The sequence below is a fragment of the Pseudomonas sp. MT3 genome (assembly GCF_054720805.1).
This window is the reverse complement of sequence record NZ_JBTVPY010000029.1, coordinates 1-81,614: the sequence shown is the minus strand read 5'-3', so window position 1 is coordinate 81,614 and position 81,614 is coordinate 1. Positions and strand designations below refer to the sequence as shown.

Sequence of the window (81,614 nt, the reverse complement as noted above, 5' to 3'; positions counted from 1 at the left end):
CCCTTAATGCTGGAGTTCGGAAGGTGACTTGGCTGGACGCTTACACTTCTTCGGCGGGGACTACAACATAAACAGCGATCGAGACTTCGTCGCGCTGAGTGTTGGGGTGAATTTCTAGTTCATCGAGGGCTTCTGAACTGGCGTGTCGGCGCACTCAAGGTGCTGATACGCCAAGTCAGGGGGTATGCGTAGCTTCTGCTTTGAATTAGCCGACCGGCGAGGCGACTGAAATGTTGGTTCCTGAACCCATGATCACCAAGGCGGCTTTGACCAAAGACTCTCGACTAATGCTGGCGGGCTTCAGTGCGTCATCTCGCAGAGCCAGGCTCAGCACGCCATTCATCATTGACCACGTAGCGTAGGCCGCACTTTCGGGCTCCAGATTGGGGTTGGCCCAACCACCCTCGATGCCATCCCGAATGATTGCGGTCAGATGAGCGACCTGCTCGTGAGCCATAGCCCCGATGCGAGCGATTGCTTCAGGCTCTTCTGGTGGATTGGCAAGGATCCGGAACTGGTAAGGGCGCTCGAAGGCGAAGCCCACATATGCTTCACAGATACGCGAAGCGCGCTCCATGGGCGTGCCCTTACCGTCGTATGCGCGATCGACATACCGACGATTTTCCTCCATTGCCCGTTCGGCAATAGCTACCAGCAGCGCAGGTTTTCCACCCACGCGGTTGTAAACCGTCTGCAGAGAGACATCCGCTCTCTTGGCGACTTCGTCAGCTGAAACCGCCGCCGCTCCACCTTCAATCAGGAGCTCTTCAGCGATTTCAATAAGGTTTCGACGCATATCTGCGGCGCGGCGTTGGGTGCGGGTAAGGGTAATCGTCGTCATTTGTTGACTGTAACACGCCCTGAGATTAGAGTTAAGTCCAACGTTGGAGTCACTTAAAAGATATCAAATAACAAAAGCGAATTTAGGTACATCCTATGCTACGTCTCGACGTCGAGTTTCCTTCTGAGGACTCCAAATGCAGCGCCTGGCTGTATCTCCCGGAATCCGAAAACCCACCTCCGATTATCGTCATGGCTCACGGCTTGGGAAGCGTCCGAAGGATGCGACTTGATGCCTATGCCGAGCGCTTTTCCGAGCTAGGGTACGCCTGCCTGGTATTCGACTATCGGCATTTCGGCGATAGCGAGGGTATGCCCCGCCAGCTCCTGGATGTGAAAAAACAGCTTCAGGACTGGAAGGCTGCTGTGGCCTTCGTTCGGACTCAGAAAGAGGTGAATGGTAGGCGGGTGATCCTGTGGGGTACGTCCTTTAGCGGCGGACACGTGCTTTCAACTGCTGCGGAAGATATGCAAGTCGCGGCGGTGGTTTCGCAATGCCCATTCACCGATGGTGTGGCCTCCAGCAAGGGCGTTGATCCGATAACGTCACTCAAAATCTCCGGCAAAGCGATCAAGGACTTGGTCGGCTCCTGGTTCGGCTTGGCCCCAGTGATGATCCCTACCGCCGGCCCGCCTGGCTCCGTCGCAATGATGACTGCACACGATTGTGAGAGTGGCTATCTCCAGCTGGTGCCCACCGACAGCGCGAAGGGTTTTCCCAACTACGTGGCGGCTCGCATTGCTCTGAAGATCATGGCCTACGCCCCGGGGCGAAAGACTCCAAAGATAACGTGCCCCGTCCTTTTCTGCCTCTGTGAGACCGACACAGTGGCCCCGTATGAGGCCAGCTACTACCACGCCCGAAAAGCTCCGCGCGGGGAGATCAAGATCTACACAGAAGGCCACTTCGATATCTACATGGGCTCTGCTTTCGAGCGGGTCATCCAAGACCAAATCGAATTCATCCAGCGTGTTGTACCGTTGAACTAAGGAAATTTTGAATGTCTGGCTACTCTCTCGACGGTCGTGTTGTCGCTATCACAGGATCTACCGGTGGGCTCGGATCTGCGGTTTGCAGAGCGCTCATTGCTAAGGGTGCTCACCTTGCACTGTTCGATATGAATTTGAACGCGGTGCAGGAACAGGCAAAGGAGCTGGGTGCTAATGCCCACGGTTGGGAAGTGAACGTCCGCTCCATGGAAAGCATTCAGACCGCGATGGACGAAGCCGCGAAGCTATTTGGTGGCATCGACATTGTGATCGCCGGTGCCGGTATCACCGCGTTTGAGCCTCTCGTTTGTGGTGATCCAAATACTTTTGATCGTGTCATCGACATCAACGTCAATGGGGTCTGGCGTACCTTCCGAGCAGGCGTGGAACACGTAGTCAAACGCAAGGGCTACCTGATGGCGATCTCATCGATGGCAGCCTTCAGCCAGTCACCACTTCAAGCGTCATACACCGGCAGCAAGGCCGCTGTATGGGCCATCTGTAACAGCATCCGCTTGGAGCTTCGGCATATGGACGTAGGCGTGGGTAGCGTGCACCCGACCTTCTTCCATACCCCGATGATGGACCAGGCCTTCAACAGTGGCGCTGGGAACAAAATCTGGAAGGGCAACAAGTCAGGCATCTTCAAGATGGTGGCGCTGGAAGATGTTGTCAGCGGCATCATCGGCGGCCTTGAAAATCGCTCTGACATGGTCTTTGTGCCCAAGAGCAATTCCTTGGTAGCCCATGCTCCACGTTTCTTCCGGAAAGTCGTCGAGAGCCTGGAGTACAAAGACCATGAGGTGGCCGCGATGATCATGGCAGCGAAGCAAGAAGCCGCAGCCAAGTGACATGAGTTTCTTTGCTGGGAGCCTCGATGGTGGGAGGCACCCAGCCTTTTTTACGATGCATCGCTGAGTAGAGCCTTACTTTTCTTCCTAACACCTTCGACTTTCCACTCACGCGACAGCGTTGCCGACAAGCGGCTCAATCCTCTCCCAGGCTCCGCCACCTCCTAGCATGAATCCTTTTTCCGCCATCGAGCATCTAAAAACGCTCTAGGACGATGGGTTCTTGTGTCTGGACTTCTCATATCCCCGAATCTCGCTGGCCAATAGCCTGTCAGCTGGCACACCGGTTACACCAACGCTACAAAATTTGCATTTACTCTAACAGTGGAGTCGGTTACAACATTGGAATAAAGAACAATTCCAATAAATATCGTTGGGTCACGACATGCATCGTCCTGGCAGCTTCTCTCAGCTCAATACGCGGACCAGCACAGAGCTGGTCGACGCCTCTTCTCAAGCACCCCCTCGGTTTCCACTGGGCAGCGCCTTCGTAGGCTGCGCCTGGGTTCCGCTCGTACCGAGCAAATAACAAAAAGCAGGAGATATCCGATGAGTGAGATTACCGCCGCAGCCATGAGCATTTTTGCCGCCATGGCAGAAGCCCCTCTGGTTCCTCGTGAGCATGCCCGTGAAGCGATTTTGCTTCTGGAGTCTGATCTGCCCTGGATCAACCTGCCGGACGGCTCGAAGATCCAGCTCTTGCATGTGGATCTGAACCAGAACCTGTGGATCACCAGAAATCGGATGAAGCCTGGTTTTGGCGTCAACACCCACTATCACACCGGCCCTGTTTTCGCCGTCACGCTGAGCGGGGAGTGGTTCTACAAAGAGTACGCCGACAAGGTGAACAAGGCGGGTGCCTACCTGTTCGAGCCTGCTCACTCGCTTCACACCTTGTGTGTTGCTGAAGACGCCAAAGAAGACGCCGATGTTTGGTTCGCTATTTTCGGTAGCAACATCGACATCGATGACCAGGGCAACGTCATCAACATCCTCGATGCCAAGAAGATGCTGACTGGGTATCGCGCCTTGTGTGCCGCTCAAGGCCAGACCTGTGAGCGACTGATTGTGGTCGGTGAGTAACAGCCCGGCAGCTCAATCGCCTCAACCAGGCGGGCAGCCGCTGTCTGCTCGCCGCCTACATACTTGAGAGGTCACTAATGACTACATGGATCAAAGGCGCTCCGAAGGTCGCATTCATTTCTGGCGCCGGCAGTGGCATCGGCCTGCAGATTGCGAAAGCACTTCTGAATGATGGAGCGAGCCTGGCGCTGTTCGATCTTCGGGTTGACGATGCCGTTCTGGAAACCCTGCGCCGTAGCTGCTGCACGCAAGGCCAACGCGTCGAAGTCTTCACCGTCGATATCTCGCAGGCTGCTTCCGTGGACTCTGCAATCGATGCCGCTGTCGCCAGCTTTGGTGCTCCGGACTTCGCGTTCAACTCCGCTGGCATCCTACGTACCGCGCTCTTCACAGAGCTGCCTGCAGAAACCTTTGAGCTGGTTATTCGCATCAACTTGATAGGCAGCCGGAACTTCGCCGCCGGGATCCTTCGTTACATGAAACCAGGTGGGCATTTGGCTCTGGTTGCATCACTGGCAGGCATCATCGGTGGCTACACCCAGGCTGCATACGGCGCTTCCAAATTTGGTGTCGTTGGTCTCGCCGAGGTACTGCGACTGGAACAGAAGCCCTGCGGCATCGATGTTTCTGTGATTTGCCCTGGTGAGATCTCCACGCCTCTGCTGGATCACGAACGCCAACACGGCAGTAAGGTAACCGAGGCACTCAATGCCACTGCCGGTGTGCTCACCGTTGAGCAGGCGGTAGCCGGGATTTTGCAAGGCCTCCGTAAGCGCGAGTTCATGATTACCCCAGGATTCAGAGCCCGATTCCTGCGTGGAATGGCCCGGAAAGCCAGCGGCTTAATGCGCTGGATGACTGACAAGACCTTGGCAGGCGCCCTGGCCGACGAGCAGAAACGACTGCGTAAGCTGGACCAGAAATCGGCTTGACCTCCCCAAGCACTCTCTAGCGGCTGCTGGCCACCATCTTTGTGGCCGCAGCGCTGATGACACCAAATACGTATTCAAAGGACTTTGGCTATGCAACGTCTTGATGTTCAGTTTTTGTCTGGCGGTAGCCGCTGCGATGCCTGGCTGTATCTGCCGGAATCGAAGCGTCCCGCTCCGATCATCATCATGGCTCACGGCCTTGGAAGCACACGCTCGATGGGGCTCGATAACTACGCGCAGCGCTTTTGCATGCTCGGTTACGCCTGCTTGGTATTTGACTACCGGCACTTCGGTGGAAGCGAGGGAGAACCCAGACAACTGCTGGACGTGAACAAGCAACTCCAGGACTGGAAGGCAGCTGTGGCGTTTGCGAGAACCCGCAGCGATGTGAATACAAACAAGGTCATTCTGTGGGGCACGTCATTTAGCGGTGGCCATGTCATCGCGACTGCAGCAGACGACCAGAAAATCTCTGCTGTGATTTCTCAATGCCCCTTCACCGACGGCATGGCATCCAGCATGGCCGTTCCGCCGTTGACGTCTATGAAGGTGACCGTACGTGCCCTCAGAGACAAGATTGGCTCTTGGCTCGGCACTGCACCGGTGACCATTGCGCTTGCTGGTAAGCCTGGCACTACCGCAATGATGTCTGCGCCCGACTGCGAGAGCGGATATCTCAACCTGGTACCGGAGTCAGAAGCCAAGCGATTCCCCAACTACGTTGCGGCTCGGATTGCTCTTCAGATCCTGACTTACTTTCCTGGTCGTAAAACCCCGAGCCTGAATTGCCCAGTGCTTTTCTGCGTTTGTGAGACCGACACGGTGGCGCCTGCAAAGGCAACCCTTCGCCATGCGCGCAGGGCGCCGCGAGGGGAGATCAAGCTCTACAACGAAGGACACTTCGACATCTACGTGGGTATCGCATTTGAACGGACGATCGGCGACCAAATTGAATTTCTCCAGCGCGCTGTCCCCTTGAACTAAGGCGTTAAGGCCCGCAAAAAAGCGAGGTCTTAAGGATATTTTTCGCGCGTAACGCCAGCCAATCAAAGAGTCACTTACCGATGCAGAGTCTTCGAAGCCGGGGGCTTAACTGCGCTGTCCCGGGCAGGAGAAGCGCATGGTAGTGACTCTGCCGCAGGGTGTTCTCAAGGAATGGCTGCCAGCTCCGCTGGAGGGATGCATGGAACTCTTGCGGTCGTACCCTACGGATCGGATTACCACCCAACCCTGAAAGCCGGCTGGACTCAATCGCGCTGCCGCGCGGGCAGGGCCTGGGGTGGTTGTGATCCTGCCCCACGAGGTACGGCTATTTTTCTGGCCAGAATCTCGCCTGAAAAAAGAATTTCTTTCCCAATTGGCAGGGACGATATCCAGATACTTCCTCTGGAGACGCCGTGCCGATGCCCCCTTTTGCCCATAGTCCGCGCAGAAACTCCCTGCTTGTGCTCCTCCGCACCGAGGCCTGGCACAGCTGGGCCATTCTTCGTTTCAAGCACCAGGGCGAGGGTCTGTGGAAGCTGACGCGCCGCCAGCAGGCGTGTTTGATCATTGTGGCCACGTTGGTTGACCGCGGCGCTTGTCGCCGGGCAGCAAGCAAGGAAGATATTTGTCGGGGACCAATGGCAGCAGATCTACCGCTGGCGTGGCGCCGAGAACGCATTGGATCAGCAGGTCGAGGCTGGTGCTGACGTCATGTACCTGACCAACAGCTTCCGCTTCGGCCCGATGATCGCCGGCGTGGCCAACGCGATCCTCCGGCAGCAGGGCGAAACACGGCCACTGGTTGGGTTGAGCCCCCGAGACAAAGTGATGACGTCACTGCCGTTCGGCTGTGGTCATTAGAGCCTTGCGCCTTGATGTGAACAGGCCTGTCTAACCACAGAGCCTATTCGAAAGGGGGGGCGCGGCATCCCCGAAGCTGCCTCTCACGAGCGTCAGCAAACGGCCAATAGCTGCCTCTCATAGGAGACAGCTCCCTCCCCATGCCCGTGTTAAAAACTATGGAGAACAACGATCATCTGGTGCCTGTCCTCCCGATCCCATAACCACCAGCGCTTCGGAGAACAAACCGAGCTGCAGGCACAGCACCACGAACTGCCGGCAGACACCACGAATGGCTTTGCCGTTGTCCTTGCGGAAGTTGGCGATGTTCTTGAAGTCCGGCATCAGGCATCCGGCCACTCACCACGAAAAACTACGAACTCGCAACCCATCACTTCTTCAGCGTAAACATCCTGACGTCATACACGAATGTGTCCTGCCTGGTGACAACCACCTGTTTGATCGCCGGATGCCTCGGGTTGAGCACAATGTTCCGCTCAAGCGGCATCACCGCCGAAGGCACGATCAGACCCAACTGGCCCCCTCGGCGCAACCATTGGGTACCAAAGGACATACTGGGCGTATCAGCTGGAAGAGCATTCCACCCTACAGGTAGCTCTGCCTGATTAGGCTCCCAATACAGATCCTCATCATCCGGCAGAGCCCATTCCGTAATCGTCATCGGAATCAAGGGCGGCCCGTTCTGATGAACAAAGGTCTCCAGGACGCAGATAGCCGGGGACAACCCCATGTAAATCGCATCCACCTGTTGCTCGTTCCAACGTCCGCCTTCGATTCCCGCTCCTATGCCAGATAGATCATTTGCCCGTGATGTCTTGCAGATACGCCAAGCCCGCATCAGGCCACACCGCCCCATTCGATGGCATGCAGAATTCGCCGAACCTGGCGGGCGCCGAGCTCGGTCAGGCAACGCTGAAACGGTGTTGAGCCCCCCAGGGCACTGTTAGGTGTCGTCATCCAGCACGTAGCCACGCCCTTGTCCTCGAACACCGACTCGGCCAGCACCGAGACCTCCGCTAACCTGTCCAGACGCTCTGACGCCACGACACCAAGCGTGCGCCCCCCCTTAACGGTACGGTCGATCGTTGAGGGCGAAACCTCAAACAGCCTGGCTAAGCCAATCTTGTTGACGTCGAAGGCACGCTGCACCGCAAACAGCCATTGCGTCTTGAAGCCCGCCGCCATGGCCTCTATGCGATCCGCTTCGGACTTCTCGCTCAGGCTATGCGCCAAACGGTAGAAAGCTTCATAGCCCTCTCGCTCGCGCTTCCCCGGCGCAGCCGTCAACTCAATCGAAGGGTTCATGTCCAGCACCTTAAATGACAAATTTTGGAACGTCATTTGATGATACTACGCCATCTTTCAAAACAGATCAGATCTCAAGAGTAAGCGCACGGGATGTGGGCGCGCCCTTCAGATATCTCCTCACGGTTATCGGGCTACGTTCACAGCGGCAGCAATTCTGCTGATTGCGTCGGCGGGGCGGCTTTGTTCGCCGCCAGATTCAAGCGCAACGGCTTAATAATACGATTGAGCGCTACGGCTGCTATGGGGCGGTAGCAGCCCCATCGCAGAGATAGCAATCGACCAGAGACGAACAATCAAACCAATAGGTAGCGTCCGCCCTCCGCGCTATAGCTTGCGCCCAAGAGAAAAAAGACTGGCGTTATCAACACAACGTTTGCCAGCGCCTTCCGCTATGAGGCCCCCAGAAAGCCACAGTGGACGGACTGGCGATTGAGATGCCATGGATGCTGCAGGGCCACGATGGCACTCTCCACTGGCTGCGCACAGGAATGAATCTCGACTTCTTGGCGAGTAATGTCCGCCCCTTGATGCTCAATCTTGGTGGAAAGAGACACGAAACTCTCGCACTGCACTCACTCACCACCGGCTCACAGCTGGACTGCACTCCCTCAGTCAAACCAGCCATGACCCGACTGGTGAAGGCGGTCTCCAATATGCGTAAAGGCGAACGACCACCGCGTCCAGGCGACGCGTGCAACCGCTGTGCATACAGAGCCATATGCACCAGCCACTAACCGCCTGCTAAGCCAAGCGATACCGGCCCTAGACCCTGCATGAGCGCAGAGGACAAAGGACCCCTGGCATCACAAGGCTCTCTTAAAGCAGTTAACGCTATTTATTGGCGTCAAATTCACAACGAACCTTTGATATCATTTCGCCTGCACGCACATCCTTGCCCTATGGGAGCATCACATGCAGGTATGCAAGTCTTTAGGATTCATTGCTTCAATGCTGCTATTGAGCAGCTGCGCCAACATTGCCGCGAAGCACGCCGCGTCGCCACCCGCTGAAGCCATCACCTCAATTGCAAAGGAATACAGCTCTCGCGCACGAGCAGATGAGATCAGCGGTTACACCATAATCTCAGTCCCGACAGACGCTGAACTCAAAACTTGGCAGATGGCCCAGTCCTATTGCATGAAAACAGGTGGGCGCCCCGATTATTGGCCCAGTAACAACCAGGCGTTCAATTGCGTTGATCGCCAGAATGGCGGGATTCACTTCGCGGCTAAGCGCGAAGGCGGGGCGGTCGGGGTGAAAGACATTCGAGTTTTAGAGCGCACGAAGGATAACAATAACGTCTTCAGCACTATGCTGACGGTCATGGGCTACCAAACCCGCGAGCAAATCCTAGAAGCTAGGCAGCGCGCTCAGCAGGAGGCACAACAGCGCTTGATCCAGATGCGCCTTCGCAATCGCGACCAAGTCGCTTACATCGGCGCCCGCGTTTGCCAGATCCGACCATCCGAGACGTTAGGCTATTCCAACATTGTGTTCGTGGCCACTGTGGAACAAGTTGCAGGTGATCGCCTGAAATTGTTTGTGGAGCGAGCGTACTTTCAATCGGCTCCGAATCTTGCTCCCGGTGGATTTAGACAAGAATATGCTTGGGTGAATGTTTGGGATATTGAGCCTTGCCGGATCTAGCTAGCCGTCGAAGTAGAGGCTGAAACCCTCACTACTGCCAATTTATCTAGATAAGACTACAACTCGAAGCACACTCGTAGCAGCGCACACTGAATAGGAAGTATTTTTGATTTTCATACCACTACCTGGAGAGTATATCGCCTCTGCCATTCGCAGAGGAAACGAGATACTCGGAATAAATGGCATCAAAAGATCAGACTACAAAATAAAAAGCAACTCTCGAAAACCGATATATGGATATGCCAACAAGATCGGAACTAATTTCTCATCTAACTTTAAAGAAAAAAATATATCAATGAAGGTTCTCTATGAGAATACTTTGTATCCACTAGCTGCCGTCCTAGGGCAAAAAAGTACAAACTGTGAATATACTCCAACGACAAATTGGAAAATCTGCCTCCATTGCGTGGTGGAGGACATAAGAACTAATGGCACAGCATTTCTGCACTTGAAACATCAGTTTCGAAGCGTAAATTTTTGCAGCAATCACTCAGTGAAGCTCTATGAGAAATGCCCAGCCTGCGGATTATCAATCACTTCACACAAAATATACAAATTCAGGGAGTGCTCAGAGTTCTATCACTTGGAAGAGTGTCACCAAAATTCTGGCCCCCATCTATACGCAAAATTCATTAATGAACTATTGAGCTATAGAGGAAAACCATATTACCGACATGCGGTTTCCTATGATATTCGTCGCCGTATAACCGATGCCCCATCACTCCTACCAGGAGACTCCTTGAAACTTAAACTCGAAAAGCTGATCGCCAAACGCACTGGAATCACCATTTCCCTTAGTTCATCCTGGGAGCTGAATTTCAATCAGACGGCTGTGTGCTGCTTCGCCGCCTTTGGAACAGCAAAAGAATATTTAAAAGCAACTCTCAAGTTTCAGCAACACCCGCACCACTAAGAAAATAGTCAACTTTTCAACGCATGCCAATCATCCTTCCATAATTCATTCATTATAGCCTCCACTTCATACTCAGTAACCTTAATCACACGAATTCCACAAGCACGCAAAATGACGCTCAAAGCACAGCCAATCAGATCGCTTCGTTTTCCTAGCACCCAATGCAAATTTCTTAGTTGAAAATCATGGTCACTCTCTACAAACTCGTGAATTAGTTCATTGCTTCTCGGGAGCCTCCCTGGATTGCGCGCAATTCCGAAGCTATCCGTCACCCGACGCAGCAGCTCCGTCTTTGTGACCTTTATCGGTTTCTCCAGAACCCTATCCAATGCAGTTTTCGCGGCGATTAACTCTTGTGATAAAATCTCGTCCCGCGCATACCAATCAACTCGCTGAAAAGCTTTTTTCTGACGGGGTCTCGCTGCGACGTAATCGTGGAGCCAAACACGGTCATTCGCGTATAGCCAATGATATCCTTCCCTATCATGGCAACGAGTGAATGAATCGTCACTAAACGATTTTCGTATACGTTCCAACTTATCCGGGGAGATATTCTTAGGCATAGATGAAAGCGGCACCTGGCCCATCTTAGTAATTTCAGCCCCCCTTGCCTCGAATCTTCTCAACTCTTCTGATGTTGCCTCTAGAACCCAACACAATAGATAGAACCTAAAAGGTTGAATTATACGTCTCCTATGGCGCAGGATATCAAACACCCAACCAAGACCTTTAGCAGCAAATCCATACTCATATTTTGAACCACATCTATCAATTCGATTGACTATGAACTCACTTAATGCGCCAAGTTTTAGACGGCCATTGAGGAGAAAACCCATATCACTCAATCTGCCTCTTAAAAATCCCCCTCGCAGAAGCTCCGATACCGCTTCCGGATTCTCTAATCCCCAGGACTGCATTTCGGCAACGACTTCCATCGCATCACACCCTTCCGGCGACAACAACTGAGTCCCGCCAGCCTCCCCAGGTAAGAGCAAGGATGACCACTCTGAGTGCTGCGGTGAACTAGCTACGGTCAAGGCCGTACCGTGCACCGGACATACGCATACTCCTATCGCTTGATGGATACGATGCCAGTAGGCGATACCATGAGTTTCGGAATCATGCGCGATACAGGACTCGCAATATCGAAAGGACGCAAATTTCAAAAAGCCCGAAGCGGTTATGCCTAATCGCATTTGGAGCCCTGTTCCATCAGAGCCTTTCATTTGCTGAGCAGCAAACTCGTACGCCGAATCTGGCAGAAAAGGTTGGTAAAGGGGCAACAGCGTTAGTGAGTTCAGCAGCCTAGGAACTGTAATCACGCCCTCTGTCCGCGCCGACAGCTCTCCCAAACAGCAGGGCAATATCGACGCGCACGTGCGAGAATAGCTGCCGAATAGTTCCTGGCTGGTCTTACGATAGGAAACGTTAGCGACCATTCGATGATAACGCACCACCAGACTGTAAAGAGACTCATCCGGAAGTGGCTCAGGAAATAGAAGCAACCGCTCCATCTGGTGGGCCTCGCATTACGTGTGATCACCACGCTGCATCGTCATCCGTCCATCCACGCTTCACTAGCTGTTCTTGAATATCACCGTCAGGATCAAGATGAACGCTAGCCAAGCTATCGGACGACACCACAGACACTGTGTTACTCACTGACCTTTTTCTGCTTTTCTGAACTATCGGAGGTGCGACTTTCATGACAAGGGCCAAGTCCGCTCTTTTAATACGACGAGCTAAATCATAGCTCATCATAAGGGCCACCTGATCTTTTGTTGGCATCATATCCTCATAGTCTGCGATCTGTAGAGGATCACCACTTCGCAAAGCTTCGATAGGTTTATGCAGCATCCTCATCTGATTGTCATAAACATGCTGAAGAACCTCCGCTGTAATTCCATCTAGGTCTTCGGCGATAACATGACGCTGACCAAGCATCAGTAACTTAACCAGAAAGTCCGTATTCCCTTGAGATAGGTTGTAGATCTTATTCCGGAGATTGGCTGTGAGGTCTGAATTAGTTCCAGTCCAGTCATACTCCCAAAGGCGGCTAACCAGATAGTCCCAGAACGGATCATCAATCTCAAACCTATCGAAGGTGATTTCTCCCATACCAGCAGCTCGGCGCGCATTGCGTAGCACCCCGGAGAACAATGGGAGCATCGCATTTGTCCCAACATAGACCAAGGGGACACCGGCTTCATTTGATAGCGTCACGAAGAAATTCAGCAACGTCTCTCTATCATGTCCTCCGCGTGACGACGTCAGGTGCTGCATTTCGTCGATGATCAATACGCCAACAAAAAATGCCTTACACAACTGGCTAATTTGCTGAAGCATGACACTAACGCTATTTCTCTTCTGGGCCATACTGGCATACTTTTCTATACCTAGCGCGTTGTCCAGTGACGCAAAGAACGCAGCACAAAACCCCCTTAAAGATCCGTCGTGAGGGCAATCAATTTTCAGCCAGACTATTTGAGTCTGAATAAAAGAGCGCCGCTTGTACTTGCCGTGACTTACAACCTGAGGATATAGCTTGGTTATCGAGTTTAGCGCAGTAGTCTTTCCCATCCCACTTAGGCCAATCAGAGTCATAATATTTGCAGATGACTTAAATCCTGAACTCACCGCAGAAACCGACTTAGGCTGCCTATGGCGAATACTCTCAGTCGTGAATGGATCTCGGGCAATATACCCATACCTAATTAGCTGACTAAATCCATCTTCTAACTGAAGGTGAACATCTAAAGGAATTACCACGTCCTTAAGCCTGTTGATCCCATGGCCTCGAACTTTCGGAGCCAGTGCCAACTCTTCAGCAGACGGTTTATCTGGATAGTTACCTATGAATTTTACCACATCGGCTTCAGTGCAAATCGGCGGCAAGCATTCAATCAATGGATTTCCATCATACTGAGGAAGACCAGTTGGCGAGTAGCAGGCTTTGGCAAAACCGGAATAAGTCATTTATCGAACTCCTGCGCAGAGTTCTTCACAAGCTTCAGAAATGCAGCACTTCTTTTAGAACTAGAGCGTTCAACCGGCACGGGAGTTTCACTCGGGCGCATCTCTACTACAGCATCACGCAGCTGATCGAGTTCAGCTGTTTGATAATCTCGCTCCGCCTGAGCCTCCGTACTTCGTTTAACTTTCTTATCTCTTTTGAACTCTGCCTTCGAGTGCACCTTCCCTGCCAGAGATTTCTTCTCTTTAGCGATGACGACAGTGTCCTCTTGCAATGCTTTAAGCTTGGCCAAACGATTCAGTGCTTGATACTTCTCATCTGGCGAGGCGTGACGCGTAGCACTTAAGAAATCAACAACTTCCTCCATACGATATCCAGAGTACTTCTGGGCTTGTTGTGGCACTATGGTTAGCGACTGAAATTCCGCGCCATCTTTAACCCAGCAATTATCAATGGAGTTGGGGTCGTACCAAACCCTGACATATTTGCTTCTAAAGTTATGGGACTGCGCCATCCAGTTCTCACGCGTCGCCAACTCACAAGTATAGAGTACACCTTGGAACCTTATCCCCCCTCTGACTACTCGGCACTCCAGAGATGGTAGAAGTGCGATTTTCAGTTCAGCCGGACTAACCACCTTTGCATTCACCAAATTATGATTCATAGCCCAATTCCAGATATTAATTGGAGTTGGCGCAATATCCTCAGCAATCATCTCTTGAGTCTGAAGATGGGGGAGTCGCAAATTGGAGTTATGGACTAGAACACCAGCAATTACCATCTTAGTGAACTCATCTATATCAAGGATGGCATCCAACTCGTAATCTCGATCTCCTCGCTCCAAGCGACGAGCATCCACCCCACCCGGTATAAATTTAATATCTAGCTTCTCATTTATTAATCTGAATCGGCTCTCGACGATCCCTTTCCAATCAGGGCGATAGGGCGGAGGAATATTTAGGACAGTTCCCAAAGTATTACACATTGTCTCCCCAGCCTCACTTAGCAACTCGGCTCGATCAGCAGTCAGCTCAAGTGGGAGATGAAAGCATGGCCACTCAGACTCGTCGATGTCGATACCATATCGACTGCAGAACTCTTTCTTTGGCGTGTAGGCATTATATAAAGCGTGCCTTGCACCATTCCAACTTGGCCCCTCAAGCCCCACGTGGATTCCGACGATCATTCGGCTATAGCTATCTACTACAACATACAGAACCGGACGCCCAATTAGCCAATTTCTATTTATTCGATGGACCAAATATACATCTGCAATCGTTGAGTCAACTTCATATCTATGACATGGTCCAACAAGCCCTTGGGACGCCTCGCCAACCAGCGGTCGAAAGTCTTTATTCCACCGAATCGAACCACGGCGACTCTTCAAAATGTAGAGCTTATCGAAGAACTTCTTCCCGTTGTACTGAAGCTGCCCAAGTGTCGGATGTTCTCCTCTGATCACATTTCCCTTTGAGCCATCAGCGAAGGTTTCAGTATAGAACTTAGACAGCATCCAGTTGTAGCACTCGACTATCGAGCCACACTTGCCACTTGCGAATAAACTGAACGCCATTCTTATGGCTGCAAGGTGACGCTCATCTAAGATAACCGCACGATCCTCGACAACAGCGCCGCGATACTTTGGTGGCCGGCCTGGGATTACTCCCGACTCTCGACTCTTTGGCTTTCCGGGGCCACCACACCGAGTTGTATCCCATAGGAATGCATTTTTGACCTGGCCCAAACTCCAGTATCTGTATAGCAGACGGTATATTATCTTTCTATCGACACCTTTTGCTTCGGCGTGGGCCTTCACATTTGCGCCAAAGCTGTCTACAAGAATATCAACGGCCGATTTACCTTCAACGATATCCCTGATCAAATTCCAATTTTTATCACGACTATCTTTCTCCTTCTGGCTGATATCATCCTCATGACGAACCATGAATTTCAGCGGAAACTCCAAGTCGATTTGAGCGATCCCTGCTTCAATTTCCGAAAGCAGAAATGACTTATCTAGCAGTAGCGGCTTGCGAGGAGTCTTCACTAATTCAATTACTATCACCCATTCACCTCTGAACCCGAGAACCCTCACAGGCCCATCCAGCAAGGCAGAGTCAGCGACAGGAGATACAATAGTATTTATGCCAACACTACGCATGGCGAGGTATCTCAGTGAATGGTGACTCGATCGACTCTTCGACAATTACTTTTAATGGCTTCGAGAGTTCAATAACGTCTTCATTCATGTTAATCACCAATCGCCCCACCCACACCAAATAAAAGAACAGTCTCTTCGCAGCCACGTACTCCATATACATAGCCTTAGCGATTTTTTTAATTAAAGTTTTCAACGGTATTACATCCGTTGTCGCTGAGGCCACAAGCGCCATCATGCATGAAATATTCTTATCGGTCGCCAAGCCAGCAGATATATGTGCATAACCTCTAAGAACTAAAAGGTTATGAATCTTCACCTGAGAGAGACGTTCATATATAACCAATTTCCACTCAACATCCCTCCTAGCCCAATATTGCCGTTCTATCTCTAGCTTCTCAGTTAATCTGTTTTTCTCACTTTGCGAGGCTTCCTCAATTTCTTTCGCATACTTCATAGACCGAGCGGCCAGCCGCTCCGTGCCAGTTTTATCGATTTCGGTTATCAGAAAGTCGGTGGTTAGGACTAAAGGAACGCTAGTGCCTGGGTAAACGGGCGGTCTAACTCCTAAGCTCGATGCAATTGCATGTGTTTCTGCAGCAGGGAGCAACGGGAATTGTTCTCGAATATCAACAATGGAGCGCTGTTGCTCAAGAATTACATGATAGTGATATTCGGCATTCGACAGTAAATGATGGCCTCTATGAACTTTCACACCAGGCACGATGTGAGAAGTCCCCAAGGAAGGGAACGCCCGAATTTTGATCCACGGCACGTATTCTTCCCTGACTCCCTGGCCATCGCCGGCAGCAATCCTTTTATCGAGTTTTTCCTGCGTTACTAGCCTCGTACGCACCGGTTTCTTGGATTGCAGTTGATCGTGGCTCATTTGGATTTTCAGGCTTACTCAAGCAAGTGGCCACGCTGGTGAGGCGTGGCCAAGGAAGGGAGGTATGACACCGGGGAGATAGGCTGTCGCAATACTCAGATTCCCATGAGGATCTTGAACCATTGCGGCACAAGTGGAGGCTTGCCCGACGTAGGGGCCTCCTGTGACAGCCTTTATTTCGTTGTGACAACTTTTATTTTCTTGTGACAACCTTTATTTGCTGCAGACAGCGGGTGGAGCTGCGGTGACCGGGTTATTCCACGGTCACGGACTTGGCCAGGTTACGCGGCTGGTCGACGTCGGTGCCCTTGAGCACGGCGACGTAGTAGGACAGCAACTGCAGCGGCACGGTGTAGAGGATCGGCGCCAGGCAGTCGTGGATCGCCGGCATGCCCACCACGTGGGTGCCCTCGCCATTGGAGATACCGCTGCCGCCCTCGGCGAAGACCACCAGCTCGCCGCCACGGGCGCGGACTTCCTGCAGGTTGGACTTGAGCTTTTCCAGCAGTTCGTTGTTCGGCGCCACGGTGACCACCGGCATGTCGGCGTCCACCAGGGCCAGCGGGCCGTGCTTGAGCTCGCCGGCCGGGTAGGCTTCGGCATGGATGTAGGAGATCTCCTTGAGCTTCAGCGCGCCTTCCATCGCCACCGGGTACTGCGCGCCACGACCGAGGAACAGGGTGTGGTGCTTCTCGGCGAACAGCTCGCTGACCTTCTCCACCACCTTGTCCATCGCCAGCGCCTCTTCCAGGCGAGTCGGCAGGCGACGCAGCTCGTTCACCAGTTCGGCTTCGACGCCGTCGTTCAGGCGCTTCTGTACCTGGCCGATGCCGAGGGTCAGCAGCAACAGGGCGACCAACTGGGTGGTGAAGGCCTTGGTGGACGCCACGCCGATTTCCGGGCCGGCGTTGGTCAGCAGGGTCATGTCCGACTCGCGCACCAGCGAACTGGTGGCGACGTTGCAGATCGAGAGGCTGGCGAGGAAGCCCAGCTCCTTGGCATAGCGCAGCGCGGCCAGGGTGTCGGCGGTTTCGCCGGACTGGGAGATGGTGACGAACAGGGAGTCCGGGTGCACCGCCACCTTGCGGTAGCGGAACTCGCTGGCGACTTCGACCTGACAGGGGATACCGGTCAGGCTTTCCAGCCAGTAACGGGCGACCATGCCGGCGTGGTAGCTGGTGCCGCAAGCAACGATCTGCACGGTGCGCACCTTGGCCAGCAGCTCGCGGGCCTGCGGGCCGAAGTTATCCACCAGCACCTGCCCGGTGCCCAGGCGGCCTTCCAGGGTGCGCTGCACCACGGACGGCTGCTCATGGATCTCCTTGAGCATGAAGTGGCGATACTCGCCCTTGTCGGCGGCCTCGGCGCCTTCGTGGTAGCGCACGGCCTCGCGCTGCACCGGGTTGCCCTTCACATCCCACAGCTGGACGCTGTCGCGGCGGATCTCGGCGATATCGCCTTCTTCCAGGTAGATGAAGCGGTCGGTCACCTGGCGCAGCGCCAACTGGTCGGAGGCGAGGAAGTTCTCGCCGTGGCCCAGGCCGACCACCAGCGGACTGCCGCTGCGCGCGGCGAGGATGCGGTCCGGTTGCTTGGCGCTGATCACCGCCAGGCCATAGGCGCCATGCAGCTCCTTGACCGTCGCCTTGAGCGCAACCGTGAGGTCGCCCATCTCGGTCAGCCGCAGGTGCAGCAGATGGACGATGACCTCGGTGTCGGTCTGCGAGGTGAACACGTAGCCGCGCGCCTTGAGCATTTCGCGCAGCGCCTCGTGGTTCTCGATGATGCCGTTGTGCACCACCGCCAGTTCGCCGTGGGAGAAGTGCGGGTGGGCATTGCCCTCGGTGGGCGCGCCGTGGGTGGCCCAGCGGGTATGGGCGATGCCCAGGCGGCCAGCCAGCGGCTGCTCCTCGATGGCTTGCTCCAGGCTGGACACCTTGCCGGCGCGGCGGCGGCGATCCAGTGCGCCACTGGCGTCCACCACCGCCACCCCGGCGCTGTCATAGCCCCGGTATTCGAGGCGCTTGAGGCCCTCGACGAGGATCGGGGTCACGTTACGTTCGGCGATGGCGCCTACGATTCCACACATGAATGGGCTCTCCTTTCAGTCTTCGCAGCGTGCGCGGATCACTTTCACGCCACGCGCCTGGATCAGTTCGAACGCTTCATCGCTCAAGCGCTCGTCGGTTATCAGGGTCTGGACGCTGCTCCACGGCAGCTCCAGGTTGGGAATGCGTCGGCCCAGCTTGTCGGCTTCGGCCATGACGATCACCTCGCGGGCGACCTCGGCCATTACCCGGCTCAGCCCCAGCAGTTCGTTGAACGTGGTGGTGCCGCGCTCCAGGTCGAGGCCGGTGGCGCCGATGAACAACTGATCGAAATCGTAGGAGCGCAGCACCTGTTCGGCCACCTGGCCCTGGAAGGACTCGGAGTGCGGATCCCAGGTTCCGCCGGTCATCAGCAGTACCGGTTCACGCTCCAGTTCGCGCAGGGCGTTGGCCACGCTCAGCGAGTTGGTCATCACCACCAGGCCCGGCTTGCGGCCCAGTTCGGGGATCAGCGCGGCGGTGGTGCTGCCGCTGTCGATGATGATCCGCGCGTGTTCGCGGATGCAGGTCGCCGCCGCGCGAGCGATGGCCTGCTTGTAGCGCGACAGCGGCTGGCTCGGCTCGGCGATCAGCTCGTGGGGCATCGGCACCGCACCGCCGTAGCGGCGCAGCAGCAGGCCGTTGCCTTCCAGCGCTGCCAGGTCCTTGCGGATGGTCACTTCGGAGGTGGCGAAACGCCGGGCGAGATCGTCCACGCTCACCTCGCCCTGTTCGGCGAGCAGCGCCAGGATGTCGTGGCGGCGTTGCGGCGTGTTGCGTTTCGACATGGGCGGTTAAGTTTCGATTCGAAAGATAATAGCGCGAATCAAAACCCAAGATCTTTCGTTCGTCAAGAATTTCTGCTCGAGCGGCGACGTTCTTTTCTGTAGGAGCGAGCTTGCTCGCGAACCATTCAACGCACAGGTCGGCGGGGAGCGCTGTTCGCGAGCAAGCTCGCTCCTACAAACAAACGCCCGGCAGCGGCTGGCTCAGTCCACTTCCAGCCGATTGCGGCCGCCACGCTTGGCGCGATACAGCGCCTGGTCGGCCCGTTCGAAGACCGCGTCGCTGCGCTCATCGGCGCGGAAGGCGGTCAGGCCCGCGGAACAGGTAATCACCAGGCGTTCGCCCTTGAAATGGAACGGGCAGGCTTCCACCGAGCCGCGCAGCGCTTCGAGCAACCGCTCGCCGCCGTCCAGGGGCGTCGAGGGCAGCAGCACGACGAACTCCTCGCCGCCATAGCGAGCGATGAAGTCGGTATTGCGCAGGCGTTTGGAGAGCTCCGCGGCGATGATCTTCAGCACCTTGTCGCCGGCCAGATGGCCAAAGTCGTCGTTGATGCGCTTGAAGTGGTCCACGTCCAGGACCGCCAGCAGCAGGTCGCCGCCGTAGCGCTGCCAGCGCGAGACTTCCAGTTCCAGGCGCTCGGTCAAGGCGGCGCGGTTGGGCAGGCCGGTGAGCGCGTCGGTCATGGCCTTCTGGCGCTGGTCCTCGATGCTGGCTTTGAAGGTCCGCGCCTCTTCTTCCATGCTCGCCACCCGCGTCATCAGCGACTGGATGCGCTCGCCCACCTCGCGCTCGCGGGCTTCGCGCTCCTCGCGGAACCGGTCCATCGTGCCGACCAGCCCTTGCAGGCGGCTTTCCACATGACGCTTGAGGCCTTCCAGGTCGGTGGCTTCCAGCACGCTTTCCTTCAGGCCGCTGACCTGCTCGCGCAGCGCGTCGTCCAGGTCGCGGGCGCTGGAACTTGCGCCGGCATGGTTGTCGTGGACCGCCTGCAGCCCGTCGAGGAAGGCGCCCAGGCGCTCGTTGAGCTGGTACAGGTAGCCTTCGAACTCGCGCTGGCCGCTGTCGTTGAGCGACAGCACCAGTACCGCCAGGTCATCCAGCACCGGGACCAGCTCGTACCAGTTCAGACTGCCATGAATGCGCGTGCGCAGGGCATCGGCCTGGGGCTGGTGGGTAGACGGCAGGCGCATCTCGTCCAGCAGGTGCAGCAGGCTGGCTTCGATATGTGGCGCGACGGCGCTGTAGCCCGGCTCCGGGCGCGGCGGCAAGGCGTAGCGGTCGGCGGCGTCGGCCGGTTCGCCGAACAGGCCGGGGGGCAATGGCAGGCTGTCGAGCAGGGCCGGCTCGGGCGCCCCGGCGGGAGAAACGACCGGCGACTCGGTCGTCAGCGGTTCGACTGCCGCAGCCACCGGCTCGATGACGGGCTCGACTGCTACAGGTGCGGGTGCGGGTGCGGGTGCGGGTGCGGGTGCGGGTGCGGGTGCCAGGGATTCGGCCTGGACGGCCACGGCCTCGTCCAGCGCCACCGTGTCGGCCAACGGCGCACCGGCCACGGCGGTCGTCACAGTCAACGCCGGCTCCAGCGCATCGGCAGCCGCTTCACGCCCGCCGAACAGGCGCTGCAGGAAACCGGGGCGCTGCTCATTGCCCGTGTCGAAATGCTCCAGCGCACGCCGCTGCAGGCCGCTCAGTTCGCCGAGCAGGGCCGGCAGTTCGCGGGAGGTGCTGGCCCGTGCGGCGATGTCCTTGGCGAACTGCTTGAGCGGCTTGCGCACGTCTCCCGGCAGATCGAGCGCCAGCAGTTGCTGGGCGAGCTGGGACAATGCCGCGACGTTCTGCTCGACGCGCTGCTGACGACGCTGCTCGGAATCGAGCACCGCCCTTTCCAGCTGCGGGATCAGGCGCGACAGACCGGCATCCATCTCGTCGCGGCGTAGCACCTCGCGCAGCTCCTTCATGCAGGCGTCCACCGCCTTGTCGCTGCCTTCGGCGGCCAGGCTGCTGCGCACCAGGCCACGGCGCAGCAGGTCGACGCGGGCGCTCCAGCGCCGCTCGAGTTTTTCCTGCTGTTCGAGATTGTCGAGGTACTTCTGTTTCCAGCGCGGTTCGCCTTCCCGACTCATTCGACAGCCTCGCCGCGCAAGACGAGCGACGAGGCCGTGCGCAAGGCATCCGGCAGGCGGATTTCCACGGCCACGGGCAGGTGGTCGGAAATCGGTTGCGGCAGGACACTGACGCGCTCCAGCGCCAGCTCGGAACTGAGCAGGATGTGGTCCAGGCAACGCTGCGGGCGCCAACTGGGGAAGGTCGCCTCGACCTGCGGCGCGACCAGCCCCAGGTCACGCAGGGGCGAGCTTTCCAGCAAATCGGTGGCATGGGTGTTCATGTCGCCCATCAGCACCTGGTGGCGGTAGCCCTGCAGCAGCTCGCGGATGTAGGCGAGCTGGCGGGTGCGGGTGCGCGCGCCCAGGGCCAGGTGCATCATCACCACGGCAAGGGCGTCGTCGCCGTCGCCGAAGCGCATGAGGATCGCGCCGCGTCCGGGCGGGCCGGGCAGCGGATGGTCTTCCAGGGCGGTGGGTTGCAAACGGCTGAGCAGGCCGTTGCTGTGCTGGGCGATGCGCCCGAGATTGCGGTTGAGCTGCTGGTACCAGTAGGGGAAGTCCCCGAGATGGGCCAGGTGCTCGACCTGATTGATATTGCCGGAGCGGATGCTGCCGCCGTCGGCCTCCTGCAACGCGACCACGTCATAGTCGGCAAGCAGTTCGCCAATGCGCTGCAGGTTGCTGGCACGGCCCGCGGCCGGCAACAGGTGCTGCCAGCCGCGCGTCAGGTAATGACGGTAACGCTCGGTACTGATGCCAACCTGAATGTTGAAGCTGAGCAGGCGGAGACGGCCATCCTCGGGCAGCCCCGACACGCACTGGTGATCGGGATTGACGCGTGCGGTGCAGGCACTCGCAACGCGCTCGCGACTCCGCCGGCGCAGCATCGGCAGGCCCCTTACTGAGCGGCCTTGGCGGAGGCGCGCTCCTTGGCGATCAGTTGGTCGGCCAGCTCCAGGGCGGCGTCCGGGCTGCCGGCCGAACCGATGTCGAAGCGGTACTTGCCGTTGACGACCATCGTCGGTACGCCGCTGATCTGGTAGGCCATCGCCAGCTTCTTGGCCTTCTCGATCTGGCCCTTGATGGCGAAGGAGTTGTAGGTGCTGAGGAACTTGTCCTTGTCCACGCCCTGCTCGGCGACGAAATCAGCCATTTCTTCCGGAGTGGTCAGGCCCTTGGGGCTGTTGTGCAGTTTTTCGAAGATCGCGTGATGGACCTTCTGCTCCACGCCCATCGATTCCAGGGTCAGGAACAGTTGGCCGTGAATGTTCCACAGGCCGCCGAACATGGCGGGGACACGCACGAAATGCACGTCTTCGGGCAGCTTCTCGACCCAGGGATTGATGGTCGGCTCGAAGGCATAGCAGTGCGGGCAGCCGTACCAGAACAACTCCACCACCTCGATCTTGCCCGGCTGGGAGACCGGCACGGCCTGGCTCAGCTCGGTGTAGTTCTTGCCGGCTTCGAACTCGGCGGCATTCGCGTTGACAGCGAACAGGCCGGCGAAGGCCAGCGCGGCGGTGAAAATCAGGTTACGCATGGTTCACTCCTTGGCTGAGCGGGATCCGTCCTGCTGCGCGGGACGGGACAAAGCGGTTTGACCTGGAGGCTCCAGGCGCGGTTCCAGCATTGTAGTGGCGGCGGATGCGAAAAAGGGCGGCCGAAGCCACCCTTTTTTTATTCCAGCGATTTCCGCCAGGCGTGCCGCTTAGTGCAGGCCTTCGATATAGCTGGAGATCGCCGCGATGTCCTTGTTGGACAGCTTGGCGGCGATGCTGCGCATGATCATGGCGTCGCCGTCGTTGGTGCGCTCGCCTTCGCGGAAGGCGGTCAGCTGCTTGGCGGTGTAGGCCGCGTGCTGGCCACCCAGGTGCGGGAAGCCGGCTTCGGCGTTGCCCTGGCCAGCCGGGTTGTGGCAACCGGTGCAGGCCGGCATGCCTTCGGTGAGCTTGCCGCCGCGGAACAGGGCTTCGCCCTGGGCGACCAGCTTGGGATCGGCCATGCCGACGCTCGGGTTCTGGCTGGCGAAGTAGGCAGAGATGTCAGCCAGATCCTCATCGCTCAGGTTGGTCAGCAGGCCGGTCATTTCCAGAACGGTGCGTTTGCCATCCTTGATGTCGTGCATCTGCTTGAGCAGGTAACGTTCACCCTGGCCGGCCAGTTTCGGGAAGTTCGGCGCCATGCTGTTGCCATCGGCGCCGTGGCAGGCACCACATACAGCAGCTTTCGCCTGACCGGCCTTGGCATCGCCAGCGGCGTGCGCAACGCCGGTAAGGCCCAGGGTCAACAGCAGACTCACGATCAATTTGTTCATCAGCTAATCCAATAACGGCTAAGGGGGAAAGAGTAAGGCTCCGGGATTACCTGGACATCCATTGGATAATGGCCTGGTAATCCTCGGCGCTGCAGTCGGTGCACAGGCCGTGAGGCGGCATCGCGTTGAAACCGTTGGTCACGTGTTGCACCAGCGTGTCCATGCCCTTGTCCAGGCGCGGTTTCCACGCGGCGGCGTCGCCCTTCTTCGGCGCCATCGGCAACTGACCATTGTGGCAGGCGCCACACGCTCGGTTGAACACGGCTTCCGGATCCTGGGCCGCCTGGGCGCTGGAAGCCAGCGCGGCAACGATGGCTGCGAACAGCAGTTTCTTCATGATTGTCCTCATCGTCAGGGAACGTCCGCGTTCTGGTGTACGGACTTTGGGGTTCCCGTGGCGCCCGACCCTGGGGGATAAAGCGCACACAAAATCCGCGGCATTATATACTTCCAATACCGAAACGGAAACGAGCCCGCTCCCCGCGACACCTAGTCGCACCCCTCTGCGAAAGAACCCATGCCCCCCATGAACCCTGCGAAAAACCCGATTCTCGGCCTGTGCCAACAGGCCACGTTCCTCATCAGCGCCGCCAAGGTGAACCAGTGCCCGGAGGACGCCGGCCTGGAAGTCGCCTTCGCCGGCCGCTCCAACGCGGGCAAATCCAGCGCGCTGAACGCACTGACCCATGCGAACCTGGCGCGCACCTCCAAGACGCCGGGCCGCACCCAGTTGCTGAACTTCTTCCGCCTGGATGACGAACGCCGCCTGGTCGACCTGCCCGGCTACGGCTACGCCAAGGTGCCGATCCCGCTGAAACTGCACTGGCAGCAGCATCTGGAAGCCTACCTGAGCAGCCGCAACAGCCTCGCCGGCGTGGTGCTGCTGATGGACATCCGCCATCCGCTGACCGATTTCGACCGCCTGATGCTGGACTGGGCCCAGGCCAGCCAGTTGCCGATCCACGTGCTGCTGACCAAGGCCGACAAGCTCGCCTTCGGCGCGGCGAAGAACGCGCTGCTGAAAGTGCGCAAGGAAATCCAGCAGGGCTGGGGCGATGTCGCCACCCTGCAGCTGTTCTCCGCCCCCAAGCGCCAGGGCGTGGAAGAGGCGCAGATGGTCCTGGCCGGCTGGCTGGGACTGCTGGATGACGAGGAAGAAGAGGCTGGCGAGGAAGCCGAAGGCTGAATCGCAGGCAAAAAAAACCCCGAGCTTCGTATGGGGAGGGGGAAGTTCGGGGTTTAAGTCCGGACCGCTAGGGCGGGGTCCAGTAATCTGCCAACACTAAACACTGCAAAGGAGCATCGAAGGGCTTCACCAGCCATTCACGTGTTCTGACAGAGGCCTTTGCGGGAAAGTTCATCAGTTCACAAAAAAATTTTTCGCGGTGTCCCGGACAAACATTGGCGGATTCTCCGAAGGGCCCGCCACACGGGCCCTTCGACCATTCGTCAGTGTGCTTCGTCCCAGTTCGCCCCCACGCCGGCCTCGACCACCAGCGGCACATCCAGCTCCGCCGCGCCGCTCATCAGCGGCCGAAGGGTGTCGCTGACCCGGTCCACCAGGTCCTCGCGAACCTCCAGCACCAGTTCGTCGTGTACCTGGAGAATCACCCGGGCATCGATCCCGCTGTCCTGCAGCCACTTATCCACAGTCACCATCGCGCGTTTCATGATGTCCGCGGCGGTGCCCTGCATCGGTGCGTTGATCGCGGTGCGCTCGGCGGCCTTGCGCATGGCGCCGTTCTTCGAGGCGATTTCCGGCAGGTACAGGCGGCGGCCGAACAGCGTCTCGACGAAGCCCTGCTCGGCGGCCTGGGCGCGAGTGCGCTCCATGTAGGCCAGCACGCCCGGGTAGCGGGCGAAATAGCGGTCGATGTAGGCCTGGGCCTCCTTGCGCTCGACGCCGATCTGCTTGGCCAGGCCGAAGGCGCTCATGCCGTAGATCAGGCCGAAGTTGATCGCCTTGGCGCTGCGGCGCTGGTCGGAAGTCACCTCATCCAGCGGCACGCCGAACACCTCGGCGGCAGTGGCGCGGTGCACGTCGCGGTCGTGGCGGAAGGCGTCCAGCAGGCCTTCGTCCTTGGCCAGGTGGGCCATGATGCGCAGTTCGATCTGCGAGTAGTCCGCCGCCAGCAGCTTGTAGCCCTTGGGCGCGACGAAGGCCTGGCGGATGCGCCGGCCCTCGGCGGTGCGGATCGGGATGTTCTGCAGGTTCGGGTCGCTGGAGGACAGTCGGCCGGTCGCCGCCACCGCCTGGTGGTAGCTGGTGTGGATACGCCCGGTGCGCGGGTTGATCTGCTCCGGCAGCTTGTCGGTGTAGGTACTCTTGAGCTTGCTCAGGGAGCGGTACTGCATGATCACCTTGGGCAGCTCGTAATCCTGCTCGGCCAGCTCGGCAAGGACGGCCTCGGCGGTGGACGGCTGGCCGGTGGCGGTCTTGGACAGCACCGGCAGGCCGAGCTTCTCATAAAGGATGGCGCCCAGCTGCTTGGGCGAGCCGAGGTTGAACTCCTCGCCCGCCAGCTCATAGGCCTGGCGCTGCAACTCGACCATCTTCTCGCCCAGTTCGACGCTCTGCTTGCCCAGCAGGTGGGCGTCGACCAGCGCGCCGTTGCGCTCGATGCGCGCCAGCACCGGCACCAGCGGCATCTCGATTTCGGTGAGCACCTTGGCCAGGGACGGAATGGCCTCCAGCTTCTGCCACAGGGTCTGGTGCAGGCGCAGGGTCACGTCGGCGTCTTCGGCGGCGTAGGGGCCGGCCTGCTCCAGGGCGATCTGGTCGAAGGTCAGCTGCTTGGCGCCCTTGCCGGCGATGTCCTCGAAACGGATGGTGCTATGGCCCAGGTACTTAAGCGCCAGGCTGTCCATGTCGTGACGGGTCGCGGTGGAGTCCAGCACATAGGATTCGAGCATGGTGTCGTAGGCGATGCCCTGCACGGCGATGGGCGTCGAGGCGTTGGCCAGGACGTTCATGTCGTACTTGGCGTGCTGGCCGACCTTGCGCTTCTTCGGGTCTTCCAGCAGCGGCTTGAGGGCCTTGAGCACGGCGTCGCGGTCCAGCTGCGCCGGTACGCCCATATAACTGTGGGCCAGCGGCACGTAGGCGGCTTCGCCTTCCTTCACCGCGAAGGACACACCCACCACCTGCGCCTGCTGCGGGTCGAGGCTGGTGGTCTCGGTGTCGAAGGCGATCAGCTCGGCGGCTTCCAGCTTCTTCAGCCAGGCATCGAACTGAGGTTGCTCCAGAACGATGTCATAGCTCTTCTCCGCCGCCGGGGCCTCTTCCAGCGCCAGCTGCGGGCTGCCGGCCTTGGCCGCCTGGCGTTGCAGATCGTCCAGCCCGGTCTTGAATTCCAGGGTGCGGTACAGCTCGGTCAGGGCCTCGCGGTCCGGTTCGCCGGGGTGCAGGGCATCGATCTCGATGTTCAATTCGACATCGCACTTGATGGTGGCGAGCTTGTAGGACAGGTAGGCCATGTCCTTGTGCTCTTCGAGCTTGGCCGGCAGCCCCTTGGCGCCACGGATCGGCAGTTCGGGCACCTTGTTCAGGCTGGCGTACAGCACATCCAGGCCTCCACCCACACCGGTGAGCAGGCCGAGGGCGGTCTTTTCGCCGACACCGGGCACGCCGGGGATGTTGTCGACCTTGTCGCCCATCAGCGCCAGGTAGTCGATGATCAGCTCAGGACCGACGCCGAATTTCTCTTTCACGCCATCCACGTCGAGCGAGCTACCGGTCATGGTGTTGACCAGCGTAATGTGCCCGTCGACCAGCTGTGCCATGTCCTTGTCGCCGGTGGAGATCACCACCGCCCGGCCTCCGGCCGCGCTCTGCCGGGCCAGGGTGCCGATCACGTCGTCCGCTTCCACGCCTTCCACGCAGAGCAGGGGCAGGCCGAGGGCGCGCACGGTGGCATGCAGCGGCTCCACCTGCACCCGCAGGTCGTCCGGCATCGAGGGGCGATTGGCCTTGTACTCGGCGAACATCTCATCGCGGAAGGTTCCGCCCTTGGCATCGAAGACCACCGCGAAGGGGCTGTCCGGGTACTGCTTGCGCAGGCTCTTGAGCATGTTCAGCACGCCCTTCACCGCGCCGGTCGGCATGCCGGTGGAGGTCGTCAGCGGCGGCAGGGCATGGAAGGCGCGATACAGGTAGGACGAGCCGTCCACGAGGACGAGGGGTGCTTGGCTCATGAGGGGAATCAACCTTTTCAGAAGGGCTCGGGCTAAAATGTCCGTAGCCAATTCGACAAAGGGACAAGGTTATCATGCGTACGTTGAACCGCCTGTTGCTCGCCGCTCTGCTGGGTCTTGGCGCGACCACCGTGTTGGCGGCGGACGATGCCCCGACGCCGGAACCGGATGTGACCATCCGCCAGGAGGGCGACAGGACCATCCAGGAATACCGCGTGAACGGATTCCTCTACGCCATCAAGGTCGTACCCAAGCACGGCAAGCCGTATTTCCTGGTGCGCCAGGATGGCAGCGACGGCAACTTCATCCGCTCGGACCAGCCCGACAAGCTGATTCCGCAGTGGCAGATCTTCAGCTGGTAAACCCTCCCCTCCACGACGCTCCAGAGGATTGAGCATGTCGGTATTCACGCCTCTGGAACGTCCGGTCCTGGAAGACTTCCTCGCCCCCTACGGCCTCGGCCGGCTGCGGGACTTCCGTGGCATCGCGGAAGGCTCGGAGAACAGCAACTTCTTCGTCAGCCTGGAACAGGGCGAGTTCGTCCTGACCCTGATCGAGCGCGGTCCGGTGCGGGAGATGCCGTTCTTCATCGAGCTGCTCGACGTGCTGCACGAAGCCGACCTGCCGGTGCCCTATGCCCTGCGCACGAAGGACGGCGAAGCGCTGCGCCAGCTCGAAGGCAAGCCGGCGCTGCTGCAGCCGCGCCTGCCGGGCCGCCACGAGCGCGCCCCGAACAACCATCACTGCCAGGAAGTCGGCGATCTGCTGGCGCGCCTGCACCTGGCGACGCGCGGGCGGATCATCGAGCGTCCCAGCGACCGTGGCCTGAGCTGGATGCTGCATGAAGGCGAGACGATGCAGTCACACCTGTCCGGCCACGCCGCGACCCTGCTGGGCGATGCCCTTGAGGAGATCGCCCGCCTGCTCGCCGAACAGCCGGCGCTGCCGCGCGCCAACCTGCACGCCGACCTGTTCCGCGACAACGTGCTGTTCGACGGCCCGCACCTGGCTGGGCTGATCGACTTCTACAACGCCTGCTCGGGCTGGATGCTCTACGACCTGGCGATCACCGTGAACGACTGGTGCTCGACGGACGACGGCGCCCTCGACGGCCCGCGCGCCCGCGCGCTGCTGGCGGCCTATGCGGCCAAGCGGCCGTTCACAGCGCTCGAAGCCGAGCTGTGGCCGGAGATGCTGCGGGTGGCCTGCGTGCGCTTCTGGCTGTCGCGGCTGATCGCGGCCGAAGCGTTCGTCGGGCAGGATGTGCTGATCCACGATCCGAGCGAGTTCGAGCGGCGGCTGGAGAAGCGGCAGAAGGTGGAGATTCATTTGCCGTTTGCGCTGTAAGGCCTGCGTGCGGGGATGGGCTGCGGCTGATCGCGGATGAATCCGCTCCTGCGAGAGCGCCCCTGCGTCCGCGGGTAGCTGATGAGCCCCCTTGTAGGAGCGCGCCTTGCCCGCTCCCATGAAGAGAGGTTTCTGTAGGAGCGAGCTTGCTCGCGAACAGCCCCGCAGCGGAGTTCGTTCGCGAGCAAGCTCGCTCCTACAAAAAAGCAGTGCGGTGTGAAGATCGAACCCGGCCCGGCGGTCGGTCACCGGTCGTTAGCGGCGGGACGCATGCGCGAGTAAAGATCCAGTTCGGAGCCGGCATCCCTGCCGCCACTCCTCTGCCCAGGTTCAACCCCGGCCTGGCCATCCTTGGCCAGTCGTTCGCCCTTCAAAACGCATGCGTTTTGAGCGGGCTCACCCACATTTCGAATGCCCGCAGTTCAGGCAGGTGGCGCAGCCATCCATCTGCACCACCGCCATCGTGTTGCACTTGCCGCACAGCTGCGCGCCGGCGGGGAAGCCCTCGCCGGGTTCGGCCTTGTTGGTGCCTTGGGCGGCTTCGTAGGCGGCGCGCTTCTCGGCGAGGTACAGGCGCTGTTCCTCGTCCAGCTGCGGGCCTTCCATCAGGCCGATGGCGACCAGGTGGCGCTCCACCACAGCGCCGATCTCGGCGACGATCGACGGCATGTAGATGCCGCCGCGCTTGAGGTAGCCGCCGCGCGGGTCGAACACCGCCTTCATTTCTTCCACCAGGAAGGTGCAGTCACCGCCCTTGCGGAACACCGCGGACATGATCCGGGTAAGCGCGACGATCCACTGGAAGTGGTCCATGTTCTTCGAGTTGATGAAGATCTCGAAGGGCCGGCGCTGCTCGTAGGGGGTGTCCGGGTTGAGCACCACGTCATTGATGGTCACGTACAGCGCATGCTCGAACAGCGGCGACTTGATCTTGTAGGTAGCGCCCACCAGTATCTCCGGCCGCTGCAGGGTCTCGTCCATCTTCACCACGGCGGCCGCCTGGGCGGCTTCGGCGCGGGCCTTCTCCTCGGCCACGTCCACCACCTGGAAACCTTTGATCTTCTGGTTGATCTTGACGCTCATGTGTCTCTCCAGGGGTATCAGTACTTGCCGTAATAGCCTTCTTTCAGGGCGTCGAAGAGGTTGGCGGCGGTGTGGATCTCGCCGTCGTATTCCACTTCCTCGTTGCCCTTGAGTTCCACCACGCTGCCGTCTTCCAGTTCGAAGCGGTACACCGTCTTCTCCAGGTCCGATTCCTTCACCAGCACGCCCTGGAAGGCCGCCGGGTTGAAGCGGAAGGTAGTGCAGCCCTTCAGGCCCTGGCGCCACGCATAGAGGTAGATGTCCTTGAAGTCCTCGAATGGGTAGTCGGTGGGGACGTTGGCGGTCTTGGAGATCGACGAGTCGATCCACTTCTGCGCGGCCGCCTGGATGTCCACGTGCTGCTGCGGGGTGATGTCGTCGGCGGTGATGAAGTAGTCCGGCAGGCGATGTTTCTCTTCCTCGGCATCCGGCACCGCGTGGTTGTCCACCTGGGCGCGGTAGGCCAGCAGCTCGTAGCTGAAGACCGAGATCTTCTCCTTGGTCTTGCGCCCGGCGCGGATCAGGTTGCGCGAGTAGTGGTGGGCGAAGCTCGGCTCGATGCCGTTGGAGGCGTTGTTGGCCAGGCTCAGGCTGATGGTGCCGGTGGGGGCGATGGAGCTGTGGTGGGTGAAGCGTGCACCCTGTTCGGCCAGTTCCTCGACCAGTTGCGGCGCATGCTCGGCCACCCGCTGCATGTAGCGCGAGTACTTGGCGTGGAGCACGCGGCCCGCCACCTTGTCGCCGACCTTGTAGCCATCGTCGGCCATTTCCGGCCGCTTGCGCAGCATCTCGGCGGTCACTTCGTAGTCCTGCGCCAGCGCCGGCGCCGGGCCTTTCTCGCGGGACAGTTCCAGCGCCACTTCCCAGCCCACCAGCGCCATCTCGCGCGCCACTTCCTCGGTGAACACGCAGGCTTCCGGGCTGCCGTAGCGCAGCTTGAGCAGGGTCAGCGCCGAACCCAGGCCGAGGAAGCCCATGCCGTGGCGGCGCTTGCCGAGGATTTCCGCACGCTGCTGCTCCAGCGGCAGGCCGTTGATCTCCACCACGTTGTCGAGCATGCGGGTGAACACGCGGACCACCTCGCGGAAACGCTCCCAGTCGAAGCGCGCGTTCTCGCCAAAGGGGTCGCTGACGAAGCAGGTCAGGTTCACCGAGCCCAGCAGGCAAGAGCCGTAGGGCGGCAGTGGCTGCTCGCCGCAGGGGTTGGTGGCGCGGATCGCCTCGCACCACCAGTTGTTGTTCAGCTCGTTCACCCGGTCGATCAGGATGAAGCCGGGTTCTGCGTAGTCGTAGGTGGACACCATGATCATGTCCCACAGGTGCCGTGCCTTGACCCGACCGTAGACCCGGCAGGCCACGCGGCCGTCCTCGCCCACCAGGTACTCGTCGTGCACCGGCCAGTCGCGCCAGACCACCTGATCGGCGTCCTCCAGGTCGACCTCGTCGCGCTCCTTCTGGTGGATCGGGAAGATCAGCGGCCACTCGTCATCGGCTTCCACCGCCGCCATGAAGCCGTCGGTGATCAGCAGGCTGAGGTTGAACTGGCGCAGGCGACCGTCCTCGCGCTTGGCGCGGATGAACTCGCGAACGTCCGGGTGGCTGACGTCGAACGTGCCCATCTGCGCACCGCGCCGCCCCCCGGCGGAACTGACGGTGAAGCACATCTTGTCGTAGATATCCATGAACGACAGCGGCCCGCTGGTGTGCGCGCCGGCGCCGGAGACATAGGCGCCGCGCGGGCGCAGGGTGCTGAACTCATAGCCGATGCCGCAGCCGGCCTTGAGGGTCAGCCCGGCCTCGTGGACCTTCTGCAGGATGTCGTCCATCGAGTCGTGGATGATCCCGGAGACGGTGCAGTTGATGGTCGAAGTCGCCGGCTTGTGCCCCTGGGCGCCGGCGTTGGAAATGATCCGGCCGGCCGGGATGGCGCCGTTGCGCAGGGCCCAGAGGAAACGTTCGTACCAGTGCTCGCGCAGCGCCTTGTCCGCCTCGACGCCAGCCAGGGCGCGGGCGACCCGCTGCCAGGTCTCGTCGACGCTGCCATCGATGGGTTTGCCGCTCTTGTGCTTGAGGCGGTACTTGCTGTCCCAGATATCCTGCGAGGCGGGTTGCAGGGCGAGGACTCCTTGGTCGGCGCCACGGGGGCGCGCATCGGTCTTGGCCATCCGGGGAATAACCTCCTGTTGGTTGGGTGGCAGGCGCAATGGAGCGCGAGTAGACCCAATATATAGCCACCTGAGACTGACCAGCATCAATATGTAGTGCCAGCTACCCACAAAGACACACAATAGACGGTTGGACGGTGGGAGCCGCGACAGGTCCGGAATTCCAGACGATCGGCAGGGTTGGGCGGTGTGGGGAGGCGTTTCTGGAGGGAGGTGGTGCGACGATCGGGCGCGGCAGATGCAACAGAGTGCAAAGGCAAAACGCAGGAGCGTCTGCCCTTGGAGGGGCGAGCCTGCTCGCGAACCCGTTTGACAGCGGAGTTACAGGAAGCCTCGGTTCGCGAGCAGGCTCGCTCCTACGAAAAGTGCCACAGGGCGTACAACCGTTCGCGGTTGCACACCTCGGCCCATCCCAGCACCCTGGTCTGTCCGGAAAGCCTTGAAGATGCAGCGTTGTGGCTGAGCTCGCAGCGCTCCGAGGCCAAGGCCAAACGGCGGATAACGCCACGCCTTACTCGCCCCATGAAGAGCAGAAGCAGCGCGGACAGAGTCCCTCCTGCGGATGGAGACAGTCAGAGCTTCTCCAGGCACCCCGCGAACTCGTCCGCCAGGTTGCCCAGCAGGTTCTCGTAGCCCCGGGCATCCACCTTCACGCCCACGCCCAGGTCATCCAGCTCGGCCAGGCGCACCGGCAGGCCCTGGCTCAGGGTGTCGGCCAGGCGCGGGCGGATCGGCGGTTCGCTGAAGATGCAGGACGGGCCGGCCTTCTGCAGTTGCGCGCGCATGGCCGCCACGTGGCGAGCACCCGGCTGCACATCGGCGGACACCGCGAAGACGCCTGCATGGCGCAGGCCATAGGCCTCTTCGAAGTAGTCGAAGGCCTCGTGGAAGACGAAGAACGGCTTGCCCTTGAGCGGGTCGATGCGCTGCTGCAGACGGGTGTTGAGCTGGTCCATGCGCTCGTCGAAGGCCTTCAGGTTGGCCTGATAGCGGCTGGCGTTGGCCGGGTCGGCGATGGCCAGGTCCTCGGCCATGCGCGCGGCGATCACCTGGGCGTTGGCCGGCAGCAACCAGAGGTGGGCGTCGATCATGCCGGGGCGGTGGTCATGGTCGTGCCCCAGGTCATCGTGGTCATCGTCATGGTCCGGGTGGTTGGACTCGCTGAAGTCGGCGAACTTGCGCAGGTGCATGCCGGCCTGGTCCTGCAGAGCCACGCTCGGGCCCTGGCGGCTGTCCAGCACCTTGGGCAGGAAGTTCTCCAGGTCCGGGCCGACCCAGTAGAACAACTGCGCATCGCGCACGCGGCGGATGTCGGACGGGCGCAGCGAGTAGCTGTGCGGCGAGGCGCCCGGCGGCAGCAGCACGTCCGGTGCGCCCTCGCCGTCCTGGATGGCGGCGGCGATCAGTTGCAGCGGCTTGATGCTGGTCAGCACGCTGACCTCGGCACGTACGGGGAGGCTGAGCAGCAGCGCGCAGGCGGCGGTCAGCAGGGCGACGGGACGGAAGGACACGGCGGCACTCACACAGGGGAGACATGAAAGAGTAATATAATAACGTCTCTGAACCCGAGCGTCGCCGCGCATGTACAAGATCGCCCCCAAGACTCCCCTCGCCTGCCGTCCGCACGACCACGCCAACTGCGTGGCCAGCGCCCTGGCCGACGCCGATGCGCTGTGCGCGCGCCAGGGCGTGCGCCTGACCGAGCTGCGCCGGCGCGTGCTGGAGCTGGTCTGGGCGAGCCACAAGCCGCTGGGCGCCTACGACATCCTCGCCGTGCTGAGCGAGGAGGACGGCCGCAAAGCGGCGCCGCCGACGGTCTACCGCGCCCTGGACTTCCTCCTGGAAAACGGTCTGGTGCACCGCATCGCCTCGCTCAACGCCTTCATCGGTTGCGCCCATCCCGAACACGCCCATGAAGGCCAGTTCCTGATCTGCCGCGCCTGCCACACGGCCATCGAGCTGGAGCAGCCGGCCATCAGCGAGGCCATCGTCGCCGGCGCCAAGGGTGTCGGTTTCGCCGTGGAAAGCCAGACCGTCGAGATCGTCGGCCTCTGCGGCGCCTGCGCCCCCGGCCAGCGGGAGGCGTGATGAGCGACGCCCTGATCCGCCTGCAAGGCGTCGGCGTCAGTTACGCAGGCCTTGCGGTGCTGCAGAACGTCGACCTGACCATCGCCCCCGGCGAGATCGTCACCCTGATCGGCCCCAACGGTGCCGGCAAGACGACCCTGGTGCGCAGCGTGCTCGGCCTGCTCAAGCCCGACACCGGCAGCGTCTGGCGCCAGCCGAAGCTGTCCATCGGCTACATGCCGCAGAAGCTCCACGTCGACCCGACCCTGCCGCTGACCGTGCTGCGCTTCCTGCGACTGGTCCCCGGCGTGCAGCGCTCCCACGCGCTCGACGCGCTGAAGGAAGTCGGCGCCGCCCACGTCATCGACAAGCCGCTGCAGAGTGTCTCCGGCGGCGAGCTGCAGCGCGTGCTGCTGGCCCGCGCCCTGCTGCGCAAGCCGGAACTGCTGGTGCTCGACGAACCCGTGCAGGGCGTCGACGTCGCAGGGCAAGCCGAGCTGTACCGCCTGATCGGCCGCCTGCGCGACCGCCTCGGCTGCGGCGTGCTGATGGTCTCCCACGACCTGCACCTGGTGATGAGCGCCACCGACAAGGTGGTCTGCCTGAACCGTCACGTCTGCTGCTCCGGGCATCCGGAACAGGTCAGCGGCGACCCGGCCTTCGTCGAGCTGTTCGGCCAGGACGCCCGCAGCCTGGCGGTGTATCACCACCACCACGACCATTCCCACGACCTGCACGGCGAGGTGGTGAAACCCGCCTTCCCCGCCGGCACGCGCTTCACACCGGTCCACCAGCACGGCCCCGACTGCAATCATGGCTGATTTCCTGCTCAACGCCCTCCTCGCCGGGCTGGCCCTGGCGCTGGTCGCCGGCCCCCTGGGTTCGTTCGTCGTCTGGCGGCGCATGGCCTATTTCGGCGACACCCTGTCCCACGCCGCCCTGCTGGGCGTGGCCCTCGGCTTCCTGCTGGACGTCAGCCCGACGTTGGCAGTGACCGTCGGCTGCGTGCTGCTCGCCGTGCTGCTGGTCACCCTGCAGCAGCGCCAGCCGCTGGCCGCCGACACCCTGCTGGGCATCCTCGCCCACAGTACGCTGTCGCTGGGCCTGGTGACCCTGAGCTTCATGAAGGAAGTACGCGTCGACCTGATGGCCTACCTGTTCGGCGACCTGCTCGCCGTCAGCCAGACCGACCTCTTGTGGATCATCGCCGGCAGCGCCCTGGTGCTGGGGCTGATCTGCTGGCTGTGGCGGCCGCTGCTGGCGATCACCGTGCACGAGGAACTGGCGCGGGTCGAAGGCCTGCCGGTGACCGCCATCCGCCTGGCGCTGATGCTGCTGATCGCCATCGTCATCGCCGTGGCCATGAAGATCGTCGGTGTGCTGCTGATCACATCCTTGCTGATCATCCCCGCCGCCGCCGCCCAGCGGCATGCGCGCAGCCCTGAGCAAATGGCCTTCGGCGCGAGTCTGATCGGACTGGTGGCGGTGTGCGCCGGGCTCTCGCTGTCCTGGTTCAAGGACACCCCCGCCGGCCCCTCCATCGTGGTCAGCGCGGCGGCCCTGTTCCTGCTGAGTTTTGTCCTGCCGCGCCGGACGGTGTAGAATTTGGCGATTTTTTGATCAAAAGAGACCCTGACGCATGAAGTCGTTCGTCATCCGCCTGTTCTCGCTGATGGCCCTGGCACTGGCCCTGAGCGCCTGCCAGAGCACCGCGAGCAACCCGGCCGCCAGCAGTGGCTTCGAAACCGAACTGGCCGCCGGCCGTCTGGAATCCGCGCAGCTCAAGCTCGGCTCCGAACAGGAAGACGCCACCCAGCTCGCCGAGCGCCGCCAGCGCCTGGCCGACGCTTACCTCGAGCGCAGCCGCAAGGCGTTGCAGGACGGCGACGTCAACGGCGCCACCACCGCCCTGACCCGCGCCCGCTCGCTGATGCCGCGCGCGCCTGGCGTTGCCGCCGATGTCAGCGGCCTGCAGAAGCCCGCGGCCGTTGCACCGGCCCAGCCCAACTGCACGCCGTAAGCCCCACGGGCGCCCGTCCGTGGCGCCCGTTATTCTCTTTCGTTCCGTGCTTAGCTGAACAAAGATTAATCAGCCATATAAAAGCAGGTTAAAATGCGCGGTTTTGGCTGACCGCCTACGCTCGTTGCCAGCGCTCGTTCATAAAACAGCCCGGCAGCGGGCAGCGTCTCCTCGTACCCACAAGGTTCGCTACGTGATCGAATTCCACCACGTCCACAAGACCTATCGCGTCGCCGGACGCGATATACCGGCCCTGCAGCCGACCCGCCTGACCATCGAAGGCGGCCAGGTCTTCGGCCTGATCGGCCATTCCGGCGCCGGCAAGAGCACCCTGCTGCGCCTGATCAACCGCCTGGAAGAACCCAGCGGCGGGCGCATCGTCATCGACGGCGAAGACATCACCGCCCTGGACGCCGACGGCCTGCGCCGTTTCCGCCAGCGCGTCGGGATGATCTTCCAGCACTTCAACCTGCTGGCCTCCAAGACCGTCGCCGACAACATCGCCATGCCGATGAAGCTCGCCGGCACCTTCAGCGCCGCCGAGATCACCGCGCGGGTGGACGAACTGCTCGCGCGCGTCGGCCTCGAGGACCACGCCCGCAAGTACCCCGCCCAGCTTTCCGGCGGCCAGAAGCAGCGCGTCGGCATCGCCCGCGCGCTGGCCTGCCGGCCGACCATCCTGCTCTGCGACGAGGCCACCAGCGCGCTCGACCCGCAGACCACCGGCCAGGTCCTGCAACTGCTGGCCCAGATCAACCGCGAGCTGAAGCTGACCATCGTCCTGATCACCCACGAGATGGACGTGATCCGCCGTGTCTGCGACCAGGTGGCGGTGATGGACGCCGGCGCCATCGTCGAGCAGGGCCACGTCGCCGACGTGTTCCTCCATCCGCAGCACGAAACCACCCGCCGCTTCGTCTTCGAGGCCGAGCGCGTCGACGAGGACGAGCAGCACGACGACTTCGCCCACGTGCCGGGGCGCATCCTGCGCCTGACCTTCCGCGGCGAGGCGACCTACGCGCCGCTGCTGGGCACCGTCGCGCGCCAGACCGGCGTCGACTACAGCATCCTCGCGGGGCGTATCGACCGCATCAAGGACCAGCCCTACGGCCAGCTCACCCTGTCGCTGGTGGGCGGTGATATCGACGCTGCCGTGGCGCAGCTGAACGCCGCCGAAGTCCACGTCGAGGTGCTGCGCACATGAATGCTTTCTTTGAAAACCTGGGCTTTGTGAATATCGACTGGTCCGAGATCCTCCAAGCCAGCATCGACACCTTCTGGATGCTCGGCGGTTCGCTGTTGTTCACCATCGTCCTGGGCCTGCCGCTGGGCGTGCTGCTGTTCCTCACCGGGCCCAGGCAGATGTTCGAGAACCGCGCGGTGTACGCCCTGCTGTCCTTCGTGGTGAACGTGCTGCGCTCGCTGCCCTTCATCATCCTGCTGATCGTGATGATCCCGTTCACCGTGCTGGTCACCGGCACCTCGCTGGGCGTCGCCGGGGCCATCCCGCCGCTGGTGGTGGGCGCCACGCCGTTCTTCGCGCGCCTGGTGGAAACCGCGCTGCGCGAGGTGGACAAGGGCATCATCGAAGCGACCCAGGCGATGGGCGCCAGCACCCGCCAGATCATCTGGAACGCGCTGCTGCCCGAGGCCCGTCCGGGCATCATCGCCGCCGTCACCGTCACCGCCATCACCCTGGTGTCCTACACCGCGATGGCCGGCGTGGTCGGCGCCGGCGGCCTCGGCGACCTGGCCATCCGCTTCGGCTACCAGCGTTTCCAGACCGACGTCATGGTGGTCACCGTGGTGATGCTGCTGGTGCTCGTACAGATCCTGCAGACCGTCGGCGACAAGCTGGTGGTCCACTATTCCCGCAAGTAACCGCACGGCCCGCCGGACGCGGGCTTTTCTCAGGAGCCAACAATGAAAAAACTGCTCGCCGCTTTCGCCGCCGTCGCAGCCATCTCCGCCCCGCTGGCCCAGGCCACCGACAGCCTGACCGTCGCCGCCACCCCGGTGCCGCACGCCGAGATCCTCAACTTCGTCAAACCCATGCTGGCCAAAGAAGGCGTGGAACTGAAGGTCAAGGAGTTCACCGACTACGTGCAGCCCAACACCCAGGTGGCCGAGAAGCGCCTGGACGCCAACTTCTTCCAGCACCAGCCGTACCTGGATGAGTTCAACAAGTCCAAGGGCACCCACCTGGTGGCCGTGACCGGCGTGCACATCGAGCCGCTGGGCGTCTACTCCAGCAAGATCAAGAAGCTCGACGAGCTGCCGGCCGGCGCCACCGTGGTCATCCCCAACGACGCCACCAACGGCGGCCGCGCCCTGCTGCTGCTGGACAAGGCCGGTGTGATCAAGCTCAAGGACAACACGTCCATCACCGCCACCCCGAAAGACATCGTCGAGAACCCGAAGAGCATCAAGGTGCGTGAACTGGAAGCGGCCACCCTGCCGCGCGTGCTGACCCAGGTCGACCTGGCCCTGATCAACACCAACTACGCCCTGGAAGCCAAGCTGAACCCCACCAAGGACGCGCTGGCCATCGAAGGCGCCGACTCGCCCTACGTGAACATCCTGGTTGCCCGCCCGGACAACAAGGACAGCGCCGCCATGCAGAAACTGGCCGCCGCCCTGCACAGCCCCGAGGTGAAGCAGTTCATCCTCGAGAAGTACAAGGGCGCCGTGGTTCCGGCGTTCTGATCGCCGCGAAGCTGACACTCAAGAAAGCCCGGTCGAATGACCGGGCTTTTTCGTTTATGGCATTCCGCTTTCCGACGTTGGGGCTTTTGGGCTTTTGGCATTTTTGTAGGAGCGAGCTTGCTCGCGAACCCGCCCACCGTCAGCGCTACCGGCAAACGCTGTTCGCGAGCAAGCTCGCTCCTACAGACCCTGCTCGGCCGCATGGCGCGGATGGCTCTATTCCACCGCTTTGGACGATTTTTCGCCAACCTTCCTTGCATATTTTCCATGCTGCAAAGGAATCGATTTTTTACCGATTCGCGCAAAGCCACGGCTGGCGGGGCCTGCAGCGATCCGACAAAAAAATATAGCACTAAAAGTTATTTAAACAATAGAAACAATCACTTCAAGACCTAAGACGCTCCGCCAATCATGCAGGTCCGTTCCAAGCGCAACGCAGAGCCGCGCAGACCTGCAAGAAGATCGTTCATGGCCCAACCCCAGCATGCCCTCGCGCCGGATGCCTTCCTGCGCCACGTGCCCGGCGGCGACCTGGTCGATCTCGGCCGTCCACTGCTCCACGCGCTGGAACTGGGCCGCCACGTACCGGTGAAAGCCCGCGCACTGAGCCGCCGCGAAGCCGTCCTGCTCGGTCTGTTCGCGCTTACGCTGCACGGCGCGGTGATCTACTGGCTGAGCCGGCAGCCCACCCCGCAACTGCCGGAGGTGCCGCCACAGGTCCCGCCGATGACCATCGAGTTCACCGCACCGACGCCGCCGGTGGTCGAGCCGCCACCGCCCGAGCCGATTCCCGAGCCGGTGGTGCAGGAGCCGCCGCCCCCCGTGGTGGACGAGAACGCGGTGAAACCGCCGCCGCCCAAGCCGGTCCCCAAACCCAAGCCGAAACCGGTGGCCAAGCCCAAACCCGTGCCCAAGCCGGTCGAGCAGCCCGCACCGCCCAAGGCAGAGACCCCGCCGCCCCCGGCACCGCCCGCCCCGGCGGCACCGGCTCCGGCCCCGCTGACGCCGCCCTCGGCCAGCGCCGGTTACCTGAAGAACCCGGCGCCGGAATACCCGCCCCTGGCCCAGCGCCGTGGCTGGGAAGGCACCGTGCTGCTGCGCGTGCGCGTGCTCGCCAGCGGTAGCCCGAGCGAGATCCAGGTGCAGAAGAGCAGCGGCCGCGACGCCCTGGACGATGCCGCGGTACGCGCGGTGAAACGCTGGAGCTTCGTCCCCGCCAAGCGCGGCGACGTGGCCCAGGACGGCTGGGTCAGCGTACCCATCGACTTCAAATTGCATTGATTCCATTTGCCCAGATCAGCCGCACGAGAAACGCGGAAGGAGAACACCCATGAGTCTGCCCCTGAACCCACTGGAATCCGTCGAAGGCGCAGTCATCTGGCTGCTGGTCGGCTTCTCCGTCGTCACCTGGGCCCTGGCCCTGGTGAAAGGCGTCCAGTTCACCCGCCAGAAGGCCCAGGACAAGCGCTTCCAGAAGCAGTTCTGGAGCGCCACCAGCCTCGAGTCGGCCGGTGACCAGGCCGCCGGCAAGCCCGGCGCCGGCGCCCGCGTGGCCCAGGCTGGTTTCGCCGCCATCCAGGTGCAGGACCACGGCCAGCCGGACCTGGCCCAGTCGATCAACCATCAGGACCGTCTCGAACGCGCCCTGCGCCAGCAGATCCAGCGCGAGCGCCGCTCCCTGGAATCCGGCCTGGCGGTGCTCGCCTCGATCGGCTCCACCTCGCCCTTCATCGGCCTGTTCGGCACCGTGTGGGGCATCATGGAAGCGCTCAAGGGCATCAGCGCGGCCGGCTCCGCCAGCCTCGAAACCGTCGCCGGCCCCATTGGCAGTGCGTTGATCGCCACCGGCGTGGGTATCGCCGTCGCCGTGCCGGCGGTACTGGTCTACAACTACTTCCTCCGTCGCCTGAAGCTCACCGCGGCCGACCTCGACGACTTCGCCCACGACTTCTACAGCCTCGCGCAGAAGAGCGCCTTCCGCGTCGTCAGCCTGCCCACCGCCGCGCGCAAACCGGCTGCCGGCGCCAGCGTGAAGGAGGCGAGCTGACATGGCCTTCTCGACCCAGGACAGCGACGAGGTTCTCTCCGAGATCAACGTGACCCCGCTGGTGGACGTGATGCTGGTGCTGCTGGTGGTGTTCATCGTCACCGCGCCGCTGCTGACCAACGCCATCCCGATCAACCTGCCGAAGACCGAGGCGGTGGCCCCGCCGGAGCAGAAGGACCCGCTGGTGGTGAGCATCGACGGTACCGGCAAGTGGTTCATCAACAAGGACGAGATCCAGCCGGAGCTGCTGCAGAGCAATCTGGCGGCGGCCAAGGCGAAAGATGCCGAACTGCGCGTGCAGTTGCAGGCGGACGAAGGGGTGAACTACGGCCAGGTGGCCAAGGCCATGGCCTCCATCGAGAAGGCCGGGATCACCAGGCTGGCGGTAATTACTGCGCGTTGAGGAAGCTGTAAAACCCTTGAAATAGAGCGGGTGTACAACGGGTCTTCCACAACAAGGCAAGCTTCAAGGTCGCTCACCCATTACTCAGGCAGGGGTGAGCGGCCTTTTTTATTCCCGACATCCGTCGGGGTTCGCGAGCAAGCTCGCTCCTACGAAGAGCGGGCTCGGCCTGAAACTGTAGGAGCGAGCTTGCTCGCGAACCGCTCCGTCCCGATCCCTGCGGACGGAGTCGGCCCAAGGCCGATACGGTGGGGTAGACATAGAATCCCCTGCGGTTGCCCCACCCGCCACCGCCGCCGTTCGTCGTCATCCCCGCTCCGGCGATATCCCTTTGCCCGTCAGGGCCTTCCGCGCCTCCCGCGCTTACACTAAGTTGATGACAGTCAGGAGACCTGAGGGGTACCGCATGACATCGTCTCCCGCTTCGGAAGGCCCGTTCTATCCGCCGACACTGGGGGTGCCGGAACGCTTCACACCCGCACAGCTACGCGCCTCGCTCGACATCACCATGAGCGAACACGGCGCCGGCCCGGTGTGGCTGTTCGCCTACGGCTCGCTGATCTGGCGCCCGGAGTTCCCGGTGGCCGAGGCACGCCGCGCACGGGTGCATGGCTACCATCGCGGCCTCTACCTGTGGTCCCTCACCCACCGCGGCACACCGGAGGCACCGGGGCTGGTGCTGGGCCTGGATCGCGGCGGTTCCTGTGCCGGCTTCGCCTTCCGCCTGCCTGACGACAACCTCGACGCCAACCTCTACGCGCTCTGGGAACGGGAGATGCCCTACGCCTCCTACCGCCCGGAATGGCTGAACTGCCGCCTCGACGACGGCAGTCGCGTGCGCGCCCTGGGCTTCGTCCTCGAACGCCACCTGCCCAGCTACGCCGGTTCCCTGCCCGACAACATCGTCCAGCACGTGCTCGACAGTGCCCAGGGCCACTTCGGCACCACCCGCGACTACGTCGAGCAGACCGCCCGCGCCCTGCGCGACTACGCCATGCCCGACCTCAACCTGGAAGGCATCCTGGCGCGCTGCTACCCGCTGCGCCGGGTGCAGGACTGACGGTCTTATCTCCATTCGTTAGATGAAAATATTGCATAAGCAAAGAATTTCTTATTCCTTAACGAATATTAAAACACTCCCTAGAATACCTTCTCATGACGATTCGAGAGGGCCGCTCCATGCGCAACGAACGCATCCGCTACCTGATCGTGCCGGGCTGGCACGGCTCCGAGGACGCCCATTGGCAGAGCCACTGGCAGCGCGCCCTGCCCAATGCCGCGCGGGTGCGGCAGGATGACTGGATCAGCCCGCAACGCGCCGACTGGATCGCCGAACTGGACCGCGAGATTCGCCGCGAGCCCGGCCGCGTGGTGCTGATCGCCCACAGCCTGGGCTGCGTGACCGTCGCCGCCTGGGCCACCCGCGCCGACCGCCGCGCATTGGCGCAGGTCGCCGGCGCCCTGCTGGTGGCGCCGGCGGACGTGGAGCGGGAAACCTGCCACGAGGCGCTGCGCAACTTCGCCCCCATCGCCGCACAATCGCTGCCCTTCCCCAGCGTGCTGGTGGGGTCGGACAACGATACCGCGTGCAGCCCGCAGCGCGCGCTGATCCTCGGCCGCGCCTGGGGCGCCGAGACGGTGATCCTGCCGGCGGCCGGGCACATCAACGTGAAATCCGGGCACGGCGCCTGGGAAGCCGGCTATCGTCATCTGTATCGCCTGCAGTATCTGATCGACCAGCAGTCGCGCCAGCGCGCCTGAAGCACGCTTCCGGGTGCGGTGTGACCATCGCGCCTATCCCATCGCGACGCGGATTCGACTAGGGTGAGGCAAAGCCCCCCGTCGGAGACCGCCATGCCACCGTTGCACGACCTGTCCGCCGTCGAACTGCTGGCCCTGTACCGCTCGCACCAGCTCTCACCCGTCGAGTATTTCGAGCACCTGATCGCCCATATCGAGCGCTGGGAGCCGCACCTTTGCGCGCTCTACACCTTCGACCCGCAGCGCGCGCTGGAACAGGCGCGGCGCTCCGAGGCGCGCTGGATTCGCTGTGCCCCCTGCGGCGAGCTGGATGGCGTGCCGGTGACCATCAAGGAACTGATCGCCACCACCGGCGACCCGATTCCCCAGGGCAGCGCCGCCACCCTGCTGCAACCGGCGACCTGCGACGCGCCGCCCGCCGCGCGCATGTTCGAGGCCGGCGCGATCCTGCTGGGCAAGACCACGGTGCCGGACTTCGGCATGCTCTCCTCCGGGCTTTCCAGCTTCCACCCACTGACGCGCAACCCCTGGGACCTGCGCATGAACCCGGGCGGCTCCAGCGCCGGCGCCGCCTCGGCCGCAGCGGCAGGCTACGGGCCGCTGCACATCGGCACCGACATCGGCGGCTCGGTGCGCCTGCCCGCCGGCTGGTGCGGACTGGTCGGCTTCAAGCCGAGCCTCGGGCGGATTCCCATCGACCCGTACTACAGCGGGCGTTGCGCCGGGCCGATGACGCGCACCCTGGACGATGCGGCGCTGATGATGCAGCACCTGTCCCGCCCCGACTGGCGCGACGCCACCGCCCTGCCCCCGACGGAGCTGGACTGGCACATCCAGCCTGCCGACGTGCGCGGCCTGCGCCTTGGCCTGCAGCTCGACCCCGGCTGCGGCCTGCAACCCGAGCCCGAGGTGTGCGCCGCCGTGGAAGCCGTCGCACGGCGCTTCGCCGCCGCCGGCGCGGAGATCGTCGAAGTCCGGCCGATTCTCGACCGCGAGTTGCTGGAGGGGCTGGATCACTTCTGGCGCGCCCGTCTCTGGGCCGAACTGGAAAACCTGCCGGCCGAGCGCCAGGCCAGGGTGCTGCCTTATATCTTCCAATGGGCGGAGGGCGGCGCGGCGGTCTCCGGCGCCGACGCGGTGCGCGGCTTCAACCGCACCTTCGAGATACGCAGGCGCGCCGCCGCGCAGTTCCAGGACATCGACTTCCTGCTCTCGCCGACCAATCAGGTGGCCGCCTTCCCCGCCGAGTTCGCCTCGCCCACCAACGACCCGGCGCGGCCCTTCGAGCACATCGGCTTCACCGTGCCGTGGAACATGTCCGAGCAGCCGGCACTCTCGATCCACTGCGATTCCACCACCGAGGGCATGCCCATAGGCCTGCAGATCGTCGGCCCGCGCTTCGCCGACCTCGAGGTGCTGCGCCTGGCCAAGACCTGGGAGCGCTGGCGCGGTCCCGTCGCGCATTGGCCTCAGCCTCCGCGTACCGGCTAAGCTCTGAGCACACGCCGAGCACAAGGACTCGATCGCGCGCCCATGCAGTATTCCGCCTACATCGCCCACCTCCTGGTACTGGTCCAGCTCCTGGGCATCATCGCCGCGGTGCACGCCGTACTCACCGTGCGCACGGCCCAGGGCGCCATCGCCTGGGCGACTTCGCTGGTATTCATGCCGCTGCTGACCCTGGTGCCCTACCTGGTGTTCGGCCGCAGCCGCTTCGACGCCTACATCGGCGCGCGCCGGCAGGCCAACGAGGAAATGCACGTGGCCGCCGCCGAACTGGACTGGCGGCCCTGGGTCGAGGGAGCCCTGGCGGCGCGCCAGTACGATGGCTACAAGGCGCTCAAGGCGATGGTCGGGCTGGCGCGCATGCCGACCCTGGCGAACAACCACGTGCGCCTGCTGGTGAACGGCAAGGCGTCGTTCGAGGCCATGTTCGAGGCCATCTCCGCGGCGAAGAAAGTCGTGCTGGTGCAGTTCTTCATCATCCGCGACGACGCCCTCGGCCAACGCCTGGCCGACCTGCTGCTGGAGCGCGCGGCCAACGGCGTGGACGTGTTCCTGCTCTACGACGGCATCGGCAGCCACGCCCTGCCCGGCCGCTACGCCGAACGCCTGCGCCAGCGCGGCGTGCAGGTGCATGCCTTCAGCACCGGCAGCGGGATGCTCAACCGCTTCCAGGTGAACTTCCGCAACCACCGCAAGATCGTGGTGGTCGACGGTGTGCGCGGGTTCGTCGGCGGGCACAACGTCGGCGTCGAATATCTGGGCGAAAAGCCGCCGCTGTCGCCCTGGCGCGACACCCATATCGAACTGCGCGGCCCGGCGGTGGCGTGCCTGCAGGAGTGCTTCGCCGAAGACTGGTACTGGGCCAGCCACACGCTGCCGACGCTGATCCTGCCCAAGGCCTACGAAGAGTCGGGGATGCTCTGCCAGGTGGTACCCAGCGGTCCGGCGGACCCGCAGGAAACCTGCTCGCTGTTCTTCGTCGAGGCGATCAATGTGGCAGTGGAGCGCATCTGGATCACCACGCCGTACTTCGTGCCGGACGAGGCGGTGGCCGCCGCGCTACGCCTGGCGGTGCTGCGCGGGGTGGACGTGCGCATCCTGCTGCCGTCGCGGCCCGACCACAGGACGGTGTACGCCGCCTCCAGTCTCTACGCGCTGGAAGCCGTGCGCGCGGGCATCCGTATCTTCCGCTACCAGCCCGGATTCCTGCACCAGAAGGTGGTGCTGATCGACCGCGACGGCGCGGCGGTGGGCAGCGCCAACCTGGACAACCGCTCGTTCCGGCTGAACTTCGAAATCATGGTGGTGACCGTCGACGAAGGCTTCGCCCGGGACGTGGAGCGCATGCTGGAGGCGGACTTCGAACAGTCGGTGGAGATGAACCTGGACGACCGCAAGCGCCTGCACCGGTTGCAGCAGTTGGGCATGCGGGTGGCGCGGCTGGTGTCGCCGATTCTCTGAAGGTTCGCAGCAGGGATGTTCGCGAGCAAGCTCGCTTACGAAGAGCGAATGCGCCATCACCCTGTAGGAGCGAGCTTGCTCGCGAACGCTTCTGACGCACAAAAGAAAACGCCCGGTTCACTCGCGTGAGCCGGGCGTTTCTTTCTCTAGCGCGAGGTCATCAGGCTGGCGCGGAGGAGCGGATCAGGTGGTCGAAGGCGGAGAGCGACGCTTTGGCGCCTTCGCCGACCGCGATCACGATCTGCTTGTACGGTACGGTGGTCACGTCACCGGCGGCGAAGATGCCCGGCAGCGAGGTCTCGCCGCGAGCGTCGACGATGATCTCGCCACGCGGGGTCAGCTCGATGGTGCCCTTGAGCCATTCGCTGTTGGGCAGCAGGCCGATCTGCACGAAGATGCCTTCCAGGTCGATGGACTTGAACTCTTCCGAGTTGCGGTCCTTGTAGACCAGGCCGGTGACCTTCTGGCCATCGCCTTTCACTTCGCTGGTCAGCGCGCTGGTGATCACTTCCACGTTCGGCAGGCTGAACAGCTTGCGTTGCAGCACGGCATCGGCGCGCAGCTTGCTGTCGAACTCCAGCAGGGTCACGTGGGACACGATGCCGGCCAGGTCGATGGCCGCCTCGACACCGGAGTTGCCGCCGCCGATCACCGCCACGCGCTTGCCCTTGAACAGCGGGCCGTCGCAGTGCGGGCAGAAGCACACGCCCTTGGCCTTGTATTCCTTCTCGCCCGGCACGCCCATTTCGCGCCAGCGGGCGCCGGTAGCCAGGATCACCGACTTGGCCTTCAGGCTGCCGCCGCCCTCGAACTGCACTTCGTGCAGGCCGCCAGCGGTCTTCGCCGGGATCAGCGCGCTGGCACGCTGCAGGTTCATGATGTCGACGTCGTAGTGCTTGACGTGCTCTTCCAGCTGGCGAGCCAGTTTCGGACCTTCGGTCTCGGTCACCGAGATGAAGTTCTCGATGGCCATGGTGTCCAGCACCTGGCCGCCGAAACGCTCGGCGGCAACGCCGGTGCGGATGCCCTTGCGGGCGGCGTAGATCGCCGCCGCGGCGCCCGCCGGGCCACCGCCGACGACCAGCACGTCGAACTCTTCCTTGGCCGACAGCTTCTCGGCTTCGCGGGCAGCGGCGCCGGTGTCGATCTTGGCGAGGATTTCTTCCACGCCCATGCGGCCCTGGCCGAACACTTCACCGTTGAGGTAGATGCTCGGCACAGCCATCACCTGGCGGCGCTCGACTTCTTCCTGGAACAGCGCGCCGTCGATGGCGACGTGGCGGATGTTCGGGTTGAGCACGGCCATCAGGTTCAGCGCCTGGACCACGTCCGGGCAGTTCTGGCAGGACAGCGAGAAATAGGTTTCGAACTCGAACGAACCCTGGATGCCCTTGATCTGCTCGATCACGTCGGCTTCGAGCTTGGACGGGTGGCCGCCGACCTGCAGCAGCGCCAGCACCAGGGAGGTGAATTCGTGGCCCATGGGGATGCCGGCGAAAGCCAGGCCGATGTTCGCCCCCGGGCGGTTCAGCGAGAAGGACGGCTTGCGCTCGTCGCTGCCATCTTCACGCAGGGTGATCTTGTCGGTCAGGCCGACGATTTCGTGCAGCAGCTCGCTCATCTCGCGGGATTTGTCGCCGTCATCGAGGGACGCGACGATTTCGAAAGGCTGCTGGACCTTTTCCAGATAAGCCTTCAACTGGGTTTTAAGCGTGGCGTCCAACATGATTCAGATCCTCGGAATCAGAGCAAAGGGGTTCCCCGGCGAGCTTTTCAGCCCACCCTACGCACGCTTTTGGCTTTAGGTAGGGAGGATGCCGGTAGGCATCCTCGGGGTGTTGCCAAACGGCTCGGGAAGCTTCGTGGGCGGGCGCCCGGTGGTTGCGTGGCGGGAGCCGCCGCGCAACCGCTTCCCGGTCGTTCTTAGATCTTGCCGACCAGGTCCAGGGAAGGAGCCAGGGTCTTCTCGCCTTCTTTCCACTTGGCCGGGCAGACTTCGCCCGGGTGAGCGGCGGTGTACTGGGCAGCCTTCAGCTTGCGCAGGGTTTCGCCGACGTCACGAGCGATCTCGTTGGAGTGGATTTCGACGGTCTTGATCACGCCTTCCGGGTTGATCACGAAGGTACCGCGCAGGGCCAGGCCTTCTTCCGGGATGTGTACGCCGAAGGCGTTGGTCAGCTGGTGGGTCGGGTCGCCGATCAGCGGGAACTGAGCCTTGCCCACGGCCGGGGAGGTTTCGTGCCACACCTTGTGGGAGAAGTGGGTGTCGGTGGTAACGATGTAGACCTCGGTACCGGCGTCACGGAATGCGGAGTAGTTGTTGGCGGCGTCTTCGATCTCGGTCGGGCAGTTGAAGGTGAAGGCTGCCGGCATGAAGATCAGAACCGACCAGTGGCCCTTGAGGGACTCTTCGGTGACTTCGATGAACTTGCCATTGTGGAAAGCGTTGACCTTGAACGGTTGAACGGCGGTGTTGATCAGGTTCATTAGGCAATTCCTCGTAGAGAGTTGTCGTTTAATCGAGTGGTCGATCAGTTGAAATTCGACAGGGGCAAGATTATCGCCTGATGACAGGAAAGGCCCATTGATTTAGGGCATCATCTAGATTGAGTGTATCTATCAATAGATATATATAAGGAAGAAGTTTCCTATCAATCCTGGCCTCCGCATCCTGCGCGGGAGCAGGGGCGCAGGGCACTCCGGGCCCAGCCTCGGCGCCGACCGCACAACGCGCGTTGTACGCCCTGCGTCCTGGTCATTCCTGGCTATCTGGTCAAAAAGCCCCGCGAGCCTATGCTTGCCTTGAGGGCGCCGGCGCCCAACGACGAGGACTCCCCATGATCCAGTTCCTGCTGGGCGACGAGCTGATCCGGGCCGACGGCGCGGCGCCGGAAACCAGCCTGCTCGACTACCTGCGCAACCACCTGGCCCGTACCGGCACCAAGGAGGGCTGCGCCTCCGGCGATTGCGGCGCCTGCACGGTGGTGCTGGTCGAGGCTGACGGCGAGTCGCTGCGCTACCGCGCGGTGAACGCCTGCATCACCCTGCTCGGCGCGGTGCACGGGCGCCAGGTGCTGACCGTCGAACACCTCTCTGAGGGCGGCGCGCTGCACCCGGTGCAGCAGGCGATGGTGGACTGCCACGGCTCGCAATGCGGGTTCTGCACGCCGGGGATCGTCATGTCGCTGTTCGCCTGGCGCCACTCGCCGCCGCCCCACGACCGCGAGACGGCGCTGACCGCGCTGTCCGGCAACCTGTGCCGCTGCACCGGCTACCGGCCGATCCTCGATGCCGCCACGCAGATCGCCGCGCAACCCTGCGCCGACCGTTTCGCGCGGAACGCCAGCCTGACGCTCGCCCGTCTGCGCGAACTGCCTGCCGCCGGCACGCTGCAGGACGGCGCGCAACAGGCCTGGCTGCCAACCTCGCTGGATGAACTGGACGACCTGCTGCAACGCCATCCACAGGCACGGCTGATCGCCGGCGGCACCGACCTGGCATTGGAGGCCACGCAGAACCTGAAGCCCTTCCCGGCGCTGATTCACCTCGACCGTGTGGCCGAACTCCAGCGCCTGGAAACCCATCCCGCGCACCTGCTGATCGGTGCCGCGCGCCCCTATGCCGACTGCCTCGAAGCACTGGAGGAATTCCCCGGCGTCGGCGCCCTGCTGGAGCGCCTGGGCTCCCTGCAGATCCGCCAGCGCGGCACCCTCGGCGGCAATATCGCCAACGCCTCGCCCATCGGCGACATGCCGCCGGTGCTGCTGGCGCTGGATGCGCGGCTACGGCTGCGCAAGGCGGGGGCCGTGCGCGAGGTGCCCATCGACGGCTTCTTCATCGGTTACCGCAGCACCCTCCTGCAACCCGGCGAGTACATCGAGTCGGTGCTGATCCCGCGCCTGCGCGCCCACCAGCGGTTCCGCGTCGACAAGATTTCCAAGCGCCGCGACGACGACATTTCCGCCCTGTGCATGGCCCTGCGCCTGGACCTCGACGCCGCCGGCATCGTCACCGATGCGCGCCTGGCCTGCGGCGGCATGGCGGCCACGCCGTTACGCGGTGCACGGGCCGAAGCGGCGCTGCGCGGCAGACCCTTCGACGCCGCCGCCGTGGCCGCCGCGCAAGCCGCGATCCCCCGGGATTTCCAGCCCATCGACGACCTGCGCGCCAGCGCCGCCTATCGCCTGAAGGTGGCGCAGAACCTCCTGCAGCGCGCACTACTGGAATGGACTCAGAGCCCTGCGGAGGTGCGCCATGCGTAGTCTGCCGCCGCTGGCCGGCAACGGCGTGACGGTCGCCGTACACAGCGCGGGCCAGCCCCGCGAACACGACAGCGCGACGCTGCACGTCAGCGGCGCGGCGCGCTATGTGGACGACCTCAAGGAGCCGCGCGAACTGCTGCACGCCGCCGTCGGCCTGACCGAGATCGCTTGCGGCCGGGTGCTCGCCCTCGACCTCGATGCCGTGCGCGCCGCGCCGGGCGTGGTCGCCGTGCTGACGCTGGCTGACGTGCCCGGCCACACCGATATCGGCCCGGTATTCCCCGGCGACCCACTGCTGGCCGGCGAGCGCGTGAAGTACCACGGCCAGGCGCTGTTCGCCGTCGCCGCCGGGAGCCTGGTCCAGGCCCGCCGCGCGGCGCGCCTGGCGAAGGTGGAATATGCCAGGGAGGCCCCGCTGCTCGATCCGCTGCGGGCCAAGGCCGAGGAGTGCTTCGTGCGCCCGCCGCACCACATGCGCCGGGGCGATGCCAAGGCCGCGCTGGCCGCCGCGCCGCATGTGCTGGAGGCCCGCCAGTTCGTTGGCGGCCAGGAGCATTTCTACCTCGAAGGCCAGGCCTCCCTGGCGCTGCCGACCGACGATGGCGGCATGCTGGTGCACACCTCCAGCCAGCACCCCAGCGAGGTGCAGAAACTGGTGGCCGAAGTGCTGGCGATTCCGCTGGCCAAGGTCACGGTGGAAGTGCGGCGCATGGGCGGCGGCTTCGGCGGCAAGGAAACCCAGGCCGCGCCCTTCGCCTGCCTCGCCGCATTGCTCGCGCACAAGACCGGCCGCGCGGTGAAGCTGCGCCTGCCGCGCGCCGAGGACATGCGCCTGACCGGCAAGCGCCACCCCTTCCACAACCGCTACCGGATCGGCTTCGACGACACCGGCCGGCTGCTCGCCGCGCAACTGGAAGTGGTGGGCGACTGCGGCCATTCTCCGGACCTCTCCGACGCCATCGTCGACCGCGCGATGTTCCACGCCGACAACGCCTACTTCATCCCCGACGTCGCCATCTCCGGCTACCGCAGCTTCACCAACAGCGTCTCGCACACCGCCTTCCGTGGCTTCGGCGGACCGCAGGGGATGATGATCATCGAGCGCGCGATGGACGACATCGCCCGCGCGGTGGGCAAGGACCCGCTGGACGTGCGCAAGCTGAACCTCTACGGCGGCGCCGGGTGTGAGCTGACGCCCTACCACCAGAAGGTCGAGCACAACCTGCTGGGCGAGCTGATCGCGCGGCTGGAACAGAGCAGCGATTACGCCGCGCGGCGCTCGCAGATCCGCACCTTCAACGCCGCCAGTCCGGTGCTGAAGAAGGGCCTGGCGCTGACGCCGGTGAAGTTCGGCATTTCCTTCACCGCGCAGCACCTCAACCAGGCCGGCGCACTGGTCCACCTGTACACCGACGGCAGCATCCAGCTGAACCACGGCGGCACCGAGATGGGTCAGGGCCTGAACACCAAGGTCGCGCAGATCGTCGCCGAGGAATTCCAGGTGCCGCTGGAGCACGTGGTGATCACCGCGACACGCACCGACAAGGTACCCAACACCTCGCCCACCGCCGCCTCCAGCGGCACCGACCTGAACGGCATGGCTGCCCGCGACGCCGCGCGCACGCTGAAGAAGCGGCTGGTCGAGTTCCTCGCCGAGCGCGATGGGGTGAAACCGCAGGAGATTCGCTTCGAGCACGGCGGCGTAACCGTCGGGGCGCGGCACCTGGGCTTCACCGAAGTCATCCAGGATGCCTATTTCGCGCGCATCCAGCTCTCCGCCACCGGCTTCTACCGCACACCGAAAATCTTCTACGACCGCGAGAAGGGCCAGGGTCACCCGTTCTTCTACTTCGCCTATGGTGCGGCGGTGTCCGAGGTGGAGGTGGACACGCTCACCGGCGAATACCGCGTGCAGCGGGTGGACATCCTCCACGACGTCGGCCGCAGCGTGAACCCGGCCATCGACATCGGCCAGATCGAGGGCGGCTTCGTCCAGGGCATGGGCTGGCTGACCACCGAGGAGCTGCGCTGGGACGATCAGGGTCGGCTGCTCACGGTGGGCCCCGCGACCTACAAGATTCCGGCGGTGAGCGACCTGCCCGAGGACTTCCGCGTGGCGCTGTTCGACCGTCCCAACGAGGAAGACAGCGTGTACCTGTCCAAGGCCGTGGGCGAACCGCCGCTCATGCTGGCGATCTCGGTGTGGTCGGCGCTGCGCGATGCCATCGCCAGCCTGGCGGATTACCGGGTGAGCCCGGACCTGGATACGCCGGCGACGCCGGAGCGGGTGCTGTGGGCTTGCGAGGCTTTGCGCCGTTCGGAGCAAGAGCGCCCTCACCCTAACCCTCTCCCAGAGGGAGAGGGGACCGTTCGGCGTGAAGCGGCCCCACAGAGTCAGCCGGAAACTGCGGCAGAGGACGACGCGCCGACCGTGACCACTGCAGCGGAAAGCCCCCTCTCCCTAGGGGAGAGGGCTGGGGTGAGGGGAAACCCGCCCACACCCAACTCGACCCAGGAACCCTAGCCATGACCCGAACCTGGATGGACGCCATCGCCCGCCTGCGCGACAGCGCCGAGCCCTACGTGCTGGTCACCGTGGTCGGCGTGCAGGGCTCCACCCCGCGCGAGTCCGGCAGCAAGATGCTGGTCACCACCGAGACCACGGTGGACACCATCGGCGGCGGCCACCTGGAGTTCGCCGCCATCGAGCACGCCCGCACGCTGCTGCTGGCCGGCAAGGACGCCCAGGCGCTGGAGCACTTCCCCCTCGGCCCCCGCCTGGGCCAGTGCTGCGGCGGACGCGCCAGCCTGCTGTTCGAGTGCTTCGCCGCGCGCGGGCCACAGGTGCTGCTGTTCGGCGCCGGCCACGTGGGCCGCGCCCTGGCGCCGCTGCTGGCCGGCTTGCCGCTACGCCTGGAGTGGGTCGACAGCCGCGCGGCCCAGTTTCCGCAAACGGTGCCCGAGGGCGTACGCATGCGCCTGCTCGACGAGCCGGAAGACGCGGTGAGCGAAGCGCCGCCAGGCAGCTACTTCCTGGTCATGACCCACAACCACCCGCTCGACTACGCCCTCGCCGAAGCCGTGCTCAAGCGCGGCGACGCCGGTTTCCTCGGCATGATCGGCTCGCGCACCAAGGCCCAGCGCTTCCGGATGCGCCTGGAGCAGCACGGTTATCCAGCGGAAGCCATCGCGCAACTGCACTGCCCCATCGGCCTGGCCGAAGTGCCCGGCAAACGTCCGCTGGAAGTCGCCATCTCCATCGCCGCCCAGGTCATCGCCCGCTATCACCAGGACGCACCGCCGCGCCGGACGCGCGAAGGCGTCGCCTGGACCGCGCTGTGCAGCGAGTCGACAAAAAGCTGACCAGCTGGACAACAGTTTTCCGCGGCCCGGCCGATAACCTCCTGACCCCGTCTCTTCGCCCGCCTCCCATAGCGGGCGATTCGCCGTGCGTTCGGAGGAGAACAAGAAAATGCGCCTGCGAAGTATCCAGACCCAACTCATCCTCAGCATGGGCGCCGCCCTGCTGATCAGCCTGCTCATCGTCCTCGGCCTGTATGCCGTGCTGGTCAACCGCCTGAGCGAGCGCTACCTGCTCGAACAGGCGCTGCCGGCAAGCATCCAGGCAATCGCCAACGACTTCGAACGGCGCCTCACCGGCCCCATCACAGCTGCCTCCGGCATTGCCGAGAACACCCTGGTGCAGGACTGGCTGGCCGGCGGCGAAAGCCCCGAGCAACTGGCCGAGTTCACCCGCTACCTGGGCGGCATCCGCGCCTCGCAGAAGGCCTTCTCCGCGCTGATCGCCGCCAACGCCAGCGGCGCCTACTACAGCGACAAGGGCAAGGAGCGCATCCTGAGCCGCAGCGAGCCGAAGGACAGCTGGTACTTCCAGTTCATCGACAGCGGCAAGCCGCGCATCTGGAACATCGACACCGACGGCGGCACCGGCGAGCTGGCGCTGTTCATCGACCAGCGCGTGGAGCGCGACGGCAAGCTGCTCGGCATCGCCGGGCTGGGCCTGGAGATGCGCGAGCTGTCGGCACTGATCCGCGACTTCCGCTTCGGCCAGTCCGGCCGGGTGTACCTGGTGAAGAACGACGGCCAGGTGCAGATCCATCCCGATCCGACGCTGCCCAAGGGCCGCACCCTCGACGACCTGGTCGGCCCGCAGGTCGCGGCCGCGCTGCTGGGTCGGCACGACTTCCAGAGCGCCCGCTTCGAGCGCGACGGCGAGGCCTTCCTCGCCGCCAGCCTGCCGCTGCACGACCTGGGCTGGACCCTGGTCAGCGAAGTGCCGGAAGCGGAAATCTACGCCGACGCCCGCGAGGCGCTGACGCTCTCGGGCCTCGCCGGTGCCGTGGTGGCGCTGCTCTGCCTGGCGCTGGTGGTGCTGATGGCACGCAGCCTGGTCAAGCCGATCCGCCAGGTCACCGGCGCCCTGCTGGAAATCGGCGGCGGTGGCGGCGATCTCACCCGCCGCCTGGACGACAGCCGTACCGACGAACTGGGCGACCTGGCGCGCGGCTTCAACCGCTTCCTCGAAGGCCAGCGCGCGCTGATCGGCGCCGTGCTCGCCACCAGCCAGCAATTGCTGCACACCGTCGGCGAAGTGGCGCAGGTGGTGGACAACACCGCCGAGCGCGCCGGCCGCCAGCAGGAGATGACCGACATGGTTGCCACGGCGGTGAACGAGATGGGCAGCACCGTGCAGGAAATCGCGCGCAACGCCGAACAGGCGGCCAGCGCCTCGCAGCAGGCGCGGGACGAAGCCGGCGAGGCGCGGCGGGTGGTCGACGGCTCGCTGCAGCTCGGCCAGCGCATGTCCGGCGAGATCGGCGAGGCCGCCGGCGCGGTGGGCCAACTGGCCGACCAGGTGGCGAGCATCGACCAGGTGCTGGCGGTGATCCGCGGCGTGTCCGAGCAGACCAACCTGCTCGCCCTCAACGCGGCCATCGAAGCGGCGCGCGCGGGCGAGCTGGGCCGTGGCTTCGCCGTGGTGGCGGACGAGGTGCGCACCCTGGCCAGCCGTACCCAGGGTTCCACCGATGAAATCCTCGCCATCATCCAGCGCCTCAAGGACGGCGCCGACACCGCCGTGCGCTCGATGCAGTCCGGCCAGCAGGTCACCGGCCAGAGCCTGGCCGCCAGCGAACAGGCCGGCGCCTCGCTGGGCGCCATCGCCGACCAGGTGGAGCGCATCAGCGACATCAACCACCAGGTCGCCACGGCCACCGAGGAGCAATCGGCGGTGACCGAGGAGATCAACCGCAACGTGCAGGGCATCGCCGACCTCGCCCACGCCACCACCCGCGAGGTGCAGCACGGCAGCGAGCAATGCCGCGAGCTGCGCGCCCTGGCCGACGACCTGGCGCGGCAGATGGCGCAATTCCGCCTGTAGGCCCCCGGCGCCGGCCTCCGCGCCGGCGCTTTTTCCCCAAAGTTATCAACAGCCTGGCGGTACATCGCGACGCACGCTTTGCCGCCGGCGACGCGCTGCGGCGTTCGATCACCACCCCGCCGTGGTGACTATCGCGGCCTTACAGCTCACAGACTACTCACAGATTGTTCAGAGCTTTTACACCGAGTTCTCCACCGCCCCGCAATACTCGCCTGCAAGACCCGAGCCCAGGCGCTGCGGGGACTGCATAAATCCACTGAATAATCCGACGGCCTCCGAACAGGAAAAACCGGCGAAAGTTGCCAACAGCTTTTCCACAGCTTGTTCAAATAATGCGCAGCTCTCGATGGCGCTTTTGCTCAAAAATTGAGCAGGCCAGCCGGAGCCACGATTCATCGGCACAAGCGGAGGCGAGCCACAGGTTATCCACAGGCGGCTCCACGGCGACTGGGGAGAAGCCTCAGGCGTCCAGCGACCCGGCCTGGATACGACCCCGGCTGAGATCACCGAGCAGCCGTTGCAGGGCGGCGACCTGGGCGGTCGGCAGGTTCAGCATCAGGCGTACGCCGGCGGCGCCGTAGGCCTCGTCTTCGATGACCGCGCCGAGCGCCAGCAGCCGTGCCTTGAACAGCGCGTGCTCGGCAAAACTGCACTCGAAGGTCAGCCGGCTGCTGGGCACCAGCTCCACGCGCGGCGCGTCCTGCAGGCATTTCGCCGCGCAGCCGCCGTAGGCGCGGGCCAGACCGCCGGTGCCGAGCTTGATGCCGCCGAACCAGCGGCTGACCATGACCACCACGCGGTCCATGTCCTGCCCCTCGATGGCCACCAGCATCGGTCGTCCAGCGGTGCCGCCGGGCTCGCCGTCGTCGCTGAAGCGGTACTGGTTGCCCAGCTTCCAGGCCCAGCAGTTGTGCCCGGCGCTGGCGTCGCGGTGCGCGGCGAGGAAGGCCTGGGCCTCGGCCTCGCTGGCGATCGGCGCGGCGACGCAGTGGAAGCGGCTCTTGCGGATCTCTTCCTGGTAGAGGGCGGGCGCGGCGAGGGTGAAACTCATGCCGTCGCCGGCGGCGTCAGCCCGCAGCCCTTGAGGATGATGCGGATGAGGTTGTCGCCGGCGTCGCCGAAATCCTGCTTGGACATGCGCTTGCGGCCGGTGACGAAGGCGATCTGGGTGGCGAAGTCGGCGTAGTGCTGGGTGCTGCTCCAGATCAGGAAGATCAGGTTCACCGGGTCGACCGGATCCATCTTGCCGGCGGCGATCCAGGCCTGGAACACGGCGGCGCGGCCGGCGAACCAGGCGCGGTAGTCCTGGCTGAAATGCTCGGAGAGGCATTCGCCGCCGCTGATGATTTCCATGGCGAAGACCCGCGAGGCCTGCGGGTAACGGCGGGAGAACTCCATCTTGGCGCGGATGTAGGTCGCCAGTGCGATGGCCGGGTCGTCGTCCACGGTGAGATGGTTGAAGGTGCTGTCCCACAGGTCGAGGATGTTGCTCAGCACCGCCACGTACAGCCCCAGCTTGTTGCTGAAGTAGTAGTGCAGGTTGGCCTTGGGCAGGCCGACGCGCTGGGCGATGGTGTTCATGCTGGTGCCCTTGAAGCCGTGACGGGCAAATTCCTCCTCGGCGGCGGCGAGGATGGCTTCTTCGTTCTTCTGGCGAATGCGGCCGGCGGGCTTCTCACCGTTCTGGGCGGTATGGGCGGGCACTTGGAGGGTCATGTGGCAGGTCCACGTCTACGGGGGGCGCAGCATGGATAACCCAGGCGGGGCGGGCGATTCAAGCGCTCGTCGGAGAAAATAAGTGGCAATGCGCCATGCGGGACCACGGACCCCGCCGCGTGGCGGGGCCCGGCGAGCCGTCAGAAGTGGTACTTGACCAGTGCGCTCATGGTGTTCTGGTCGGTGGTGAAGTACTGGGAATCCTTGATGCCGTACTTGTCGGACCAGTAGTCGTACTCGATACCCACGTACAGGTGCTTGGCCTCGTAGCCCATGGCCTTGCCCAGGTCGTACTTGATCTGCGGGTTGAAGTGCAGGTTGGCGTGGTAGTCGCTCTGGCCCCGCTCGCTGGAGCTGGCGTCCTTGTTGTTGACGACCCAGTCCATGAAGCCGTCGAACAGGATGTCGGAGTTGCCCACCGGGATGGTGATGGCCCACGCCGGGGTGATCTGCCAGGCACCGGACGGTACGCGGTTGCCGTCGGGCTTGCGGTAGTAGAAGTTCAGTTGGAAGTAGTCGAAGCCGGGCAGGGCCAGGTCGAAGCCCGGGCCAAGCAGGTAGGACTCGACATCGCCTTCGCCGAACTCGTAGGTGCTGGCCAGCAGCACGTCCTTGATCGGGCCGAGGGACAGGTCGGTGCCGGTGAGCTTGCCGAAGGACAGGCGCGGGCTGAACTCGCCGTAGTAGGTATTCTTGCCGTTGACGGCGCTTTCCTTGCCGTTGTAGTTGATCTGGTCGACGAAGAACCAGATGTCGCCCCAGGTCCAGCCGCTCGCGCTCTCGAGGGTGAAGGTCTGCTGGATCGGCGGGTCTACCTTGAAGTTCTTGCCCCACAGGTAGGTCAGGCTTTCGTTGTGCCAGATCAGCGGGCCGTCGTTGACGGCCGGAGCCGGAGTCAGGTCTTCACCGCCAGCCGTGGCTTGGCCGGCCGCCAGCAGCCCGCTGGCGAACAGCAGGGATGCGAGAGTGCGAGTCATGCGTTGCTCCTAATCAGTGCAGTCGAATTACATTTTTAGTTGTCAGCGGAACCTGTCCCGTAAGTCAGGTCCGGCCTGGGAAAGCAAGATTGGCGCCAAACCTGACCGGGCGTTCCATTTTTATGTCGGATCGTCGATCGATCCGTGCTTTCTGCGTGGATCCCGCGTGGACGGCGGGCACTTCTCGACCGGCTCTGGGCCAGCCATTTCCTGACCCGGAAGACAACTTTGTCCGATTTCGAGTCGACATCACCGCGTTCAGCGCAGGCATGAGCGATCGCCGGAAGAGAAATCGTATACATGACAATTTTGTGTTGAAACGAATCAAAACAAAATATGTATACAACTCTTCTGTGGGAAATCTACACAGTTGCCACCGGGAAAGGCCACGCGTTTTTCCGGGCGCGAATGATGCCAGAGGCGGCCCGGCGCCACACCTGAAGATTGCGCCAGGCCGCCGGGCGGTGCCTTACCAGACGGCGATGTGCGCGTCGGTGCGCGGCTCGGTGCCAGCGCAGAGTACGCCGCTCACCGGATCGCGCAGGACGATCTGGCCACGGCCATAGGTGGTCAGGTCATGGGCCACTTCGACGTGGTGGCCACGGCGCGTCAGCACCGCCGCCAGGCTGCGCGGCGCGTGGTATTCGATGCCCACGCGCTTGTCCCCCAGCCACTGCCAGCGCGGCGCGTCGAGCGCGGCCTGCGGGTTGAGGCCGAAATCGACCAGGTTCATCACCATCTGCACGTGCCCCTGCGGCTGCATGTAGGCGCCCATCACGCCGAACGGGCCGAGCGGCACGCCGTTCTTGCTGAGGAAGCCGGGGATGATGGTGTGGAAGGTCTTCTTGCCCGGTTTCAGGCCATTCACGTGCTGCGCATCGAGGCTGAACTCGGCGCCACGGTTCTGCAGCGCGATGCCGGTACCGGGCACCACCACGCCGGAGCCGAAGCCGTGGTAGTTGCTCTGGATGAAGGAGACCATGTTGCCCTCCTCGTCGGCGGTGGCGAGGTACACGGTGCCGCCGGACTTCGGCTTGCCCGGATGCGGCTCCAGCGCCCGCGCGCCGATCAGCGCGCGGCGGCGGGCGGCATAGTCGTCGCTGAGCAGTTCGGCCACGCTGACGCGCATGCAGTCCGGCTGGCCGATGTAGGTGCGGCCGTCGGCATAGGCGAGCTTCATCGCCTCCAGTTGGCGGTGCCAGGTTTCCGGGCTGTCGCGGTCGCCGAAGTCGAAGCCCTTGAGGATGTTCAGCGCCATCAGCGCCACCAGGCCCTGGCCGGCGGGCGGGATTTCCCAGACGTCGTAGCCACGGTAGTTCAGCGAGATCGGCTCGACCCAGTGTGGCTGGTAGAGCGCCAGGTCATCGGCGCGCAGATAGCCGCCACTGCGCTCGGCATGGGCGGCGAGGGTGCGCGCGAGATCGCCCCGGTAGAAGCTTTCGCACTGGCTGTCGGCGAGGGCTTGCAGGGTATCGGCCTGGGCCGGATTGGCGAAGATTTCGCCGGCGAAGGGGGCGCGGCCGTCGAGGAGGAATTCGTCGAACCAGGTCTGCAACTCGGGATGTTGCGACCGCGCCGCGCGGAACTTGTCCAGGCCGCCCTGCCACAGGCCGGCGATCACCGGCGACACCGGGAAGCCATCGCGCGCGAGCTCGATGGCCGGCGCCAGCAGCTCGGCGAACGGCAGGCGGCCGAAGCGCCGCGACAGCTCCGCCCAGGCCGCCGGGCAACCCGGCACGGTCACCGGGGTCCAACCGTACAGCGGCATCTTCGTATGCCCGGCGCCGCGCACCGCCTCGATGCTCAGCTTCTGCGGCGCATGGCCGCTGGCATCCAGGCCGTAGAGCCGGTCCTTCACCCAGACCAGGGCGAAGGCGTCACCGCCGATGCCGCAGCCGGTGGGCTCGACCACGGTCAAGGCCGCTGCCGTGGCGATGGCCGCATCGATGGCGTTGCCGCCGCGCCTGAGCATGTCCAGCCCGACCTGCGCCGCCAGCGGCTGCGAGGTGGCGACCATCCCACGGCGGCCAAAGACCAGCGAGCGCTGCGAGGGATAGGGATATTCCTGGGCGGAAAAACTGAGCATCGGCGTCCTCCGGATACGGCTTGAGGCGGCAGGGTAGCCCTGCCAGACTCTGTCAGCTATCGACATACGCTCAAGATATACCGATGAAAGGACAAGCTCCCGAACTGCAACGCCTGATCCCGGTGCTCGAACGCCTGCCACGGCCGGTCTATGCCCGCGCCGAGCGGCTGCGTGCGGGCTCCTGGACCAGCAAGCACCATCACGCCTGGGTGCAACTGTCCTACGCCATTACCGGCGTGCTCGGCGTGCACACCGCCGAGGGCAGCTTCTTCGCGCCGCCGCAGCGGGCGATCTGGATTCCCGCCTACCTCGACCATGAAGTGGTGACCTCGACCCAGGCCGAAATGCGCAGCCTGTACATCCGCGACGACGCCTGCGATTGGGCCCCGGACCGCTGCCGGGTGCTGGAGGTGACGCCGCTGGCCCGCGAGCTGATCAAGAGTTTCTGCGAGCTGCCGGTGGACTATCCCCAGGGCGACAGCGCCGAGTCGCGGCTGGTGGAGGTGCTGCTGGACCAGTTGCGCACCCTGCCGGAAGTCGCCTTCTCCCTGCCGATGCCGCAGGAAGGCCGACTGCTGCAACTGTGCCAGACGCTGATCGAGCACCCCACCGACAGCCAGACCCTGGGCGACTGGGCGCAGCGCATCGGCACGTCGGAGAAGACCCTGTCGCGGCTGTTCCAGCGCGAAACCGGGATGACCTTCCGCCTCTGGCGCCAGCGCCAGCGTCTGCTCGCCTCCCTCGGCTCTCTGGAGGCCGGGGACAGCGTCACCACCGCGGCGCTGGATTGCGGGTATGACTCGACCTCGGCCTATATCGCCTCGTTCAAGGGGTTGTTCGGGTTTACACCCGGGGATCTGTTCCGGCAGCGCTGAACGCTTTTGTAGGAGCGAGCTTGCTCGCGAATCGCACAGCACGGGAACCACCGGCAGAATGCGTTCGCGAGCAAGAACCAGGCGTCCCCCTCGCTCCTACAGGCCCCTGCGTCGGCGGATTTCCGCTCACCACCCTCGCCCATCGGCATTCCTTCGCCTGCCCAAATACCCTCTCGAAACGCCGGAGCCCTTCTACCACGCGGCTTTCGCGCCTTGGCACGCTGCCTGCTATCGCCCTCGACACTGCGCCGCCCTCGCGGCGCGCCGGCGTGACGTAACCCGTAGTCCGCACGCCTGACGACAACAACGACAAGAGGAATACCCATGGATAGCGCAAGCGCCGTCTCCGCTTCTGCCGCACCCCGTACGACTTCCCAGCGCATCAAGTCGATCTTCAGCGGCTCGGTAGGCAACCTGGTCGAGTGGTACGACTGGTACGTCTACGCCGCCTTCTCGCTGTATTTCGCCAAGGCGTTCTTCCCCCAGGGCGACATGACCGCCCAGTTGCTGAACACCGCCGCGATCTTCGCCGTGGGCTTCCTGATGCGCCCGATCGGCGGCTGGCTGATGGGCATCTACGCCGACCGCAAGGGCCGCAAGGCGGCGCTGCTGGCCTCGGTCCTGCTGATGTGCTTCGGCTCGCTGATCATCGCCCTGACCCCCAGCTATGAAACCATCGGCGTCGGCGCGCCCATCCTGCTGGTGCTCGCGCGCCTGCTGCAGGGCCTGTCGGTCGGCGGCGAATACGGCACGTCCGCTACCTACCTGAGCGAGATGGCCAACAAGGAGCAGCGCGGCTTCTTCTCCAGCTTCCAGTACGTGACGCTGATCTCCGGCCAGCTCATCGCCCTGGCGGTGCTGATCGTGCTGCAACAGACCCTGAGCGTCGAGCAGCTGGAAAGCTGGGGCTGGCGCGTGCCCTTCTTCATCGGTGCGCTGTGCGCGGTAACCGCCATGTACCTGCGTCGCGGCATGGAAGAGACCGAGTCCTTCACCACCAAGAAGGAAGAGCCCAAGGAAAGCCTGATGCGCTCGCTGATGCGCCATCCCAAGGAAGTGCTCACCGTGGTCGGCCTGACCATGGGCGGCACCCTGGCCTTCTACACCTACACCACCTACATGCAGAAGTACCTGGTGAATACGGTGGGGATGAGCAAGAGCGACTCGACCATGATCTCGGCGGCCACCCTGTTCCTGTTCATGCTGCTGCAGCCCATCGTCGGCGCACTATCGGACAAGATCGGCCGTCGTCCGATCCTGATCGCCTTCGGCGTGCTGGGCACGATCTTCACCTACCCGATCCTCAGCACCCTGCACAGCATCGACACCTGGTGGGGCGCGTTCTTCCTGATCATGGCCGCGCTGGTCATCGTCAGCGGCTACACCTCGATCAACGCCGTGGTGAAAGCCGAACTGTTCCCCACCGAGATCCGCGCCCTGGGCGTGGGGCTGCCGTACGCGCTGACCGTGTCCATCTTCGGCGGCACCGCCGAGTACGTGGCGCTGTGGTTCAAGAGCATCGGCATGGAGAGCGGCTTCTACTGGTACGTCACCGCGTGCATTGCCTGCTCGCTGCTGGTCTACGTGACCATGAAGGACACCCAGAAGCACTCGAAGATCGTCACCGACTGATTGGGCTCCTTGCCCAGGCCCCGGCGCACACTCTCCGGGGCGTTTTATCCACAAGGCCCGGCGCAATGCCGGGCCTTGTCGTTTCTGCTTTTCGTTTTTCGCTTTTCGTAGGAGGAGCGAGCTTGCTCGCGAACAGAGCTCCCCGGCCACGCTGGCGCTGGGCGGTTCGCGAGCAAGCTCGCTCCTACAGGAAGCAAATGCCCTCCCGCACTGTGGGTTATTCTTTCCCGATTCCGTCAAACCGCTGGAGGCTGCCATGACCACCCCGAAATCCGCCCTGATCATCGGCGCCTCGCGTGGCCTCGGCCTGGGCCTGGTGCGTGAACTGCTGGACCGTGGCTGGGACGTCACCGCCACCGTGCGCGACGTCGTCCACCCCGGTGAGCTGGCCAACCTGCCGGTGCGCGTCGAAGCGCTGCTGCTGGACGACGTGCACTCCCAGGACCGCCTCGCCGAGGCCCTGGCCGGCGCGCACTTCGACCTGGTCTTCATCAACGCCGGCATCTACGGCCCGCCGCACCAGTCGGCCATCGATGCCAACCTGGCCGACATCGGCCAGCTGTTCATGGTCAACGCCGTGGCGCCGCTGCGCCTGGCCGAGCGCCTGTTGCCGCGCATCGATGGCGAGCGCGGCGTATTGGCCTTCATGACCTCGGAGCTGGGCAGCGTCGCCGGTAACGAGTCCGGCGGCATGGCGCTGTACCGCGCGAGCAAGGCGGCGCTCAATTCGCTGACCCGCAGCTTCGTCGCCGAACTGGGCGAAACCGGCCTCACCGTGCTCAACCTGCATCCCGGCTGGGTACGCACCGACATGGGCGGCGAAGCCGCGCCGCTGGATGTTCCGACCAGCGTGAAAGGCCTCGTCGACCAGGTCGAAGGCCATGCCGGCCGTGGCGGCCAGTTCTACCTGGACTACCAGGGAACGACGATCGACTGGTGACGAACCGCCCCGATACGGCTACCATGAGCCCTCACTTGACTCCGACGTCAGGTTCTGCGAGCTAGAGCCAGGCAAGGCGGCGGTTGGCGGGAAAGCGCAGTTGACTCCAGTCAATGAGCATTTCCCGACGATCGCCAACGCCGCATGGCCGACGCGCAGCGAACCGCTCGGTAGCACCAAGCGCACCTGGATCAGCAGACAGGGTTAACACTGAGCTGGCTCTCTCAATACAGGAGCCGGCTCGCCTCACGCGGCGGCTCCGCCCAACGAGGAATCACTCATGCCTTCTACCCGTCTCTGGCTGCGCAACCCGCTCGCCGTCTTCACTGCCAACGATCAGGACGCCCGTGGCGGCATCGTCGTGCAGGACGGTCGCATCGTCGAACTGGTCGCCGCCGGCCAGCAGCCCAAGGCTCCCTGCGAGCAGACCTTCGACGCCAGCCAGCACGTGCTGACTCCCGGCCTGATCAACACTCACCACCACTTCTACCAGACCCTCACCCGCGCCTGGGCGCCGGTGGTGAACCAGCCGCTGTTCCCCTGGCTGAAGACCCTCTACCCGGTGTGGGCGCGCCTGACCCCCGACCAGTTGGCGGTGGCGACCAAGGTCGCCCTGACCGAGCTGCTGCTGTCGGGCTGCACCACCGCCGCCGACCACCACTACCTGTTCCCCGATGGCCTGGAGCAGGCCATCGACGTGCAGGCCGGCGTGGTCACCGAACTGGGCATGCGCGCCATGCTCACCCGTGGCTCCATGAGCCTGGGCGAGGCCGACGGCGGCCTGCCGCCGCAGCAGACCGTGCAGAGCGCCGAAGCCATCCTCGACGACAGCCAGCGGCTGATCCGCGAGTACCACCAGCGCGGCGACGGCGCCCAGGTGCAGATCGCCCTGGCGCCCTGCTCGCCGTTCTCGGTCACCCCGGAAATCATGCGCGCCAGCGCCGAGCTGGCCGAGCGCGAAGACGTACGCCTGCACACCCACCTCGCCGAAACCCTCGACGAGGAAGACTTCTGCCTGCAGCGCTTCGGCCAGCGCACCGTGGACTACCTGGACAGCGTCGGCTGGCTCGGCTCGCGCACCTGGCTGGCCCACGGCATCCACTTCAACGACGAGGAAATCCGTCGCCTGGGCGAAGCCGGCACCGGCGTCTGCCACTGCCCCAGCTCGAACATGCGCCTGGCCTCGGGCATCTGCCCGACCGTGGCCCTGGAAGAAGCCGGCGCGCCGGTGGGCATCGGCGTGGACGGCTCGGCCTCCAACGACGCCTCCAACATGATCCTCGAAGCCCGCCAGGCCCTGTACATCCAGCGCCTGCGCTATGGCGCCGAACAGATCACCCCGGAACGCGCGCTGGGCTGGGCCACCAAGGGTTCGGCCAGGCTCATCGGCCGCAGCGACATCGGTGAACTGGCGGTGGGCAAGCAGGCGGACCTGGCGCTGTTCAAGCTCGACGAACTGCGCTTCTCCGGCAGCCACGATCCGCTGTCGGCACTGCTGCTGTGCGGCGCCGACAAGGCCGACCGGATCATGATCGGCGGCACCTGGCGGGTCATCGACGGCGAGGTCGAAGGCCTCGACCTCAAGCGCCTGATCGCCGACCACACCCAGGCCGCGCGCAAGCTGCTCGGCACGCTCTAAGGCGAAAATGGTGAGGCGCGGCGGAACGGCTGGCGGATGGGGCGCCGGCCCCTCCCCCGCGCCTCATTGCCCTTTTAGAAAGGTCGGCTGCCACTCAGGCTGATTCGCTTGAGGCGCCGCCGCTCGCTGGCCGGGAACGCGTTGCGCGCGTGCAGCGTGGCCTGGTTGTCCCACCAGACGATATCGCCCACTTCCCATTTGTGCGTGTAGCTCAGCTCCGGCCGCTGCAGGTGCTCGCGCAGCCGCTCGATCAGGGCCGCGCCCTGCTGCGGATCATGGCCTGGGATCTCCACTTCGGTGTGCACCGAGAGGAACAGCACGCGCTTGCCGCTTTCCGGATGGGTGCGCACCAGCGGGTGCTCGGTGCCCTGGATCGGCTCGATGTCCGGCGTGCGGTAGCGCACGAAGCCGCCGTTGTAGCCGCCGTTCTTCAGGCGGATGAACGGGTTGTAGTTGATCAGCCGCAGGCCATCGATCTCGGCGCGGGTCGCCTCGTCCAGCGTCGCGTAGGCGCGGGCCAGGTTGGTGAAATGGGTCTCGCCGCCGGTCTTCGGCACCTCCAGCGCGTAGAGGAAGGAGCCGGAGGACGGCACCGGCGTCCACTGGTGATCGACGTGGGCCGGCAGGGCGAAGTTGCCCAGCTCGCCGTCGCCGGTATTGGCCACCTTGACGATGTCCGGCGCCTTGCCGTCGGCGCCGGAGGACAGCACCGGTACGTCCGCCGGCGGCTGGAACACCGCGCCGAACAGAGTGGCGAAGCGCAGGTACCGCTCGTCGTCGAGCTGCTGGTGCTTGAAGATCAGGAGGTGGTGGTCGCGGTGGGCCTGCCTGATCGCCAGGATCTGCTCCGGGGTCAGCGGCTCGCGGGCGTCCAGGCCGCGCACTTCGGCGCCCAGCGGGGCGTCGAGGGGGACGATGGCGAAGGGTTCGGGGGTGGGTTGCCTGAGGGCGGTGGATTGGCTCATGGGTACGTTCCTGTAAGTGCGTGCCGTGCGGCCCTCACCCCCGCCCTCTCCCAAGGGGAGAGGGTTGGGGTGAGGGGCTCTGGGTGAAGCGTCAGACCTTCTTGATCGTCCGGCTGCGCTGCCCGTCGACGCCCACCGGCACGTCGCCGGCCAGGGTCACGCGGCGCACGATGCGCGGCTGGCTGGCCGGGCTGATCGAGCACTACCAGCAATACGTCAACGAAACCGGGGTGCAGGACGCACCACCGCCCTTCCTGTTGCGCTGAGCCATCGGCATGCGCGAACGGCTGGCCCGTAATGCCAATCCCGGCGCGTCCTGCCACTCCCCAAGCGTCTGCAGCCCCTATCGTACGGGGCCTTCAGACTACCGTCCGTCGCCAAAGGCGAAGCCCGGACAACGGCGTCTCCGGCAAAAACCTCTCTAGATCAAGCCCCCCGCAGAATGCCGGCAAAATAGCGTCAATTTGACATCACCCAACAGCGCTCTAGCTTTAAGAAGCCAGGCCGAAGCACTGCTTAGGACCTACCCCAGCAGCCGCGCGGTTCCCCGATCTGGCGCTCGGCAACGGAGTGCACCATGCGCGATACCCGACTCGATTCGCCTGCGGTTCAGGCCACCGGCCAGGGCTGGCCGAAACGCCTGGTTATCCAGTCGCTGCCCTGGGCGGTGGTGGCCGGGCTTTGCTGGGCAGGCGTGCCGTTCTGGATGCTGCTGCCGGTGGGCTGGCTCTCCAGCCTGGTGCTGAGCACCCTGCTGGTCGGCCCCGCCCAGGCGCAAACGACGGCGCAGCAGGTCAGCCTGGACAGCGAACAGCTGCCACAATGGCGCCCGTTGCAGGAGGCCGTGGAAACCCACCTGGCCAACCTCAACGGCCACACCCACCAGGTCGACGGCATCCTGCACCACGCCATCGCCCAGCTCACCGACAGCTTCCACGGCCTGGCCGAGCGCATCGACACCCAGCGCGGCCTGTCCCACTCGCTGATCGAGCGCTACGACGGGCGCGGCCACCTGGACGACGACATCGACTTCCAGCGCTTCATCCACGCCACCCAGGAAACCCTCGGGCTGTTCGTCGAGGCCACCCTGGAAACCAGCCGCACCTCGCAGCAACTGGTGGAACGCATGGACCGCGTCACCCACAAGATCGGCGAGATCCTGCAGTCCACCCAGGACATGGACGCCATCGCCAAGCAGACCAACCTGCTGGCCCTGAACGCCGCCATCGAGGCCGCCCGTGCCGGCGAAAGCGGCCGCGGTTTCGCCGTGGTGGCCGACGAGGTACGCGCGCTGTCCACCCGTTCCACGCACTTCTCGCAAGCCATCCGCGAACACGTCGACGTGGTCTACCACGAGATCAAGGACGCCGAGGGCGCCATCGCCCAACTGGCCGACAAGGACATGTCCTTCGCCCTCGACTCGCGCCAGAAGATCCAGAGCATGCTCGACGACCTCGACGCGATGAACCAGCACACCCTCAAGGTGGTGCAGGAGCTGGACCGGATTTCCCTGGAGGTGGGCGACGGCGTCAACGCGGCGGTCACCGCCCTGCAATTCCAGGACATGAGCAGCCAGTTGCTGGGACAGATCGGCAAGCACGGCGCGCGTCTCGCTGCGCTGGCCGTCGGCCTCGGCGCGCTGGATGGCCGCGAGCCCCGGGAATGGGGCGAGCGCCTGCGTGCGGAAGTCGCCGAACTCGACCGCCCGCTGAACAACCCGGTGGCGCAGACCAGCCTCAGCGCCGGAGAAGTCGAGCTGTTCTGAGTGCACCCACCCGACGGATGCAAAGGAGGCAGTGACATGTTGCAGTCGATCATCGAGTACCTGGCCAACATCGCCCTGGTGGGCTGACGCCGGCCCATCTCCCCGAATGCCAGCCCCTGGGAACAAGGAGTAGTCACGCAATGGGAAAGCAGATTCTGATCGTCGACGACTCGGCCTCGATCCGGCAGATGCTGAGCTTCACGCTCAAGTCCGCCGGCTATGACGTGGACGAGGCCGTGGACGGCAGGGACGGCCTGGGCAAGGCCCAGCGCAAGACCTACAACCTGGTCTTCACCGACCAGAACATGCCGAACATGGACGGCCTGTCGCTGATCCGCAGCCTGCGCGACATGGCCGGCTACCGCAGCGTGCCGATCCTCATGCTGACCACCGAGTCCAGCGATGCCATGAAGCAGCAGGGCAAGAGCGCCGGCGCCACCGGCTGGCTGGTCAAGCCGTTCGACCCGCCCAAGCTCCTTGAAGTGACCCGCAAGGTCCTGCCGTAGGGGAACCCCAGATGGCTAACGGTATGGAGCAATTCCTCCAGGTGTTCTTCGAGGAAACCGACGAACACCTGGCCACCCTCGAACTGCTGCTGATCGGGCTCGACCTCGATCAGCCGGACGCCGAGGCGCTCAACGGCATTTTCCGCGCGGCCCACTCGATCAAGGGCTCCAGCGGCATGTTCGGCTTCGACGACCTGACCGCCGTCACCCACGAACTGGAAACCCTGCTCGACCGCATCCGCTGCGGGCAGACCGCCCTGCGCGCGGAGATGATCGGGGTGTTCCTCGAAGCCCGCGACGTATTGCAGCGCCTGCTCGACGCCCACCGCGACCAGTGCCCGGACCCGAGCGCGCCGGTGCAGGCTACGGTGCAGCGCCTGCGCGCCTGGCTGGCGGAGCCGGCAGAGAGTACGGCGCTTGGCTCCTTCGACGAGGCGCCGGGTACGCCCCGGGCGGCCAGCGACGACGATGCGTTCGGTTTCTTCGATGACGCCCCCGGCACGCCCTCCAGCGAACCCGCGGCCGCCCACGAAGACTTCGGTTTCTTCGACGACGCGCCCGGTACGCCGGGCGCTTCCAGCGAGGCCGCACCGGCGTCCGCGCCGGCGCCGGCCAAGCCCGTGGCGGCGGCGCGCGCGGACAGCCGCAGCGAGGGCGAGTCCAGCTCGATCCGGGTCAGCGTCGAGAAGATCGACAGCCTGATCAACCTGGTCGGCGAACTGGTGATCACCCAGGCCATGCTCAGCCAGCTCAGCGAGGACCTCGACCCCACGCACTACGAGCGTCTGCAGCAGGCCCTGGCGCAACTGGAGCACAACACTCGCGACTTGCAGGAATCGGTGATGTCGATCCGCATGTTGCCGATCAGCTTCATCTTCAGCCGCTTCCCGCGACTGGTGCACGACACCTCGGCGCGCCTGGGCAAGCAGGTCGAGCTGATCCTCCAGGGCGAGCACACCGAGCTGGACAAGAGCGTCATCGAGAAGCTCAGCGACCCGCTCACCCACATCGTGCGCAACAGCATCGACCACGGCATCGAGACGCCCGCCGAACGCCTGGCCGCCGGCAAGCCGGCGCAGGGCTCGGTGAAGCTCGCCGCCAGCCACCAGGGCGGCAGCGTGGTGGTGGAAATCTCCGACGACGGCCGAGGCCTGTCCCGCGAGCGCATCCTCGCCAAGGCCCGCGAGAAGGGCATGGCGGTGCACGACGGGATGGCCGACGCGGAAGTCTGGCAACTGATCTTCATGCCCGGCTTCTCCACCGCCGAGACCGTCACCGAGCTCTCCGGGCGCGGCGTCGGCATGGACGTGGTGCGGCGCAACATCCAGGCCATGGGCGGGCGCATCGAGATCGACTCGGCCGCCGGCCTGGGCACCCGCCTGGGCATCCGCCTGCCGCTGACCCTGGCCATCCTCGACGGCCTGATCGTCGCGGTGGAGAAGGTCAACTACGTGATCCCGCTGACCTACATCGTCGAGTCGCTGCAGGCCCGCGCCGACGACGTGCGCGGCATGGCCGGCGACGAGGCGGCGGTGATCCGCGTGCGCGGCGAGTACCTCCCGCTGTTCTCCCTGCACGCGCTGCTGCACATCGACGCAACGCCCTTGCCGCCGGAGCAGGCGATCGTGGTGATCCTCGAATCCGAGGGCAAGAGCTTCGCCCTGCAGGTGGACGAACTGGTGGGCCAGCAGCAGGTGGTGATCAAGAGCCTGGAACAGAACTTCCGCCGGATCGACGGGATCGCCGGCGCCACCATCATGGGCGACGGCAGCGTCGCCCTGATCCTCGATGTCGACGCCCTGCCGCGCCTGGCGGCACAAGGAGAAACCACCCATGAGCGCCACTGAAGCCAGCCTCGCGGCCAGCCCCGCGCAGGAGTACCTGACCTTCACCCTGGGCCGCGAGGAATACGCCATCGACATCCTGCGCGTGCAGGAAATCCGTGGCTATGACCAGGTCACCGCGATCGCCAACGCGCCCGCCTTCATCAAGGGCGTGATCAACCTGCGCGGCGCCATCGTGCCCATCGTCGACCTGCGCATCAAGTTCAACCTGGCCGACATCAGCTACGACCAGTTCACCGTGGTGATCATCCTCAACGTCGGCCGGCGCATCGTCGGCGCGGTAGTGGATTCGGTCTCCGACGTGATCGCCTTGGCCGGCGAGGAGATCAAGCCGCCGCCGGAGTTCGCCGCCAGCTTCGATACCCGATACCTGCTCGGCCTGGCCACCGCGGGCGAGCGGATGCTGATCCTGGTGGACATCGAAAAACTCATGACCAGCCGCGAGATGGCGCTGGTCGATGAAGCCGCCGCCTGACTGCCACACGACAAAAAAAGATTGAGCCGAGGATAACGACAATGGGTCTGTTCAACGCACACGCCGTGGCGCAGCAACGCGCCGACCGCATCACCGCCCTTCTCCACAGCCTGGTCGACGGCAACCTCGATGTCGCCATCGGCGAGGCCCCCGCGCCCGGTTACGAGCGCCTCTACGACGGCCTGCGCAGCGTGCAGCGCACCCTGCGCGAGCAGCGCGCGGAGCTGGCGCAGAACGAGGCCCTGGAGGCCGGCCTTGCCGAGATGAGCCACCAGCACGAGCTGGGCTGGATCGACGAAGTGATCCCGGCGGACAGGCTCAGCGGCCGCCCGGCACGCATCGCCAAGGGCATCAACGAGCTGGTCGCCTCGCACATCGCGGTGAAGATGAAGGTGGTGGCCACCGTCACCGCCTACGGCAAGGGCGACCTCTCGCCGGAGATGGACCGTCTGCCGGGCAAGAAGGCGATGATCACCGAGGCCATCGACGGCGTGCGCGCCAGCCTCAGGGCCAGCGCCGACGCCGCCGAGTACAACGCCGGGATCAAGAGCGCGCTGGATAACGTCTCGGCCAACGTGATGATCGCCAACAACGACCTCGACATCATCTACATGAACCGCACCGTCAGCGAGATGCTCGGCCGCGCCGAGGCGGACATCCGCAAGCAGTTGCCGAACTTCAACGCCAGCCGCCTGATGGGCGCCAACATCGACATGTTCCACAAGAACCCGGCACACCAGCGCACCCTGCTCGCCCACCTCAGCGGACGCTACCAGGCCGAGCTGAACCTCGGCGGCCGGCGCTTCGCCCTGGACGTGGTGCCGGTGTTCAGCGATGCCGGCGAGCGCCTGGGCTCGGCGGTGCAATGGACCGACCGCACCGAGGAGTTCCGCGCCGAACAGGAGGTCTCGCAACTGGTGGAGGCCGCCGCCGCCGGCGACTTCAGCAAGCGCATCGAGGCGTCCAACAAGGACGGCTTCTTCCTCAAGCTGGCCACCGGCCTGAACAACCTGGTGGAGACCGCCGACAAGGGCCTGCGCGACGTCACCCGGATGCTCGGCGCGCTGGCCCAGGGCGACCTGACCCAGCGCATCGACGCCGACTACCAGGGCACCTTCGGCGAGCTCAAGGACTACTCCAACGAAACCGCGCAGAGCCTGTCGCGCATGCTCGGGCAGATCCGCGAGGCCGCCGACACCATCCACACCGCCGCCAGCGAGATCGCCAGCGGCAACGCCGAGCTGTCCACCCGCACCGAGCAGCAGGCTTCGAGCCTGGAGGAAACCGCTTCGAGCATGGAGGAGCTGACCAGCACGGTGAAGCTCAACGCCGAGAACGCCCGCCAGGCCAACTCGCTGGCGGTGAACGCCTCGGAAGTCGCCACCGAAGGCGGCAGCGTGGTGCAGAAGGTGGTCGGCACCATGTCGGCCATCAACGACTCGGCGCGCAAGATCGCCGACATCATCGGGGTGATCGACGGCATCGCCTTCCAGACCAACATCCTCGCCCTCAACGCCGCGGTGGAAGCGGCGCGCGCTGGAGAACAGGGCCGCGGCTTCGCCGTGGTCGCAGGGGAAGTGCGCACCCTGGCGCAGCGCTCGGCCGCCGCCGCCAAGGAGATCAAGACGCTGATCAACGACTCGGTGGACAAGGTGGAGAACGGCAACACCCTGGTCGCCCAGGCCGGCCAGACCATGAGCGACATCGTGGTGGCGATCAAGCGCGTCACCGACATCATGGCCGAGATCGCCGCCGCTTCCGCCGAGCAGAGCAGCGGCATCGAGGAGGTGAACGGCGCGGTGTCGCAGATGGACGAGATGACCCAGCAGAACGCCGCGCTGGTGGAAGAGGCCGCGGCCTCGGCCGAGGCCCTGCAGGAGCAGGCCGGGCTGCTCAACCAGTCGGTTTCGGTGTTCAAGCTCGACACCTCGGCCACCGTGGTGCCCCTGACCGCCGCTCGCCCGGCGCGGGCCGAGGCGCCAGCGCACGCCTCCCGCGCCGCGCGCGGGGTGGCCAAGGCGGTGCGGGCCAAGGGCAAGGAAGAGGATTGGGAAGAGTTCTGATCGGGCGGGGCGCAGGGATGGCGGCGGCCGGAGCAATGGGAGGGCCGGTCGCCGCAAGCGGACCAGGGAAGGTTGGAGATGAGCCCGGTATGCAGGGGCTCTTCACCGGGGACAGGGGGCCGTAAGAGCCCCCTCACCCTGACCCTCTCCCGAGAGAGAAGGCTGGGGGTGAGGGCAAGGCCACCGCGCCAGACTCCCCCGAGCATCCAGAAATTCGAATGACGCGCCCAGAACACACGGATCGACCCCATGCCCAACATTGACCTGCCGGCCCCCGACCATGAGTTCCACTACACCCGCCGAGACTTCCAGCAGGTGCGCGAACGGCTGTACCGGCACGCCGGCATCAGCCTCTCGGAGAACAAGCAACAACTGGTCTACAGCCGCCTTTCCCGGCGCCTGCGCAGCCTGCGGCTGAACAGCTTCGCCGAGTACTTCGCCTACCTGGAGGACCACGAGGAAGAGTGGCAGCAATTCGTCAACGCGCTGACCACCAACCTCACCGCGTTCTTCCGCGAACGCCACCACTTCGAGCACTTGGCGCGCTTCGCCGAGGAACAGCTGCGCGACCACCGTCCACTGCGCATCTGGTCGACCGCCTCGAGCACCGGCGAAGAGCCCTACTCCATCGCCATGACGCTGGTGGACGCCCTGGGCAGCTTCACCCCGCCAGTGCAGATCATGGCCTCGGACATCGATACCGGCGTGCTCCACAGCGCGCGCCAGGGCATCTACCCGATGGAGCGCCTGGAAGCGCTGGACAGCAGCCAGAAGAAACGCTTCTTCCTGCGCGGCACCGGCGACAACACCGGCAAGGCGCGGGTGGTCGGCGAACTGCGGCAACTGGTGGAGTTCCGCCAGATCAACCTGCTCGACGCCCACTGGGGCATCAGTGGCGGGCTCGACGCGATCTTCTGCCGCAACGTGATGATCTACTTCGACAAGCCGACCCAGACCCGCCTGCTCGAACGCATGGTGGGCCTGCTGCGCCCCGGCGGGCTGCTGTTCGCCGGGCATTCGGAAAACTTCGTCCACGCCAACCACCTGGTGCGCTCGGTGGGCCGCACCACCTACCAGGCGGCGGGGTCGGCCTGAGATGAGCGCAGCCTACGCGCCCCTCAACCGCTACCACGACCCACGCTTCGGCATGGACGCGGTCAAGCTGCTGCCCGGCGAATGCTTCGTCACCGCCGAGGAACTGATGATCGTCACCGTGCTCGGCTCCTGCGTCTCGGTCTGCCTGCGCGACCGCAGCAGCGGGCTGGGCGGGATGAACCACTTCATGCTGCCCGGCGACGCCGGCACCCGCCGCCTGCTGTCCAGCTCCGGGCGTTACGGCGTGCACGCAATGGACCTGCTGATCAGCGCCCTGGTGCGCCGTGGCGCCCAGCGGCGGAACTTCGAGGCCAAGGTGTTCGGCGGCGGCTCGGTGCTGCAGAACCTCAGCGCCGACGTCGGCCAGCGCAACGTCGAGTTCGTCCTCGACTACCTGGGCGCCGAGGGCATTCCGGTGCTCGCCCAGGACCTGCTCGACGTGCACCCGCGCAAGGTCTACTTCTTCCCCGGCAGCGGCCGGGTGCTGGTGCGCAAGCTGCGCGTGTTGGCCAACGACACGCTGCTGCAGCGCGAGCGGCAATACCGTCAGCAACTGTCGCGGCAGACGCGCGGCGGGACCATCGATCTGTTCTGAAGGGAGGGCGGCATGACGATCAGGGTTCTGGTGGTCGACGATTCGGCGCTGGTCCGCAGCCTGCTCAAGGACATCATCCAGGGCGACCCGGAGCTGCACCTGGTGGGCTGCGCGCCGGATGCCTTCGCCGCCCGCGACCTGATCAAGCAGCACTCGCCGGACGTGATCACCCTCGACGTGGAAATGCCGCGCATGGACGGCCTGACCTTCCTCGACAAGCTGATGAAGGGCCGGCCGACCCCGGTGCTGATGATCTCCTCGCTCACCGAAACGGGCTCCGAGGCCACCCTGCGCGCACTGGAGCTGGGCGCCATCGACTTCATCGCCAAGCCGCGCCTGTGCATCGCCGAAGGCATGCAGGCCTACGCCGAGGAAATCCGCGCCAAGCTCAAGACCGCCGCCCGCGCGCGGATGCGCAGGCCCAGCGTGGCCACCGGCGCGAGTGCCACCGCCGGCGGGCCGCTGCTGAGCACCGAGAAGATCATCGCCATCGGCGCCTCCACCGGCGGCACCGAGGCGATCAAGGAAGTGCTGCTGGGACTGCCGCCGGACTGCCCCGGCACCGTGGTCACCCTGCACATGCCGCCGGGCTTCACCAGATCCTACGCCGAACGGCTGGACCGCCAGACCCGCCTCTGCGTACGCGAGGCCCGCGACGGCGACCGCATCCTCCCCGGCCACGTACTCATCGCTCCCGGCGACTTCCACATGGAAGTGCGTCGCAGCGGCGCCAACTACGTGGCGCACCTGCAGCACGAGGCAGCGGTCAACGGCCACCGGCCGGCGGTGGACGTGATGTTCGACTCCCTCGCCCGCTGCGCCGGGCGCAACCTGCTGGCGGCGCTGCTCACCGGCATGGGCAAGGACGGCGCGCGGGGCCTGCAGGCCATCCGTCAGGCCGGCGGCCACACCATCGCCCAGGACGAGGCCAGTTGCGTGGTCTACGGCATGCCCCGCGAGGCGGTGGAGCTGGGCGCGGCGAAGGAAGTCCTGCCGCTGGAACGCATCGCCGCCGCCCTGCTGCAACAGGCCCGGCAGAGCGGTGGAGGAAATCGCGTCTAGTGGTGCACGAAACCCAAACGCCATCTAAGCGATATTTCAGACAATGGCTAGACTCCTGAGAGTCGATTGTGTGACGTCAGAATTATGGCGTTCCGCCATCAATTTGGTTTGATTGTGCCCGTATACAAACTGCACAATTGAGCTTTCGCCAAAAGACCGGCAGACGGCGGGCGACGAGGAGAATTGAGAGAGCCATGGCGGCAAGATGGGGGTTGCGCGGTAAATCGGTGGTGGCATTGCTCATCGCCTGTCTTCTGGCACTGGTACCGGCGGTATTGCTGGGCTGGAAGGCGATGGAAGACATCCGCACACATTTCGGCCTCGCCTTCGCGAGGAACTTCACCCTGCTCAACCAGCAGAAGATCATCGCTCCGGTGATCCGCGAGCTGGCGCTTTCGCGTCGGCTGGCCGAGTCCGTGGTGACGCAGGACTGGATGCTCGACGAGAACGATCCGGCGCGCCGCTCGCTGTTCTTCCGCGAAGCCGACGGCTACCGCGCCGACCAGCGCAACTACTCCTATTTCGTCGTGGTGGACGCCTCGCGCCATTACTACTTCAACGACTCCAGCTCGCCGCTCTCGAACTCCCCGCGCTACACCCTGAGCGAGAACGACCCGCAGGACCGCTGGTACTTCGACACCCTGGCGCGCGGCGAGTCGTACAACATCAACGTCAACTACGACGCCAAGCTCAAGGTCACCAAGGTCTGGTTCAACATGGTGGTCCGCGCCGGCAACGAAAAGGTCGGCCTGGCCGGCGGCGGCCTGGATCTCACCGAGTTCCTCGACCAGTTCATCTCGCGCCGCGAGGCCGGGGTGACGCCGATGATCGTCGACCCCGACGGCGCCATCCAGGCGCACCCGGACACGCGCATGATCGCCTTCTCCTCCGGCGCCGGCGCCAAGGCCAAGCACCGCGTGTTCGACCTGCTCGGCAGCGACCAGGACCGCGCCGCCCTGCGCCAGACCCTGCGCCAGGCCGAGGCCAACCCCGGCGAAGTGGAAACGATGTGGGCGACGCTCGACGGCAAGGAACAACTGCTGGCGATGGCCTACATCCCGCAGTTGCGCTGGCACGTGCTCAGCGCCATCGACCTGCACGCCGCGCAGGTGCTCGACAGCCGCTGGATGTGGCCGCTGGCGGGCACCCTCGCCGGGCTGCTGGCGATCCTCCTGCTCGGCTTCGCCTACACCGTCGACCTGCTGGTGCTGCGCCCGCTGCGCGGCCTCAAGCAATCGGCCAAGGCGATTGCCGCCGGCCAGTACGACAGCCCGTTGCCGCGCACCCGCCCGGACGAGATCGGCGAGCTGTCGTCCGCCTTCGCCAGCATGGCCGACCAGGTCCGCCGGCATACCGAGGAACTGGAAGACAAGGTGCAGCAGCGCACCCAGGCGCTGGAAGCGGCCAACCGCGAAATGGCCGCCGCGCAGAAGAAGATCGGCGACTCCATCGACTACGCCAGCCTGATCCAGCGCGCCATCCTCCCCGACCGCCAGTTGCAGAAGTCCCTGGGCGAGCACCACTTCGTCCTGTGGAAACCGCGCGACGTGGTCGGCGGTGACTTCTACATCTACCGCGAAGGCCCCCACGACAGCCTGATCGGCGTAGTCGACTGCGCCGGTCACGGCGTCCCCGGCGCGCTGATGACCATGCTCGCCCTGGCCGCCATCGACCACGCCATCGACAGCGTGCAGAGCCACGACCCGGCGGCCATCCTGCGCGAAACCGACCACGTCATGCGCGGCATGCTCAGCCAGGAGGAGTTCACCCACTCCCTGGCCACCAACATGGACGCCGGCCTGGTGCGCGTCGACCACCAGCGCAAGCGGCTGCATTTCTCCGGAGCGAAGATTTCCCTGTTCGCCAGCGACGGCACCGACGTGCGCGAGCACAAGGGCGCGCGCCGCGCCATCGGCGACAAGCGCCAGGGTGACTATCAGGATGTGGAAGTCCCGATGCAGGCCGGCTGGACCTACTACCTGTGCACCGACGGCTTCCTCGACCAGGCCGGCGGCGAACACGGCTTCGGCTTCGGCAACAGCCGCTTCGCCGACATGCTGCGCAGCCACGCGTGCCGACCACTGGCCGAGCAGGCGGACGTATTCGCCGCTACCCTCGCCCGGTATCAGGGCGAGCGTCCGCAGCGCGACGACATCACCATCCTCTCCTTCCGATTCGACTAGGGGTATTCCATGGAATCGCTAGATCTGTTGGCCATGCGCGAGAGCTACACCCGGCAACGCATACTGCTCTGCTTCAACGGGCCCATCTCGCGCAGCCTGATCGAAGAAATCGGCCATGCCCTGCGCAACTACCTGCAGGCCGAGCAGGCGCATCCCAGCGAAGCGATGGACGTGTTCGCGGTCTACATCGAAATGACCCAGAACATCCGCCATTACGCCTCCCTGCGCGGCTACGGCGAACAGGATGCCTCGGCCACCGTCGCCATCGCCCGCGACGAGGAAGGCCACTACGTGGTTTCCGCCGGCAACCTGGTGGAACTGGAAGACGGCCGCAGCCTGGTGCGCAGCATCGAGAGCATCGCCGACCTGGACAAGGTCCAGCTCAAGGCCGCCTACAAGGAACAGCTGCGCCGCCCGCGCGATGCCGAAGCCACCACCGGCGCCGGCCTGGGCCTCTTGGACATCGCCCGCAAATCCAACGCGCCGCTCAAGACTTCCCTCACCGAACAACCCGACGGCCGCGCCTTCTTCAGCCTGCGCGCCGTGATCTGAACACGCGAATCCAGGGACACCCAGCCATGACCAACCTCAACATCGCAGGAACCCAGTCCACTCCATCGATCCACGGCGACTGGCAGGCCGGCACCCTCACGATGCAAGGCGACTCCTACCCGGAAAACTCCTATGAACTGTTCGGCCAGGTGATCGAATGGGTCGAGCGCTTCCTCGCCGGGGAACAACGCCCGCTCACGCTCGACCTGCGCCTGCTATACCTCAACACCAGCTCCATCAAGGCCATGATGGATATCTTCGACCTGCTCGAAGAGGCCCACCGCGAAGGCCGCGCCGCCGCCGTCGCCTGGCACTACGACCGACGCAACGAGCGCGTCGCCGAGCTGGCCGAGGAGTTCCGCGAGGACTGTACCTTCCCGTTCGTCATCCAAGCCTACGACGAGTAAGAGCCATGACAAGCGAGCGCGAGCTGGACCTGCTGATCGACGAACTGCTGGCCGACCCCCAATACGAGGGGCACCCCCTGCGCGAGGCGCTGTACCTCAAGCACCAGCAATCGCTCGACCAGCTCGCGCGCCTGGAACGCATCGCACGGATTTCCGACGGCTTCCAGTCCATGGCCCGGGCGCAGAACTCCACGCTGTCCGAGCGCTACCACAAGCAGCTGCGCCAACTGGAAAAGGTCGCGCGCATCTCCGACCGCTACCAGGACATGATGCGCGACCTCAACGTCGCCCTGCGCGAAGCCGCCACCCACGACCCGCTCACCGGTATCGCCAACCGCCGCCTGCTGATGGAGCGCCTGCGCGAGGAAAGCGAACGCGCCCAGCGCCACCACGACACCTACGTCCTGGCCATGCTCGACGTGGACCACTTCAAGCAGGTCAACGACATCTGGGGCCACGACATCGGCGACCGCGTGCTGGTGGAAATCGGCCGCGCCATACAGGCCGCGCTGCGCCAGTACGACCTCTGCGGGCGCTGGGGCGGCGAGGAGTTCCTCCTCCTCCTCCCGGAAACCCGCCTGGCCGACGCTGCCGCCATCATCGAACGCGTGCGCAACGACATCCGCTGCCTCGCCGTACGCGTGGGTACCGACGCCCTGTCCGTCACCGCCAGCTTCGGCGTGGCCGAACACCAGCCCGGTGAAAGCTACTCGCAGACCGTCAGCCGCGCCGACGCCGCCCTGCTGGATGCCAAGCGCAGCGGGCGCGACAAGTGCGCGTTCTCGCAGGGCTGAGCGGAAGCCGGACGACAAGTTCGCCCCCGGCAATTCGCCGCTGGAGAGCTGGATATACGGCCCCGGCAACGGCGCCTACCGCTGCCTGTCCTTCCGCGACACCGCCGTAGCGAACGGCCCGAGCGCCCCTCTTCCGACGCAATCGCGGGCCGAAGTGCGCAGAAAGCCCCTTGCAAGAGCGGACCCGCTTTTGTCCCCTCCTCCCTACCCAACCCGCCGCCAGCTCCCTAGACTGGCGCTTTCGCCAATCCGGAGCGCCCCATGCAATCCACCTTCAACTTCACCCTCGGCGTCGACCCGCACGCACGCCACGTGGTCATCCAGGGGCTGCTCGCCTACAACTTCGAACAGATGGGCCGCAGCAACACCTACGACGACTTCGAACTCTACGCCCGTGACAAACAAGACGAGGTGGTCGGCGGCATGTTCGGCCAATCCGGCATGGGCTGGCTCTATATCGACTATCTCTGGCTGCCGAACGACCAGCGCGGCAGCGGCCTGGGCAGCCAGCTCATCGCCCTCGCCGAAGACGAAGCCCGCCGCCGCGGCTGCGTCGGCCTGTTCCTCTACACCTACAGCTTCCAGGCGCCGGGCTTCTACGAGAAACAGGGGTTCGAACGCATGGGCGTGCTGGAAGACTGTCCGCCGGGGCACCAGCGGATCTACCTGAAGAAGCACTTCGGCTGACCATGGAAGGAACTCGCCTGTACGCCAGGCGATGAACCCCCGCAGGAGCGGACTCCGTCCGCGATGCTCTTGTAGCGGAACGAACTCGGCGCACGCCTGAGACTTCGGTTGGGCAGCTCTTCGCAGGATGGTGTGGGGCGAAGCGATACCCATCGCGGCGGGCCAGCTGCTTTTCGCAGGCGCGAGCTTGCTCGCGAACAGAATTACCCGGCCGCATCGGTGTTGGGTGGTTCGCGAGCAAGCTCGCTCCTACAGTGTCCACCCTGCAACGTAAGTGCAGCGACTGATGGTGCGTGCCGCGGATGATAGAGCCCAGGCATTGAGCAGCATGGGTACCGCTACGGACTGCGGGCCAGCTGCTTTTCGTAGGAGCGAGCTTGCTCGCGAACAGAATTACCCGGCCGCATCGGTGTTGGGTGGTTCGCGAGCAAGCTCGCTCCTACAGGTATTCATCCTGCGGCGTAAGTGCAGCAGCTGATGGCTGCGTGCCGCGGATGATAGAGTCCAGGCATTGAGCAGCATGGGTACCGCTACGGACTGCGGGCCAACTGCTTTTCGTAGGAGCGAGCTTGCTCGCGAACAGAATTACCCGGCCGCATCGGTGTTGG

General features: G+C 63.8%; 71 protein-coding genes and 4 pseudogenes. 47 read left to right on the top strand and 28 right to left on the bottom strand.

What is annotated here, in order from left to right:
• Positions 1-205 precede the first annotated feature (205 nt).
• Positions 206-841, bottom strand: a complete 636-nt coding sequence (locus ACYCAX_RS23805) for a TetR/AcrR family transcriptional regulator (protein WP_279833930.1) — start codon at positions 839-841, stop codon at positions 206-208.
• 95 nt (positions 842-936) lie between these two features.
• Here ACYCAX_RS23805 and ACYCAX_RS23800 point away from each other — a divergent pair, with 95 nt between their 5' ends.
• The 6 genes from ACYCAX_RS23800 to ACYCAX_RS23775 all read left to right on the top strand — a co-directional run bounded on the left by ACYCAX_RS23800 (position 937) and on the right by ACYCAX_RS23775 (position 6,541).
• Positions 937-1,830 carry an alpha/beta hydrolase gene (locus tag ACYCAX_RS23800; RefSeq protein WP_279833932.1) on the top strand — a complete coding sequence of 298 codons (894 nt, stop codon included), beginning with the start codon at positions 937-939 and terminating at the stop codon, positions 1,828-1,830.
• A gap of 11 nt (positions 1,831-1,841) precedes the next feature.
• Positions 1,842-2,681, top strand: a complete 840-nt coding sequence (locus ACYCAX_RS23795; RefSeq protein ID WP_279833933.1) for an SDR family NAD(P)-dependent oxidoreductase — start codon at positions 1,842-1,844, stop codon at positions 2,679-2,681.
• 549 nt (positions 2,682-3,230) lie between these two features.
• Positions 3,231-3,764: a 2,4'-dihydroxyacetophenone dioxygenase family protein gene (locus ACYCAX_RS23790; protein WP_279833934.1), complete on the top strand. Its 534-nt coding sequence runs from the start codon at positions 3,231-3,233 to the stop codon at positions 3,762-3,764.
• Positions 3,765-3,841: 77 nt separating this feature from the next.
• Positions 3,842-4,696 carry an SDR family NAD(P)-dependent oxidoreductase gene (locus tag ACYCAX_RS23785; RefSeq protein WP_285888825.1) on the top strand — a complete coding sequence of 285 codons (855 nt, stop codon included), beginning with the start codon at positions 3,842-3,844 and terminating at the stop codon, positions 4,694-4,696.
• 90 nt (positions 4,697-4,786) lie between these two features.
• On the top strand, positions 4,787-5,680 hold the full coding sequence (locus tag ACYCAX_RS23780) for an alpha/beta hydrolase (protein WP_285888824.1): 894 nt from the start codon (positions 4,787-4,789) through the stop codon (positions 5,678-5,680).
• A gap of 582 nt (positions 5,681-6,262) precedes the next feature.
• Positions 6,263-6,541 carry a hypothetical protein gene (locus ACYCAX_RS23775; RefSeq protein ID WP_285888823.1) on the top strand — a complete coding sequence of 93 codons (279 nt, stop codon included), beginning with the start codon at positions 6,263-6,265 and terminating at the stop codon, positions 6,539-6,541.
• 168 nt (positions 6,542-6,709) lie between these two features.
• Here the strand turns inward: ACYCAX_RS23775 and ACYCAX_RS23770 are convergent.
• The 3 genes and pseudogenes from ACYCAX_RS23770 to ACYCAX_RS23760 all read right to left on the bottom strand — a co-directional run.
• Positions 6,710-6,880, bottom strand: a pseudogene (locus ACYCAX_RS23770) (IS5/IS1182 family transposase); the annotation flags it as partial.
• A gap of 31 nt (positions 6,881-6,911) precedes the next feature.
• Positions 6,912-7,379, bottom strand: a complete 468-nt coding sequence (locus ACYCAX_RS23765; protein ID WP_285887726.1) for an RES family NAD+ phosphorylase — start codon at positions 7,377-7,379, stop codon at positions 6,912-6,914.
• On the bottom strand, positions 7,379-7,846 hold the full coding sequence (locus ACYCAX_RS23760; RefSeq protein ID WP_073666988.1) for an antitoxin Xre/MbcA/ParS toxin-binding domain-containing protein: 468 nt from the start codon (positions 7,844-7,846) through the stop codon (positions 7,379-7,381). Before ACYCAX_RS23760 ends, ACYCAX_RS23765 begins: the two co-directional genes overlap by 1 nt.
• A 915-nt stretch (positions 7,847-8,761) precedes the next feature.
• Between ACYCAX_RS23760 and ACYCAX_RS23755 the strand changes: the two genes are divergently transcribed.
• Positions 8,762-9,496, top strand: coding sequence for a hypothetical protein (locus ACYCAX_RS23755; RefSeq protein WP_285887727.1), 735 nt, complete (start codon positions 8,762-8,764; stop codon positions 9,494-9,496).
• A 739-nt stretch (positions 9,497-10,235) separates the two neighbouring features.
• Positions 10,236-10,409 (top strand): hypothetical protein, encoded by a 174-nt coding sequence (locus ACYCAX_RS23750; protein ID WP_285887728.1) that lies wholly within the window; start codon positions 10,236-10,238, stop codon positions 10,407-10,409.
• An 8-nt stretch (positions 10,410-10,417) separates the two neighbouring features.
• On the opposite strand, the gene ACYCAX_RS23745 is transcribed toward ACYCAX_RS23750, so the two are convergent.
• The 12 genes and pseudogenes from ACYCAX_RS23745 to ACYCAX_RS23690 form a co-directional block, all read right to left on the bottom strand.
• The gene (locus ACYCAX_RS23745; RefSeq protein WP_285887729.1) at positions 10,418-11,344 is read right to left on the bottom strand and encodes a TnsD family Tn7-like transposition protein; all 927 of its coding nucleotides are present in this window, start codon (positions 11,342-11,344) and stop codon (positions 10,418-10,420) included.
• A gap of 111 nt (positions 11,345-11,455) precedes the next feature.
• Positions 11,456-11,923: pseudogene (locus tag ACYCAX_RS23740) on the bottom strand (TniQ family protein); the annotation flags it as partial.
• 25 nt (positions 11,924-11,948) lie between these two features.
• Positions 11,949-13,385 (bottom strand): ATP-binding protein, encoded by a 1,437-nt coding sequence (locus ACYCAX_RS23735; RefSeq protein WP_285887730.1) that lies wholly within the window; start codon positions 13,383-13,385, stop codon positions 11,949-11,951.
• Entirely contained in the window at positions 13,382-15,544 is a 2,163-nt protein-coding gene (locus tag ACYCAX_RS23730) for a Mu transposase C-terminal domain-containing protein (protein WP_285887731.1), read from the bottom strand. Before ACYCAX_RS23730 ends, ACYCAX_RS23735 begins: the two co-directional genes overlap by 4 nt.
• Positions 15,537-16,430: a TnsA endonuclease N-terminal domain-containing protein gene (locus tag ACYCAX_RS23725; protein ID WP_285887732.1), complete on the bottom strand. Its 894-nt coding sequence runs from the start codon at positions 16,428-16,430 to the stop codon at positions 15,537-15,539. Before ACYCAX_RS23725 ends, ACYCAX_RS23730 begins: the two co-directional genes overlap by 8 nt.
• Before the next feature lie 253 nt (positions 16,431-16,683).
• On the bottom strand, positions 16,684-18,519 hold the full coding sequence (gene glmS, locus ACYCAX_RS23720; protein WP_015474985.1) for a glutamine--fructose-6-phosphate transaminase (isomerizing): 1,836 nt from the start codon (positions 18,517-18,519) through the stop codon (positions 16,684-16,686).
• Between the two features lie 15 nt (positions 18,520-18,534).
• Entirely contained in the window at positions 18,535-19,305 is a 771-nt protein-coding gene (locus ACYCAX_RS23715) for a DeoR/GlpR family DNA-binding transcription regulator (RefSeq protein ID WP_015474984.1), read from the bottom strand.
• Between the two features lie 201 nt (positions 19,306-19,506).
• Positions 19,507-21,429, bottom strand: a complete 1,923-nt coding sequence (locus ACYCAX_RS23710) for a GGDEF domain-containing protein (protein ID WP_460248973.1) — start codon at positions 21,427-21,429, stop codon at positions 19,507-19,509.
• A complete protein-coding gene (locus tag ACYCAX_RS23705; RefSeq protein WP_015474982.1) occupies positions 21,426-22,298 on the bottom strand; it encodes an endonuclease/exonuclease/phosphatase family protein in 873 nt (290 codons plus the stop codon). The genes ACYCAX_RS23710 and ACYCAX_RS23705 overlap by 4 nt, the downstream gene beginning before the upstream one ends.
• A gap of 11 nt (positions 22,299-22,309) precedes the next feature.
• Positions 22,310-22,951, bottom strand: a complete 642-nt coding sequence (locus ACYCAX_RS23700) for a thiol:disulfide interchange protein DsbA/DsbL (protein ID WP_015474981.1) — start codon at positions 22,949-22,951, stop codon at positions 22,310-22,312.
• Positions 22,952-23,119: 168 nt separating this feature from the next.
• Entirely contained in the window at positions 23,120-23,725 is a 606-nt protein-coding gene (locus ACYCAX_RS23695) for a c-type cytochrome (protein ID WP_015474980.1), read from the bottom strand.
• A 46-nt stretch (positions 23,726-23,771) separates the two neighbouring features.
• A complete protein-coding gene (locus tag ACYCAX_RS23690) occupies positions 23,772-24,062 on the bottom strand; it encodes a c-type cytochrome (RefSeq protein ID WP_294972195.1) in 291 nt (96 codons plus the stop codon).
• 189 nt (positions 24,063-24,251) lie between these two features.
• Here ACYCAX_RS23690 and yihA point away from each other — a divergent pair, with 189 nt between their 5' ends.
• Entirely contained in the window at positions 24,252-24,911 is a 660-nt protein-coding gene (yihA, locus tag ACYCAX_RS23685; RefSeq protein ID WP_015474978.1) for a ribosome biogenesis GTP-binding protein YihA/YsxC, read from the top strand.
• A gap of 263 nt (positions 24,912-25,174) precedes the next feature.
• On the opposite strand, the gene polA is transcribed toward yihA, so the two are convergent.
• Positions 25,175-27,919, bottom strand: coding sequence for a DNA polymerase I (polA, locus tag ACYCAX_RS23680; protein WP_294972201.1), 2,745 nt, complete (start codon positions 27,917-27,919; stop codon positions 25,175-25,177).
• 74 nt (positions 27,920-27,993) lie between these two features.
• On the opposite strand from polA, the gene ACYCAX_RS23675 reads away from it, so the two are divergent.
• The gene (locus ACYCAX_RS23675) at positions 27,994-28,281 is read left to right on the top strand and encodes a DUF2782 domain-containing protein (protein ID WP_015474976.1); all 288 of its coding nucleotides are present in this window, start codon (positions 27,994-27,996) and stop codon (positions 28,279-28,281) included.
• A 34-nt stretch (positions 28,282-28,315) separates the two neighbouring features.
• A complete protein-coding gene (locus ACYCAX_RS23670) occupies positions 28,316-29,266 on the top strand; it encodes a homoserine kinase (protein WP_460248972.1) in 951 nt (316 codons plus the stop codon).
• 396 nt (positions 29,267-29,662) lie between these two features.
• Here the strand turns inward: ACYCAX_RS23670 and ACYCAX_RS23665 are convergent, their stop codons facing one another.
• From ACYCAX_RS23665 to znuA, 3 genes are all read right to left on the bottom strand, one after another.
• Entirely contained in the window at positions 29,663-30,349 is a 687-nt protein-coding gene (locus ACYCAX_RS23665) for a TSCPD domain-containing protein (RefSeq protein WP_015474974.1), read from the bottom strand.
• A 17-nt stretch (positions 30,350-30,366) separates the two neighbouring features.
• Entirely contained in the window at positions 30,367-32,601 is a 2,235-nt protein-coding gene (locus tag ACYCAX_RS23660; RefSeq protein ID WP_460248971.1) for an adenosylcobalamin-dependent ribonucleoside-diphosphate reductase, read from the bottom strand.
• Between the two features lie 485 nt (positions 32,602-33,086).
• A complete protein-coding gene (gene znuA / locus ACYCAX_RS23655; protein ID WP_294972216.1) occupies positions 33,087-34,025 on the bottom strand; it encodes a zinc ABC transporter substrate-binding protein ZnuA in 939 nt (312 codons plus the stop codon).
• Between the two features lie 70 nt (positions 34,026-34,095).
• On the opposite strand from znuA, the gene zur reads away from it, so the two are divergent.
• The 14 genes from zur (at position 34,096) to cls (ending at position 46,485) form a co-directional block, all read left to right on the top strand.
• A complete protein-coding gene (zur, locus tag ACYCAX_RS23650; protein ID WP_015474971.1) occupies positions 34,096-34,602 on the top strand; it encodes a zinc uptake transcriptional repressor Zur in 507 nt (168 codons plus the stop codon).
• On the top strand, positions 34,602-35,402 hold the full coding sequence (gene znuC / locus ACYCAX_RS23645) for a zinc ABC transporter ATP-binding protein ZnuC (RefSeq protein WP_294972222.1): 801 nt from the start codon (positions 34,602-34,604) through the stop codon (positions 35,400-35,402). Before zur ends, znuC begins: the two co-directional genes overlap by 1 nt.
• The gene (znuB, locus tag ACYCAX_RS23640) at positions 35,395-36,183 is read left to right on the top strand and encodes a zinc ABC transporter permease subunit ZnuB (RefSeq protein ID WP_015474969.1); all 789 of its coding nucleotides are present in this window, start codon (positions 35,395-35,397) and stop codon (positions 36,181-36,183) included. Before znuC ends, znuB begins: the two co-directional genes overlap by 8 nt.
• A gap of 37 nt (positions 36,184-36,220) precedes the next feature.
• On the top strand, positions 36,221-36,601 hold the full coding sequence (locus ACYCAX_RS23635) for a hypothetical protein (RefSeq protein WP_294972228.1): 381 nt from the start codon (positions 36,221-36,223) through the stop codon (positions 36,599-36,601).
• A gap of 193 nt (positions 36,602-36,794) precedes the next feature.
• The gene (locus ACYCAX_RS23630; RefSeq protein WP_015474967.1) at positions 36,795-37,805 is read left to right on the top strand and encodes a methionine ABC transporter ATP-binding protein; all 1,011 of its coding nucleotides are present in this window, start codon (positions 36,795-36,797) and stop codon (positions 37,803-37,805) included.
• Positions 37,802-38,482 (top strand): methionine ABC transporter permease, encoded by a 681-nt coding sequence (locus ACYCAX_RS23625; protein WP_015474966.1) that lies wholly within the window; start codon positions 37,802-37,804, stop codon positions 38,480-38,482. Before ACYCAX_RS23630 ends, ACYCAX_RS23625 begins: the two co-directional genes overlap by 4 nt.
• A 42-nt stretch (positions 38,483-38,524) precedes the next feature.
• On the top strand, positions 38,525-39,307 hold the full coding sequence (locus tag ACYCAX_RS23620; protein WP_015474965.1) for a MetQ/NlpA family ABC transporter substrate-binding protein: 783 nt from the start codon (positions 38,525-38,527) through the stop codon (positions 39,305-39,307).
• 468 nt (positions 39,308-39,775) lie between these two features.
• Positions 39,776-40,588 (top strand): energy transducer TonB, encoded by an 813-nt coding sequence (locus ACYCAX_RS23615; protein WP_460248970.1) that lies wholly within the window; start codon positions 39,776-39,778, stop codon positions 40,586-40,588.
• A 49-nt stretch (positions 40,589-40,637) separates the two neighbouring features.
• On the top strand, positions 40,638-41,354 hold the full coding sequence (locus ACYCAX_RS23610; RefSeq protein ID WP_460248969.1) for a MotA/TolQ/ExbB proton channel family protein: 717 nt from the start codon (positions 40,638-40,640) through the stop codon (positions 41,352-41,354).
• 1 nt (position 41,355) lies between these two features.
• Positions 41,356-41,757: an ExbD/TolR family protein gene (locus ACYCAX_RS23605; RefSeq protein WP_460248968.1), complete on the top strand. Its 402-nt coding sequence runs from the start codon at positions 41,356-41,358 to the stop codon at positions 41,755-41,757.
• A 406-nt stretch (positions 41,758-42,163) separates the two neighbouring features.
• Positions 42,164-42,817 (top strand): gamma-glutamylcyclotransferase, encoded by a 654-nt coding sequence (locus tag ACYCAX_RS23600; RefSeq protein WP_460248967.1) that lies wholly within the window; start codon positions 42,164-42,166, stop codon positions 42,815-42,817.
• Positions 42,818-42,936: 119 nt separating this feature from the next.
• Positions 42,937-43,518, top strand: a complete 582-nt coding sequence (locus ACYCAX_RS23595; RefSeq protein ID WP_294975131.1) for an alpha/beta hydrolase — start codon at positions 42,937-42,939, stop codon at positions 43,516-43,518.
• Between the two features lie 93 nt (positions 43,519-43,611).
• Positions 43,612-45,009: an amidase gene (locus ACYCAX_RS23590; protein ID WP_015474959.1), complete on the top strand. Its 1,398-nt coding sequence runs from the start codon at positions 43,612-43,614 to the stop codon at positions 45,007-45,009.
• Positions 45,010-45,051: 42 nt separating this feature from the next.
• On the top strand, positions 45,052-46,485 hold the full coding sequence (gene cls / locus ACYCAX_RS23585) for a cardiolipin synthase (RefSeq protein ID WP_460248966.1): 1,434 nt from the start codon (positions 45,052-45,054) through the stop codon (positions 46,483-46,485).
• A gap of 160 nt (positions 46,486-46,645) precedes the next feature.
• On the opposite strand, the gene ahpF is transcribed toward cls, so the two are convergent.
• Positions 46,646-48,211 (bottom strand): alkyl hydroperoxide reductase subunit F, encoded by a 1,566-nt coding sequence (gene ahpF, locus ACYCAX_RS23580; RefSeq protein ID WP_460248964.1) that lies wholly within the window; start codon positions 48,209-48,211, stop codon positions 46,646-46,648.
• 197 nt (positions 48,212-48,408) lie between these two features.
• Positions 48,409-48,972, bottom strand: a complete 564-nt coding sequence (gene ahpC / locus ACYCAX_RS23575) for an alkyl hydroperoxide reductase subunit C (RefSeq protein WP_294975066.1) — start codon at positions 48,970-48,972, stop codon at positions 48,409-48,411.
• Between the two features lie 350 nt (positions 48,973-49,322).
• Between ahpC and xdhA the strand changes: the two genes are divergently transcribed.
• The 5 genes and pseudogenes from xdhA to ACYCAX_RS23550 all read left to right on the top strand — a co-directional run bounded on the left by xdhA (position 49,323) and on the right by ACYCAX_RS23550 (position 56,148).
• The gene (gene xdhA, locus ACYCAX_RS23570; protein WP_460248962.1) at positions 49,323-50,747 is read left to right on the top strand and encodes a xanthine dehydrogenase small subunit; all 1,425 of its coding nucleotides are present in this window, start codon (positions 49,323-49,325) and stop codon (positions 50,745-50,747) included.
• Positions 50,740-53,271: a xanthine dehydrogenase molybdopterin binding subunit gene (gene xdhB / locus ACYCAX_RS23565; protein WP_460248961.1), complete on the top strand. Its 2,532-nt coding sequence runs from the start codon at positions 50,740-50,742 to the stop codon at positions 53,269-53,271. Before xdhA ends, xdhB begins: the two co-directional genes overlap by 8 nt.
• 2 nt (positions 53,272-53,273) lie before the next feature.
• On the top strand, positions 53,274-54,110 hold the full coding sequence (xdhC, locus tag ACYCAX_RS23560; protein WP_460248959.1) for a xanthine dehydrogenase accessory protein XdhC: 837 nt from the start codon (positions 53,274-53,276) through the stop codon (positions 54,108-54,110).
• A 109-nt stretch (positions 54,111-54,219) separates the two neighbouring features.
• Positions 54,220-55,281, top strand: a pseudogene (locus tag ACYCAX_RS23555) (HAMP domain-containing protein); the annotation flags it as partial.
• A gap of 129 nt (positions 55,282-55,410) precedes the next feature.
• On the top strand, positions 55,411-56,148 hold the full coding sequence (locus ACYCAX_RS23550) for a methyl-accepting chemotaxis protein (protein WP_460248974.1): 738 nt from the start codon (positions 55,411-55,413) through the stop codon (positions 56,146-56,148).
• Between the two features lie 460 nt (positions 56,149-56,608).
• Here ACYCAX_RS23550 and ACYCAX_RS23545 read toward each other — a convergent pair whose 3' ends face one another.
• The 4 genes from ACYCAX_RS23545 to ACYCAX_RS23530 form a co-directional block, all read right to left on the bottom strand.
• Positions 56,609-57,199 (bottom strand): IMPACT family protein, encoded by a 591-nt coding sequence (locus ACYCAX_RS23545; protein WP_460248958.1) that lies wholly within the window; start codon positions 57,197-57,199, stop codon positions 56,609-56,611.
• Positions 57,196-57,864 (bottom strand): TetR/AcrR family transcriptional regulator, encoded by a 669-nt coding sequence (locus tag ACYCAX_RS23540; protein WP_460248957.1) that lies wholly within the window; start codon positions 57,862-57,864, stop codon positions 57,196-57,198. The genes ACYCAX_RS23545 and ACYCAX_RS23540 overlap by 4 nt, the downstream gene beginning before the upstream one ends.
• A gap of 140 nt (positions 57,865-58,004) precedes the next feature.
• Complete coding sequence (locus ACYCAX_RS23535; protein ID WP_015474949.1) at positions 58,005-58,841, bottom strand: outer membrane protein OmpK; 837 nt, start codon at positions 58,839-58,841, stop codon at positions 58,005-58,007.
• Positions 58,842-59,310: 469 nt separating this feature from the next.
• Complete coding sequence (locus ACYCAX_RS23530) at positions 59,311-60,927, bottom strand: gamma-glutamyltransferase family protein (RefSeq protein ID WP_460248955.1); 1,617 nt, start codon at positions 60,925-60,927, stop codon at positions 59,311-59,313.
• A 77-nt stretch (positions 60,928-61,004) separates the two neighbouring features.
• Between ACYCAX_RS23530 and ACYCAX_RS23525 the strand changes: the two genes are divergently transcribed.
• The 4 genes from ACYCAX_RS23525 (at position 61,005) to ACYCAX_RS23510 (ending at position 66,013) form a co-directional block, all read left to right on the top strand.
• Complete coding sequence (locus tag ACYCAX_RS23525; protein WP_086009585.1) at positions 61,005-61,802, top strand: AraC family transcriptional regulator; 798 nt, start codon at positions 61,005-61,007, stop codon at positions 61,800-61,802.
• Between the two features lie 324 nt (positions 61,803-62,126).
• Entirely contained in the window at positions 62,127-63,434 is a 1,308-nt protein-coding gene (locus ACYCAX_RS23520; RefSeq protein ID WP_015474946.1) for an MFS transporter, read from the top strand.
• Between the two features lie 256 nt (positions 63,435-63,690).
• Positions 63,691-64,374: an SDR family oxidoreductase gene (locus ACYCAX_RS23515; RefSeq protein WP_294975092.1), complete on the top strand. Its 684-nt coding sequence runs from the start codon at positions 63,691-63,693 to the stop codon at positions 64,372-64,374.
• A 280-nt stretch (positions 64,375-64,654) separates the two neighbouring features.
• A complete protein-coding gene (locus ACYCAX_RS23510) occupies positions 64,655-66,013 on the top strand; it encodes an 8-oxoguanine deaminase (protein ID WP_460248954.1) in 1,359 nt (452 codons plus the stop codon).
• A gap of 74 nt (positions 66,014-66,087) precedes the next feature.
• Here the strand turns inward: ACYCAX_RS23510 and ACYCAX_RS23505 are convergent, their stop codons facing one another.
• Both ACYCAX_RS23505 and ACYCAX_RS23500 read right to left on the bottom strand, forming a co-directional pair.
• Positions 66,088-66,978, bottom strand: a complete 891-nt coding sequence (locus ACYCAX_RS23505) for a TauD/TfdA dioxygenase family protein (protein WP_294975098.1) — start codon at positions 66,976-66,978, stop codon at positions 66,088-66,090.
• Between the two features lie 91 nt (positions 66,979-67,069).
• Positions 67,070-67,159 (bottom strand): annotated as a pseudogene (locus ACYCAX_RS23500) (hypothetical protein); the annotation flags it as partial.
• A 396-nt stretch (positions 67,160-67,555) separates the two neighbouring features.
• On the opposite strand from ACYCAX_RS23500, the gene ACYCAX_RS23495 reads away from it, so the two are divergent.
• From ACYCAX_RS23495 to ACYCAX_RS23435, 13 genes are all read left to right on the top strand, one after another.
• On the top strand, positions 67,556-68,743 hold the full coding sequence (locus tag ACYCAX_RS23495) for a methyl-accepting chemotaxis protein (RefSeq protein ID WP_015474935.1): 1,188 nt from the start codon (positions 67,556-67,558) through the stop codon (positions 68,741-68,743).
• Positions 68,744-68,883: 140 nt separating this feature from the next.
• Positions 68,884-69,249, top strand: a complete 366-nt coding sequence (locus ACYCAX_RS23490; RefSeq protein ID WP_015474934.1) for a response regulator — start codon at positions 68,884-68,886, stop codon at positions 69,247-69,249.
• An 11-nt stretch (positions 69,250-69,260) separates the two neighbouring features.
• Positions 69,261-71,096: a chemotaxis protein CheA gene (locus tag ACYCAX_RS23485; RefSeq protein WP_460248953.1), complete on the top strand. Its 1,836-nt coding sequence runs from the start codon at positions 69,261-69,263 to the stop codon at positions 71,094-71,096.
• Positions 71,083-71,568, top strand: a complete 486-nt coding sequence (locus ACYCAX_RS23480) for a chemotaxis protein CheW (RefSeq protein ID WP_015474932.1) — start codon at positions 71,083-71,085, stop codon at positions 71,566-71,568. The genes ACYCAX_RS23485 and ACYCAX_RS23480 overlap by 14 nt, the downstream gene beginning before the upstream one ends.
• 41 nt (positions 71,569-71,609) lie before the next feature.
• The gene (locus ACYCAX_RS23475; protein ID WP_294975111.1) at positions 71,610-73,631 is read left to right on the top strand and encodes a methyl-accepting chemotaxis protein; all 2,022 of its coding nucleotides are present in this window, start codon (positions 71,610-71,612) and stop codon (positions 73,629-73,631) included.
• Between the two features lie 249 nt (positions 73,632-73,880).
• Positions 73,881-74,726 (top strand): CheR family methyltransferase, encoded by an 846-nt coding sequence (locus ACYCAX_RS23470; RefSeq protein WP_294975114.1) that lies wholly within the window; start codon positions 73,881-73,883, stop codon positions 74,724-74,726.
• 1 nt (position 74,727) lies between these two features.
• Positions 74,728-75,321: a chemoreceptor glutamine deamidase CheD gene (gene cheD, locus ACYCAX_RS23465; protein WP_015474929.1), complete on the top strand. Its 594-nt coding sequence runs from the start codon at positions 74,728-74,730 to the stop codon at positions 75,319-75,321.
• Positions 75,322-75,333: 12 nt separating this feature from the next.
• Entirely contained in the window at positions 75,334-76,383 is a 1,050-nt protein-coding gene (locus ACYCAX_RS23460) for a protein-glutamate methylesterase/protein-glutamine glutaminase (protein ID WP_460248952.1), read from the top strand.
• 194 nt (positions 76,384-76,577) lie between these two features.
• A complete protein-coding gene (gene siaA, locus ACYCAX_RS23455) occupies positions 76,578-78,566 on the top strand; it encodes a biofilm regulation protein phosphatase SiaA (protein ID WP_051070415.1) in 1,989 nt (662 codons plus the stop codon).
• A gap of 9 nt (positions 78,567-78,575) precedes the next feature.
• Positions 78,576-79,118 (top strand): biofilm regulation protein kinase SiaB, encoded by a 543-nt coding sequence (gene siaB / locus ACYCAX_RS23450; protein WP_294975126.1) that lies wholly within the window; start codon positions 78,576-78,578, stop codon positions 79,116-79,118.
• A gap of 26 nt (positions 79,119-79,144) precedes the next feature.
• On the top strand, positions 79,145-79,525 hold the full coding sequence (gene siaC, locus ACYCAX_RS23445; protein ID WP_015474925.1) for a biofilm regulation phosphoprotein SiaC: 381 nt from the start codon (positions 79,145-79,147) through the stop codon (positions 79,523-79,525).
• A gap of 5 nt (positions 79,526-79,530) precedes the next feature.
• Positions 79,531-80,319: a biofilm regulation diguanylate cyclase SiaD gene (siaD, locus tag ACYCAX_RS23440; RefSeq protein WP_015474924.1), complete on the top strand. Its 789-nt coding sequence runs from the start codon at positions 79,531-79,533 to the stop codon at positions 80,317-80,319.
• Between the two features lie 261 nt (positions 80,320-80,580).
• On the top strand, positions 80,581-81,006 hold the full coding sequence (locus ACYCAX_RS23435; RefSeq protein ID WP_015474923.1) for a GNAT family N-acetyltransferase: 426 nt from the start codon (positions 80,581-80,583) through the stop codon (positions 81,004-81,006).
• Positions 81,007-81,614: the final 608 nt, after the last annotated feature.

What these genes read in the sequence shown, in the direction of transcription:
- ACYCAX_RS23805 (WP_279833930.1), bottom strand. Translation starts at nt 841, where the DNA reads ATGACGACGATTACCCTTACCCGCACCCAACGCCGCGCCGCAGATATG.
- ACYCAX_RS23800 (WP_279833932.1), top strand. Translation starts at nt 937, where the DNA reads ATGCTACGTCTCGACGTCGAGTTTCCTTCTGAGGACTCCAAATGCAGC.
- ACYCAX_RS23795 (WP_279833933.1), top strand. Translation starts at nt 1,842, where the DNA reads ATGTCTGGCTACTCTCTCGACGGTCGTGTTGTCGCTATCACAGGATCT.
- ACYCAX_RS23790 (WP_279833934.1), top strand. Translation starts at nt 3,231, where the DNA reads ATGAGTGAGATTACCGCCGCAGCCATGAGCATTTTTGCCGCCATGGCA.
- ACYCAX_RS23785 (WP_285888825.1), top strand. Translation starts at nt 3,842, where the DNA reads ATGACTACATGGATCAAAGGCGCTCCGAAGGTCGCATTCATTTCTGGC.
- ACYCAX_RS23780 (WP_285888824.1), top strand. Translation starts at nt 4,787, where the DNA reads ATGCAACGTCTTGATGTTCAGTTTTTGTCTGGCGGTAGCCGCTGCGAT.
- ACYCAX_RS23765 (WP_285887726.1), bottom strand. Translation starts at nt 7,379, where the DNA reads ATGCGGGCTTGGCGTATCTGCAAGACATCACGGGCAAATGATCTATCT.
- ACYCAX_RS23760 (WP_073666988.1), bottom strand. Translation starts at nt 7,846, where the DNA reads ATGAACCCTTCGATTGAGTTGACGGCTGCGCCGGGGAAGCGCGAGCGA.
- ACYCAX_RS23755 (WP_285887727.1), top strand. Translation starts at nt 8,762, where the DNA reads ATGCAGGTATGCAAGTCTTTAGGATTCATTGCTTCAATGCTGCTATTG.
- ACYCAX_RS23745 (WP_285887729.1), bottom strand. Translation starts at nt 11,344, where the DNA reads ATGGAAGTCGTTGCCGAAATGCAGTCCTGGGGATTAGAGAATCCGGAA.
- ACYCAX_RS23735 (WP_285887730.1), bottom strand. Translation starts at nt 13,385, where the DNA reads ATGACTTATTCCGGTTTTGCCAAAGCCTGCTACTCGCCAACTGGTCTT.
- ACYCAX_RS23730 (WP_285887731.1), bottom strand. Translation starts at nt 15,544, where the DNA reads ATGCGTAGTGTTGGCATAAATACTATTGTATCTCCTGTCGCTGACTCT.
- ACYCAX_RS23725 (WP_285887732.1), bottom strand. Translation starts at nt 16,430, where the DNA reads ATGAGCCACGATCAACTGCAATCCAAGAAACCGGTGCGTACGAGGCTA.
- glmS (WP_015474985.1), bottom strand. Translation starts at nt 18,519, where the DNA reads ATGTGTGGAATCGTAGGCGCCATCGCCGAACGTAACGTGACCCCGATC.
- ACYCAX_RS23715 (WP_015474984.1), bottom strand. Translation starts at nt 19,305, where the DNA reads ATGTCGAAACGCAACACGCCGCAACGCCGCCACGACATCCTGGCGCTG.
- ACYCAX_RS23710 (WP_460248973.1), bottom strand. Translation starts at nt 21,429, where the DNA reads ATGAGTCGGGAAGGCGAACCGCGCTGGAAACAGAAGTACCTCGACAAT.
- ACYCAX_RS23705 (WP_015474982.1), bottom strand. Translation starts at nt 22,298, where the DNA reads ATGCTGCGCCGGCGGAGTCGCGAGCGCGTTGCGAGTGCCTGCACCGCA.
- ACYCAX_RS23700 (WP_015474981.1), bottom strand. Translation starts at nt 22,951, where the DNA reads ATGCGTAACCTGATTTTCACCGCCGCGCTGGCCTTCGCCGGCCTGTTC.
- ACYCAX_RS23695 (WP_015474980.1), bottom strand. Translation starts at nt 23,725, where the DNA reads ATGAACAAATTGATCGTGAGTCTGCTGTTGACCCTGGGCCTTACCGGC.
- ACYCAX_RS23690 (WP_294972195.1), bottom strand. Translation starts at nt 24,062, where the DNA reads ATGAAGAAACTGCTGTTCGCAGCCATCGTTGCCGCGCTGGCTTCCAGC.
- yihA (WP_015474978.1), top strand. Translation starts at nt 24,252, where the DNA reads ATGAACCCTGCGAAAAACCCGATTCTCGGCCTGTGCCAACAGGCCACG.
- polA (WP_294972201.1), bottom strand. Translation starts at nt 27,919, where the DNA reads ATGAGCCAAGCACCCCTCGTCCTCGTGGACGGCTCGTCCTACCTGTAT.
- ACYCAX_RS23675 (WP_015474976.1), top strand. Translation starts at nt 27,994, where the DNA reads ATGCGTACGTTGAACCGCCTGTTGCTCGCCGCTCTGCTGGGTCTTGGC.
- ACYCAX_RS23670 (WP_460248972.1), top strand. Translation starts at nt 28,316, where the DNA reads ATGTCGGTATTCACGCCTCTGGAACGTCCGGTCCTGGAAGACTTCCTC.
- ACYCAX_RS23665 (WP_015474974.1), bottom strand. Translation starts at nt 30,349, where the DNA reads ATGAGCGTCAAGATCAACCAGAAGATCAAAGGTTTCCAGGTGGTGGAC.
- ACYCAX_RS23660 (WP_460248971.1), bottom strand. Translation starts at nt 32,601, where the DNA reads ATGCTGGTCAGTCTCAGGTGGCTATATATTGGGTCTACTCGCGCTCCA.
- zur (WP_015474971.1), top strand. Translation starts at nt 34,096, where the DNA reads ATGTACAAGATCGCCCCCAAGACTCCCCTCGCCTGCCGTCCGCACGAC.
- znuC (WP_294972222.1), top strand. Translation starts at nt 34,602, where the DNA reads ATGAGCGACGCCCTGATCCGCCTGCAAGGCGTCGGCGTCAGTTACGCA.
- znuB (WP_015474969.1), top strand. Translation starts at nt 35,395, where the DNA reads ATGGCTGATTTCCTGCTCAACGCCCTCCTCGCCGGGCTGGCCCTGGCG.
- ACYCAX_RS23635 (WP_294972228.1), top strand. Translation starts at nt 36,221, where the DNA reads ATGAAGTCGTTCGTCATCCGCCTGTTCTCGCTGATGGCCCTGGCACTG.
- ACYCAX_RS23625 (WP_015474966.1), top strand. Translation starts at nt 37,802, where the DNA reads ATGAATGCTTTCTTTGAAAACCTGGGCTTTGTGAATATCGACTGGTCC.
- ACYCAX_RS23620 (WP_015474965.1), top strand. Translation starts at nt 38,525, where the DNA reads ATGAAAAAACTGCTCGCCGCTTTCGCCGCCGTCGCAGCCATCTCCGCC.
- ACYCAX_RS23615 (WP_460248970.1), top strand. Translation starts at nt 39,776, where the DNA reads ATGGCCCAACCCCAGCATGCCCTCGCGCCGGATGCCTTCCTGCGCCAC.
- ACYCAX_RS23610 (WP_460248969.1), top strand. Translation starts at nt 40,638, where the DNA reads ATGAGTCTGCCCCTGAACCCACTGGAATCCGTCGAAGGCGCAGTCATC.
- ACYCAX_RS23605 (WP_460248968.1), top strand. Translation starts at nt 41,356, where the DNA reads ATGGCCTTCTCGACCCAGGACAGCGACGAGGTTCTCTCCGAGATCAAC.
- ACYCAX_RS23600 (WP_460248967.1), top strand. Translation starts at nt 42,164, where the DNA reads ATGACATCGTCTCCCGCTTCGGAAGGCCCGTTCTATCCGCCGACACTG.
- ACYCAX_RS23595 (WP_294975131.1), top strand. Translation starts at nt 42,937, where the DNA reads ATGCGCAACGAACGCATCCGCTACCTGATCGTGCCGGGCTGGCACGGC.
- ACYCAX_RS23590 (WP_015474959.1), top strand. Translation starts at nt 43,612, where the DNA reads ATGCCACCGTTGCACGACCTGTCCGCCGTCGAACTGCTGGCCCTGTAC.
- cls (WP_460248966.1), top strand. Translation starts at nt 45,052, where the DNA reads ATGCAGTATTCCGCCTACATCGCCCACCTCCTGGTACTGGTCCAGCTC.
- ahpF (WP_460248964.1), bottom strand. Translation starts at nt 48,211, where the DNA reads ATGTTGGACGCCACGCTTAAAACCCAGTTGAAGGCTTATCTGGAAAAG.
- ahpC (WP_294975066.1), bottom strand. Translation starts at nt 48,972, where the DNA reads ATGAACCTGATCAACACCGCCGTTCAACCGTTCAAGGTCAACGCTTTC.
- xdhA (WP_460248962.1), top strand. Translation starts at nt 49,323, where the DNA reads ATGATCCAGTTCCTGCTGGGCGACGAGCTGATCCGGGCCGACGGCGCG.
- xdhB (WP_460248961.1), top strand. Translation starts at nt 50,740, where the DNA reads ATGCGTAGTCTGCCGCCGCTGGCCGGCAACGGCGTGACGGTCGCCGTA.
- xdhC (WP_460248959.1), top strand. Translation starts at nt 53,274, where the DNA reads ATGACCCGAACCTGGATGGACGCCATCGCCCGCCTGCGCGACAGCGCC.
- ACYCAX_RS23550 (WP_460248974.1), top strand. Translation starts at nt 55,411, where the DNA reads ATGACCGACATGGTTGCCACGGCGGTGAACGAGATGGGCAGCACCGTG.
- ACYCAX_RS23545 (WP_460248958.1), bottom strand. Translation starts at nt 57,199, where the DNA reads ATGAGTTTCACCCTCGCCGCGCCCGCCCTCTACCAGGAAGAGATCCGC.
- ACYCAX_RS23540 (WP_460248957.1), bottom strand. Translation starts at nt 57,864, where the DNA reads ATGACCCTCCAAGTGCCCGCCCATACCGCCCAGAACGGTGAGAAGCCC.
- ACYCAX_RS23535 (WP_015474949.1), bottom strand. Translation starts at nt 58,841, where the DNA reads ATGACTCGCACTCTCGCATCCCTGCTGTTCGCCAGCGGGCTGCTGGCG.
- ACYCAX_RS23530 (WP_460248955.1), bottom strand. Translation starts at nt 60,927, where the DNA reads ATGCTCAGTTTTTCCGCCCAGGAATATCCCTATCCCTCGCAGCGCTCG.
- ACYCAX_RS23520 (WP_015474946.1), top strand. Translation starts at nt 62,127, where the DNA reads ATGGATAGCGCAAGCGCCGTCTCCGCTTCTGCCGCACCCCGTACGACT.
- ACYCAX_RS23515 (WP_294975092.1), top strand. Translation starts at nt 63,691, where the DNA reads ATGACCACCCCGAAATCCGCCCTGATCATCGGCGCCTCGCGTGGCCTC.
- ACYCAX_RS23510 (WP_460248954.1), top strand. Translation starts at nt 64,655, where the DNA reads ATGCCTTCTACCCGTCTCTGGCTGCGCAACCCGCTCGCCGTCTTCACT.
- ACYCAX_RS23505 (WP_294975098.1), bottom strand. Translation starts at nt 66,978, where the DNA reads ATGAGCCAATCCACCGCCCTCAGGCAACCCACCCCCGAACCCTTCGCC.
- ACYCAX_RS23495 (WP_015474935.1), top strand. Translation starts at nt 67,556, where the DNA reads ATGCGCGATACCCGACTCGATTCGCCTGCGGTTCAGGCCACCGGCCAG.
- ACYCAX_RS23490 (WP_015474934.1), top strand. Translation starts at nt 68,884, where the DNA reads ATGGGAAAGCAGATTCTGATCGTCGACGACTCGGCCTCGATCCGGCAG.
- ACYCAX_RS23485 (WP_460248953.1), top strand. Translation starts at nt 69,261, where the DNA reads ATGGCTAACGGTATGGAGCAATTCCTCCAGGTGTTCTTCGAGGAAACC.
- ACYCAX_RS23480 (WP_015474932.1), top strand. Translation starts at nt 71,083, where the DNA reads ATGAGCGCCACTGAAGCCAGCCTCGCGGCCAGCCCCGCGCAGGAGTAC.
- ACYCAX_RS23475 (WP_294975111.1), top strand. Translation starts at nt 71,610, where the DNA reads ATGGGTCTGTTCAACGCACACGCCGTGGCGCAGCAACGCGCCGACCGC.
- ACYCAX_RS23470 (WP_294975114.1), top strand. Translation starts at nt 73,881, where the DNA reads ATGCCCAACATTGACCTGCCGGCCCCCGACCATGAGTTCCACTACACC.
- cheD (WP_015474929.1), top strand. Translation starts at nt 74,728, where the DNA reads ATGAGCGCAGCCTACGCGCCCCTCAACCGCTACCACGACCCACGCTTC.
- ACYCAX_RS23460 (WP_460248952.1), top strand. Translation starts at nt 75,334, where the DNA reads ATGACGATCAGGGTTCTGGTGGTCGACGATTCGGCGCTGGTCCGCAGC.
- siaA (WP_051070415.1), top strand. Translation starts at nt 76,578, where the DNA reads ATGGCGGCAAGATGGGGGTTGCGCGGTAAATCGGTGGTGGCATTGCTC.
- siaB (WP_294975126.1), top strand. Translation starts at nt 78,576, where the DNA reads ATGGAATCGCTAGATCTGTTGGCCATGCGCGAGAGCTACACCCGGCAA.
- siaC (WP_015474925.1), top strand. Translation starts at nt 79,145, where the DNA reads ATGACCAACCTCAACATCGCAGGAACCCAGTCCACTCCATCGATCCAC.
- siaD (WP_015474924.1), top strand. Translation starts at nt 79,531, where the DNA reads ATGACAAGCGAGCGCGAGCTGGACCTGCTGATCGACGAACTGCTGGCC.
- ACYCAX_RS23435 (WP_015474923.1), top strand. Translation starts at nt 80,581, where the DNA reads ATGCAATCCACCTTCAACTTCACCCTCGGCGTCGACCCGCACGCACGC.